This is a genomic window from Burkholderia sp. 8Y, assembly GCF_902506145.1.
GTDB lineage: Bacteria > Pseudomonadota > Gammaproteobacteria > Burkholderiales > Burkholderiaceae > Caballeronia.
On record NZ_LR733520.1, the window covers coordinates 801,256 to 916,598 of the forward strand.

95 protein-coding genes, 2 tRNA genes, 2 pseudogenes and 1 riboswitch (1 of these 100 running past the window's edge) are annotated in these 115,343 nt (G+C 64.8%); of the genes and pseudogenes, 46 read left to right on the top strand and 53 right to left on the bottom strand.

Annotated features, from left to right (window positions below; genetic code table 11):
* Positions 1 to 365 precede the first annotated feature (365 nt).
* Both GV035_RS14295 and GV035_RS14300 read right to left on the bottom strand, forming a co-directional pair.
* Positions 366 to 1,205 carry an IclR family transcriptional regulator gene (locus tag GV035_RS14295; RefSeq protein ID WP_159835717.1) on the bottom strand — a complete coding sequence of 280 codons (840 nt, stop codon included), beginning with the start codon at positions 1,203 to 1,205 and terminating at the stop codon, positions 366 to 368.
* 437 nt (positions 1,206 to 1,642) lie between these two features.
* The gene (locus GV035_RS14300; RefSeq protein ID WP_159835718.1) at positions 1,643 to 1,951 is read right to left on the bottom strand and encodes a hypothetical protein; all 309 of its coding nucleotides are present in this window, start codon (positions 1,949 to 1,951) and stop codon (positions 1,643 to 1,645) included.
* A 264-nt stretch (positions 1,952 to 2,215) separates the two neighbouring features.
* On the opposite strand from GV035_RS14300, the gene GV035_RS14305 reads away from it, so the two are divergent.
* Together GV035_RS14305 and GV035_RS14310 are read left to right on the top strand one after the other, a co-directional pair.
* Positions 2,216 to 2,686 (top strand): hypothetical protein, encoded by a 471-nt coding sequence (locus tag GV035_RS14305; protein ID WP_201303975.1) that lies wholly within the window; start codon positions 2,216 to 2,218, stop codon positions 2,684 to 2,686.
* Between the two features lie 106 nt (positions 2,687 to 2,792).
* Positions 2,793 to 5,471, top strand: a complete 2,679-nt coding sequence (locus tag GV035_RS14310; RefSeq protein WP_159835719.1) for a mechanosensitive ion channel family protein — start codon at positions 2,793 to 2,795, stop codon at positions 5,469 to 5,471.
* Between the two features lie 14 nt (positions 5,472 to 5,485).
* Here GV035_RS14310 and GV035_RS14315 read toward each other — a convergent pair whose 3' ends face one another.
* Positions 5,486 to 6,058, bottom strand: a complete 573-nt coding sequence (locus tag GV035_RS14315) for a cysteine dioxygenase family protein (protein ID WP_236572605.1) — start codon at positions 6,056 to 6,058, stop codon at positions 5,486 to 5,488.
* Between the two features lie 124 nt (positions 6,059 to 6,182).
* Between GV035_RS14315 and GV035_RS14320 the strand changes: the two genes are divergently transcribed.
* Both GV035_RS14320 and GV035_RS14325 read left to right on the top strand, forming a co-directional pair.
* Positions 6,183 to 6,650, top strand: coding sequence for an Lrp/AsnC family transcriptional regulator (locus tag GV035_RS14320; RefSeq protein WP_159835721.1), 468 nt, complete (start codon positions 6,183 to 6,185; stop codon positions 6,648 to 6,650).
* 291 nt (positions 6,651 to 6,941) lie between these two features.
* Positions 6,942 to 7,160 (top strand): hypothetical protein, encoded by a 219-nt coding sequence (locus tag GV035_RS14325; protein ID WP_159835722.1) that lies wholly within the window; start codon positions 6,942 to 6,944, stop codon positions 7,158 to 7,160.
* 11 nt (positions 7,161 to 7,171) lie between these two features.
* Here the strand turns inward: GV035_RS14325 and GV035_RS14330 are convergent, their stop codons facing one another.
* On the bottom strand, positions 7,172 to 9,682 hold the full coding sequence (locus GV035_RS14330; RefSeq protein WP_159835723.1) for an FUSC family membrane protein: 2,511 nt from the start codon (positions 9,680 to 9,682) through the stop codon (positions 7,172 to 7,174).
* 184 nt (positions 9,683 to 9,866) lie between these two features.
* Between GV035_RS14330 and recC the strand changes: the two genes are divergently transcribed.
* From recC to arfB, 4 genes are read left to right on the top strand one after another with little or no spacing between them, the layout of a single operon-like run.
* A complete protein-coding gene (recC, locus tag GV035_RS14335) occupies positions 9,867 to 13,271 on the top strand; it encodes an exodeoxyribonuclease V subunit gamma (protein ID WP_159835724.1) in 3,405 nt (1,134 codons plus the stop codon).
* Positions 13,268 to 17,002 carry an exodeoxyribonuclease V subunit beta gene (gene recB / locus GV035_RS14340; protein WP_159835725.1) on the top strand — a complete coding sequence of 1,245 codons (3,735 nt, stop codon included), beginning with the start codon at positions 13,268 to 13,270 and terminating at the stop codon, positions 17,000 to 17,002. Before recC ends, recB begins: the two co-directional genes overlap by 4 nt.
* Positions 16,999 to 19,614: an AAA family ATPase gene (locus tag GV035_RS29485; protein ID WP_236572606.1), complete on the top strand. Its 2,616-nt coding sequence runs from the start codon at positions 16,999 to 17,001 to the stop codon at positions 19,612 to 19,614. Before recB ends, GV035_RS29485 begins: the two co-directional genes overlap by 4 nt.
* Before the next feature lie 28 nt (positions 19,615 to 19,642).
* Complete coding sequence (gene arfB, locus GV035_RS14355) at positions 19,643 to 20,050, top strand: alternative ribosome rescue aminoacyl-tRNA hydrolase ArfB (protein WP_159835727.1); 408 nt, start codon at positions 19,643 to 19,645, stop codon at positions 20,048 to 20,050.
* Between the two features lie 42 nt (positions 20,051 to 20,092).
* Here arfB and GV035_RS14360 read toward each other — a convergent pair whose 3' ends face one another.
* The 6 genes from GV035_RS14360 to thiC all read right to left on the bottom strand — a co-directional run bounded on the left by GV035_RS14360 (position 20,093) and on the right by thiC (position 26,512).
* The gene (locus tag GV035_RS14360; RefSeq protein WP_159835728.1) at positions 20,093 to 21,031 is read right to left on the bottom strand and encodes a DMT family transporter; all 939 of its coding nucleotides are present in this window, start codon (positions 21,029 to 21,031) and stop codon (positions 20,093 to 20,095) included.
* 134 nt (positions 21,032 to 21,165) lie between these two features.
* A complete protein-coding gene (locus GV035_RS14365; RefSeq protein ID WP_159835729.1) occupies positions 21,166 to 22,767 on the bottom strand; it encodes an L-lactate permease in 1,602 nt (533 codons plus the stop codon).
* A gap of 206 nt (positions 22,768 to 22,973) precedes the next feature.
* Positions 22,974 to 23,156, bottom strand: a complete 183-nt coding sequence (locus GV035_RS14370) for a hypothetical protein (protein WP_159835730.1) — start codon at positions 23,154 to 23,156, stop codon at positions 22,974 to 22,976.
* 233 nt (positions 23,157 to 23,389) lie between these two features.
* Positions 23,390 to 23,899 (bottom strand): hypothetical protein, encoded by a 510-nt coding sequence (locus GV035_RS14375; protein WP_159835731.1) that lies wholly within the window; start codon positions 23,897 to 23,899, stop codon positions 23,390 to 23,392.
* A gap of 207 nt (positions 23,900 to 24,106) precedes the next feature.
* A complete protein-coding gene (locus GV035_RS14380) occupies positions 24,107 to 24,319 on the bottom strand; it encodes a glycine zipper 2TM domain-containing protein (RefSeq protein ID WP_159835732.1) in 213 nt (70 codons plus the stop codon).
* A 261-nt stretch (positions 24,320 to 24,580) separates the two neighbouring features.
* Complete coding sequence (gene thiC, locus GV035_RS14385) at positions 24,581 to 26,512, bottom strand: phosphomethylpyrimidine synthase ThiC (RefSeq protein ID WP_159835733.1); 1,932 nt, start codon at positions 26,510 to 26,512, stop codon at positions 24,581 to 24,583.
* A gap of 126 nt (positions 26,513 to 26,638) precedes the next feature.
* Positions 26,639 to 26,781: riboswitch (TPP riboswitch) on the bottom strand.
* 278 nt (positions 26,782 to 27,059) lie between these two features.
* On the opposite strand from thiC, the gene GV035_RS14390 reads away from it, so the two are divergent.
* Positions 27,060 to 28,007, top strand: coding sequence for an EamA family transporter (locus GV035_RS14390; RefSeq protein WP_159835734.1), 948 nt, complete (start codon positions 27,060 to 27,062; stop codon positions 28,005 to 28,007).
* A 314-nt stretch (positions 28,008 to 28,321) separates the two neighbouring features.
* Here the strand turns inward: GV035_RS14390 and GV035_RS14400 are convergent, their stop codons facing one another.
* Complete coding sequence (locus GV035_RS14400; protein ID WP_159835735.1) at positions 28,322 to 28,456, bottom strand: entericidin A/B family lipoprotein; 135 nt, start codon at positions 28,454 to 28,456, stop codon at positions 28,322 to 28,324.
* A gap of 155 nt (positions 28,457 to 28,611) precedes the next feature.
* Positions 28,612 to 30,072 carry a sensor histidine kinase gene (locus GV035_RS14405; RefSeq protein ID WP_159835736.1) on the bottom strand — a complete coding sequence of 487 codons (1,461 nt, stop codon included), beginning with the start codon at positions 30,070 to 30,072 and terminating at the stop codon, positions 28,612 to 28,614.
* A 162-nt stretch (positions 30,073 to 30,234) separates the two neighbouring features.
* On the opposite strand from GV035_RS14405, the gene GV035_RS14410 reads away from it, so the two are divergent.
* The 5 genes from GV035_RS14410 (at position 30,235) to GV035_RS14430 (ending at position 32,600) form a co-directional block, all read left to right on the top strand.
* The gene (locus GV035_RS14410; RefSeq protein ID WP_159835737.1) at positions 30,235 to 30,411 is read left to right on the top strand and encodes a DUF1328 domain-containing protein; all 177 of its coding nucleotides are present in this window, start codon (positions 30,235 to 30,237) and stop codon (positions 30,409 to 30,411) included.
* A 91-nt stretch (positions 30,412 to 30,502) separates the two neighbouring features.
* Positions 30,503 to 30,664, top strand: a complete 162-nt coding sequence (locus tag GV035_RS14415) for a DUF1328 domain-containing protein (RefSeq protein ID WP_040048814.1) — start codon at positions 30,503 to 30,505, stop codon at positions 30,662 to 30,664.
* A 163-nt stretch (positions 30,665 to 30,827) separates the two neighbouring features.
* Positions 30,828 to 31,403 carry a ferritin-like domain-containing protein gene (locus GV035_RS14420; protein WP_159835738.1) on the top strand — a complete coding sequence of 192 codons (576 nt, stop codon included), beginning with the start codon at positions 30,828 to 30,830 and terminating at the stop codon, positions 31,401 to 31,403.
* A gap of 99 nt (positions 31,404 to 31,502) precedes the next feature.
* Complete coding sequence (locus GV035_RS14425) at positions 31,503 to 32,135, top strand: response regulator (RefSeq protein WP_159835739.1); 633 nt, start codon at positions 31,503 to 31,505, stop codon at positions 32,133 to 32,135.
* 21 nt (positions 32,136 to 32,156) lie between these two features.
* On the top strand, positions 32,157 to 32,600 hold the full coding sequence (locus GV035_RS14430; RefSeq protein ID WP_236572607.1) for a response regulator: 444 nt from the start codon (positions 32,157 to 32,159) through the stop codon (positions 32,598 to 32,600).
* A 304-nt stretch (positions 32,601 to 32,904) separates the two neighbouring features.
* Here GV035_RS14430 and GV035_RS14435 read toward each other — a convergent pair whose 3' ends face one another.
* Complete coding sequence (locus GV035_RS14435) at positions 32,905 to 34,152, bottom strand: MFS transporter (RefSeq protein WP_159835741.1); 1,248 nt, start codon at positions 34,150 to 34,152, stop codon at positions 32,905 to 32,907.
* A 124-nt stretch (positions 34,153 to 34,276) separates the two neighbouring features.
* Complete coding sequence (locus tag GV035_RS14440) at positions 34,277 to 34,630, bottom strand: hypothetical protein (protein ID WP_159835742.1); 354 nt, start codon at positions 34,628 to 34,630, stop codon at positions 34,277 to 34,279.
* Between the two features lie 173 nt (positions 34,631 to 34,803).
* On the opposite strand from GV035_RS14440, the gene GV035_RS14445 reads away from it, so the two are divergent.
* Positions 34,804 to 34,983 (top strand): hypothetical protein, encoded by a 180-nt coding sequence (locus GV035_RS14445; RefSeq protein ID WP_201303976.1) that lies wholly within the window; start codon positions 34,804 to 34,806, stop codon positions 34,981 to 34,983.
* Between the two features lie 152 nt (positions 34,984 to 35,135).
* On the opposite strand, the gene GV035_RS14450 is transcribed toward GV035_RS14445, so the two are convergent.
* The 3 genes from GV035_RS14450 to GV035_RS14460 all read right to left on the bottom strand — a co-directional run bounded on the left by GV035_RS14450 (position 35,136) and on the right by GV035_RS14460 (position 37,817).
* Complete coding sequence (locus GV035_RS14450) at positions 35,136 to 36,557, bottom strand: DUF1254 domain-containing protein (RefSeq protein ID WP_159835743.1); 1,422 nt, start codon at positions 36,555 to 36,557, stop codon at positions 35,136 to 35,138.
* 75 nt (positions 36,558 to 36,632) lie between these two features.
* Entirely contained in the window at positions 36,633 to 37,658 is a 1,026-nt protein-coding gene (locus GV035_RS14455; protein WP_201303977.1) for a DUF1254 domain-containing protein, read from the bottom strand.
* Between the two features lie 74 nt (positions 37,659 to 37,732).
* Positions 37,733 to 37,817: transfer RNA gene (locus tag GV035_RS14460), tRNA-Leu, on the bottom strand.
* Between the two features lie 189 nt (positions 37,818 to 38,006).
* Here GV035_RS14460 and GV035_RS14465 point away from each other — a divergent pair.
* Together GV035_RS14465 and GV035_RS14470 are read left to right on the top strand one after the other, a co-directional pair.
* Complete coding sequence (locus GV035_RS14465; protein WP_159835744.1) at positions 38,007 to 38,591, top strand: TMEM175 family protein; 585 nt, start codon at positions 38,007 to 38,009, stop codon at positions 38,589 to 38,591.
* A gap of 1 nt (position 38,592) precedes the next feature.
* On the top strand, positions 38,593 to 39,057 hold the full coding sequence (locus GV035_RS14470) for a metallophosphoesterase family protein (protein ID WP_159835745.1): 465 nt from the start codon (positions 38,593 to 38,595) through the stop codon (positions 39,055 to 39,057).
* 69 nt (positions 39,058 to 39,126) lie between these two features.
* Here the strand turns inward: GV035_RS14470 and proP are convergent, their stop codons facing one another.
* From proP to GV035_RS14490, 4 genes are all read right to left on the bottom strand, one after another.
* On the bottom strand, positions 39,127 to 40,602 hold the full coding sequence (proP, locus tag GV035_RS14475; RefSeq protein WP_159835746.1) for a glycine betaine/L-proline transporter ProP: 1,476 nt from the start codon (positions 40,600 to 40,602) through the stop codon (positions 39,127 to 39,129).
* A 646-nt stretch (positions 40,603 to 41,248) separates the two neighbouring features.
* Positions 41,249 to 41,521 carry an oxidative damage protection protein gene (locus tag GV035_RS14480; protein WP_159835747.1) on the bottom strand — a complete coding sequence of 91 codons (273 nt, stop codon included), beginning with the start codon at positions 41,519 to 41,521 and terminating at the stop codon, positions 41,249 to 41,251.
* Between the two features lie 128 nt (positions 41,522 to 41,649).
* Complete coding sequence (gene argA, locus GV035_RS14485) at positions 41,650 to 43,020, bottom strand: amino-acid N-acetyltransferase (protein WP_159835748.1); 1,371 nt, start codon at positions 43,018 to 43,020, stop codon at positions 41,650 to 41,652.
* A gap of 7 nt (positions 43,021 to 43,027) precedes the next feature.
* Entirely contained in the window at positions 43,028 to 43,285 is a 258-nt protein-coding gene (locus tag GV035_RS14490; protein ID WP_159835749.1) for a hypothetical protein, read from the bottom strand.
* 885 nt (positions 43,286 to 44,170) lie between these two features.
* On the opposite strand from GV035_RS14490, the gene hrpA reads away from it, so the two are divergent.
* The 6 genes from hrpA to GV035_RS14520 all read left to right on the top strand — a co-directional run bounded on the left by hrpA (position 44,171) and on the right by GV035_RS14520 (position 53,034).
* On the top strand, positions 44,171 to 48,250 hold the full coding sequence (gene hrpA, locus GV035_RS14495; protein WP_442859560.1) for an ATP-dependent RNA helicase HrpA: 4,080 nt from the start codon (positions 44,171 to 44,173) through the stop codon (positions 48,248 to 48,250).
* Positions 48,251 to 48,417: 167 nt separating this feature from the next.
* On the top strand, positions 48,418 to 49,440 hold the full coding sequence (locus GV035_RS14500) for a YVTN family beta-propeller repeat protein (protein WP_159835750.1): 1,023 nt from the start codon (positions 48,418 to 48,420) through the stop codon (positions 49,438 to 49,440).
* 112 nt (positions 49,441 to 49,552) lie between these two features.
* The gene (locus GV035_RS14505) at positions 49,553 to 50,569 is read left to right on the top strand and encodes a sterol desaturase family protein (RefSeq protein WP_159835751.1); all 1,017 of its coding nucleotides are present in this window, start codon (positions 49,553 to 49,555) and stop codon (positions 50,567 to 50,569) included.
* A 97-nt stretch (positions 50,570 to 50,666) separates the two neighbouring features.
* Entirely contained in the window at positions 50,667 to 51,503 is an 837-nt protein-coding gene (locus tag GV035_RS14510; protein ID WP_159835752.1) for an EI24 domain-containing protein, read from the top strand.
* A 32-nt stretch (positions 51,504 to 51,535) separates the two neighbouring features.
* A complete protein-coding gene (locus GV035_RS14515) occupies positions 51,536 to 52,348 on the top strand; it encodes a competence/damage-inducible protein A (RefSeq protein WP_159835753.1) in 813 nt (270 codons plus the stop codon).
* A complete protein-coding gene (locus GV035_RS14520) occupies positions 52,345 to 53,034 on the top strand; it encodes a copper homeostasis protein CutC (RefSeq protein WP_159835754.1) in 690 nt (229 codons plus the stop codon). The genes GV035_RS14515 and GV035_RS14520 overlap by 4 nt, the downstream gene beginning before the upstream one ends.
* Positions 53,035 to 53,050: 16 nt before the next feature.
* Here GV035_RS14520 and GV035_RS14525 read toward each other — a convergent pair whose 3' ends face one another.
* Positions 53,051 to 53,515 carry a rhodanese-like domain-containing protein gene (locus tag GV035_RS14525; RefSeq protein WP_159835755.1) on the bottom strand — a complete coding sequence of 155 codons (465 nt, stop codon included), beginning with the start codon at positions 53,513 to 53,515 and terminating at the stop codon, positions 53,051 to 53,053.
* 368 nt (positions 53,516 to 53,883) lie between these two features.
* Between GV035_RS14525 and glnA the strand changes: the two genes are divergently transcribed.
* From glnA to ntrC, 3 genes are all read left to right on the top strand, one after another.
* Complete coding sequence (glnA, locus tag GV035_RS14530; RefSeq protein WP_159835756.1) at positions 53,884 to 55,299, top strand: type I glutamate--ammonia ligase; 1,416 nt, start codon at positions 53,884 to 53,886, stop codon at positions 55,297 to 55,299.
* Between the two features lie 167 nt (positions 55,300 to 55,466).
* A complete protein-coding gene (gene glnL, locus GV035_RS14535; RefSeq protein ID WP_159835757.1) occupies positions 55,467 to 56,609 on the top strand; it encodes a nitrogen regulation protein NR(II) in 1,143 nt (380 codons plus the stop codon).
* Between the two features lie 123 nt (positions 56,610 to 56,732).
* Entirely contained in the window at positions 56,733 to 58,217 is a 1,485-nt protein-coding gene (gene ntrC, locus GV035_RS14540; RefSeq protein WP_159835758.1) for a nitrogen regulation protein NR(I), read from the top strand.
* A gap of 24 nt (positions 58,218 to 58,241) precedes the next feature.
* On the opposite strand, the gene xth is transcribed toward ntrC, so the two are convergent.
* Positions 58,242 to 59,021, bottom strand: coding sequence for an exodeoxyribonuclease III (gene xth, locus GV035_RS14545; RefSeq protein WP_159835759.1), 780 nt, complete (start codon positions 59,019 to 59,021; stop codon positions 58,242 to 58,244).
* Between the two features lie 335 nt (positions 59,022 to 59,356).
* Here xth and GV035_RS14550 point away from each other — a divergent pair, with 335 nt between their 5' ends.
* A complete protein-coding gene (locus tag GV035_RS14550) occupies positions 59,357 to 60,595 on the top strand; it encodes a hypothetical protein (RefSeq protein ID WP_159835760.1) in 1,239 nt (412 codons plus the stop codon).
* On the opposite strand, the gene GV035_RS14555 is transcribed toward GV035_RS14550, so the two are convergent.
* Together GV035_RS14555 and GV035_RS14560 are read right to left on the bottom strand one after the other, a co-directional pair.
* The gene (locus GV035_RS14555) at positions 60,548 to 61,855 is read right to left on the bottom strand and encodes a hypothetical protein (RefSeq protein WP_159835761.1); all 1,308 of its coding nucleotides are present in this window, start codon (positions 61,853 to 61,855) and stop codon (positions 60,548 to 60,550) included. The two genes, GV035_RS14550 and GV035_RS14555, sit on opposite strands and share 48 nt — an antisense overlap.
* 411 nt (positions 61,856 to 62,266) lie before the next feature.
* Complete coding sequence (locus GV035_RS14560) at positions 62,267 to 62,665, bottom strand: hypothetical protein (protein WP_236572609.1); 399 nt, start codon at positions 62,663 to 62,665, stop codon at positions 62,267 to 62,269.
* A 257-nt stretch (positions 62,666 to 62,922) separates the two neighbouring features.
* Here GV035_RS14560 and GV035_RS14565 point away from each other — a divergent pair, with 257 nt between their 5' ends.
* On the top strand, positions 62,923 to 64,197 hold the full coding sequence (locus tag GV035_RS14565) for an amidohydrolase family protein (RefSeq protein WP_159835763.1): 1,275 nt from the start codon (positions 62,923 to 62,925) through the stop codon (positions 64,195 to 64,197).
* A 36-nt stretch (positions 64,198 to 64,233) separates the two neighbouring features.
* Here GV035_RS14565 and GV035_RS14570 read toward each other — a convergent pair whose 3' ends face one another.
* The 6 genes from GV035_RS14570 to fixL form a co-directional block, all read right to left on the bottom strand.
* Positions 64,234 to 66,360 carry a M3 family metallopeptidase gene (locus GV035_RS14570; RefSeq protein WP_159835764.1) on the bottom strand — a complete coding sequence of 709 codons (2,127 nt, stop codon included), beginning with the start codon at positions 66,358 to 66,360 and terminating at the stop codon, positions 64,234 to 64,236.
* A 171-nt stretch (positions 66,361 to 66,531) separates the two neighbouring features.
* A complete protein-coding gene (gene folD, locus GV035_RS14575; RefSeq protein WP_159835765.1) occupies positions 66,532 to 67,386 on the bottom strand; it encodes a bifunctional methylenetetrahydrofolate dehydrogenase/methenyltetrahydrofolate cyclohydrolase FolD in 855 nt (284 codons plus the stop codon).
* 177 nt (positions 67,387 to 67,563) lie between these two features.
* Positions 67,564 to 68,478 (bottom strand): DUF2950 domain-containing protein, encoded by a 915-nt coding sequence (locus GV035_RS14580; RefSeq protein ID WP_236572610.1) that lies wholly within the window; start codon positions 68,476 to 68,478, stop codon positions 67,564 to 67,566.
* A 42-nt stretch (positions 68,479 to 68,520) separates the two neighbouring features.
* Entirely contained in the window at positions 68,521 to 69,828 is a 1,308-nt protein-coding gene (locus GV035_RS14585) for a DUF3300 domain-containing protein (protein WP_159837922.1), read from the bottom strand.
* A 438-nt stretch (positions 69,829 to 70,266) separates the two neighbouring features.
* A complete protein-coding gene (fixJ, locus tag GV035_RS14590; RefSeq protein ID WP_159835767.1) occupies positions 70,267 to 70,905 on the bottom strand; it encodes an oxygen response regulator transcription factor FixJ in 639 nt (212 codons plus the stop codon).
* On the bottom strand, positions 70,902 to 73,439 hold the full coding sequence (fixL, locus tag GV035_RS14595) for an oxygen sensor histidine kinase FixL (protein ID WP_159835768.1): 2,538 nt from the start codon (positions 73,437 to 73,439) through the stop codon (positions 70,902 to 70,904). The genes fixJ and fixL overlap by 4 nt, the downstream gene beginning before the upstream one ends.
* Before the next feature lie 282 nt (positions 73,440 to 73,721).
* Between fixL and aceE the strand changes: the two genes are divergently transcribed.
* From aceE to lpdA, 4 genes and pseudogenes are all read left to right on the top strand, one after another.
* Positions 73,722 to 76,415, top strand: coding sequence for a pyruvate dehydrogenase (acetyl-transferring), homodimeric type (gene aceE, locus GV035_RS14600; protein ID WP_159835769.1), 2,694 nt, complete (start codon positions 73,722 to 73,724; stop codon positions 76,413 to 76,415).
* Positions 76,416 to 76,494: 79 nt separating this feature from the next.
* On the top strand, positions 76,495 to 78,141 hold the full coding sequence (aceF, locus tag GV035_RS14605; protein ID WP_159835770.1) for a dihydrolipoyllysine-residue acetyltransferase: 1,647 nt from the start codon (positions 76,495 to 76,497) through the stop codon (positions 78,139 to 78,141).
* A 111-nt stretch (positions 78,142 to 78,252) separates the two neighbouring features.
* A pseudogene (locus GV035_RS29845) lies at positions 78,253 to 78,465 on the top strand (biotin/lipoyl-containing protein); the annotation flags it as partial.
* Positions 78,466 to 78,597: 132 nt separating this feature from the next.
* Complete coding sequence (gene lpdA / locus GV035_RS14610) at positions 78,598 to 80,340, top strand: dihydrolipoyl dehydrogenase (RefSeq protein WP_328699809.1); 1,743 nt, start codon at positions 78,598 to 78,600, stop codon at positions 80,338 to 80,340.
* A gap of 330 nt (positions 80,341 to 80,670) precedes the next feature.
* Here lpdA and GV035_RS29745 read toward each other — a convergent pair whose 3' ends face one another.
* Together GV035_RS29745 and GV035_RS14620 are read right to left on the bottom strand one after the other, a co-directional pair.
* Positions 80,671 to 80,793, bottom strand: coding sequence for a hypothetical protein (locus GV035_RS29745; protein WP_268892262.1), 123 nt, complete (start codon positions 80,791 to 80,793; stop codon positions 80,671 to 80,673).
* A gap of 145 nt (positions 80,794 to 80,938) precedes the next feature.
* Positions 80,939 to 81,517: a phasin family protein gene (locus GV035_RS14620; protein WP_159835772.1), complete on the bottom strand. Its 579-nt coding sequence runs from the start codon at positions 81,515 to 81,517 to the stop codon at positions 80,939 to 80,941.
* Between the two features lie 709 nt (positions 81,518 to 82,226).
* Between GV035_RS14620 and pbpG the strand changes: the two genes are divergently transcribed.
* The gene (pbpG, locus tag GV035_RS14630; RefSeq protein WP_159835774.1) at positions 82,227 to 83,405 is read left to right on the top strand and encodes a D-alanyl-D-alanine endopeptidase; all 1,179 of its coding nucleotides are present in this window, start codon (positions 82,227 to 82,229) and stop codon (positions 83,403 to 83,405) included.
* Positions 83,406 to 83,501: 96 nt separating this feature from the next.
* Here pbpG and GV035_RS14635 read toward each other — a convergent pair whose 3' ends face one another.
* Positions 83,502 to 84,305, bottom strand: coding sequence for an IclR family transcriptional regulator (locus tag GV035_RS14635; protein WP_159835775.1), 804 nt, complete (start codon positions 84,303 to 84,305; stop codon positions 83,502 to 83,504).
* A gap of 133 nt (positions 84,306 to 84,438) precedes the next feature.
* Between GV035_RS14635 and GV035_RS14640 the strand changes: the two genes are divergently transcribed.
* From GV035_RS14640 to GV035_RS14650, 3 genes and pseudogenes are all read left to right on the top strand, one after another.
* Positions 84,439 to 85,173 carry a (Fe-S)-binding protein gene (locus GV035_RS14640; protein ID WP_159835776.1) on the top strand — a complete coding sequence of 245 codons (735 nt, stop codon included), beginning with the start codon at positions 84,439 to 84,441 and terminating at the stop codon, positions 85,171 to 85,173.
* Positions 85,174 to 85,204: 31 nt separating this feature from the next.
* Positions 85,205 to 86,617 carry a lactate utilization protein B gene (locus GV035_RS14645; protein ID WP_159835777.1) on the top strand — a complete coding sequence of 471 codons (1,413 nt, stop codon included), beginning with the start codon at positions 85,205 to 85,207 and terminating at the stop codon, positions 86,615 to 86,617.
* A 2-nt stretch (positions 86,618 to 86,619) separates the two neighbouring features.
* Positions 86,620 to 86,886, top strand: a pseudogene (locus tag GV035_RS14650) (lactate utilisation protein LutB domain-containing protein); the annotation flags it as partial.
* A 99-nt stretch (positions 86,887 to 86,985) separates the two neighbouring features.
* On the opposite strand, the gene GV035_RS14655 reads toward GV035_RS14650, so the two are convergent.
* The gene (locus tag GV035_RS14655) at positions 86,986 to 87,504 is read right to left on the bottom strand and encodes a hypothetical protein (RefSeq protein ID WP_159835778.1); all 519 of its coding nucleotides are present in this window, start codon (positions 87,502 to 87,504) and stop codon (positions 86,986 to 86,988) included.
* A 258-nt stretch (positions 87,505 to 87,762) separates the two neighbouring features.
* Here GV035_RS14655 and GV035_RS14660 point away from each other — a divergent pair, with 258 nt between their 5' ends.
* Complete coding sequence (locus tag GV035_RS14660; RefSeq protein WP_159835779.1) at positions 87,763 to 87,978, top strand: hypothetical protein; 216 nt, start codon at positions 87,763 to 87,765, stop codon at positions 87,976 to 87,978.
* A gap of 92 nt (positions 87,979 to 88,070) precedes the next feature.
* Here GV035_RS14660 and GV035_RS14665 read toward each other — a convergent pair whose 3' ends face one another.
* On the bottom strand, positions 88,071 to 89,270 hold the full coding sequence (locus GV035_RS14665) for an amino acid aminotransferase (protein ID WP_159835780.1): 1,200 nt from the start codon (positions 89,268 to 89,270) through the stop codon (positions 88,071 to 88,073).
* Positions 89,271 to 89,671: 401 nt separating this feature from the next.
* Here GV035_RS14665 and uvrB point away from each other — a divergent pair, with 401 nt between their 5' ends.
* The 6 genes from uvrB (at position 89,672) to GV035_RS14695 (ending at position 95,792) form a co-directional block, all read left to right on the top strand.
* Entirely contained in the window at positions 89,672 to 91,768 is a 2,097-nt protein-coding gene (gene uvrB, locus GV035_RS14670; protein ID WP_159835781.1) for an excinuclease ABC subunit UvrB, read from the top strand.
* Between the two features lie 278 nt (positions 91,769 to 92,046).
* Positions 92,047 to 92,592: an iron transporter gene (locus tag GV035_RS14675; protein ID WP_442859561.1), complete on the top strand. Its 546-nt coding sequence runs from the start codon at positions 92,047 to 92,049 to the stop codon at positions 92,590 to 92,592.
* 69 nt (positions 92,593 to 92,661) lie between these two features.
* Positions 92,662 to 93,006, top strand: coding sequence for a cupredoxin domain-containing protein (locus GV035_RS14680; protein ID WP_442859562.1), 345 nt, complete (start codon positions 92,662 to 92,664; stop codon positions 93,004 to 93,006).
* Between the two features lie 72 nt (positions 93,007 to 93,078).
* Entirely contained in the window at positions 93,079 to 93,930 is an 852-nt protein-coding gene (locus GV035_RS14685) for an FTR1 family iron permease (protein ID WP_159835783.1), read from the top strand.
* A gap of 71 nt (positions 93,931 to 94,001) precedes the next feature.
* A complete protein-coding gene (locus GV035_RS14690; RefSeq protein WP_159837926.1) occupies positions 94,002 to 95,354 on the top strand; it encodes a 4Fe-4S binding protein in 1,353 nt (450 codons plus the stop codon).
* A gap of 24 nt (positions 95,355 to 95,378) precedes the next feature.
* Positions 95,379 to 95,792 carry a GlcG/HbpS family heme-binding protein gene (locus GV035_RS14695; protein ID WP_159835784.1) on the top strand — a complete coding sequence of 138 codons (414 nt, stop codon included), beginning with the start codon at positions 95,379 to 95,381 and terminating at the stop codon, positions 95,790 to 95,792.
* A 230-nt stretch (positions 95,793 to 96,022) separates the two neighbouring features.
* On the opposite strand, the gene hemP is transcribed toward GV035_RS14695, so the two are convergent.
* The 4 genes from hemP to GV035_RS14715 all read right to left on the bottom strand — a co-directional run bounded on the left by hemP (position 96,023) and on the right by GV035_RS14715 (position 98,342).
* On the bottom strand, positions 96,023 to 96,268 hold the full coding sequence (gene hemP / locus GV035_RS14700) for a hemin uptake protein HemP (protein WP_159835785.1): 246 nt from the start codon (positions 96,266 to 96,268) through the stop codon (positions 96,023 to 96,025).
* 121 nt (positions 96,269 to 96,389) lie between these two features.
* A complete protein-coding gene (locus GV035_RS14705) occupies positions 96,390 to 96,878 on the bottom strand; it encodes an SRPBCC family protein (RefSeq protein WP_159835786.1) in 489 nt (162 codons plus the stop codon).
* A gap of 33 nt (positions 96,879 to 96,911) precedes the next feature.
* Positions 96,912 to 97,319, bottom strand: coding sequence for an OsmC family protein (locus GV035_RS14710; RefSeq protein WP_159835787.1), 408 nt, complete (start codon positions 97,317 to 97,319; stop codon positions 96,912 to 96,914).
* Positions 97,320 to 97,475: 156 nt separating this feature from the next.
* Complete coding sequence (locus tag GV035_RS14715; RefSeq protein ID WP_159835788.1) at positions 97,476 to 98,342, bottom strand: pirin family protein; 867 nt, start codon at positions 98,340 to 98,342, stop codon at positions 97,476 to 97,478.
* A 167-nt stretch (positions 98,343 to 98,509) separates the two neighbouring features.
* Here GV035_RS14715 and GV035_RS14720 point away from each other — a divergent pair, with 167 nt between their 5' ends.
* Entirely contained in the window at positions 98,510 to 99,472 is a 963-nt protein-coding gene (locus GV035_RS14720) for a LysR family transcriptional regulator (RefSeq protein ID WP_159835789.1), read from the top strand.
* 335 nt (positions 99,473 to 99,807) lie between these two features.
* Here GV035_RS14720 and GV035_RS14725 read toward each other — a convergent pair whose 3' ends face one another.
* The 8 genes from GV035_RS14725 to GV035_RS14760 form a co-directional block, all read right to left on the bottom strand.
* Positions 99,808 to 100,230, bottom strand: a complete 423-nt coding sequence (locus GV035_RS14725; protein ID WP_159835790.1) for an ExbD/TolR family protein — start codon at positions 100,228 to 100,230, stop codon at positions 99,808 to 99,810.
* Positions 100,231 to 100,242: 12 nt separating this feature from the next.
* On the bottom strand, positions 100,243 to 100,989 hold the full coding sequence (locus GV035_RS14730) for a MotA/TolQ/ExbB proton channel family protein (protein ID WP_159835791.1): 747 nt from the start codon (positions 100,987 to 100,989) through the stop codon (positions 100,243 to 100,245).
* A gap of 35 nt (positions 100,990 to 101,024) precedes the next feature.
* Positions 101,025 to 101,383 (bottom strand): energy transducer TonB (locus tag GV035_RS14735; RefSeq protein ID WP_159837928.1); only part of this gene is annotated, 359 nt, incomplete at its 5' end.
* A 378-nt stretch (positions 101,384 to 101,761) separates the two neighbouring features.
* Positions 101,762 to 101,838: transfer RNA gene (locus GV035_RS14740), tRNA-Ile, on the bottom strand.
* A gap of 131 nt (positions 101,839 to 101,969) precedes the next feature.
* The gene (gene rpoD / locus GV035_RS14745) at positions 101,970 to 104,012 is read right to left on the bottom strand and encodes an RNA polymerase sigma factor RpoD (protein WP_159835792.1); all 2,043 of its coding nucleotides are present in this window, start codon (positions 104,010 to 104,012) and stop codon (positions 101,970 to 101,972) included.
* Between the two features lie 420 nt (positions 104,013 to 104,432).
* Entirely contained in the window at positions 104,433 to 106,316 is a 1,884-nt protein-coding gene (gene dnaG, locus GV035_RS14750) for a DNA primase (RefSeq protein WP_159835793.1), read from the bottom strand.
* 21 nt (positions 106,317 to 106,337) lie between these two features.
* The gene (locus tag GV035_RS14755) at positions 106,338 to 106,784 is read right to left on the bottom strand and encodes a GatB/YqeY domain-containing protein (protein ID WP_159835794.1); all 447 of its coding nucleotides are present in this window, start codon (positions 106,782 to 106,784) and stop codon (positions 106,338 to 106,340) included.
* A gap of 256 nt (positions 106,785 to 107,040) precedes the next feature.
* Entirely contained in the window at positions 107,041 to 108,267 is a 1,227-nt protein-coding gene (locus tag GV035_RS14760; RefSeq protein ID WP_236572612.1) for an NAD(P)/FAD-dependent oxidoreductase, read from the bottom strand.
* A 93-nt stretch (positions 108,268 to 108,360) separates the two neighbouring features.
* Between GV035_RS14760 and tsaD the strand changes: the two genes are divergently transcribed.
* Entirely contained in the window at positions 108,361 to 109,398 is a 1,038-nt protein-coding gene (gene tsaD / locus GV035_RS14765; protein WP_159837930.1) for a tRNA (adenosine(37)-N6)-threonylcarbamoyltransferase complex transferase subunit TsaD, read from the top strand.
* 5 nt (positions 109,399 to 109,403) lie between these two features.
* Here the strand turns inward: tsaD and GV035_RS14770 are convergent, their stop codons facing one another.
* From GV035_RS14770 to GV035_RS14790, 5 genes are all read right to left on the bottom strand, one after another.
* Complete coding sequence (locus GV035_RS14770; RefSeq protein WP_159835796.1) at positions 109,404 to 110,030, bottom strand: glutathione S-transferase family protein; 627 nt, start codon at positions 110,028 to 110,030, stop codon at positions 109,404 to 109,406.
* Positions 110,031 to 110,479: 449 nt separating this feature from the next.
* A complete protein-coding gene (gene folE2, locus GV035_RS14775; protein ID WP_159835797.1) occupies positions 110,480 to 111,277 on the bottom strand; it encodes a GTP cyclohydrolase FolE2 in 798 nt (265 codons plus the stop codon).
* Positions 111,278 to 111,427: 150 nt separating this feature from the next.
* A complete protein-coding gene (gene dxs / locus GV035_RS14780; protein ID WP_159835798.1) occupies positions 111,428 to 113,338 on the bottom strand; it encodes a 1-deoxy-D-xylulose-5-phosphate synthase in 1,911 nt (636 codons plus the stop codon).
* A gap of 84 nt (positions 113,339 to 113,422) precedes the next feature.
* The gene (locus GV035_RS14785) at positions 113,423 to 114,310 is read right to left on the bottom strand and encodes a polyprenyl synthetase family protein (RefSeq protein ID WP_159835799.1); all 888 of its coding nucleotides are present in this window, start codon (positions 114,308 to 114,310) and stop codon (positions 113,423 to 113,425) included.
* Entirely contained in the window at positions 114,307 to 114,642 is a 336-nt protein-coding gene (locus tag GV035_RS14790; RefSeq protein ID WP_159835800.1) for an exodeoxyribonuclease VII small subunit, read from the bottom strand. Before GV035_RS14790 ends, GV035_RS14785 begins: the two co-directional genes overlap by 4 nt.
* A 321-nt stretch (positions 114,643 to 114,963) precedes the next feature.
* On the opposite strand from GV035_RS14790, the gene GV035_RS14795 reads away from it, so the two are divergent.
* Positions 114,964 to 115,343, top strand: partial view of an aromatic ring-hydroxylating oxygenase subunit alpha gene (locus GV035_RS14795; RefSeq protein ID WP_159835801.1) — the 5' portion only. The gene runs 727 nt beyond the window's last position; only the first 380 of its 1,107 coding nucleotides appear in the window; it begins with the start codon at positions 114,964 to 114,966; its stop codon lies beyond the right edge, outside the window.

The following is a 115,343-nucleotide window of genomic DNA, read 5'->3' on the forward strand; positions in this document are numbered from 1 at the left end:
CGGCGGGGCGCGCCGGCGTCGGGCGCGGCTCGGCGGGGGGATTCTTTCGGTCGTCCATCGTGTGGTGGCTGGGTCTTTCCAAGTCTGTCGTACGGAGCGCGGATGGGCGGCATCTCGCGATGCGGCGCGGTCAGGGCGGGGCCGGTTAAGTCGAGTCGAGTCGAGTAGCGGCGGGCGTCGCCCGTTCCGTTCAGGAAGCCGAACTGGACAGCGCCTCGGCCAGCAGTCTCGGCGCGGCCCGGTGCGCGCGAAGCATGATGCTACGTCCCGCGCCCATGCTCGTCCACCGGGCATTCTTTCGGATGATTACGCGCGTTACACGCAAGCCTCGCCGGCCCGAGATGGTAGCCGACGAGCGCGCCAGTCTACGTGTTCGCGCCGGAAGGGGCGGCGCCCGATGTGCCGCCGATCTCCCGCGCGATATCCGCGACGCATTCGAGCAGGGCAGGGACGACCGTCGTGATGAGCGTGTCGTGCGGACACTGGTGCGCCGCGCCGCCGCAGTTGACGGAGTAGCGTTCCTCCGACGGCCCGACGAAGCCCGCCGCGACCGCGTTCAAGCCATGATGCCATTCGCCGAGCGATATCGCGAAACCGCGGCGGCGGGCGTCGTCGAGACCGCGCTGCAATCCGCCGGAGATGGCCGGCCAGTCGTCGCCGGATGCGGTCTGCAAACTGCGAATCAGCGCCTGTTGATCTGCGTCTGACAGCACCGAGAGATACGCGCGCCCGACTGCCGTGCGGCTCAGGTCCATCCTGCCGCCGACTTCCAGCCGCGAAACCAGCACGGCGGAGCGCGGCCGAATCGCGTCGATGACCACCATTTCGAGCCGGTCGCGCACGGCCAGGTGGACGCTCAGCCCGGTCATTTCAGCGAGCGCGATCAGGAACGGCCGCGCCCGCGCCCGGATATCGAAGTTGCGCAGAAAGCCGTTGCTCAGTTCCAGCACGGACGCGGTCAGCACGAAACGCTCGCTGTCGGGCAGACGCAGCAGCAGTCCGGCGCCGACGAGCGTCGCGGTGATCCGGGACACGGTCGGCTTCGGAATGCCGGTCCATTCGGTCAGTTCGCGGTTACTGACGGGCGCGTCGGCGGCGGCGATACGGCGCAGAACGTCGAGTCCGCGCGCGAGAGCCATGACTTCGTCGCCATCCTTCTCTTTGATCTTTTCCCGGCTCGACGACCGGCCGCTCATCGTGGGCATTTGTTTTTGTGAAACATCGTTTCGAAGTCTGAGTGGAACATTCCAATCAGGCGACGCCTGAAGCTTGCAAGCGATGCAAGCACCGATGATAAGCCGTACGATCGATGTAGCTCTAATGCGGGTCTGTTTCGCCACAGACCTTCCGGGCATATGCCCGGACGCTGAAATTTTGCTTGACCTGGGCAGTGATCCCGGAAAAAATGGAACCCGATTTCGAAAGGGCTGGGCGACGTGCGCGACCGCTTACCGCTCCAACCTTCGAATACAGGCTCTCAGGTTCTAGCACGGCCCTCGGAATGGCTAGAACTTTTAAGGCGCCACGGAAACGTGGCGCCTTTTTTTTCGTCCGTCGTTTTTGTGAGTATGGCCCGAATATACGCGAAAACCGAATGCAGCGTTTATGGAACTAACGCAAAAGCGCGCCGCCCCAAAGCGAGTCAATGCAGTTCGGTGAACACGCGGCGCTGTTTGAGCAGCAGTTTGCCGCGCACGATCCAGTAGAGGCTCGCCGCGAGCAACGCGGACGCGACGCAAAGCACCAGAAGCGGCGACACGCGCTCCGGCGCGGGCTGGCTGGTCGCGACTAGAAGGGCGGCAAAGAACGCGCCGGCAGCCTGACAATAGGAGCGTTTGGCGAGCATGCGGCGCATGCGGTGTGTGGTGAAACGGGAGACGGGCGGGCGAGTGAACGGCTCAAACAGCATCAGCCCTGCGACGAGGGCGACGGCGAAATTCATGTAAATCATGGTGGGACTTCGGTAGGAGGGCGAGACTGCGGCGAATATAGACCGGCGCGAACGATGTCAGAACCAGAAGTGTCCTAAATGTAGAGGGAACATTCTATTGGCTGTGTTACTCCCTCGCCGCGTCGCAGTAGTTCGCTTGTGATGCAAGCTTTGCGGGTCGCCGCGCGCGGACAGCGTATGATGTCCGCCGTTTCGGAGTGCGCCCGACGCGCACGCAGCGAGCCACGCGTATCACGCATCACGCATGAAGCAGGAGGCTGGACCATGCAGACCCTATCGATGACCCCGATTGCCCGTATCGCGCTCGCCCTCACGGCGCTCGCCGTGCTCGCCGCGTGCGAAAAACACGACGCCACCGCCGGCCAGGCCGCGAGCGCCTTGAACAACCTCGCCAGCCAGACGACGCAGAAGTTCGATCAGGCGGCGAGCTACGTTGGCCAGAAGGTCGATGACGCGAAACAGTCGGCACAGCAGAACATCGATCGCGCCGGCTCCATGCCGGATCTGTCCGCGAGCGACGTCGCCGCGTCGGCGCGCGCCAATCTGCAGAGCGCGGCGCGCTTGACGAACGCCGCCATCGCGGATGCCGCTAGCGCGACCGGCGCGGGCTTGCAGACGGCTGGCCGCAAGCTGCAGAACTGGTCGGCGACAGACGTCGGCGCATCGGGCGCGCAGGCGTCGGGGTCGGATTCGGCGAGCGGATCCGCCGGCACGCGCACGGACATGGACAAGTAACGGCGCGTTTTCAGGAGCCGCGCGCTTAACATTCGGTTACGTCGATGTTGCGCGGCGCGCGCAGGCCAGCCGCTAAACTGGCGGTCTTTCGGAAATCGAGACCGTTATGCAACCACGCAAGCTCGCGGATCGCGGCGCGCTGGCGTTCGTCGCGATATCCCGGATCTCCGCTTTCGCGCTGCGGCGCGGCCTACAGCCGGCGGGCATCCCCGGAATCCGTGCGATATCGTTCCTGACGACGCTCATCTTCGCCGCGCTTTTTTCGCTGACGATTCCCGCCGCACAGGCCGCCCCGGCGCTCAATCTGCCTTCGCTTCAGGAACTGATCGCGCCGCCCGCGCCGGCAGCGGCGTCGCCGGATGCGGCGTCGAGCCCTTCCGCGCCCGGTCCCTCGGATGCCGACATGGTGCGCTCGCTCGACACCGTCATTTCCACGCTCGACAGCGACCGCCAGCGCAGCGCGCTCGTTTCGCAACTGAAGAAGCTGCGCGACGCGAAGCGCGCCGCCGAAGCCGCCGCAGCCGCGCCATCGAACGCAGCCGCCGCGCTGCCCGCATCCGCCGACGCCGTCACCGGCGCTAGCTCGTCGACGACCGCGACGAGCAGCCCAACGACGACCGCCACGACGAACGCGGCATCATCGGTGGTCGCGGCGATTGCGCAGAACGCCGGTTTGCTCGGCGCGATCGCGTCGGCGTTGACGAGCATCGAAGCGGACGTGAAGCGCGGCAAGACGCCGCTCGCCTATTGGGGCGGGCGCTTCAACGCGGCGGGCAACGAGTTGTTCACCATCGTCACGAGCCAGAGCCGCGAGCCGTTCGGCCGCACGCTCTTCAATTACTTCGCGATGCTCGCGGGCTGGGGCGCCTGTGCTTTCCTGCTCGTATCGCTGCAGCGGCGCGTGCACAGGCGCTACGGCATCGAAGCCGCGCTGCATTCGAATCCGACGACACGCGAACTGCTGCTTTTCACCCTGCGGCGCGTGGCGCCCTACGTCTTCGCGTTCGTCGCCGCGCTCACGTTCGCGCACATGATGCCGCAGTCGCTCGGCCGCACGCTCGCGATGGTCACCGCCTACGCGATCGTCGCGGGCGCGGTGTTCTCCGCGATCTGCCTCATCATGTTTTCGCTCTTCGGCTCGGCGCACCGGCGCGTCGCGGTGAACGTGCTGATCCTGCACGCGCGGCGGCTTTTGTTCGCCATCGGCACGTTCGGCGCGCTCGGCGATGCCGCCGCCAACTACGACGTCGCGCAGCAACTGGGCACCAATCTGTCCGCGCTCATTTCGACGTGCGCCAACATGGGCGCGGCCGGACTCACCGCGTACTTCGCGCTGGCGTTTCAGCGGCCCGTCGCCCATCTGATACGAAGCCGCACTTACGAGCAGCGCAACACGCGCAAGGCCGCGACCGAAACGTTCGAAGTCGTCGCGTCGTTGTGGCAATTGCCGCTCTTGCTGCTGGCGTCCGCTTCGGTGGTGGCGACGCTCGCGGGCATCGGCACGTCCGAGAACGTCCTGCAAATGGCGATCGCGACCGCCGGCTTGCTCGTCGTCGCGTTTTTCCTCTCGGCCATCGTCATCCGCATCACGCGGCCGAAGTCGCGCAAGCCGCGCCGGCAATCGGCGTACGTGCGGCGGCTCGTCAAGTTCGTCGGCACGATGATCGTGGTCGCCATATGGCTCGCGTTTCTCGAACTCTCGTCGCGCTTCTGGGGCTTTTCGCTCGCGGACATGGTCGAGCGCAGCGTGACGGCGCGCGGCATCGCGCACGCGGTCAGCATGATCGTGCTGACGTTCTTCGTCGTGTGGCTGGTGTGGATTCTGATCGACACGGGCATTCAGGAGGCGCTCAAGCCCGATTCGGCGCGGCGCAGCGGGCGCGGTCCGAGCATGCGCGCGCGCACGATGCTGCCGCTCTTGCGCAATGTCGTGTTCGTCATGCTCTTTCTGATCGCGGCGATCGTGACGGCGGCCAATCTCGGGCTGAACGTGACGCCATTGCTCGCCGGCGCGGGCGTCATCGGGCTCGCGGTCGGCTTCGGTGCGCAATCGCTGGTCGCGGATCTCATCACGGGGCTTTTCATCATCATCGAGGACACCATTTCGGTCGGCGATTCGATCGAAGTGGAGGGCGGCCACGCGGGCATCGTCGAGAGTCTGACGATACGCACCGTGCGTCTGCGCGACGGGCAGGGCGCGATCCACGCGATTCCGTTCTCGCAGATCAAGACGGTGAAGAATCTGTCGCGCGATTTCGCTTACGCGGTGTTCGAAGTGCGCGTGCCGTTCTCGGCGGATGTGGATAAGGTGACGGAGATGATCCGCGAAGTCGGCGCCGAGCTCATGGACGACGTGCGCTACAGGCGCGAAATGCTGGGCCCGGTCGAAGTCTGGGGACTGGACCGGTTCGATCCGAACTGGATGGTCGTCAAAGGGCAGATCAAGACGCGGCCGCTTTTGCAATGGAGCGTCGCCCGCGCGTTCAATCTGCGCATCAAGCGGAAGATGGACGACGCCGGCATGGAGATTCCCGTGCCGCAAATGCACGTGCAGATGTCGCGAAACGGCGGTGGCGATGGCGCGGGCGATGCGGCCCACGCGGCGAAGGCCAAGCGCATCTGGGTCGACGAAGAGCCGCCGCTTGCCGACGCCGAGCCCGGCCCGGCGGCGGTGGCCAGGGCCGTGGACGTATCGCACGAACCGCGGCCCGCGCCGCCCGCCACGGACCTTTCAGTGCCAATCCCGCCGCAGATCACGACGGCACCTGAGCCCGGCAAGAGTTGAGCGGGACTTGCCGCTCAGGCGGCGAGAAGATCGTTGACGTGCGTGGCGATAAGCTCGCCCGCCACGCCGTAGATATGAATCGACACGGCCCGCGTCGTGGCATCGGCGGGATTCGCGAGTTGGTGGATCGCGCCGCGTCCGGCATCCGCGTACGACACGGCGCCGGCTTCCTGCGGATGACGGCGCGTTTCGGCGGCGCAATGCGTGTTCGTATCCCAGCGATACAGCGTCTCTTCGAGCGCGCCGTCGATGACCGCATAGCCGCACCACGTCCGATGCGCATGCACGGGGCTCGACTGCCCCGGCTCCCAGACGAGCGCGGCGATCGCGTATCGGCCGAGCGGGTCGGCGGCGAGCAAGTGCCGCTGGTAAGTCTGCGGGCTGCCGGTGCGCTGATCGGCACGCAGCAGCGCCGGATCGGCGATCGCGCGGGCAAGCGCGGCATACACGCGCACGCCGAACGAAAGGCCGCCATCGGATTGCGCCGCATCGAGCGCGTCATCGATTTCGCGACAGAGGCGGTTGACGGCAGGGTTCCTGTCAGCGGGGCAATGCAGGCTGGGGCGGCGGCCCAGTTCCAGTTTCATGATGCGTGCGCGCGGTGATTTCGATGATGAATTTATACCGGCTTGCATCCAGAAACGGTTTCCATATAATTCCGCTCGGAGAAGCAAAAATAGAAAATTTTCCTATCGGGGGTGCAGTATGGGAATGGACCTCATCGACCGCAAGCTGTTGGAACTGTTGCAAGGCGACGTGACAATGCCTATCGCCGAACTGGCTTCGCGGGTCAATCTGTCACAGACGCCGTGCTGGAAGCGCGTGCAGCGGCTAAAGGAGACCGGCGTGATTCGCGCGCAGGTCGCACTGTGCGATCCGAAGAAGCTCGGCGTCGGCACGACGGTCTTCGTCGCGGTTCGCACGAATCAGCACACGCAAAGCTGGGCCGACGATTTCACGCGCGCCGTGCGCGATATCCCGGAGGTGGTCGAGGTCTACCGGATGAGCGGCGAGACGGATTACTTGCTGCGCGTGGTGGTGACGGACATCGACGATTACGATCGCGTCTACAAGCAGCTGATTCGCGCGGTGCCGCTCTACGACGTCAGTTCCAGCTTCGCGATGGAGCAGATCAAGTATTCGACGGCGCTGCCGGTGCGGCCCGCCGCCGACGCCTGAGCGCGTAGGGCGCGCAAGAAAAAGCCGCCCGGGGAGGGCGGCGCAACACGTCCGGTCACTAGGTATTCCGGTCTTGCCCCTTGCAGCCCTCGCCGGAATCGAACGCGCATGGAATCGCGTTGAGTATGGTCAATCGGGCGTGCTTCGTTCAAGCGGGCCGATGCAGCAGAGAATTTCGCGGGCGTCGCTCGCAGGGCGAAACGACGGAGCCGCCCCGCAATACAACTGAAAACCAGCGCGGGTACGATGCTGGCTTTATCTCGAAATCCGCAACGAGCCGCCACGCCCGCCATGACCGACGATCCTCGCCACGACCGCTCCCACTCCCCGCGCAAGAAGAATCCGACCTTGGGGATCACCGTGTTCATCGTGGTCGTCGTGCTGCTGGTGATCTTCACGCTGCTCTTCAACGCGATTCGCGACAAGCGCGAGTTCGATGAGCACAACGCGCCGCCGGCTGCCGCGAGCGATGCGCGTCCGGCATTGCCGGCCACCGGCGCGTCGCAGTAGCGCGTCGCGCTTCAAGCGGGCAGATGAATCTGCGCCGCGTCCTTACGAATGAGCGCCGACGCGGTGAGCATCTGCTTGCATTGATGCGCGAGCAGTTTCAGATCTTGAATCGCATCGGCGGGCAGGCTTTGCGCGCGTTCCGCTGCGGCGACCATCGCATCGAGATCGCGGCGCAGTGCCTTGATCGCATCGGGCGACGCCGCGCCGTCTTCCTCGGACACGACCGCCTGCGCTTCCGACAAGTTGTCCCGCACAATCCGAAACGCGCGCTGCACGGGCTCGAACGACTGGCCATCCGCATCGTTGAGCGACTGCAAGAGCGGCGCAGCCGCCGTGATCTGCGACGCGAGCACGTGACTTTGCACGAGCAGATCGTTCAGTTCGGCGACATATTTTTGCTGCGCCTTCGGCTCGAGCATCATGCGCTGGAACGCTTGCGCGAGATTGGCGAACGCCACGTGCACGTTCTTGCGCGCGAGGCGATAGCGGAAATCGCGGTCGAGCGCGGTCGCGACGACGGTCGCGGCGGCGGATGCGCCCTTGCTCGCGGTCGCTGCCGTGCTTTCGCCGATGCCTGCCGACGACAGCCGTTCGGCCGTCGCGCTCGCGGTCTTGATCGCGCTTGCCGCGACGGCTTCGACAGCGATCTGCGGCGCGGCGTCGGATAGCTCGGCGGCGGCATCGCCGGCGGCCGGGGCGGGTTGCATGGACGAGGCGAAAGCGGCGCGCGCCTGGCCGTCGGCGAAGGCGGCGCTCGGCACGCCTGACGTGCTCGACGCGGCAGTCGTGCGCGCCGCGCCCGCTGTTGCCTTCGCCTTCCAGCTCCAGCTTGCTTCCAGATAATTGCGCGTCGCGGCGAGCAGATCCTTGACGAGCTTGCCCATCAGCCGATATTCCCAGTACGGAAACAGATGGCTCGCCGCAATCGCAATCGCGCAGCCGACGACCGTGTCGATGGCCCGCTCGCCGATCAGCCGCAAGCTGCCGGGCGCGAGCAGATGGAACATCAGCAGCACATAGCTGGACGTGAACACGACGCTGCCCGCGTAATTGAAAAGCAAGAGGCTGTAACTCATCACCATCGACGCGAACATGGCGACGAGCAGGACGCGCGGGTCTTTCACGAGCAGGATCAACGCGATGGTGACCGCGCAGCCGATCGCCGTGCCGATGATCCGCTGCGTGTTGCGCTGCTTGGTCAGCGAATAGCCGGGCTTCAGGATGATGACGGTGGTCATCACGATCCAGTACGCGTTGGTGAGCGGCAGGAGCCTGCCGAGCCAGAAGCCGACGCCGACCGCGATGGTCACGCGCAGCGCATGGCGAAAGCTCGGCGACGCCATCGTCAGATTCGAGAAAATCTGCCTGAACGGCACGCGCCGGCTCGAGATGAAACGCGAGAGCGCGTGGTCGATCTGCAATTCCGTTTCGGTCGGGCTTTCGTCGCGCGTGCGGCGGCGCATCTTGTCGATGAGACGCGTCGCGCTCCAGAGCCGCCGGAACACCGCCGCCGCTGCGGCATACGCCTCGGGATTTTTCTCCGGCAGCGCGTGCTTGCGCATCAACTCCAGTTCATATTCGATTGCGCGTAGTTCCGCCTTCGTGCTGATCTGCTTCGGCGCGGGGCGATTTTGCAGCACCGCGAGCCCGATCTCCTGCAGGTCTTCGCCCGCCTTGCGCATGAGGTCGCGATAGAACACGAGCACGTCCGAACCCGCGAAGGTCTTGCGCACGAGCGGATAGTCCGTATGCGCGCCGACAAAGAACTCGTGCAGATCCACGACGTTGATGAAGAGATTGAAAAGCCGCGCGCGACGGGCATCGAGCTTGCCGCTTTTCACCTTCGGCAGATTGCGCAGCACGATTTCCCGCGCGCCTTCCTGCTGCTCGACCGCCGCAATCTGCTTTTCGATCAGCTTTCGGTAGCACTCGTCGAGATCGGCGTCGCTGTCGTAGAACTCGGCGCGCGCCTGAAGATACTCCGCGCAACTGAACATGCTCTGCGCGAGCGCCTGCTGCTCGATGCGATAGACGAGCAGGTGCGAGACGAGCGTTGCCCAGTACGTGTACCAGAGCCCGCCCAGCAGAATCCACGACGCGTTGATGAGCGCCTGCATCGGCGTGAAGTGCTCTTCCAGCGTCACGATCATCATGAAGAGCGTGGCGAAGCTGATCTGCGGCCAGCGGTTGCCGTAGACCACGATCAGCGAGAGCACGAACGTGAGCGGCACCACGGTCAGCCAAAGCGTGAGCGGATGGGCCGTCGCGATGCCGGTGGCGAGCGCCGAGATGAAGCCGATGAACGTGCACGCCAGCATCTCGTTGTGCTTGTGCTTGAGCGGCCCCGGCATATCCACGACGCATGCGCCGAGCGCGCCCGTCGCGATGGTGAAGCCTAGTTCGCGGTTATGAAACACCGTGAGCATGAGCACCGCGGGCAGCGAGATGCCGAGCGCGCAGCGCAAGCCGCCAAAGAAGTACTGGCTGTAAATGAACTTCCTGATTTCGAACGAATAACGCATCGACTTCCTGTCTGGACGCTCGGGGGCGGGCAAGGGCGTTGTCGAGTCTAACCCAACTCACCGAGCCTTCGGACCTTGGCTGAATGGCCGAGTTCTCGGCACGCACGACCCTTTGCTATGCTGGCGCTTGATTTGACAAAGCTTTGCTTTTTGCGGCTTTGAAAGCGCATTCCGACCGCCTTCCATGCTCGAACTCTTCTACTCGAATCGCCACGAAACGCTCGCCGCCGCGCTCTTCGAAGACCTCGACGCCTTCGCCATGCGCGAGAGCGATCCGTTCGCGAGCGAGGCCGTGATCGTGCCGAGCGCAGCCGTGCGCCGCCGGCTGGAACTCGACATGGCTGAGCGTTTCGGCATCTGCGCGAACGTGCAGTTCTGCTATCTCGCGCAGTGGCTCTGGGCGCAAATCGGCCGCGTGCTGCCGGTGCCCGCGCATTCGCCGTTCGCGCCGGACCGGCTTGCGTGGCGTTGCTATCGCCTGTTCGACGAACCCGCGTTCCGGCAAGCGCCGCGCCTGTCGACGTATCTGAACGCCGCCGACGATTCCATGCGCTACGAACTCGCGCGCCGCATCGCGACGGTGTTCGATCACTATCTGACTTATCGGCCGGAATGGCTCACGCACTGGCAGGCGGGCGGCTCGATCCTCGCGGGCGGCGGCGCGCACACCGAGGCGCGCGGGCCGCATCTGGTTGGCGCGAGCGACATCCAGCGCCAGGACGAAAACTGGCAGGCGGCGTTGTGGCGCGCGTTGCTGGAAGACCTCGCATCGCCCGATGAAGAGCATGACGCAAAGCACGACCCCACGCCGCCCGCCTACCGCTTTCTGGCGGAAGCGCCGCGCTTCGATCTCGATACCGCGATGCGCGCCGAGTGGCCGCGCCGCATCAGCGTGTTCGCGCTGCCGACGATGCCGCCGCTGCACATCGCGCTGCTGCGCGAGCTGTCGCGCTGGATCGACGTGCGCATCTACGCGCTCAATCCGTGCCGCGAATTCTGGTTCGACATCGTGAGCGAGGCGCGCGTCGAGCAGTTGCAATTGAAGGGCGAGGCGGATTTTCAGGAAGTAGGCCATCCGCTGCTGGCCGAATGGGGCCGGCAGACGCAGGCGCAGCTTCATATGCTCAACGAACTCACCGAAAGCGCGGCGTCCAGCGAGCGCGAACTGTTCGAGGAGAACCCCGCGCCCACGTGGCTCGCACGCGTGCAGAACGGCATCCTCTCGCTCGACGAAGACAACGCCTCGCCTCGGCCGGAAGAGATCGTCGATACCGGCGTCGAAGTGCACGTCTGCCATAGCCTCTCGCGGCAACTCGAAGTGCTGCACGACCGCCTGCTCGACTGGTTCGACTCGATAGAAGGGCTCGAGCCGTCCGATGTGCTCGTCGCGTTTCCGGATCTCGCGGTGGCCGGCCCGCTCATCGACGGCATCTTCGGCACCGCGCCGGCGGGCGCCAGCAACGAGCGGCGGCGGATTCCGTATCGCATCACGGGCTTGCCGCCGTCGCAGGCGAATCCCGTCGCGCGCGCGATGCTCGACTGGCTCGCGCTCGCCGAGCGCGGCGTCGGCGCGCCGGAGCTGATCGAATGGCTGCGTGTCGATGCCATCGCCACGCGCTACGGCATCGACGCGGCATCGCTCGAAACGGCGCAGGAATGGCTCTCGCAAGCGGGCGCGCGACGCGGGCTGCGGCCCGGCGAGGTGTCGAGCGAACACGTGCCCGCCGCGCGCCACACGTTCGCGGACGCGCTCACGCGGCTCTATCTCGGCTACGCGCTGCCCGGCGGCGGCGCGCCGGTCGCGGACTGGTTGCCGGTGGAAGGCCCGCAAGGCTCCGAAGCGGAGTTGCTCGGGCGCCTCACGCGCTTCATCGACGACATCGACGCCTTCGCGAAAGCGATCGAAACGCCGCGCGACGCGCGTGCATGGGGCGATTTGCTGCTCGACGCGCTTGCGCGCTTCTTCGATGCCGGCGTCGCGTTCAACGACACGATCGGCGACGTGCGTCACGCCATCGACGCGCTGATCGTCGCCATCGGCGAAGGTGCGCGCGACATGGAAGTGCCTGCTGCCGTGATCCGCACCGCGCTCACCGATACGCTCGACGATCCGGCGCGCGGCGGCGTGCCGTGGGGCGGCGTCACGTTCTCGTCGCTCACGAGCCTGCGCGGCTTGCCGTATCGCGTCGTGTGCCTGCTCGGCATGGACGACGGCATGCTGCCGAGCCTCACGCGCGCCGACGAATTCGACCTGATGGCGAGCTTCGGCAAGCTCGGCGACCGCCAGCGGCGCGACGACGAGCGCAATCTCTTTCTCGACTTGATGCTCGCCGCGCGCGACCGGCTGATGATCGCGTACACGGGCCGCAGCATTCGCGACAATGCCGTGCTGCCGCCCGCCGCGCTGATCGACGAACTGCTCGATTATCTGGCGCAGGCGGTTGCCGGCAAGCATGCCGCGCCCGACGCGCTGCGCGCGGCGCGCGCGTTGTTCGTCCACGAGCATCCGCTTCAGCCGTTCGCGCCCGAGTACTTCGAGCCGGGCGGCCGGCTCTTCACGTACGAGCCCGAGCGGGCGGAACTCGCGCGCGCGCTCGCGGCGGGACGCACGCAGGGCAGCCCGCCGTTTTTCGCCGCGCCGCTGCCGGCGGAAGACGACGAAGACATCGTCGCGTTCGACGACTTCGTGCGCTTCTGGCGGCACCCGGCGCGCGCGCTGCTGCGCGATCGCCTGGGCATTGCGCTCGTCGATGCCGACGCCGAACTCGACATCACCGAGCCGTTCGAGCTCGGCTTCGCGGGCCGCGATGCGCTCGCGGCGCGCGTGCTGCCGTCGTTGCTGGACGCGGCGGACGATACCGCCGCGCGGGCCCGCGAACGCGCCCGCCACGTCGCGCGCACGAGCCCCGAGATGCCCGGCGGCGCGACCGGCGCGGTCTGGCAGGCGCGCGAGATGCACGCGCTCGCGCATCTGGCGGACCGCGTTCGCGTGTCGGTCGCGGAAGGCGTGACGCGGCTGCCGTTCGTGCTCGACATCGCGCCGCGCTGGCCCGACACCGCAGGCGTGCCACTCTTCGCAAAGTATGACGATGCGCTCATCGACGAGCGGCCGTTCACGCTCGCCGGCACGCTGAATCGCCTGACGCCGCAAGGGCAGGTGATCTACCGCTACGATCAGCCGCGCGCCCGCGATTACCTGTCGGCGTGGCTCGCGCACCTCGTCTACTGCGCGGCGCTGCCGGAGGGTCCGCGCCGCACGGTGTGGCACGGGCGCGGCGCGCAGTCGGCCGATTTCGAACTCGCGCCCGTCGCCGATCCGCTCGCGCATCTCGGCACGCTCGCGGCGCTGTATCGCGCGGGACGGCGCATGCCGCTGCGCTTCTTTCCGAAGAGCGCATGGCTCAAGCTGACGGAAGGCGATGCCAAGGCGCAGGCCGCGTGGGAGTCGGAACGCACGCGCGCCGAAGCCGACGATCCGGCGTATCGCATCGCGTTTCGCGGTGAGCCGCTCACGCTCGACGAACGCTTTGCGACGCTCGCGCGCATCGTGTTCGAACCGCTTCGGCAGCATCTGCGGGGCGGCGCATGACCACCCTTACTCACGCCGTGAACAACGAAACCGTGCAGGAACTCGACGTCTTCGACTGTCCGCTCGATGGCGTCAACCAGATCGAGGCGTCCGCCGGGACGGGCAAGACCTGGAACATCTGCGCGCTGTACGTGCGCCTGCTGCTGGAAAAGCAGTTGAGCGTCGAGCGCATTCTCGTCGTCACGTTCACGAAGGCCGCGACCGCCGAACTGCACGAGCGCATCCGAACGCGGCTCGCGGGCGTCGCGCATGCCATCGAAAACGGCGATGCGGCGGGCGATCTATTCATCGAGCGGCTCTTCGAAACGACGCTCGACCAGTTGGACCCGGAGGAGGCGCTGCAACGCATCCGCATCGCGCTGCATAGCTTCGATCAGGCCGCGATTCACACGATTCACGCCTTCTGCCAGCGCGCGCTGCAGGAAGCGCCGTTCGCCGCCGCGATGCCGTTCGCGTTCGACATGGAAGCCGACGACAGCACGCTGCGCTTCGAGCTTGCCGCCGATTTCTGGCGCGAGCGCGTGGAGCCGGCGGCGGCGCGTGTGCCTTCGTTCGCGGCGTGGCTCGTCGCGAAGGGCGCGGGGCCGGCATCGCTCGATGCGCAGCTTGCGCGCCGCCTGAAAAAGCCGCTCGCAACGCTGCGCTGGGGCGATTCGGCCGAGGCGCTGGCCGCGGAAGCCGCCGACGCAAAGGCGCTCTTCGACGAAGCCTGCGCGCTATGGCACGCCGAGCGCGACGCGATCGCGAAGCTGCTCTTCGACGCCGAAGCGATGCTCAAGCAAACGTCGCACAAGCGATCGATGATCGAAGCGGCCATCGACGCCTGGGCCGACTATTTCGCCGATGCGGACTGTCACGCGCCGCCGCCGAAAGACGCGCTGAAGATCACCGCGTCGGCGCTCGCGAAGGGCACGAAGGTCAAGCACACGCCGCCCGCGCATCCGTTCTTCGAGCACGCGGAGACGCTCGCCGCGGCGGCGGCGGCGGCCGAAGCCTCGCAGCGCGCGCTGTGGCTCGATATCGTGCGCGAATGGCTGGCGTACGCGCCGGCCGAGCTGTCGGCGAGAAAGCGCGCACGCCGCGTCGTCTCTTTCGACGACCTGCTCTCGAACCTGCATCACGCGCTCGTCAAACATGCGTGGCTCGGGCAGGCGCTGCGCGAGCGTTATCCGGCGGCGCTCATCGACGAGTTTCAGGACACGGACCCGTTGCAGTACGCCATTTTCAATCGGGTGTTCGCGCCGCACGGGCCGCTTTTTCTCGTGGGCGACCCGAAGCAGGCCATCTACAGCTTTCGCGCCGCCGATTTGCACACGTATCTCGCGGCGCGCGCGGGCGCGAGCGCGCGCTACACGCTCGCGGTTAATCAGCGGTCGACGGCGCGCATCATCGAGGCGTGCAACCGCGTGTTCGGCGCGAATCCGTCGGCGTTCATCCTGGAAGGGCTCGACTATCAGCCGGTGCGCGCGGGCACGCGTTCGCGTGGGCCGTTCGTCGATGCCACGCCCGCCGCCGCGTATTCCGACACCGCGGATTTTTGCGTGTGGATGCTGCCGCACGGTGAGTCGGCGCTCTCGAAGGCCAACGCGCAGCGCGATGCAGCGCAGGCGTGCGCCGCCGAAATCGCGCGGCTCTTGCGCGGCGCGCAACGCGGCGACGTGCGCATCGGCGACGCGCCGCTTCGCGCCGGCGATATCGCCGTGCTCGTGCAGACGCATCGGCAGGGCAGCATGGTGAAGCGCGTGCTGGCCGCGTGGGGCGTCGGCAGCGTGGAGCTGGCGCAGGCGTCCGTGTTCGGCTCGCTCGACGCCGAGCAGATCGAGCGCGTGCTCGCCGCCATCGACACGCCGGGCGACTTGCGACGGCTGCGCGCCGCGCTCGCCACCGACTGGTTCGGTCTCGATGCCGGCGCGCTCTGGCGTCTCGAACATGCAGTTTCCGCAGCGGATGCCAATGACGGCCCGAACGACTCGACGAGCTGGGTCGAGCGTTTCTCGCGCTATCGCACGATCTGGCACGAGCGCGGTTTCGCGGTGATGTGGCGCACGCTGACGCGCGAACTGTCGATCGCCGCGCGCCTCGTCACGCGGCCCGACGGCGAGCGCAGGCTCACGAACATCAACCATCTCGCCGAACTGTTGCAGGCGCGCTCGGCCGAGCAGCCCGGCATCGCGCCGACGCTGCGCTGGCTCGCCGCGCAGCGCGCGCAGCAGGGCGGCGGCGAGGACGCGCAACTGCGGCTGGAATCGGACCGCAATCTCGTGCAGATCGTGACGGTCCACAAGTCGAAAGGGCTGGAGTACGCGGTCGTGTTCTGCCCGTTTCTCAACGACGGCGCATCGCGCGACGCGGCGAAATCCGGCTTGCCGGACGCGAAGGAGTATCACGACGAAGCGGGCGAAGCGGTGCTGCACTATGGCATCGACGAGGACGAATCGAAGGAGGTAAGCGCCGCCATCGCCCGCGAGCAGGCGGCGGAACGCGCGCGGCTCGTCTACGTGGCGCTGACGCGGGCGGTGTATCGCTGCTACGTGGTCGCGGGCGTGTATATCTCGAACGTCTCGAACAAGTCGACGAAGGAGTCGCGGCGAAGCGTGCTCAACTGGCTCGTCGCGGGCGCGGGGCAGGACTTCGACGCGTTCTGCGACGAGCCGCCCGACGAAGCGGGCATCGTCGCGGCGTGGCACGCGCTGGAGGCGCAGGCCGATGGCGCAATCGGCGTGTCGCCGCTGCCCGTCATCGGCACGCGCGAGCCGCTCGACGCCGATGCCGCCGGCACGCACGAGATGACGGCGCGCACCAACCAGCGTCTGTTGCGGGACCGCTGGCGCATGGCGAGCTTCAGCTCGCTGATCGCGGCGGGCGCGCGCGACGAGGCGAACCAGCCGCAGCCGGTCGAAGCGCGTCCGGATCACGACGAACTCGCGGATCTGAACGTGCCGATTGCGCCGGTTCTTCAGGATGCACCGCCGCGCGACGAAACCGTGCTCGCCGACGATGACATCCTCGCGTTCCCGCGCGGCGCGGCGGCGGGCGAATGTCTGCATCGCATGTACGAACTCGCCGATTTCACGCAGCCCGCGACGTGGGCCGACGCCATCGACCGCGCGCTGCGCGAACATCCGATGCCCGCGCCCGAACCGCTCGGCAAGCGCCTGCGTCCGATGATGCAGCGCCTTATCGCCGATACGCTTTCGACCGAGATCGCGCCGGGCCTGAGGCTCTCGCAGATTCCGCCGACGCGGCGCATGAACGAACTCGAGTTTCTGTTTCCCGCGCCGACGCTGGATTTCACGGCGCTGCGGCGCTTGCTGGCCGCGCACGGCTATCCCGACGTCGCGCTGGAAGCGGGCGCGTTGCGGGGCTTCATCAAGGGGTTCATCGACATGATCGTGGAGCACGAGGGGCGCTACTGGATCATCGACTGGAAGTCGAATCATCTCGGCGAGCGCGCCGCGGACTACAGTGCCGCGCCGCTTGCCGACGCGATGGCGCATCACGCGTATCACCTTCAGGCGCTCGTGTATGTCGTCGCGCTGCACCGGTATCTGCGCGCACGGCTCGCCGCTTACGACTACGAGAACCACGTCGGCGGCTATCTGTATCTCTTCGTGCGCGGCGTGCGCCCGGACTGGCGCGACGGCGACGCGCCGAGCGGCGTGCATCGGGGACGCCCGCCGCTCGCACTCGTCGAGGCGCTCGACCGGCTGATGTTCGGAGGCGCGGCATGAGCACGATCGACGTGACTGTGACGGCATCGACGGCATCGACGGCATCGCGTGTCGCGGATGAAAGCGCGGCGCTCGCCGAGGGCTTCGCGCGGCGCATGGGCGAACTGTCGCGGCGTTCGGGCGCGAGCGCCGATGCGGTCGAGTGGGCCGAACGCGCGGCGCACGCGATCAGCCGTGCGACGGCGCTCGGGCACGTGTGCATGCCGCTCGCCGCGCTCGCGCGCCGCCACGGCGAGCGTCCGCGCGAAGTACGGGATGCGCTGCTCGCGAGCGGCGTTGCTTGTCTCGCGCGCACGCAGCCGGCCATGCAGGCGGCGGATTTGCTGCCGCTTGTCATCGATGAAGACGGCCGGCTGTATCTCGCCCGTTATTTCGACTACGAACGACGGCTCGCGGCCGCGCTGGTCGAGCGGGCGCGCGCGGCGAGCGTTCCCGTGTCCGGGCAAGAGTTGTCGGCGCACGCCGGGCGCATCGCACGTTATTTCGGATCGGGCGCGGACGACGAGATCGACTGGCAGCGCGTCGCCGCGCTCGTCGCGCTGGCGGGAAGGCTGACCATCGTGAGCGGCGGCCCCGGCACGGGCAAGACGACGACCGTGGTCGGCGTGCTCGCCTGTCTGCTCGATGCCGATCCGCACCTGCGCATCGCGCTCGCCGCGCCTACCGGCAAGGCCGCGCAGCGCATGCAGGAGGCGCTGATCGAGCGCGCGGACACGTTGCCGCCCGAACTCGCGCAACGCTTGCCGCGCACGTCGTTCACGTTGCAGCGCCTGTTGGGCGTGCTGCCGGACGGCGGCTTTCGGCATCACCGGGACAATCCGCTTCCGTATGACGTGATCGTCGTCGATGAGGCGTCGATGATCGATGTCGCGCTCGCGGCGCATCTGCTGGAAGCGGTCGCGCCGTCGAGCCGGCTCGTGATGCTCGGCGACAAGGACCAGCTTTCGGCGGTCGAAGCGGGCGCGGTGTTCGCGGAACTGAGCGCACGGCCGTCGTTCAGCGAGGCGGGCGCGCGGCGGATCGCCGAGGCGCTGGGTGTGGATGAGGCGCGGTTGCGGGCGGTGTTGCCGCTGGGCGCGTCCGTGGCGTCGCTGTCCGACGACGATTTCGACGGCGACACCATCGCGGCGGCGCCTGCCTCGACGCAAAGCGGAGGCGACGGCGATCTATTCACGCCCGAAGACGCCCGACGTAACGAGCGCGCGGACCGCGCTGCGCAGGGTTCGGGCGGCGCGTTGTTGCGCACGGAGGCGGCGTCGCGCACACAAGTCGTTTTCGACGACGAAGGCTACGCAGATCTCTTCGCGACCATCGACTCGGAGCCGCACTCGGAAGACGAGCGCCGCGGTGGCGGTTGGCTTGATGAGGAAAACGAGCGCGACGGGAAGGGCGGGTGGAGCGGACCGAGCGGGCAAAGCGGACAAAGCGGACAAAGCGGACTGAGCGGGCAGAGCGAACAGAGCGAACAGAGCGAACAGAGCGAACAGAGCGAACAGAGCGAACAGAGCGAACAGAGCGGGCAGAGCGGGCAGAGCGGGCAGAGCGGGCAGAGCGGGCAGAGCGGGCAGAGCGGGCCGGGCGGGCGGAACGGGCAAAGCGGGTTGAACCAACCGAAACAACCGAACGAGCCCAGCCAGCAGAACCAGCCGAGCGAGCAGAACGAACAAAACGAACTGAACCGGCACAACGTGCCGAAGCACCACGAGCACAACAAGCCCCACGCCCCCCTCACCGACTGCGTCGTCTGGCTCGCGCGCAACTATCGCTTCGGGCTGGATTCGGCGATCGGCCGCTTGTCGATCGCAATCCGCGACGGCGATGCACAGGCCGCACTCGACGCGCTCGACATCAGGCATTCGCCCGCCACCGACGCCGCCGCGGACTCGCCGGACGCCCGCGCCGCCGTGCTCTTCGACGACGCCCACGCCGCGCTGTCCGAACGCACGCTTGCGCATCTGGCGAAAGGATTCGCGCCGTACGCCGACGCGCTCTCGACCGTGCTCGAAGCGCGGCGCGCGGCGTCAGGCAGCGCGCAAGACGACGAAGCACGGCTCTTCGACGCGCTGAACCGCTTTCGCGTGCTCTGCGCGACGCGCAAGGGTCCGCGCGGCGTCGATGAATTGAACGCGCGGATCGCGGCGAACGTGCGTGAGCATGCGGGCATCGCGCTTGCGCTCGGCGCACAATGGTTCGCCGGACGGCCGGTGATCGTCACGCGCAATGACTACGCGCTCGGGCTTTTCAACGGCGACATCGGCATTGCGCTGCCGGGCGCGGACGGCGCGCTGCGCGTCGCGTTCCGCATGGCCGACGGGTCCCTGCGCTACGTTTCGCCCGCTGCGCTGCCGCCGCACGATACCGCGTTTGCGCTCACGGTCCACAAGTCGCAGGGTTCGGAGTTCGAGCAGGCGGCGCTCGTGTTGCCGGGCAGCTTCGTGCGCGTGCTGTCGCGCGAACTGGTGTACACGGCGATCACGCGGGCGAAGCGCCGGATCGAAGTGATCGGATCGGCCGAGATCTTCGCGCAGGCGGTCAGCGCGCCCACGCGCCGCGACTCCGGCCTCGCGGCGAGAATGTCGCGGTTGATGAGCGTGAGCGGCGGGTTTAGATGACGCTCGAGTATTCGAAGGAGTTCTTCTCATGAGCGATAGTCTCGCGGTTGCGCCGGGCGAGGTCGAGCTGACCGCCGTGCGCGCGCAGGGCGCGGGCGGCCAGAACGTCAACAAGGTGTCGAGCGCCATTCACCTGCGCTTCGACATTCGCGCGTCGTCGCTGCCCGAGCACATCAAGACGCGTCTGCTCGCGCTCACCGACAGCCGCGTGACGCGCGATGGTGTCATCGTCATCAAGGCGCAGGAGCATCGCACGCAGGACATGAATCGCGCGGCGGCGCTGGCGCGTCTCGACGAACTCATTCGCAGCGTGAGCGTCACCCGGCGCAAACGCGTCGCGACGAAGCCGACGCGCGCATCGCAGGTTCGGCGAGTGGAAGGCAAAGTGAAACGCGGCGCGGTGAAGGCGGGGCGCGGACGCGTGCGCGACGAATAGAGCGAGCGAAGCGAGCGCAACGACCCGATCGAGCAGAACAGCCTACCGCGCCAGCGACTTCCGCCCGACAAACGGCACGCGCTTGAGGACACCCGTCGCCAGCGCCGTTCCCGCGAGCACGACCGCGCAGCCTTCCATCATCGCGAGCGACACGTGTTCGCCCAGAAACAGCGCGCCCCACAGAATGCCGAAGAGCGGAATGACGAAAGTGACCGTCATCGCGCGAGCCGGGCCCGCCGATGCCACGAGCCCAAAGTACAGAAAATACGCGATGCCCGTGCAGCACACGCCGAGCGCGATCACCGCTTCCCAGGCATGCAACGAAATCGGCGTCGCGGGCCACGTCATCGCGGCGATCGGCGCGAGCGCGATGGTCGCGCCGATCATGCTGCCGGCCGCGTTCGTGGTCGCGTCGACATCCATCAGATATTGCTTCGCGAAGTTGCCCGCCACGCCGTAGAGCGCCGATGCCGCCAGCGCCGCCGCCGCAGCCAGCAGCCCGCGCAGCGGCAGCGCCGACGCGCCTCCGTCCTGCGCGCCCTGCGTCGCGATCTGGTTCCACACGAGCAGCAGCACGCCCGCGAAGCCGATCGCCATGCCGATCGTGCGCATCGTCGTCAGCCGGTCCTTGAGCCACACGTAGGCGACGAGCGCGCCCCAGAGCGGCGTCGTCGCGTTGATGACGGACGTCGCGCCCGCCGACAGCGTCAGTTCGGCGAACGCGAAGAGGCAGAAGGGCGCCGCTGAATTAAGAATGCCGACGACGAAGAGCGGCACCGCGCGCCTGCGCATCGTCGAGAGCGTGTCGGTCCACGGGCGGCGCGCGAGCAGCATCGCGACGAGAAACAGCGCGCCGATGCCCACGCGCACGGCCATGAGCGGCGCGACGCCGAATTCGGCGACACCCACGCGGATGAACAGGAACGACGCGCCCCACATGGCGGCCAGGACGACTAATTGAAACAAATTGACGATGGACATGACGATTGCGGACTTCAGCCTGCTTGTGAAAGTCCGCGCATGTTACACCGCGCCGCGCGCCATGCAGCCTTCGCCGAATGAGACGGCAAGAAGCAGAAAGCACGCCCCGCGTCCGGCGCGGGGCGCGAGGTCCGTCAATGCGGCGGAATCATCCAGGTGAGCACGTTCTGCTGCAGCCAGACGAGCACGCCGAGAATGACGGTGAGCAGGATCGAATGCTTGAAGGTGCGCGCGAAGACGAGCCCTTCCTTGCCCTTGAGATCGGTTGTCGCGACGCCCGTCGAGATGTTCTGCGGCGAGATCATCTTGCCCATCACGCCGCCGGACGAGTTGGTCCCCGCCATCAGCACGGGATTGAGATTGAGCTGGTGCGCCGCGACCACTTGCAGGTTGCCGAATAGCGCATTGCCCGACGTATCGCTGCCCGAGAGAAACACCGCGACCCAGCCGAGAAACGCGGACACGAGCGGGAACAGCGGTCCCACCGACGCCACGCCGAGCCCCAGCGTGTAGTTCATGCCCGAGTAATTCATCAGATAGGCGAGGCCGACGATAGTCGCCACCGTCAGAATCGCGATGCGCGTCTGCACCCACGTATCGACGATGGCCGCGCCGAATTCACGCGCCGGCAGCTTGACGAGCGCGGCCGTGATGATCGCCGCGACGAGAATGGCCGTGCCCGTCGCGAGCGGCTGGAAGTCCCAGATCGCGCCGTACGGCTGGTTGTACAGCGTGATGTAGACGGCCTTGTCGAGCCCCGGCCACGCGACCTTGACATCGCCGATCAGGAAGATTTTCGCGATCGTCCACACGATCACGACGACCGAGACGACGATCCACGGCAGCCAGCCTTGCCCGCCCGAAACCGCGGCGCGCGTTCCGCTCACGCGGTCGACGTTCACCGCGAAGCGTTCGTCGGGCGCGGGTTTCCAGACACGCAGAAACGCGATGGTCAGAATCAGCGAGATCAGCGACGAGAGCACGTCCGTCAGCGCATAGCTGATGAAGTTCGACGTGACGAACTGCGTCAGCGCAAACGCGCCGCCGGAGACGAGCAGCACCGGCCACACGCGCAGCATGTTGCGAAAGCCCGCGTACACCGCGATCACGTAGAACGGCAGACAGAACGCGAAAAGCGGCAACTGGCGGCCGACCATCTTCGCGAGCGCGTCGGTCGGCAGGTGCGTGACCGCGCCGAGCACGGTGATCGGCACGCCCAGCGCGCCGAAGGCCACCGGCGCCGTGTTGAAGATCAGCGTGAAGGTGAGGGCTTCGAGCGTCGGGAAGCCGAGCAGGATCAGGAGCGAACTCGTGATGGCGATCGGCGTGCCGAACCCGGAGATGCCTTCCAGCAGCGCGCCGAACGAAAAGCCGATGACGACGAGCACGATGCGCCGGTCGTTCGGCAGGTTATCAACCATCCACAGGCGAAAGGCTTCGAATCGCCCGGATCGTTGCGCGACGTTATAGAGCAGGATCGCCGCGAACACGATCCACATCACCGGCCAGAGCGCGAAGACCGCGCCCGCCGCGACCGAATTCAGCGCGAGCCCGACGGGGAAGTGCCAGCCCGCGATCGCGATGACGAGCCCGGCGATCAGTCCGGCGAGCGACGCCTGCCACGCGGGGCGACGCGCCCAGCCGAGCAGCACCAGCACGATGATGATCGGCAGCGCCGCGACGATGAACGACAGCGCCAGCGAATTGGCGATCGGGGTGAGTAGCTGATGGAACATCGAGTCTCCTTTTTCTCTTGTTGGCGAAGCGGCGGCCGCCGCCGCCATGCGTGCAGAGTTCGATGTTCAGTCGCCGGCGCAGACGACGCGCGCCGTCTTAAGCGCCGGCGTAACACGCCCACTAAGAATATGTGACAGGCAAACCGCGTCAAGCGGTGAAAGCCCGCGTACGCGGGCGTTTTTCGCGAGCCGTCAGCCGTGGATCATCATCCTTCGACGGCTGCGGCGGTTGCCGCCGTTGCGCCGCTGTCGCGGTTCGTGGGCGGACTCTGACGGAACACCCAAACGGTGAGCAGCGCGATAGAGGCGAGCATCCACAGCAAGAAAAACACAAAGGCCATCATGTCCTGTTCCCCGAGAACTGAAGTGAGCGACGGCTTGCGCGCCATCGCATCGCGGCAAATAGGGACAGTGGATAGCTAGAACCGTGCCAATCGTCTGGCGAAATCCGCCAAAGCCTTGTCGGAAAACGAAAGTGGCATAGCGCACCGGAGCGCCAATATCGTCCGCTGAGCGCGCGGCATCGAAAAATGTTTCAGGAACGTTACGGCATGCCGAATGAGGCGCGGTATCGCGCCGATTCTTGTAACGGAAACGAACACGCGCGGGGCATTCTGCGGACTTAGTGGCGTCCGCCCCCGTGACCGCCGCCGTATCCGTGGCCGCCATATCCGCCTTGCCACGTACCGCCGCCGTGCCAGCCTCCGCCGCCGTGCCAGCCACCGCCGTGGTGCCAGCCGTATCCGTGACCCCAGCAGCATCCGCCGCCGCCCCAGTAGCCGAAGCCGACGGCGATGCTCGGATAGCCGTACCCGTAGTACGCCGGGTACGGATACGCATAGGGATACGGATACCCGTACGCCGGATACGCGCCGTAATAGTCGGCGTAAGGCCACACGGCCGAGTACGGCACCTGTTCAGTCGAGTAGATCGTGCCGGTCCCCGGCACCGCCGACGCGCCCGATGCGCCCTGCGCCGGCAACGCGAACTCGCGCTGCGCGTACACGGCGCTGACGGTCGGGTAGGAGCCAGCCGGATAGTCGGGATAGGGGTAATAACACCCGCTGACGAGCAATCCCGCAGCGAGCGCGCCGAGGGCGCTCCGTACAGGGCTGAGGCGTGCGCAGATCATGATGCTGCTCCTTGGCGTGGCCTTCTGAACGCTTCGGGTTCAGTGGTCTCGCAGAACCGGGACGGGTCCGTTAAAAGGAGCTTAGTCGATCGATGCATGGCGCGTTGCGCGCGCCCTGTGAGGGACGATGGCCGGAATCGCTTCCTGTAACAGACATGAAACACCGCGCGGCGCGGCGCCACGCGCCGCACGCCCACGCGCTACCGCTTACTTGCCGACCTGATTGCCGATCACCCCGCCGACGGCCGCGCCGCCCAAGGTCGAAAGCGCGCTGCCGCCGATCACGGCCCCGCCCGCTGCGCCGACGCCCGCGCCGATCGCGGTGTCGCGCTGACGCGTCGACATGCTGTCGCAGCCGGTCAGGCCGGCGAAAAAAGCTACGAGCATTGCTGCGGCGCCGATTTGTTTAATGTTTTTCATGTCGACTCTCCAGTGTTGATGGAATGAATCGGCTGCGGCGCGACTTTCCGGACGAAATGCATGGTCCGGCGCGCGTGCCGCGTTTTTTCGCCGGTTCGTTCGATACGCAGCAGGAAAGATGCCCGAATCGTCTGAATCGACGTGAGCGCCGTGCCAGACAAGGCTCACAGCACGAAGCGCACAAGCGAAACGGCCTGCCGCACTTGCCGCGCGACAGGCCGTTCCGGGTCAGGCTTTCAGTCCGTCAGAGACAGCGCATCATCACGTCGGCTGATAGATTTCCGCGCCTTTCTTCACGAACTCGATGGCCTTCGTCTGCATGCCGTGTGTGAGCGCGTCGGTTTCGCTCACGCCTTGCTTCGCGGCGAAGTCGCGCACGTCCTGCGTGATTTTCATCGAGCAGAAGTGCGGGCCGCACATCGAACAGAAGTGCGCGACCTTGGCCGAATCCTTCGGCAGCGTCTCGTCGTGGAATTCGCGCGCCTTGTCCGGGTCGAGACCGAGGTTGAACTGGTCTTCCCAGCGGAACTCGAAGCGCGCCTTCGAAAGCGCGTTGTCCCGCACCTGCGCGCCGGGATGGCCCTTCGCCAGATCCGCCGCGTGTGCCGCGAGTTTGTACGTGATGATGCCTTCCTTCACGTCGTCCTTGTTCGGCAAGCCCAGGTGCTCCTTCGGCGTGACGTAGCAGAGCATCGCGGTGCCGAACCAGCCGATCATCGCGGCGCCGATGCCCGACGTGATGTGGTCGTAACCCGGCGCGATGTCGGTGGTGAGCGGCCCGAGCGTGTAGAAGGGCGCCTCGTCGCACCATTGCAGCTGCAGGTCCATGTTCTCCTTGATGAGCTGCATCGGCACGTGGCCGGGGCCTTCGATCATCACCTGAACGTCGTGCTTCCACGCGACTTGCGTCAGTTCGCCGAGCGTCTTCAGTTCGCCGAGTTGCGCTTCGTCGTTGGCGTCGTAGATGGAGCCGGGGCGCAGGCCGTCGCCGAGCGAGAACGAGACATCGTATTGCTTCATGATTTCGCAGATGTCTTCGAAGTGCTCGTAGATAAAGCTCTCCTTGTGATGCGCGAGGCACCACTTCGCCATGATGGAGCCGCCGCGCGACACGATGCCCGTCATGCGGTTCGCCGTCAGCGGCACGTATTGCAGGCGCACGCCGGCGTGGATCGTGAAGTAGTCGACGCCTTGCTCCGCCTGCTCGATCAGCGTGTCGCGGAAAATTTCCCACGTCAGGTCCTCGGCTTTGCCGTTGACCTTTTCGAGCGCCTGATAGATCGGCACCGTGCCGATCGGCACCGGCGAGTTGCGGATGATCCACTCGCGCGTCTCGTGGATGTGCTTGCCGGTCGACAGGTCCATCACCGTGTCGCCGCCCCAGCGGATCGCCCACGTCATCTTGTCGACTTCCTCGCCGATGGACGAGCTCACCGCCGAATTGCCGATGTTCGCGTTGATCTTCACGAGGAAGTTGCGTCCGATGATCATCGGCTCGCTTTCCGGGTGGTTGATGTTCGCGGGGATGATCGCCCGGCCGCGCGCCACTTCATCGCGCACGAACTCGGGCGTGATTTCCTTGAGCGCGTCCTTGCCGAAGGCCGCCGCGCCGAACGCCTGGCCGGGATGCTGACGGCCCATCATCTGCGCGAGTTTTTCGCCGTTCGGGCCGCTCTTTCGCAGGCTTTCGAGATATTCGGCGCGGCGCTGGTTCTCGCGGATCGCGATGTATTCCATCTCCGGCGTGATGATGCCCGCGCGCGCGTAGTGCATCTGCGTGACGTTCTTGCCCGCGACGGCGCGGCGCGGCTTGCGATGCAGGCCGGGAAAGCGCAATTCGGCCGTCTTCGGGTCGGCGGCGCGCTCGCGGCCGAATTCGCTCGACAGGCCCGCGAGTTCTTCCGTGTCGCCGCGCTGTTCGATCCAGCCGGCGCGCAGCGCGGGCAGTCCCGAGCGAATGTCGATTGTCGCATCCGGATCGGTGTACGGACCCGACGTGTCGTACACATACACCGGCGGATTCTTCTCGCCGCCGAAGCCGTCGGGCGTGTCCGACTGCGTGATTTCGCGCATCGGCACGCGAATGTCCGGCGTCGAGCCGGTCACGTAGACCTTGCGCGAGTTCGGCAGCGGCGCGATAGCGGCGGCGTCGACGACGGCGTTTTCCGACAGAAACTTGGGATTGGCATTCATGTGCTGTCTCTCCTGTGGGACGTTTTGACATGCGAGCGTTGCCGCGCTCGGCTGACTCAGGAGCTAAACAGGGAGGAACGAGACGGAAAGGTACGGGTTCGAAGAAGTGGTCTGATGCGGCGCAACCGGTCGAACCCGAACGCTTCCCTGCGCTGGCATTATCCAGATCAGGTTCAAAGGGTATTTCTCACCCACGCCGCACGAGGCGCTTGCGCTCGATGACACCGGCCGCAATCGCGATGCGCAACGCAGGACCCCCGCGTTAGCAGCCGCCACATTACACCGCACCGTGGCGTGTTGGCAACCATCCGAAAATTGGTTTGGCGATTCGTCGTTCGCGCGGGGCGCTTACTGCATAATGTCGCTCGCCGCGGCCTGCGTGTTTTCCCTGATCAGGCGCCGCGGCCGCAATCGATGCCCCGCGTTGCCCGCTGTTCTGCGTTGGCACGCGCGTTCGCACTCCAACCGTTTTGCCATGCCGTCCTGTTTCGTTTGTCCCGACGCGTCCTTCGCCCGTTCAGTTGCCGTCCGCAGGATCGGGTAACGCATGTCTAATCTGTCGCCCAGGCTGCCGCGCCTGCCGTTCGCCCTCCCCGACCGTTTTCCGTTTCGCGCGCCGCGTTCGCACAAGGGGCAAGTCGCGCTCGCGCTGGCCGTCGTCTATGTCGTGTGGGGATCGACGTATCTCGCCGTGCATCTGTCGCTCGCGTCGTTTCCGCCGCTCTTGCTCTCCGGCTTGCGCAATCTGTTCGCGGGCATCGGCCTCTTCGTGCTCGCGGCGCGCCGCAAACCCGTCTGGCCGACGATGGCGGAAGTGCGCAACGCCGCGCTCGTCGGCACGCTGCTCGTCGGCTTGTCGAGCGGGATGCTCGCCTACGGCATGCGGACCGTCGAGACGGGAACCGCCGCCGTCATGGTCGCCACCGTCCCGCTTTTCGCGACGATCATTGCCGCGCTCACGGGCCGGCGCATCGCGAAGGGCGAGTGGGTCGCGGTCGGGCTGGGGCTCGTCGGCATCGTGTTGCTCAACCACGGCGACTCGTCGTCCGGCTCGACGGCCGGCAGCATCGCCATTCTCTGCGGCGCAATCTTCTGGGCGGGCGGCGCGCATCTCGCGAGCCGCGTGAAGCTGCCGTCGGACCTCTTCATGTCGACGGCGCTGCAGATCGGCCTCGGCGGTTCCATTTCGACGACGGTCGCCTTGCTGTCCGGCGAGCGGCTGTCGAGCATCGGCTTCGTGCCGGGGCTGTCGTTTCTCTATTTGATGCTGGTCGGAACGATGGCCGCGTACGTCGCGTACGGCTTTCTGATACGGCATACGAGCCCGATTATCGCGAGCAGTTGCATGTACGTGAATCCGGTCGTGGCCGTGCTGCTCGGCGCGCTCTTGCTCGGCGAAGTCATCACGCGCTGGACCGTCATCGCGACGGTTGTCATTTTGTTGAGCGTGGGGCTTTCGTTTTGGTTTGATTATCGAAGGCGGGGGTTGGTTTGATCGCCTTCGGTTCCTGCGTTTTCCGTTCTTGCCGTTCGTAAGCAAGACGCCTCGCGACGCGGCGTGACGCTGCCTTCCGGCAATGCGCTGTCGCAGGTCGCGCCTGACAAGATTCGCGTGCTGATCGCGCCGGGCGGCAACACGCAGACGGCGGCGCTGGAGTTGCCGGGTACGCAGTAAGCGACATTCGCCAACTACAAAACGACAAACCTGCCCGAGTAACCGGGCGGGTTCGTTCGCGAGCACAAAAAAATCCCGCCGCGCAAGGCGGCGGGACGACACGAACGACGCTTGCTTCCTGACTGCTCTTCGGCTTACTTATGCTCTTCCGCCGAGTTCGAAATAGCCTGACCGCCCTTCGAGATGTCCTGGCCCGCGCCCGAGACGGTGTTGCAGCCTGCCAGCGCAGCGGTGCCCGCGATCAGCAGCAAAGCGATGATTCGAGTCATGTTCAATCCCCTTGAAGTGAAGTGTCTGGATTGGCCGCTGCTCGTTCGTTGGGCCTCACCGGTGTAAATAATCTTAAAAAAGCGCCCGAGCGCGCGCTGTAGGTACGCATGTGTTTTTTTTGTCGGCGGACTCCGCAATTCGCGTCGGCATCGTCCTACGCGGCGGCGCGCGCCGGCGCGACTGTCGTATCGCCGTGCACGCGCTCGCGCGGCATCGACACGCGAATGCTCGTCCCGTGCGGCATCACGCGTTCGATCTCGAAGCGCCCGCCGCGCGCCGACACGCGCTGCCGCATGCCGACGAGTCCGTGCGTCTGCGTGCGCTTCAAATCCTGCGGCCTGATGCCGATGCCGTCGTCGGCGATATTGAGCGCGACGTTCGCCGCATCGAGCGTGAGCGCGATGCGGATGCGGCTCGCGTGCGCGTATTTCGCGGCGTTCGTCAGCGTCTCCTGAGCCACGCGAAAGAGCGCGATCTCGATGGCTTCGCCGAGCTTCACGTCGTCGTCCGGCAGGTCGGCCTCGACGGTCCAGCCGTTGCGCTGGGCGGCTTCATCGGCGAGCGAGCGCAGCGCGGTCACGAGACCGAAGTTCGCAAGCACGGTCGGCCGCATGTCTTCGATGATGCGCCGCTTCAGCGCGATGCCCTGATCCAGATTGCCGATCGCGCGCGACAGTTTCTCGGCCATCGCGGGCTCGGATTCCCGCAGCTTGCCGCGCACCCACGCGACGTCCATCTTGCTCGCGGTCAGGATCGAGCCGAGTTCGTCGTGCAGTTCGCGGGCGAGCGTCGTTTTCTCGTCCTCGCTGACCGATTGCAAATGCCACGCGAGCGCCTCGAGTTGTCGCGTGCGATCGAAAACGAGCCGATCCAGTTCTTCCTGCTGCGTGATGAGCGCCTTCTGCACGCGATCCTGTTTGTCGAGCTGAATGCCTAGATTGCGGAACAGCAGCAGAAACAACACGATGTTGAGCGCGCACAGGGCGGCGACGCACAGCGTCGAGATGCGCTGGTCGGCGCGGCTCGCGTCGAGCGCGTGCTGCGCGCGCTGTTCTTCGTTCAGGCGCAGCAGCGAGAGGGCGGCATCGAGTGTCGTGTCGTTGGCGGCGGATGCATCGGAAGACGCCGTCCGCTCGATCGCGTCGTTCGCCGCCACGCGGATCTGCGCGAAGCTCGCGAGTGCGGTGTCGTCGCCGATGCGGCGATAGTAGGCGTCGAGCGTGGCGAGGGCGCGGCGCACGTGCGCGGCCGTCCCTTCGAACTGCGCCTTGTAGGCGGCGTCCGGCTTCAGCGCGAAGGTTTGGCCCTGAGCCGACAGCGTCGCGATGTCCGCCGCGAGCGCGGAAAGCTGGGCGGTCGCACTCTTGGCGTCGAGCGCGGTTTCGTATTCGGCGGCGATCCGCATCCGCCCCGACTCCAGAATCACGAGCCCGCCGACGGTGATGACGATGGCGACCGTCATCGCGACGGCCCAGCTATAGCGATGCATCCATTCGTTGAGGCGGTTGATGCGCGCGAAGCCGGCGCGGGTCGCGGGAGTCGTCGCGGTGTCGGACGCGGGCGGGGCGTCGTGTTGCGCGATGCCGGGCAGCGCGGCGTGAGGCAGGTGGCTCATGGCGTGGTTCTCGGGCGGCGACGAGGCAGATGGCCGCTTCGCGCAGCCGATTTGAAAGCGAATGTCGGTGGATTCTCACAGCAAAAAAGGAGCCAGCCCGAATGCGCGCGGGACAGCGCGCGGCTAGCATGAGTGCGTCATCCATTCCTACGGGGAGCGATCATGCTGAGATGGGCTTTGTTTTTCGCGATCGTCGCTGTGATCGCCGGTCTTCTGGGCTTCACGGGCATTGCCGCGGGCGCCGCGACCATCGCCAAGTTCCTGTTCGTACTGTTCCTGATCTTGTGCGTCGTGTTTCTCGTGCTCGGGTTCGTCATCACCAAGAAAGCGGTCGATTAGCGGGGCTGGCCTGCCACGCGCGATCGCCACGCCGGGCGAGCGCCTGCCGCCACGCCCGGCCCGACCTTAGAACAATCACGAGGAGGGTCCCGTGCTTCATTACGCAGCCGTTTTCTTCGTCATCGCGATCATCGCGGCGGTGTTCGGCTTTACCGGCATCGCAGCCGGCGCCGCTGAAATCGCGAAGATCCTGTTCTATATTTTCCTCGTCGTGTTCGTCGTGACGCTGCTGCTCGGTGTCTTCAGGACGTGACGTCGCTTTCACGTCGTGCCCTTGCTCGCTGATCGCGCACGAGCGTGGCGAGCGGGCACGGCCCGTGCATCGGAGACGATGATCGAATAGCGGAACGCTATGAAGCCATAGGGCGGATTCGCTCGAGACATCCGTCAAATCCCCATTTCACAGGAGCAATTACATGTCCAATTCGTCTGCTGTAACGACCGCGCCGGGCCAGTCCACGGACGCTTTCGTCCTCGATGTGGAAAAAATCCGGAACGACGCGCGGCAGCACATGGACGAAGGCCCGGTCACGGCGACCTACGCCGCCGACCGCGAGACCGTGCTCAAGCTGCTCAACGACGCGCTCGCGACCGAATGGGTCTGCACGCTGCGTTACAAGCGCCACTATTTCATGGCGAAGGGCATTCACTCGGAAGCCGTCGCGAAGGAATTCGCCGAGCACGCGACCGAAGAGCAGGAACACGCCGACATGCTCGCCGAGCGCATCGTGCAGCTGGGCGGCTCGCCGGACTTCGCGCCGGACAGCCTGAAGTCGCGCTCGCATTCGGAGTACAAGGAAGGCGCCGATCTGATCGACATGATTCGCGAGAACCTGATCGCCGAGCGCATCGCGATCGACACGTACCGCGAGATCATTCGCTATCTCGGCGACAAGGACGTCACGACGCGCCGCATCTTCGAGGAGATTCTCGCCGTCGAGGAAGAGCACGCGGACGACATGGCCGACCTGCTGGAAGGCCGCAACGGTTGAGCGTGACAAGCCTGCGCGGTGCGAGCGCCGCCGCGCATGGCTTTCACGCCGGCCTCGGTAGAATCACCGTTTTCATTTAAAGCAGCGCGGACGGCGTGAATGATTCGAGTCTTGATAGCCGACGATCATGCGATCGTGCGCAGCGGGTTCAGGCAGTTCGTCGCCGACGAGCCGGACATGGAAGTGGCGGCGGAAGCATCGACGGGCGATGAAACCATCGCGCTCGTGCGCGAGACGGCGTTCGACGTGGTGCTGCTCGACATCGCCATGCCGGACAAGAACGGCGTGGACACCCTGCGCGTCATCAAGCAAATTCGGCCGCAGCAGGGCGTGCTGATGCTGTCGGGCTTTCCCGAGAGCCAGTACGCCATCAATCTGCTGAGAGCGGGCGCGAACGGCTATTTGAACAAGGACGCCGCGCCGGACGAGATCGTGCGCGCCATCCGCACGGTCGCGCGCGGGCATCGCTATCTGTCCGAATTCATCGCGGATGCGCTCGCCGACAAGCTCGACAAACCCGCCGCCGAGCGGCCGCACGAGATGCTCTCGGAGCGCGAATTCCAGATTTTCTGCAAGCTCGCGGGCGGCCGGATTCCGACGGAAATCGCGCAGGAACTGCATCTTTCGGTGAAGACGGTGAGCACGTACCGGGCGCGCGTGCTGGAGAAGATGCGGCTGTCGAACAACGCCGATCTGACCTATTACGCGATCAAGAACGGCTTGATCGAATAGTGCTTGCGGAGGATGCCCGCTGTGGGCGACCACATCATCACCGACGATTCGACACAGCAGCCTGAGCCGCGCGGTGGGCCGCTCGCGGTGCTGCTGATCGAGGATTCGCCGCTGATCCGGCGCAGTCTCACCGAAGCGATCGAGGCGCTCGGCCCGTGGCGCGTGACCGCTTTCGCCGATGCCCCCGAAGAGGCCATCGCGCTTTTGTCGTCGCAGCGGTTCGACGCGGTCATCGTCGATCTGCAACTCAAGCGCGGTTCCGGTATCGACGTGCTCGCGTGGCTCAAGAACGCCGATCGGTCGGGCGTGGCGGATGCGGCTTTTGTCGTGGTGCTGACCAATCATGCGCTGCCGGCGTATCGCGAGCGGTGCCTGCAATACGGCGCGCGGCACTTCTTCGACAAGTCGCTGGAGTTCGATCGCGTGCTCGATGCGTTGTACGACTATGCGCGGGAGCGGGTGTGAGGGTGCTCGTGGCGGCTTGGCTTGAGAAGCAATGAGCCGGCGCTCGACCCGCGCCAAGTGGTCGTGCGACGTTCGCGGCTTGCTTCACGCCTCGCAACCTGAGAGGCAACCAGGATTGCTCGACACGTCTATACGTACGCGCACAACTGCAGCTCGTCCCTTGCGGACGTGAAAGCGAATCAGCCGCTGCTCGACCCGCCTAAGCGAACCCACACCCGTCGCGGCTCGCCTCACTCCTCGCAGACGTGACAGGCAACCAACCGGCGCTCGACCCGCATGAGCGGAGGGCCCGTTGCCGCCCGCCTCACTCCTCACGCACTTGAGACGAAACCAGCCGCCGCTCGCGGCCCCGCCAGTGACTGAAGCCGGCGAGCCCGGTCGCGGCCAGCCCGATCAGACAGACGCCAGTCCATCCCATCGCGTGCCACGCGAGCGACGCGAGCGCCGAGCCCGCCGCGCCGCCGATGAAGTACGCGACCATGTAGACCGTGTTCACGCGGCTGCGCGCCTCGGGCTTCAGCGCGTAGATGCGCGACTGATTCGAAATCTGCGCGGCCTGCACGCCGATATCCAACACGATCACCCCGACGACCAGCCCCGCGATGCTGTGGGCCGACAGGGCGAATATCACGAACGACAACGCGACGAGTCCAATGGACAGCGAAATCACCGCACGCGGTCCGCGCTTGTCCGCCGATTTCCCCGCGAGCGGCGCGGCGAGCGCGCCCGCCGCGCCGACGATGCCGAAAAGTCCGGCAGCCTGCGGCCCCATGTGGAACGGCTCGCCCGCGAGCAGCAGCGTGAGCAGCGACCAGAACGCGCTGAAGCCAGCGAAGAGCGCGCCGCCCGTCAACGCGGCTTCGCGCAGGCCGGGATTCTCAACGGTGAGATGCCACATCGACACGAGCAGCTTGCCGTAAGGCAGCGTCGATGTCGGACGGCTCTTCGGCAGCCGCATCATCACGACAATGGCGAGCGCGATCGTCGCCGCCACCGATGCGCCGAACACCGCGCGCCAGCCGAAGTATTGCGCGACGAATCCGGACACCGTGCGCGCGAGCAGGATGCCGAGCAAGAGACCGCTCATCACCGTGCCGACTGCGTGACCGCGCTCGGCCGTCGGCGCGAGTTCGGCGGAGAAGGGCACGGCCTGCTGCGCGATGGTCGATACGACGCCGATCGCGAGACTTGCCGCGATCAGCACCGCGAGCGTCGGCGCGGCGGTCGCGACGACGAGCGAGACGCCCAGCGCCGCGAGCTGCAGCAGGATCAGCATGCGCCGGTCGAAGCGGTCGCCGAGCGGCGCGAGCACGAGCATGCCGAGCGCATAGCCCAACTGCGTCGCGGTAGGCACGGCGCCGATCAGATAGGCGTTCTGCGGAAACGACGCGCGGAAGTCGCCGAGCAGCGGCTGGTTGAAGTAGATATTGGCGACCGATACGCCCGCGATGGTCGCGAGCAGCCAGAGCGTGGCACGCGAATAGTGAGGATGCGGCTCGGGCGTATGCGCGTGGGACGATGAATGAGGCGGCTGATGCGATTGCGCGGACATGAGTTCGTTCCGTCGGACGGCGGGAAGGCGGCGTTCGGCCAGCCGCCGATCATACTGGAGACGCGCGACGTTTGCTGGAGCCGCCGGCAGGCTCGCGAGCGTTCCCTGCGAGTCATGCCGCGTGTCACTCGTCCTCGTTATCGTCCGCTGCGGCCTTCGGGATGAGTTTCGAGGGCGCGAGCCATTGGAACCCCGTGAGCGTCGTTTCGCTGAACGTACATTCGGCTGCGGCGGGCACGTCCGTCTTCTTCGTCGCGGGCGGCTTCGGCGGCGTCGCGATGACGCCGCGCACGACCACGCGCGAACCCTGGAACGCGGCGCCCGAACCGGTGATCTTCAGCGGCGCGCTCGCCGCATCCGGATACTCCGCGCGCACCCGCTCCTTGCACGTTTCGACGTTGCGGTAGTAGGACGTGCAGCCCGCCATCAATACGAGCGGAAGCGAGAAGACGAGAAGCAGGCGAGAGCGAATGTTCATCGATGATGTCGGTCGATGCCCGGCGCGGCGCGCGCATCGGAGCGTGAGGTGATTGTGCGGCGAAGCTTTATAACATGCGCGGGCGGTGCGCCTGGCGCGATCGTCGCGCGGGAACGCGGGGCGGCTCGTTGGGCGAGCCGGCACGGTAGCACAATAGGCGAATGGCGGCCGTCATGCGAAAGGACATCGAAGTCGGGGGCCACGTGCCCGCCCTCGACGCGTGGCCGAATCCGCCGTCCGGCGAAACTTACGCGGTTTGCGTGCGCGTGACGCGCCCGGACGAACGGCTGCTCCACGATTCGACGCTCGCCAGGACTCCGGCGAAACGACGGGCGATCACGGCGCGTTCGTGACAGTTGCAGAAGCGATCGCGCAAGGCGAGGCGTGGGGCGGGCATAACGGACCACGGGCTCGAACGGCGCATCTGAGACGGTCGGAGATCCGCCTCAGGCTAGGCGGGCGTTCCCAAACGCGGCGTCGCGGGCGCCCGCACCATGCAACGACGTCAGGACGCTAATTCCAGATCGGGCAATTGCCAGGTCTTGTCGTAGAGCGGCTTGCTCGGTCCATAGAAGCGAAACAGAATCTCGAATGGGACGTCGGCGCGCGTCGGGATCCAGTTGGCTTCCTTACCCGCTGGCGCCTGCGGGCCGAAGTAGACGTCCACGGAGCCGTCGGCGTTCTTTTGCAGGCTCGCGTCGTTCGATGCCCGGCTCGACCATGCGGTGTCGCGCACGAGCGCGTGCGTCGCGCGATCGTAGACCGTCGCGGACCAGTACTGATCCACGGGCGCGTTCGCCGGCACGTGCAGGCGGTAGCTGCGCGCGCCGTTCAGCACTTGCCCGTCGCGGTCACGGGCCGTCGCCAGATAGAACTGACCGGCGCCGAGCACCTTGGCGCTAAAGAAGCCGATGGTGTAGGTCATGCCTCGCGCGTCCACCGGATACTGGTCCGGATCGGCGAAGTTGTCGCCGAGCCCCTTCACGAGTGCCGGCGAAACAGGGAGCGCCCAGTGCGTGCCCTGAAAGTAGGGATGCGCGAACTGCGCGTCGTACTGCATGTCGAGCCAGTCGTGCGCCTCCTTGGCGGCGGCGCGCAGGGCCGCCAGCGTGTCCTCGTCCGGCTTGAACGGCCGGCCTTTTTCGATGCCGATGGTCTTCAGCGTGTCGATCATGGCCTTGTCGCGCGTCAGCCACGGCTCGGTTTGCACGATGCGGTTGAGCGACTCGAAGAAGCGTTCGTCGTAAGGAATCGTGGAATCAAAAACCGCCTCGTTCGCGTCGATGAACACCGTCGCCGCAGGCGCGGCGGCTTCTTTCAACGGATAGAGCCGCACGCGCTTGCCGTATTCGACGGCCTTCGCGATGTCGGCGGCGCTGCGGCCCGCGAAATTCGAGCGAAGCAGCGCAAAGCCGCTGTAGGTGCTCGAGCGCAACACGATGTATCCGCTGGGCACTTTGCCGGTGTAGCCCGGCGGCAGGATGAGATAGCGGCCGCCTTTGCCCTTGTCGGCGCCTGCCGGACCGACGTCCTCGAGCGCGGTCTGCCATGCGTCGTCGATGGAGCCGACGATCGTGCCGCCGCCTTGCGCCGGAATTTCCAGCACGACGGGGCCGGCCTTGCTCGTGTCGAAGAACGGCATGACATAGATCGTGTCGGGGTTCGGCGTGAGCGTCTGGTTCTTCCAGCTCGCCGGCTTCGACCAGTAGACGATCTTGTTGCTGCCCGTCCCGACGCCAGGCAGACGGGACATCGCCTGCACCATCAGGTCGTAGTTGACGGCGGACATGCCCCAGATGACCGCTTCGACGCCGCGCCGCTCGATGGCCCGCACCTGCAGGTTCATGACCGCGGCGGCGGCGTTCAGGCTCAGCGCGCCCGTCAGCAAGGCCGCGACGAGTTTTCGCCGGATATTCTTGGTTTCCATTGTCTGCTCCATGTCGTTGTGTAACGCGTTCCACTTTAGCGGCGAGGCCGCGAACGCAATGCAAAAATTCGTCGCCTACTGAACCGGTCGAGGGGTTGGGAACGTCCAGGCGCCGCTCAGTATTTCAGCGCGCGGACGATACAGCCGCACCCAATACGTCCAATTCGGCGGCGTCGGCAGGCAGTTCGGGATCACGCCGTCGCAGCCGCCGAACTGGACGGTCACGGAGCCGTCCGCGTTCTTCTTCGCGGTGACGTCGTTGACCGAGTACGCGTCGTACGCGTTCTTCTCCAGACGGCCTTGCGCGTTGTACATGGTGATGGACCAGAACGCATCGACGGGTACGTCCTTGACCGTCAGCCGGAAGACTTTCGTGCCGTCGTTTCCGGGCGGCGTGACGGTGAGATACGTCGCGTCCTTGTCCGGATTCCCGCCCCAGCCGGAAGCCGATCCGATCAGGTGACGTACCGGATCGACCTCGCCACGCGAGCCGAACATTCCGTGCGTATCGGGCAGCGTGGTCGCGAGCGCGAGCAGGGCGTCGCGCACCTTCGTCCGGCTGGCGGCGTCCCACGCGGGAACTTCGAATTGGCCTGCGCTCGCCTGCTCGGTGCGGATCGCGTCCTGCAACGCATGCGCTTTCGCGAGATCGGCCGGGCTGTTGGGATCGGCGAATACGCGCACGCCGAGCATCACGTAACGCGTGCCCACGTGCTGACGGTCGAAGGTGTAGCGGCCCGCGCCATAATGAACGCCCGCGACGTAGTGATCCTGGTCGATGGCCATGAGCGACATGAACCTCGTGCCCGGATCGGGCAGGCTGATCGTCACCGGACCTGCATCGAGATCGAAGACCGCAGCCGAGTAGAGGGTATCGCGGTTGGTGCGCACGACCACTTGCGAATCGGCGGACGCGGGGGCGCGACGGTGGTCGAACCGGCCGAGACCTTGGGCCCGCTCGACCGCCTGACGGAAATAAAGATCGGTCTCCGCACGGTTGAAGTTGTCCGCCGTCACGGGTTTCGGCGCCTCTTGCGCATGCGCGACAGTGAGGAATGCCAAGTAAAAAAGTGTCGCGAAAAGTGTAGATTTGACGCTCACTGAAGTCTCCTTGTGGCGTGGGAACGCAGTTGTACTTGTTTTCGAGTTCGTGTGATGAACACACGGCGCAGGGCTGGTGCCGGGGACCGGACTCGAACCGGCAAGCCGTTAGGCGGCGGATTTTAAGTCCGCTATGTTTACCAATTTCATCACCCCGGCAGGGCGGACGCGATTCTACCATTGCGCCGGGCCCCGCCAAAACGGGCCGGCGCGCCATTCCCGGTCAAACCGACGCCCGTGAAAGCGATTCGACAACCCCGCGCACCTCCCGCATAATCGCCGACGGACCGGCGTGCGGGAAACCAGCGCGCGCCACGGCAGGCCGTCGATCACGCGCAAGGACACAGGATGGGCAAGAACCGGCTCGAAGCGTTCAGCGATGGCGTCATCGCCATCATCATCACGATCATGGTGCTGGAACTCAAGGTGCCGCACGGCCACGAACTCGCCGCGCTCGCGCCGCTCGTGCCCGTGCTGGCGGCGTACGTGCTGAGCTTCATCTACGTCGGCATCTACTGGAGCAATCACCATCACCTGCTGCACGCCGTCGGGCGCGTGAACGGCTCGGCGCTGTGGGCGAATCTGCATCTGCTCTTCTGGCTGTCGCTCTTTCCGTTCACGACCAACTGGATGGGCGAAAGCCACCTGAGCGCCGTGCCGACCGCCTGCTACGGCTTCGTGCTCTTCATGACGGCGGTGGCGTGGTACATCCTGACGCGCGTGCTCATCGCCATGCACGGCGAGAACTCGCCGCTCGAACGCGCCGTGGGCGCCGACCGCAAGGGCAAGCTGTCCGTGCTCCTGTATCTGGTGGCGATCGCCGTGTCGTTCCGGGAGCCGTGGGTCGCCGCGTTCATTTACGCGCTCGTCGCCGCCGTGTGGCTCGTGCCGGACCGGCGTATCGAACGCGTGGTCGCCAACCAGGAGCATTGAATTGGCGACGACGCGCATCGGGCTCATCTCCGACACGCACAATCTCGTGCGCCCCGAGGCGCTCGATGCGTTGCGCGACTGCGCGCACATCATCCACGCAGGCGATATCTGCAAGCGCGAGGTGCTCGACGCGCTCGCGCAACTCGCGCCACTCACGGCCGTGCGCGGCAACAACGATGTCGCCGGTAGCGTCGCGTATATGCCCGGGCACGCACGCATCGAACTCGCCGGCGCGACGATTCACGTCGTACACGATATCGCCGATGTCCCCGCCCAGCTCGATGGCGTCGATGTCGTCGTGACCGGGCATTCGCACAAGCCGGTCATCGCGCGGCGCGGCGGCGTGCTGTTCGTCAATCCGGGCAGCGCGGGGCCGCGCCGCTTCAAGCTGCCGATCAGCGTCGGCCTGCTGGAAATCGGCGGCGATGCGGGCATCGAGGCGCGCATCGTCACGCTCGTCGCATAAAGAAAAAGGCCGGCGTCCTTCCGGACGCCGGCCTTTCGTGCTTCGCTTCGTTCGCTTTGCAGCGGTCGCTTACGCGCGAACCGTGCCTTCGGGGAAGCCGTCATCCATCTCGGCCGCCTCGCGATGGCCCCGCAGAAGCGCGTGCGCTTCGGAGTGCGTGGCGACCGCCGGCGGCGAGCCCTTCAGCGGCTTCTTCGCCGTTTCGTGCAGCGCGAGCACCGAGACGATGCCGATCACCGACGCGCCCATCAGATAGTACGCGGGCATCATCAGATTGCTGGTCTTGTCGACGAGCCAGGCCGTGACGAGCGGCGTCGTGCCGCCGAAGAGCGAAACCGACACGTTGAAGCCGATCGCGAGCGCGCCGTAGCGGATCTTCGTCGGGAAGAGCGCGGGCAGCGACGACGGCATCACGCCCGTGAACGTCGACAAAAGCGCGCCGAGGATCATCATGCCGGCGAAGATCGACGGCACCGTGCCGACGCGGATCAGCGTGAGCGCCGGAATCGACAGCACCAGCAGCCCGACGCAGCCCGCGAGCATCACCGGCTTCCGGCCGATCTTGTCGGAGAGACGCCCGGCGAAAAGCGTGAGCGGCATCATCAGGACCATCACGACGAGCACGATGAAAAGACCGTGCGTCTCGTTGAACTTGAGCGTCGCGGACAGATAGCTCGGCAGATACGAGAGCGCCATGTAGTCGGTCACGTTGAAGATCAGCACGAGGCCGACGCATTGCAAAAGCGGCTTCCACTGCGCGAGCAGCGTTTCGCGAAACTGCGTCTTGGTCGTTTCGTGCGCGGCTGCTTCCATCTTGTCGGCTTCGCGCTGGAACGCGGGCGTTTCCTCGAGCTTCATGCGGATATACAGACCGATCAGGCCGAGCGGCCCGGCCACCAGGAACGGAATGCGCCAGCCCCAGCTCAACAGCGCATCCTGCGAGAGCGCGCCGGTCAGCACCGCGACGACGCCCGCGCCCAGCACGTAGCCGACGAGCGTGCCGAATTCCAGAAAGCTCGCCATGAAGCCGCGCTTCTTGTCCGGCGAGAACTCGGCGATGAACGTCGCCGCGCCGCCATACTCGCCGCCCGTGGAGAAGCCCTGCACGAGACGCGCGACGAGCAGCAGCACCGGCGCCATCACGCCGATGCTTCCATAGCTCGGAATGAGGCCGATGCAGAACGTGCCGATAGCCATCATGATCATCGTCATCGCGAGCACGCGCTTGCGGCCGATGCGGTCGCCGAGCGGGCCGAACACCATGCCGCCGAGCGGGCGCACGAGAAACGCCGCCGCGAAGGTGCCGAAGGTCGCGAGCAGCTGCGCGGTCGGGCTCGACGAGGGGAAGAACACCTTGCCGAGCGTGACGGCGATGTAGCTGTACACGCCGAAGTCGAACCATTCCATCGCGTTGCCGATGGCCATGGCGCCGACTGCGCGCTTCAGGAGCGATTGATCGACGATGGTGATGTCGTCGAGAGAAAGGCCGGTACTTTGATTCGATGTGTGGCGCTTGCGCCAGAGGCCGTCGTTTAGGGCGGTCATACGTTGAAGACTCCGTGTCGAGTGCCGAATGCTCGCGAAAAGCATCGGCCGCGCCGCCGAAGCAGCGCATAGGGCCGGATAGTGCAGTTCGTGACGGCGCCGCGAGCCGTTCGAATCGTCAGGTCGAGAGCGAAATGGCTCCGCCGAGCGTCGGACTGGGGCGCCCGAAGCTGCGATCGAAGAAAAAGCGCGGTGCCGGTGCCTCGCGGCGGAAGTCGCGAAATTGCACTCGGATGAAACAAACGAATTTGACGCGCGGACGGCGAACCAGGTGGCTGCCGCGGGTGGAACCGCAACGTCGGCGAAAAACCAAGGCTTGGAACGAAAAAGGCCGGCGTACTGCTAAACCGACAAGCCTCTTTGTATAAAAACTGTCACTACCACGCGTTACCCGATGAACGATACGCCAGGCGATCCGCGCGTGAATGATGGTGAATTGCTGTTGATAACGAGCAAGATGATAACACGATGGCAGATGATCTGCAAACCCGCCTGTATTTTAGGCAGTCAGCGAACGGCGCTATCCCATATGGGGCTTAGGATTGCGCCCAATCGCGTCTTAGTTCTCCGGTGTTCTAAGCGGTACGTCGGGGCAACAAAAAACCGACCTCGAAGGGTCGGTTTTTCGATGATCGCGAGCGCAAAATCAGCTTTGCGGCGGCACGTAGCCCGAGGCCGTATCGGCGCCTTCGCCGAAGAAGTACTTCTCCGTCTGCTTGAGCAGATACTGGCGCGCGCGCGGATCGGCCATGTTCAGGCGATTCTCGTTGATGAGCATCGTCTGCTGCTTGAGCCAACCCTGCCACGCTTCCTTCGAGATCGTCTCGTAGATGCGCTTGCCGAGTTCGCCCGGCAGCGGCGGGAAGTCCAGTCCCTCGGCTTCCTTGCCGAGCTTTGCGCATTGAACCATTCGGGCCATCGTGTCTTTCTCCTGTATCGACCGGTGTCGGGCATTGCCTTCCGGTTCCATGATTCCAAATCGGGAAGTTCAAATCGGGAGGCGGGGCGCGCCGCTCGCGAGATCGCGATAAGCGCGCCCGTCGTCATTCATAGCTGTTTCATCAAAACGAGCGATTTGCGTTGCCAGTTGTAGAGGCGCCGGCGGTCTTCCGGCAGGTCGTCCACCGTCACCTTGACGAAGCCGCGCTTCAGGAACCAGTGTTCCGTGCGCGTCGTCAGCACGAAAATGCGCGTGAGGCCGCGCGCGCGGGCGCGCTGCTCGATGCGTTTCAGAAGCCGTTCGCCGTCGCCGGACCCTTGCGCTTCGGGCGCGACCGTCAGGCAGGCCATTTCGCCGATGCGCTCCTGCGTGTACGGATACAGCGCCGCGCAGCCGAAGAGCACGCCGTCGTGCTCGATGACCGAGAAGTGATCGATATCCCGTTCGATCTGATGCCGCCCGCGCCGCACCAGCGTGCCGTCGGCTTCGAGCGGCTCGATCAGCGTGAGAATGCCGCCGACGTCATCGGGCGTGGCTTCGCGCAGGCTTTCGAGGTTCTCGTACGAGATCATCGTGCCGACGCCGTCATGCAGGAACAGTTCGAGCAGCACGCTGCCGTCGAGCGCGTACGGAATGATGTGCGCGCGCGCCACGCCGCCGCGGCAGGCGCGGATCGCGTGCTTGAGATAGAACGCGGTGTCGCCCTGCAACTCGCCGGATTCGTGGAGGCGGTAAGCGTCGTCGAGCGACATTTCGCGCACCAGTTCGACTTCCTGATCGACGAGACCCGGAATTTCCGTCACGAAGATAATCTTGTCGGCGCGCAGCGCGATGGCGGCGGCGGAGGCGACATCTTCCATCGACAGATTGAAGGCTTCGCCCGTCGGCGAGAAGCCGAGCGACGACAGCAGCACGATCTTGTTGCTGGCGAGCGACTGGCGCACCGAGTCGCCGTCGATCTTGCGCACGACGCCCGTATGCTGGAAATCGACGCCATCCAGAATGCCGACCGGCCTCGCGGTCACGAAGTTGCCCGACACGACGCTGATGTGCGCGTGCGCCATCGGCGTGTTCGGCAAGCCCTGACTGATCGCGGCCTCGATGTCGAGACGCACTTCGCCGGCGGCTTCCTTCGCGGATTCGAGCGCGCGGGCATCCGTTATGCGCAGTCCATGCGAAAACGACGACTCGACGCCGTGCAGGCTCAACTGTTCGTCGAGCTGCGGGCGCGAGCCGTGCACGAGCACGATCTGGATGCCCATGGCGTGCAGCAGACCGACGTCCTGCACCAGCGCGTTCAGCCGTCCTTCCTGCACGAGTTCCCCGCCGAACGCGACGACGAACGTCTTGTTCCGGAACGCATGGATATAGGGCGCCACGGAGCGCATCCAGTCGACGAACTGGCCGAGGGAAGTCGGCGCGTCGGCTTCGCTTGCGGGCGGCTGCGACGCCAGGGTGAGGTCGGTTTGGGAATTCATGCCGGGATTATAATGCGACGCTATGCCGAATGTTTCCAGACGCCCCGTTCAGCCGGGCCAGCCGCAGTCCGCCGATAAGACCCTCGATACTCAGGAGCAGTTGAAGAAACTGCGCGAGAACCTGTTGCGCCATGCGCGGCAAGGTGAGGCGCCGGGCGAAACGGGCGGGCTCAGCAAAAAGGAGCTGGCGGCGCGGCGGTTCGCGGGGGCGGAAGCGTCGGCTGGCGAAGCGAAGCAGACGCAGCCATCGCGTGATGCCGGGCAAGGGCGCGCGCCGACGTCGTCCGGTGTGCCGCGCACCGCTCAGCGAGACGACGCGAGTCCGCGAAAGCAAGACGCGGGCGGCGAGCGTGGATCGGGTGCGACGGCGCCGCATCGCGCGGGGCGAGCGGCTGCTGGTTCAAGACTGGAAGATGCCGTTAAGCCGGGGCAGTCGAATCTACGCGGAACGGGGGCGGCCGAGTCGCATCGCGCGGAGCACACGGCTTCTGTTCCGGGAGCCGGTAATCCCGCAACGTCCTCACAATTGGAGTCACGCGGATTGGGTGCGGCGAAGCCGCATCGCGCAGACCAATCGCCCGCTGTGCGCGGCGCAGAAGGTGCCGCGAAGCCCGGACAGGCGAATCAGCGGCAGCCGGGACGCGAAAATGACGATGCCGCTTCCGGTCGGTCACGAGAAAGCGCATCCGAATCGTCGCGCGGCCAAGCGAGCGCAGCGGCGCGTGTCGACGGCGGCGCGTCCGAGCGCGACGCCCGTCGTGAGCGAGCGGACGGGCGCACGCACACGACCGCCGCCCCGCACGACAATCGGACGAGAACGCCAAACTCAGCCGAAAGGTCGCTAACGTCGGGCGGCCAAGCGACCGCAGCGCCGCGTGTCGACGGCGGCGCATCCGAGCGCGACGCGCGTCGCAGGCAAGAGCATGAGCGCACGCACACGGCCGCCGCCACACGCGATGACCGGACGAGAACGCCAAACTCAGCCGAAAAGTCGCTAACGTCGGGCGGCCAAGCGACTGCAACGCCGCGTGTCGACGGCGGCGCGTCCGAGCGCGACGCGCGTCGCAGGCAAGCGCATGAGCGCACGCACACGGCCACCGCCACGCGCGACGATCGGAAGACAACGCCAAACCCAACTCACAAGCCGATATTGTCGGGCGGCGAAGCAACGGCAGCGCCGCATCCGGACGGCGGTGCCTCCCGACGCGACGCCCGCCGCGCGAAAGCGCACGCGCCCGCGCACACGGCCGCCGCCACACGCGATGGCCGCACGGACACGCAGAGCCCGGCGCAACCCGCAACGCAAACCCCCACACCCGCCCAGCACGACGCACACCGCGCCGATGCCCGCAACGACCGCAACCGCCACAACCCGCGCCGCGTCACCCCGAACCCCATCCCGCCGATCACGTTCCCCGAGGCGCTGCCCGTCTCCGGCCGCCGCGACGAGATCGCGCGTGCGATCCAGTCGAATCAGGTCGTCATCGTCAGCGGCGAAACCGGCTCCGGCAAAACCACGCAGCTTCCGAAGATCTGCCTCGCACTCGGACGCGGCCTCGGCGCGGGCGGCGCCGGGCTGATCGGCCACACGCAGCCGCGCCGCATCGCGGCATCGGCGACAGGACGGCGCATCGCCGAAGAACTGGGCACGCCGTTCGGCGAAGTCGTCGGCTACAAGGTGCGCTTCACGGACAATCTCGCGCCCGGCGCCTCCGTCAAGCTGATGACCGACGGCATTCTGCTCGCGGAAACGCAGACCGATCCGCTGCTCGAAGCCTACGACACGATCATCATCGACGAGGCGCACGAGCGCAGCCTCAACATCGACTTCCTGCTCGGCTATCTGAAGGAAATCCTGCCGAAGCGTCCGGATCTGAAGCTGATCGTCACGTCGGCAACCATCGACGCCGCGCGTTTCGCGCGCCACTTCGGCAGCGAGGAAAAGCCCGCGCCGGTGATCGAAGTGAGCGGGCGGCTGTATCCGGTCGAAGTCCGCTATCGCCCGATCGAAGAAGAAAGCGAGGCGATCAAGAACGCGCAAGGCACGCTGCCCAAGCGCAACGACCGCAAGACCGACCGCGATCTGATGGAAGGCATTGTCGATGCCGTCGATGAACTCTGCCGCGAAGGTCCGGGCGACGTGCTCGTGTTCCTGCCCGGCGAGCGCGAAATCCGCGACGCCGCCGAGGCGCTGCGCAAGCACCATCCGCCGCACACGGAAATTTTGCCGCTCTTCGCGCGCCTGTCGGCGGCGGAGCAGGAGCGCGTGTTCCGGCCGTCGAACGCGCGGCGCATCGTGCTGGCCACGAACGTCGCGGAGACGTCGCTGACGGTGCCGGGCATCCGCTATGTCGTCGATACGGGCATGGCGCGCGTGAAGCGGTATTCGTATCGCAACAAAGTCGAGCAGTTGCAGATCGAGCCGGTGTCGCAGGCGGCGGCGAACCAGCGCGCGGGCCGTTGCGGGCGCGTGGCGGATGGCGTGTGCATCCGGCTCTACGACCAGGCGGATTTCGAGTCGCGCCCGCGCTTCACCGATCCGGAGATTCTGCGTTCGTCGCTCGCGGCCGTGATCTTGCGCATGAAGTCGCTGCATCTGACGGAGATCGAAACGTTTCCGTTCATCGAGCCGCCGCCGGGCCGCGCGATCGCGGACGGCTATCAGCTGCTAAACGAACTCGGCGCCGTCGATGACGACAACGCGTTGACGAGTCTCGGCCGCGAACTCGCGCGCCTGCCGCTCGATCCGCGCGTCGGCCGCATGATTCTCGCCGCGCGGGATCACCACGCGCTGACCGAAGTGCTCGTGATCGCGTCCGCGCTCTCTGTGCAGGACCCGCGCGACCGGCCGATCGAAGCGCAGGAGCAGGCGGACGAGAAGCATCGCCAATTCGTCGACGAGCGTTCCGAATTCCTGCAATGGACGCGCATCTGGAAGTGGTTCGAGGACGCGGTCGCGCACAAGAAGTCGAACAAGCAGCTTGCCGACGCGTGCCGCGCGAATTTCCTCTCGCACGTGCGGTTGCGCGAATGGCGCGACGTGCATTCGCAACTGCTGACCGTCGTGCGCGAGCACGGCTGGCGCCTGAACGAGTCGGATGCGACCTTCGAGCAGGTGCATCTGTCGCTGCTGACGGGCTTGCTCGGCAATATCGGCGTGAAAGCCGACGACGAACCGCACTATCTCGGCGCGCGCGGCATCAAGTTCCATTTGTGGCCGGGTTCGGCGCTGCTGAAGAAAGCAGGGCGTTGGATCATGGCCGGCGAACTCGTCGAAACGAGCCGGCTGTATGCGCGGACCATCGCCAGGATCGAACCGGAATGGCTCGAAACGGTCGGCGCGCATTTGCTGAAGACATCGCTCTCGGACGCGCATTGGGAAAAGAAAGCGGCGCAGGTCGTCGCATTCGAGCGCGCGACGCTCTACGGCCTCACGGTCTACGCGCGGCGGCGCGTGAGCTTCGGCCAGCAGGACCGGAAATATGCGCGCGAGCTTTTTATTCGCGGCGCGCTCGTCGAAGGGGAACTCGACACCCGCCTGCCGTTTTTCGCGCATAACCGCAAGCTCGTCGCGGATATCGAGCAACTGGAGCACAAGTCGCGCCGCCAGGACGTGCTGGTGGACGACGAACTGATCTACGCGTTCTACGACTCGCTCGTGCCCGAAGGCATCTGGACGGGCGCGGCGTTCGAGCGGTGGTATCGCGACGAACAGAAGAAGGAGGGCAGGCAGCAACTGCTTTTCCTGTCGCGCGACGACCTCATGCGCCATGAAGCCGCCGGCGTCACGACCGACCTGTTCCCTAAGCGCATGACGATGTCGGGCATCGAAATGACGCTGTCGTATCACTTCGAGCCGGGCGCGCCGCGCGACGGCGTGACGCTCACGGTGCCGCTCTACGGGCTGAATCAGATCGACGCGCGCCGCGTGGATTGGCTCGTGCCGGGCATGATCAAGGAAAAGACGCAACTGCTTCTGAAATCGCTGCCGCAGAAGCTGCGACGCCATGTCGTGCCGCTGCCGGAGTACGCCGCCGCGTTCGCCGAGCGTCACGCGGGGCCGAAGTTCGGCGCGCTCGCGCTCGTCGACGCGCTCATCGCGGATATTCGCGAGCAAACGCAGGTCGCCGTGAAAAACGCGGATTTCAAGCTCGAAACGCTGCCCGCGCACCTGTTCATGAACTTCAAGGTGATCGACGAGCACGGCCGGCAGCTCGCGATGGGCCGCAATCTCGCGCAACTGCGCGCGGAACTGGGCGGACAGGCGCAGCAGCACTTTCAGAAGCTCACGGCGGAAGCGGCGAGCGTCGCGCTCGACGCGCTCTCGGGAGATTCGAACGTACCGGCCGCTCAAGCCGCTCCCGCCGAAAGCACGGCGCTCTACGAAAACCTGACGACGTGGAACTTCGGCAAGCTGCCCGAGCTGCTCGAAATCCGCCGGCGCGGGCAGACGCTTTTCGGCTATCCGGCGCTCGTGGATCGCATCACGCACTGCGACGTCGAGGTCTTCGATTCGCCGGAGGAAGCGGCGCGCATCCATCGCGCGGGCTTGCGGCGGCTATTCGCGCTGCAGTTGCGCGAGCCGATCCGCTATCTGGAAAAGAACCTGCCGGGGCTGCGCGAAATGTCGATGCAGTACATGGCGCTCGGCACCGCCGATGAATTGCGGGATCAGATCGTCGAGACGGCGCTCGACCGCGCGTGCCTGCAAGACCCGCTGCCCGACGACGACGCCAGCTTTCACGCGCGCCGCGACGCCGCGAAAGGGCGCCTCACGCTGCTGGCGAACGAAATCGCGCGCCTCGCCGGGACGATTCTCGCGGAATACGGCGCGCTGACGAAAAAGCTCGCGCAGGCCAAGCCGTTTCCCGCCGCGTACGCCGACATGCAGGCGCAGTTGAGCGGACTGATCGGCAAACGCTTCGTGATCGATACGCCGTACGGGCAGCTTGCGCATTTCCCGCGCTATCTGAAGGGCATCGCGCTGCGCATCGACAAGCTGAAGGCCGATGCCGCCCGCGATGCGCGACTGTCAGCGGAATTGCAGCCGCTCGCGCAGCAGTATCAGCGGACGTTGTCGCAGCGCGGCGGCGTCGCGGATGCGCGGCTCGCGGAATATCGCTGGCTGCTGGAAGAGCTGCGCGTGTCGCTGTTCGCGCAGGAATTGCGCACGCCGATGCCGATATCGGTGAAGCGCCTTCACAAGGTCTGGGAATCGATGCAGCGATGACGCGCGGCGCGTTCCGGCGTGAACGCGACCTAACGCCGCGCAACGCAGTCCGAACAGGCGGCATTTCTTGCGCATACGCACCTTATTGCGCAAAAAGAGCCGCGCCGTCAACGCGTCGGAGCATGCAAACGTTCTACAATGACGCCTGCTTTCCGACGTGTACATTCATGCTCCCCACATTCTTCTCCGGCCGCTTCCGCGCGGCCGCCGCCAGCGCCGCGCGCTTCGTGGTCCCCGCGGTCGCAGCATTCGCCGCCACCGCGGCATTCGCCAACAACGTCATCGTGCTCAATTCGGCTGAAGCCACGCTGAGCCTCATCGACGAAAACACGCACCAGGTCGTCGGCACCGTGCCGACCGGCAAGGAGCCGCATCACCTGATGCCGACGCCCGACAATTCGTCGCTGATCGTCGCGAATTCGGTGTCGAACAACCTCCTGTTCGTCGATCCGAAAACGGGCGCGGTGCAACGCTGGGTGCAGGACATCGAAGATCCGTATCAGATCGGTTTCTCGCCGGATCGCAAGTGGTTCGTCTCGACGGGCCTGCGCCTCGACCGCCTCGATATCTATCATTTCGACGGCAAGAATCTGACCCTCGCGAAGCGTCTGCCGCTTGCGACCATGCCGAGCCACATCGCGTTTTCGAACGACAGCAAGACGGCGTTCATCTCGCTTCAGGTGTCGGGTGAGATCGCGGCCATCGACCTGGCGACGCAGACGGTCATGTGGAAGATGAAGGTCGGCAAGGTGCCGGCGGGCGTGTGGCTGACGCCGGGCGACAAGTTCCTGCTCGTCGGCATGACGGGCGCCGACTACGTGGCCGTGGTGGACTGGCGCAACCAGAAGGTCGTGAAGACCATCCCGACGGGCAAGGGCGCGCACAACTTCCGCTCGCTGGCGGACGGCAAGCACGTGCTCGTGTCGAACCGGGTGGCGAACACCATCAGCATCATCGACGAAGACACGCTCACGAACGTCGGCGATATCACCGGCCTCTTGCCCGGACCGGACGACATGGAACTTTCCGCCGATAAAAAGTATCTCTGGGTGACGTTCCGCTTTGCGAAGCATGTCGGCGTGATCGACCTTGCAAGCCGCAAGCTCATCCAGACCATCGCGGTGGGACGTTCGCCGCACGGCATCTTTTTCCTCGACCGCGCGCCGGTCACCGCGCCCAACGGCGCCTGAACGCGGCGGCGAACGGTGAGAGAAGGGCGCTCGCGGGCGCCCTGTACTACGATTGAGTCACGGGCCGCTTTTGCCCGTTCCTCACCACCGGTTTCGAGTTCCACGGAGCACCATGTTTCACGTCATTCTCTCGTCCCTCGACAGCTTCGTTTCTTCGGCGCAGACCGCGCTGTATGTGGACGTCGTGCAGCCGCTGCTGTTCAAGCTCGGCATGATGGATTACGACGAAGACACCTACGACGCGCTGTACTGGGTCATCGTCGGCGTGCTGGAAGTGATCGCGATGTACGCCATCCTGCGCCCGCTCGAAGCCTTGCACCCGGCCGAGAAATGGCAGGACCGCAAGGGCGTGCGCGTGGACGTGCTTTATACGTGGATCGCGAAACTGGGCATTCTCAACCTCTTCTTCTTTTTCACGTTCCAGCCGATCTTCGATTCCGTGCAAAGCTGGCTGCGCATTCATGGCGTGCCGACGCTGGAAATCGACAATCTGTGGCCCGGCGTGACCACGCAGCCGCTCGTCACGTTCGTCATTTATCTGGTTCTGCTCGACCTCGCCGGCTACTGGTATCACCGGCTGGAACACCGGTTCGGCATCTGGTGGGAATTGCACGCGGTTCACCACAGCCAGCAAAAAATGTCGCTCTGGTCCGACGACCGCAATCACCTGCTCGACGACATCCTGCAAGCGAGCTTCTTCGCCGTCGTGGCGCTCGTGATCGGCGTCGAGCCGTCGCAGTTCGTCGTGCTCGTCGCCATCACGAATCTGATGCAAAGCGTGCAGCACGCGAACATTCGCCTGCATTTCGGCTGGCTTGGCGATCGCGTGATTGTTAGTCCGGCGTTCCATCGGCGTCATCACGCCATCGGCTATGGCCACGAAGGCACGTCGTACGGCTGCAACTTCGGCGTGCTCTTTTCGTTCTGGGACATCCTGTTTCACTCGGCATCGTTCGACCGCACCGTCGAACCGACCGGCATCCGCGATCAGCTCGGCACGGCGGGCGCGGCGCCCGTCAATTACGGCGACGGCTTTATCGAGCAGCACTGGCTCGCGTTCAGGCGGATCGGCGCGCGTCTCGCCGCGCGCCGCGCGGGGGCGTCTGGCAAGCGGTCAGCCGCGCTCTGAGCGTTCCGCGCGCTGATCTCACGCTTTCTGTGGCTGCCAGCGCGCGACACGCGCGCTGGTTTATCCTGTCGCTTACCCTTCCAAAAACTATCTACGCATGAATGACCTGCTGCGTTCGTTCGTGCGCGCGCTGGCGAACGTCTTCCATCCGCGCATGCTCTGGCTCACGCTGATGCCGTTCGCGGTCGCCACCGCCGTCTGGGGCGCGATCCTCTGGTTCTTCTGGCAGACGCTGACTGGCGCGGCCAACGGCTGGCTCGACGGCTGGGCGCTCACGTCCGCGATGTACCGCCTGTTCGACGCCGTCGGCTTCTCGTCGCTGCATGCGGTCATCGCGCCGTTTCTCGTCGTCATCGTGACGATTCCGCTGATCGTCGTGACGGTGCTGCTCCTGATCGCGACGCTTTCGATGCCGGGCGTCATCGCGCTCCTCACGCGCCGCCCGAAGGGCCACTACGCGACGCTCGAAGCGCGGCGCGGCGGCTCGTGGTACGGCAGTCTCGGCCATTCGGTCCTGACGACCATCGTGTGTCTCATTGCGCTCGTCGTGACCTTGCCGCTCTGGCTGATTCCGCCGTTCTTCGCATTGATTCCGCCGCTCCTGTGGGGCTGGCTCACTTATCGCGTGATGACCTACGACGCGCTCGCCGTTCACGCGAGCCCGGAGGAACGGCGCGCGATCGTGCGCGAATCGCGCTGGCCGTTGCTCGCCATCGGCATCGTCAGCGGGCTTTTAAGTTCCGTTCCGACGCTGCTCTGGGCGTGGTCGGTCTGGCTGTTGCCGCTTTTTCCGGTGGTGGCCGCGGCGACCATCTGGGCGTACGCGTTCATCCTCGTGTTTTCGGCGCTGTGGTTCGCGCATTACTGCCTGCACGCGCTGGAGCGGCTGCGCGCGAACGAGCCGCGCTATCCGGCCATCACGGCGCAGTCCTGAACGAGCGGTCAATCAGAAAGGAAGAGGCACTCATGGGCATTGGCGTCATCATCATCGGCGACGAAATCCTGTCCGGGCGGCGCACGGACAAGCATCTGCCGAAAGTCATCGAACTGCTGGGCGCGCGCGGGCTGGCGCTGGACTGGGCCGAATACGTCGGCGACGATCCCGCGCGCATCACCGCGACGCTCGCGCGCACGTTCGCATCGGGCGATATCGTGTTTTCGACGGGCGGCATCGGCGCGACGCCCGACGATCACACGCGCCAGTGCGCGGCCAAGGCGCTCGGCGTGCCGCTGGAATTGCAGCCGGAAGCGGCGGAGCTGATCCGCGCGCGCATCCGCGACATGGCGGGCGACACGCCTGCCGATCTCGACTCGCCGGAAAACCTGCATCGGCTGAACATGGGTATGTTTCCGAAGGGCGCCGAGATCATTCCGAATAGCTACAACAAGATTCCGGGCTTCTCGGTCGGCGATCATCACTTCGTGCCGGGCTTTCCGGTCATGGCGTGGCCGATGATCGAATGGGTGCTCGACACGAAGTACGCGCATCTGCACCACGCGACGCCCTACGTCGAGCGTTCGTTGCTGGTCTTCGGCTTGCCGGAATCGCGCATCACACCGCTGATGGTCGCCATCGAGCGCGATTTCGCGGGCGTGCGCGCGTTCAGCCTGCCGAGCGTCGGCGATGCGGCGCGTGGCGCGCTCTACGCGCGCTCGCACATCGATCTGGGCGTGAAGGGCGACCCCGAGCGCGCGAACGCTGCGTTCGAGGCGCTGCGCGAGGGCGTGATCGCGCTGGGCGGCGAAGTGGTCGAAGTGCCGTCGGAGGAAGCGCCGTGATCCTGCTCGAAGTCATCGCGACGACAGTTGCCGATGCGCGCGCCGCCGAGCGCGGCGGGGCGAACCGAATCGAGCTCGTCACGGCGATGGGCGAAGGCGGGCTGACGCCGAGCATCGGGCTGATCGAGGCGGTCGTGGGCGCCGTCGGCATACCGGTCAACGTGATCGTGCGGCCGCATAGCCGCTCGTTCGTCTACGATGCCGACGACTACGCCGTCATGCTGCGCGATGTGCGCGCGATCGCGAAGACGCGTGCGAACGCGATCGTCGTGGGGATGCTGCGTGATAACGGCGACATCGATACGGGAGGGCTGTCACGCGTGGTCGATGCCGCCGACGGTATGCCGCTCACGTTTCACCGCGCGTTCGACGGGGCGCGCGATTTGCCCGCCGCATTCGACACGCTGCTCGGCTTCGATGCCATCACGAATGTGCTGACGTCGGGCGGCGAGCAGTCGGTCTTGCAGGCCGAGAAGACGATCGCCTCGCTTGTCGCGCGTTCGACAGGCACGCGCTGCACGATACTCGCGGGCGCGGGCCTGACCGTGGAGGCTGTCGCGCCGTTTGTCCGTTCGACGGGCGTGCGCGCCGTGCATTTCGGCTCCGGCGTGCGAATCGGCGGCAAAGGGCTCGCGCCCGTGGACGAGGCCGCGGTCGCCCGTGTGCGGGCGTTGCTCGACGCTTAGCGCGCAACTAGCGCACTCAAGCTCCGATCCACGGCAATCCGCGAAAGCACCATCCCGACACCGTCTTGCGATGCCCTTGTCCGTCCTTGTCGCCTTCGAAGCCTTCCAGCAGGTCATAGGCTTTCGTGAATCCCTGGCCCTGCGCGGCGACGGCGGCGAGCTTCGAGCGCGCCGCGCTTCGGCAGAGAAACAGGACCGGCGTATCGGGAGTGGCGACTTGTCTTAATTGTTCGATAAACTCAGCGTTCGGCACCGAACCCGGATAGCGGATCCATTCGATATGCGCGTACTGCTCGCCATTGATGGCGGGCCGGCCGACCCAATCGAGTTCGGCGCGGGTACGCACGTCGACGAGCCGGGCGCGCGGTTCGAGCTGCAGGAATTCGAACGCTTCGGCGGGCAGCAGCGCGCCCGCGTACGTGAGGCTGTTCTCGGCGGCGCGGCTCGCGGCCTTGCCGTACAGTTGGTCGAGCGTGCTCATGGCGGCGTGTCTCCGTGTTCTTGAAGAATTGATTTTAGCGTGGCGCCATGTGCGCGGCTTCGAAACGCGCCTTGTTGGTTTCCGCACTAACGGAGTGCAGATTCGCATGACTGCACAAGCGCGGTGCGAATCAGCGACCGTGCTACGATGAATGCACATTTTTGGTGCCGACACATATGCGGGCTTAGCGAGGCACAGCGGAGTGCGCCTCACGATGAAGCGAAAAAGCGCGCAAGATCAATCATTTACCGCGCAGATTATGCGCTTGGCACAGAAGCTGCTTTTTCCACCCTCGATTGAAACGGAACTGCAGAATTGGTCGAGGCGGCGGAGCGATTCGCCGACTTTTGTTAATCAGGAGATAGGTAATGAGTAAATCCGTGGCCGACGTCATGCAACTCGTCAAGGACGAGGACGTCAAGTTTGTCGATTTTCGCTTCACCGACACGCGCGGCAAAGAACAACACGTTTCCGTGCCGGTCTCGGCATTCGACGAAGACAAATTTGAAAGCGGCCACGCTTTCGACGGTTCGTCCATTGCCGGCTGGAAGGGTATCGAAGCGTCGGACATGCTGCTCGTGCCGGACGCAGACACCGCGTTCATCGACCCGTTCTACGAAGAATCCACGCTGGTGCTGAGCTGCGACGTGGTCGAGCCGGCCGACGGTAAGGGCTACGAGCGCGACCCGCGTTCCCTCGCGAAGCGCGCGGAAGCGTATCTGAAGAGCTCGGGTCTCGGCGACACCGCGTTCTTCGGTCCGGAGCCGGAATTCTTCATTTTCGACTCGGTGCAGTGGAACACGGACCAGTCGGGCACGTTCGTGAAGATCGGCTCGGAAGAAGCGCCGTGGTCGTCGGCGAAGGAATTCGAAGGCGGCAACACCGGCCACCGTCCGGGCACGAAGGGCGGCTATTTCCCGGTAGCTCCCGTCGACACGTTCCAGGACATCCGCTCGGAAATGTGTCTGCTGCTCGAACAGATCGGCATTCCGGTCGAAGTGCACCACCACGAAGTGGCGGGCCAGGGCCAGAACGAAATCGGCACCAAGTTCTCGACGCTGGTTCAGCGCGCGGACTGGCTGCAGCAGATGAAGTACATCATCCACAACGTCGCGCACACGTACGGCAAGACGGCGACGTTCATGCCGAAGCCGATCGTCGGCGATAACGGCTCGGGCATGCACGTTCACCAGTCCATCTGGAAGGACGGCCAGAACCTGTTCGCGGGCAACGGCTACGCCGGTCTGTCTGAATTCGCGCTGTTCTACATCGGCGGCATCATCAAGCATGCGCGCGCGCTGAACGCGATCACGAACCCGGGTACGAACTCGTACAAGCGTCTCGTGCCGCACTTCGAAGCGCCCGTGAAGCTGGCGTACTCGGCTCGCAACCGCTCGGCGTCGATCCGCATTCCGCACGTGAGCAACCCGAAGGGCCGCCGTATCGAAACGCGCTTCCCGGATCCGCTCGCGAATCCGTACCTGTGCTTCTCCGCGCTGATGATGGCCGGTCTCGACGGCGTGCAGAACAAGATTCATCCGGGCGAAGCCGCGGACAAGAATCTGTACGACCTGCCGCCGGAAGAAGATGCGAAGATCCCGACCGTTTGCGCGGGACTCGATCAGGCGCTCGACGCACTCGATGCGGATCGCGAGTTCCTGACGCGCGGCGGCGTGTTCACGGATTCGATGCTCGACGCCTACATCGAACTGAAGACGAACGAGCTCCAGCGTTATCGTCAGGCGGTGCATCCGATCGAGTTCGAGATGTACTACTCGCTGTAAAGCATGACGGCAGCGCGTTTCATTGAATTCCGTTCGATGACGCGCGCTCAATGTCATGCGATGAAGAACGACGGAAAGGGACGGCGCGCCGTCCCTTTTTTAATCGCTCGCGGTTGTCACGCAACGAGAAGAAGATCGGTAGGACGAACGACCTCAATCATTGCACGATGGTGCTCAAGAATCTGATCAAGGCGCGCAAGGGTCACGCCGACGCGCTCTCCGACGACACGCAACTCGCCGCGACCGGCCTCTTGCCCGGCCTCGAAGCGTTGCCGACCGTCGTGCTCGTGCTCGACAAGCGCAATCTGAGGATCGCGTATGCGAACCCGTCGGCGGAGTCGATGCTGGAGATGTCGCGCAAGCAACTGATGCAGACGCATTGGTCCGAACTCTTCGCGAATGCGGACGAACTCGCCACGACGATCGCGTCCATCGCGGAGAACCGCTTCAACGCGACGAGGCTCGATGCCGCGCTCGAACGCGCGGGACGCGAGCCGCTGCATGTTCATGCGATCGTCGCGTATCTGGAAGCCGCGTCCGATTACGTGCTGCTCGAACTGTTCGAGAACGAGCGCCACTTGCGCACGGATCGCGAGGAGCGCATTCACGATCTGACGGCGGTGAACAAGCAGCTTATCCGCAATCTCGCGCACGAGATCAAGAACCCGCTTGGCGGCATTCGCGGCGCGGCGCAACTGCTGGAATTCGAGCTCGGCGCGCGCGAACGCGACGAGTTGCGCGAATACACGCAGGTCATCATCAAGGAGTCGGACCGCTTGCAGACGCTCGTCGATCGCTTGCTGGAGCCGCACCGGCATCCGCATATCGTCGGCGACGTGAACATCCACGAAGTCTGCGAGCGCGTGCGCGCGGTGATTCTCGCGGAGTTCCCGCGCGGCCTCACCATCGAGCGCGACTATGACGTGAGCGTGCCCGACCTGCGCGGCGACAAAGAGCAACTGATTCAGGCGCTGCTCAACATCGTGCGCAACGGGGCCGAGGCGCTGAGAGAGCGCATCTCGCAAGGCGACGCGAAGATCGAACTGCGCACGCGCATCGCGCGCAAGGTCACTATCGGCAAGCGCCTGCACAAACTGGCACTGGACTTGCATATCACCGACAACGGTCCGGGGATTCCAGGCGATATCCGCGACCGCATCTTCTTTCCGCTCGTGTCGGGCAGGGAAGACGGGAGCGGCCTCGGCCTCACGCTCGCGCAGTCGTTCGTGCAGCAGCACGACGGACTGATCGAAGTGGAGAGCAAGCCGGGCTGCACGGAGTTCGCCATCTTGCTGCCATTCGGGAACTGACACGCGTATCGAACACTATCGACATCCAGCAGACTGCGGGCCGCGAATTTCGCGCGAAGCCACGAAGCCTGACCGTTTCGACGGGCACACACCGAACCACACGAAGACTTCTCGCCGAACGATATGAAGCCGATCTGGATAGTAGACGACGACCAATCCATCCGTTGGGTGCTCGAAAAAGCCCTCGCACGAGAGAACTTCACGACGCGCAGTTTCTCGGGCGTGCGCGACGCGCTCGCCGCGCTCGAAACCGACAGCCCGCAAGTACTCGTCTCCGACATCCGCATGCCCGGCGGCTCGGGGCTCGAACTGCTGCAAACGGTGCGCGACACGCTGCCGGGTCTGCCTGTCATCATCATGACGGCGTTTTCCGATCTGGATAGCGCGGTCGCCGCGTTTCAGGGCGGCGCGTTCGAGTATCTCGCCAAGCCGTTCGATATCGACAAGGCGGTGGAGCTGATTCGCCGCGCCGTCGACGAAAGCATGCGCGGCGAGGCTGCGTACGACGAGCGCGTGACCGAAACCCCCGAGATGCTCGGACAGGCGCCCGCGATGCAGGACATGTTCCGCGCCATCGGCCGCCTGTCGCATTCGGCGGCGACCGTGCTCATCACGGGCGAATCGGGCACCGGAAAGGAGCTTGTCGCGCGCGCGTTGCACCGGCATAGCCCGCGTGCCAACGGGCCGTTCATCGCGCTCAATACCGCCGCGATCCCGAAAGATCTGCTGGAGTCCGAACTATTCGGTCACGAGCGCGGCGCGTTCACGGGCGCGCAGGCGATGCGCCAGGGCCGCTTCGAACAAGCCGAGAACGGAACGCTTTTTCTCGATGAAATCGGCGACATGCCGTTCGACTTGCAGACGCGGCTCTTGCGCGTGCTGTCGGACGGGCAGTTCTATCGCGTGGGCGGGCACAATCCGCTGCGCGCGAACGTGCGCGTGATCGCGGCGACGCATCAGAATCTGGATGCGCGCGTGCGGCAGGGGCTGTTTCGCGAGGACTTGTACCATCGCCTGAACGTGATTCGCCTGCGTCTGCCCGCCTTGCGTGAACGCAGCGAGGACATCCCGCTGCTCACGCGGCACTTTCTGCAAAAGAGCGCGCGCGATCTGGGTGTCGAGCCGAAGCGCGTCTCCGACAGTGCGCTCGCGTATCTCGCGTCGCTGCCGTTTCCCGGCAACGTGCGCCAGCTCGAAAACCTGTGCAACTGGCTTACCGTGATGGCCCCCGCGCAGGTCATCGAACAGAAGGACTTGCCGCCGGATCTCACGCCACGTCAGGACGCCACGCCGGAGAGCATCGCGGTGTCGACCGATGGCGCCGTCGCGCCAAACGGCTCGGCTGCATACGCGACGTCGCCGGCTTCACCGCCGCCTGCCGGCGTGCCGGTGAGCGTGTGGGAGAGCGGCTTGCGCACGGAAGTCGCGCGTCTGTTGCGCGAGAATTCCGCCGATGTCATGGATGAACTCGCGCGCCGCTTCGAAGCCGCGGTGATTCGCGAGGCGCTCGACTTCACGCGCGGGCGCAAGGTGGAAGCGGCCGAGCGCCTCGGCATCGGGCGCAATACGATCACGCGCAAGATTCAGGAACTGCATCTCGACGCGTGACGCCTTCATTGGCGTTGGGAGGGATCAGCAGCCGACCGTCGCGACGACTGGCGCGTGGTCGGACGGCTGATCCCACTTGCGCGGCACCTTGTCGATTTCGCATGACGTGCAGAGCGCCGACAACTCGGACGACAGCAGAATGTGGTCGATCCGCAGCCCCGCATTGCGGCGAAACGCCATCATCCGGTAATCCCACCACGAAAAGAGCTTCTCGGGCTGCTCGAACTTGCGGAAGGCGTCGGTCAGGCCCAGCCCGACGAGCTGCATGAAATGCGCGCGCTCTTCCGGCGAGACGAGATTCTGGCCTTCCCACGCCTTCGGATCGTGCACGTCGCGGTCTTCCGGCGCGATGTTGTAATCGCCCAGCAGCGCGAGCTTCGGATACTGCGTCATCTCTTCGCGAAGCCATTCGCGCAGCGCATCCAGCCAACGCATCTTGTAGGCGAACTTCTCGGAACCGGGCGCCTGTCCGTTCGGAAAATACGCCGACACCATCCGCACGCCGTTGACCGTCGCGGCGATCACGCGCTGCTGCAAGTCTTCGAAGCCGGGAATATTGCGGACCACGGTGGCGTCGTGGACTTCGATGCCGTCGCGCACCAGAATGCCGACGCCGTTATACGTCTTCTGTCCCGCGAACCAGCTTTTGTATCCGGCGGCTTCGAGTTCGGCGCGGGGAAATTTCTCGTCGGGCAGCTTCAGTTCCTGAAGACAGAGCACATCGACTTGCGAGAGTTGCAGCCAGTCGGTGACGTGCTGAAGACGGACCTTGAGGGAGTTGACGTTCCACGTTGCGATTTTCATGTGACGGCGAATGCCTGTGGTTTCTTGACGGTCGATCGAAGCCGGAATGATAACGCCATGGCGCGTGCGTACCTTAACGCGCGTGTTTACGGGCTTTTTATCTCCCCGCGCGAATTCTTTCCGCGCCCTTTACACCGGTTCTCGTACTCTCGCATGTGTCAAATGGACCTGCTTTACGTCGCTGGCATCGCCCTGTTCTGGAGGCTCTTGCGCGGCGCTGACTGCGGGTTGCGCGCGTTTGCGCCGCCGCTCGCCACCGAACATGACGAGCGCATGCAGGACATCCATGCGCGATCGCACGGTCGGCAACGCGCGGCGGCGCTAGATTCTCGTGCATGAAATCATCCTTCAATCGCCGACGCTTTCTTCTCGATGCCGGACTCGCCCTCGGCGCGTTCAATGTCTATGCGTTTCCGCGCGCAGCGTTCGCGGCGGTCCGTTCGAATGCCGATGCCGTCACCCCGTTCGCGTTCGGCGCGAAAGGCGACGGCCGCGCCGACGACTCCGCCGCCCTGAACGCCGCCTACGAACACGCGCGGCAGCAGCGCATTTCGGCGGTATCGCTGCGCGGCGCGACGTATCGCGTGACGCGCGGCATCTATGCGCGCGGCGTCTCGACGCACGGCGAAGGCGCCACGCTCATCGCAACGCTGGACGGCGCGCGCGGCGGCGCGGCGTTCGAATGGGGCGGCAGCGGCACCTTCGTGCGCGACGTGACCTTCGATCTGTCGAACACGAGCAAGACCGACATGCACGGCGTGCTCAATGCCGTCGATGACGCGCGCAATCAGCGTTTCGAGAACAACTGCATCGTCGGACGCACGATCGGCGCGACGCCCCGCCAGTCGAACATCTTCGGCGCGTGGTTCATGGGCACGGGCCTCACCGGGCTTATCGTATCGAACAATCAGTTCGAGTCGTGTTCGTACGGAGTCCAGATCAATAATCAGCGCGGCATGACAGGCGACGTGCGCCGCGCGCCGCTTGGACGCGCGTCGTCGCATATTCATATCGCGGGCAACGTGTGCATCGACGCGAGCATCGGCGTCAACACGCCGCATATCGCGTGCTCCAACGTGATCGTGCAGGGCAACACGATCACCGCGCGCAGCCTCGACATGGACTTGCCGCTGAATATCGCGCATGTGACGGATATCGCGGTCGTCGGCAACACGGTGGCCTCGAACGCATCAAGCGCGAACGGCACCTTGCACGTCGAAGACGCGACCGGCGCGATCACCATCGACGGCAACATCGTGACCGTGCTTGCGCGCAACAACGGCATTCAGGTCGGCACGCGCGCGAGCGTCAGCGGCGACGCGCCGCAAAAGCGCAAGGTGGTCATCAGCGCGAATCACATCGAGGGAAGCGGCGCGTCGTCAGGCAGCGCCGGCATTCTGATTCCCGATGCCGAAACCCTCGACACCGTCATCGCGAACAACGCGATCCACCGCTTCGCCGAGGGCATCACGGTCGTCTCGCGCTGTCTCGTGCAAGGCAACGTCATCGCGGCATGCGGCGTGCCGCTACGCGTTTCGCGCGACAGTCTGCAGGCAGGGAACCTGATCGGCTGACATCGCGGCTGAAGCGAGCGATTCGGCGGATGCGGACGCGTGCGGCGCCGCGAGCGCACGCGGGACGCGGGAGCCATGCCGCAGACGCGGCAGATACGCCAGCAAAATGACGTAGATGGTCGGCGCGCCCGCTATCGGCTGGGCGAAAAGCGCGGTAATCAGCAAGGGCGCGCAGGCGCCGATCTTCGACCAGTTCGCCTTCGTCCCCGGCCGCCACGCGGACAGCATGACCACCTGACACGCGAAGCCGAACAGCCCGATCATGCCGATCTGCGCGAGCAGCGAGATACCGTCGTTCTGCTCCTTGCCGCTGAAAAGACCGACGCCAAGCGGGCGCATCGCGAAGTTCGCGAGGCCGCGGTCGATGGAACGCGAGCGGTCGCTGATCGACTCGCCGTGCGTGCGCGCCTTGTCCTTGAGACCAATGTACGGCGTATAGAGCGCGATGGGCCACGCCATCAGCACGATCGCGCAGGTCACGAGCAGGCGCGGCATGAATAGCCGCCGCGAGCGGCCGGACAGCAGGAACACGAGGCCGAGCGACATGGCGAGCAACGCGACGCCGAGCGTCGAAAACGCGCAGAGAATGCCGCCGACCATGCACGCGAGCAGGAACTTCGAGCGGCGGGTGAGCGCCTCGTAGATCAGGCAGAAGCACGCGACCGCCTGATAGATGCCCGCTTCCCGAAAGAACGCGCAGTAGCGGTCGAATTTCACGGTGCCGGATGCGAAATCGCTGTAGAGCATCGAGAACGGAAAGTAGATCGCGCCCGTCGCGGCGCGCGGGTCTTGGGTGTAATCGGCATAGCCTTTCACGGGCAGACTGAAGAGATAGAGGCTGTCCTTGCTGCCGAGCCAGAAGGTCAGCAGTTCCGTGACGAGGCTCGACAAACCGAGCAGTGCGACAGCCGTGCAAAGCTGGCGAAAGAAGAGACGATTCGCGTTGACGTCGAGCAGAAACGCGCTGTACGACAAGCCGACCACGCCGGTCGTCACGAGTTCATACAGCGTCCATTCGAGCTGCGAGCGTCCGTTCACGATGGAAATGGGCGCGACGTAGATCCAGTACACCGCCATCAGTCCCAGCAGGCAGGCGGTTTCGGCGCGCAGGCGCGGCGTCGTGTAGCGGATCTGGCGATGCGTATGGAACAGATACAGGCAGGTCAATAGCGGCGCGATCAGCACGCCGATGGCTGTATAGCGTTCGCCGAGCGCGGACGGCCGCATCACGAACAGGTTCAGCACGAGTCCGAGGCTCATCAAGCGCCGGACCGAGAGAAGGTTGCGGAAGGAAAGCATCGTTAGGTCTCTGCATGGTTTGACAGTCGTTTTTCTTCTATGCGACGCGGGAAATGCAGCGGACGGATGCCATCTTCGATGCGCGGCGCGCGTCCGTGTCCGATGCGGCCGCCTCAAGGGTCGTGCAGGCCCGCGCGCACGCACACTCGGGCTGCGTGTCGCGAGACGCAAACGATTGATGTGTCGGAGTCCTTCGAGTGCCGGCTCATGCGGGTCATGAGCACGTGAGCGAGGCGCAACGAAGCGACGCCAGTCACGTTCATCTTTGCAGGCAGGTTGAATGAAAGGGTACGGCAGCGACCGGGTGACACGCGCGATGCAGCAGCGCGAGGCGGACTGAATGCGAGACGGCCTGAACCGTCCGCGAGATGACTACAGGTAAAGCCCCGATGCGCCGAGCAGGTAATGCACGGGAATCGTTCGGCCGTTCCAGTGGAACTCATAGCAGCGCGCGTCGCCGCGCAGTTGCGCGCGCAGCACGCTCAGCGCACCCGCTTCCGACGTCGCGGCGATGACCACCTTGCCTTGCACGCCGCTCGAAGCCGTCAGGCCGCGAGACGTCGTGTCGATGCCCACTTCGAAGATAGCGAGGTCGTAGTAGTTGCCGGCCGCGCGATCGCCGGCACGCGATGATGCATGGCGCCGCAAACCGCCTTCGGCCGCGAGCGCGAGCGCCAGCACTTGCGCGCTCGGCAGCGTCGCCGGCGGGTGAGTCTGCCCGATTCGGCCGGACCTGCGGCGAAGGACGAATCCGGTGACGCCAAAGAGCATTCGAGACAAGCTGCGCGTTTTTCGCCAGGCAAGATTTGCGGTTAGCACCATCGGTCTCCGTATCTTTTGCTCGAGTTGAAACCGATTGTAAGCGCACGCTCGTACGCCCGCCGCCAAAGGTGCCGACGCATCCGCCACCGTCACAAAGCAAACGTTTCTCTGCAATTCCTGATCATTTCGATAAGCATATCGGCGCCGCGTCCGCGCTTTTATGTCCCGCTACAATCGTCCGAACCGCTTACGTAAGAGGGCTGCACATGGATCTCATCATTCGCCGCGCGGCGCTCGTGCGTTCGACCTCGCTCGTCGATATCGGCATGGAAGGCGGCCGCATCGCCGCCATCGAGCCGCATCTGGATGCCCGCGCGCGCGAAGAAATCGACGCGAACGGTTCGCTCGTGACCGCGCCTTTCGTCGATGCCCACTTTCACATGGACGCAACGCTCTCGTACGGTCTGCCGCGCGTGAACGCGTCGGGCACGCTGCTCGAAGGCATCGCGCTATGGGGTGAACTGAAGCCCGAGCTGACGCAGGAAGCCATCGTCGAGCGCGCGCTGCAGTACTGCGACTGGGCCGTCGCGCGCGGGCTGCTGGCGATCCGCTCGCACGTCGATGTCTGCGATCCGCGGCTTCTCGCCGTCGAGGCGCTCGTCGAAGTGAAGCGCCGCGTGAAGCCGTATCTCGACCTGCAACTCGTCGCGTTTCCGCAGGACGGCGTGCTGCGCAGCCCGGGCGCGTTCGAGAATCTGAAGCGTGCGATTGCGCTCGGCGTCGATGTCGTCGGCGGCATTCCGCACTTCGAGCGCACGATGGCCGACGGCGCGGCGTCCATTACGCTGCTGTGCGAATACGCGGCGCAGCACGGTTTGCGCGTCGACATGCACTGCGACGAATCCGACGATCCCCTGTCGCGCCACATCGAAACGCTGGCGGCTGAAACGCATCGGCTAGGACTGCACGGACGCGTGACCGGCTCGCATCTCACGTCCATGCATTCGATGGACAACTACTACGTCAGCAAGCTGATTCCGCTGATGCGCGAGGCGGGGGTCGCGGCGATCGCGAATCCGCTCATCAATATCACGTTGCAGGGACGCTCGGACACGTACCCGAAGCGGCGCGGCATGACGCGCGTGCCCGAACTGATGGCGGCGGGCATCGACGTCGCTTTCGGCCATGACTGCGTGATGGACCCGTGGTACAGCTTAGGCTCGGGCGACATGCTCGAAGTCGCGCACATGGGCCTGCACGTCGCGCAGATGACCGGCGTCGACGCGATGCGGGCGTGCTTCGATGCGGTCACGCGCACGCCCGCGCGCATTCTCGGACTCGAAGACTACGGCGTTGAAGTGGGCTGCCATGCGGACTGCGTCGTGCTGGACGCACGCGACCCGATCGAAGCGATCCGTCTGCGCGCGGCGCGCACGGCGGTGATCCGAAGAGGGAAGGTGGTGAGCCGCAGCCCGGCCATGCGCGCGACGCTCGCGCTCGAAGGACGGCCTGCGGAAGTGGACTTCAGAATCCAACGCTGATGAAGAAAACCCCGGCCGGGCGGCCGGGGTTGTCGATCAGTGAACGGTCTGCGTGTGCTCGCTCATGCCGTTGTGACGCAGAAGCGCGTCGATGCTCGGCTCGCGTCCGCGGAACGCCTTGAACGAATCCATCGCGGGGCGGCTGCCGCCCACTTCGAGAATCTCGCGGCGATAGCGCGTGCCGGTCTCCGCATTCAGCACCGAGCCGTTCGCGGCCTTCGCGGCTTCCTCGAACGCGGCGTAGGCATCGGCGGACAGCACTTCGGCCCACTTGTAGCTGTAATAGCCCGCCGCGTAACCGCCCGCGAAGATGTGGCTGAACGTATTCGGCCAGCGCGAGAACGGCGCCTGCGGAATCACGTGGAACTTCTCGTTGATCTCGCGGGCAACGTCGTTCACGTTCTGCGTGCCGTTGGCCGGATCGTAGGACGTGTGCAGCACCATGTCGAACATCGAGAAGACGATCTGACGCAGCGTGCCCAACCCGCTTTGGAAGTTCTTGGCGGCTAGCATCTTGTCGAAGAGTTCGCGCGGCAGCGGCTGGCCGGTTTCGACGTGCGCGGACATGTCGGTGAGCACGTCCCACTCCCAGCAGAAGTTCTCCATGAATTGCGACGGCAGTTCGACCGCATCCCATTCGACGCCGTTGATGCCCGAGACGCCGAGTTCGTCGACGCGCGTCAGCATGTGATGCAGGCCGTGCCCGAATTCGTGGAACAGCGTGATGACTTCGTCATGCGTGAAGCAGGCGGGCTTGCCGCCGACGGGCGCGGAGAAATTGCACGTGAGGTACGCGACCGGCGTCTGCACGTCGCCCTGCGTGCGCTTGTGGCGGGCGCGGGCGTCGTCCATCCATGCGCCGCCGCGCTTGCCTTCGCGCGCGTAGAGATCCAGATAGAACTGCGCGACGAGCGAGCCGTCCTGGTTCTCGACGCGGAAGAAGCGCACGTCCGGATTCCACACGGCGGCTTCGTCGCGGCGAATCGAGACGTTGAACAACGTTTCGGTCACCTTGAAAAGACCCTTGAGCACCGCTTCCTGCGGGAAGTACTGCTTGACCTCGTTTTCGGAGAACGAATAGCGTTTCTGGCGCAGCTTCTCGGCTGCGTAAGCGACATCCCACGGCTGGAGCTCGGGCATGCCGAGCTCAGTGGCCGCGAACGCGCGCATTTCCATCCAGTCGTTTTCGGCGTAGGGACGCGCGCGCTTCGCCAAGTCTTCGAGAAACGCGATGACCTGCACGGGCGACTCCGCCATCTTCGGCGCGAGCGAGACTTCCGCGAAATTCTGATAGCCGAGCGTGCGCGCTTCTTCCTGACGCAGCTTCAGGTGCTCGACGATATTCTGCGTGTTGTCCCATTCGGCCTTGCCGTTGCCGTACGTTTCGCCGAGTTCCGACGCCCGCGTGACATACGCGCGATACATCGCCTCGCGCATCGGCCGATGCTGCGCGTATTGCAGCACCGGGAAATACGAAGGAAAGTGCAGCGTGAACTTCCAGCCGTCCTTGCCTTCCTTCTGAGCGGCTTCGCGAGCGGCTTCGATCACGTCGTCGGGCAGGCCGGCGAGATCGCTTGGCTGCGTGACGACGTATGAATAGGCGTTCGTGGAATCGAGCACGTGATCGGAAAACGCCTTCGAGAGGGCGGCCTGTTCTTCCTGCAATTGCGCGAAGCGCGGCTTGCGGTCTTCGGGCAATTCAGCGCCGGAAAGGCGGAAATCGCGCAGCGCGTTTTCCAGAATCTTCTTGCGCTCCGGGGAAAGTCCGGCGAACTCGTTGCCTGCGGCAATGGCCTTGTACTTTTCGTACAACGCGAGATTCTGGCCGACGCTCGCGGAGAATTCGGTGACGCGCGGCAGGTTTTCGGCATGGGCGGCGCGCAGTTCGGGCGTATCGGCGACGGCGTTCAGATGCCCGACGACGCCCCACGCGCGCGAGAGCTTTTCCGATTCACGCTCCACCGTTTCGACGACGTCCTGCCAGGTGGCAGGCGTGTTTGGCGCGCTCGCGCGATCGACGGCGCTCTTGGCCGCCGCCAGCAGCACGTCGAGCGCCGGGGTGACATGCTCGGGCTTGATATCGCCGAAGCGCGGCAAGTCGGAAAAATCGAGCAGCGGATTGGATGCTGCCGTCGTCGGCGTGGCTGCGGTGGTATCGCTCATGGCTCTCCCGGTTCGGTGTTCATTGAAACGCGGAACGGGACCGTCATGGCGGAGCCCGCGCCGCTCGTATCGAATGCTATTGGAGCATTATTGGGGCGGCGGGGCCAAAATCCAATGGATTGTTTCTAAGGGGACGATCGGGCGCGCCCCCGTCGGTTCACGCCCGTCGGCTCACGCCTGCGCCGCGCGCTCGGCGGCTTCCAGCGTGTTCACGAGCAGCATGGTGATGGTCATCGGGCCGACGCCGCCCGGCACCGGCGTGATGTAGCCCGCGACTTCCCTGACGCCCGCGAAGTCGACGTCGCCGCAGAGCTTGCCCGCTTCGTCGCGATTCATGCCCACGTCGATCACCGTCGCGCCCGGCTTCACCATGTCCGCCGTCAGAATGTTGCGGCGGCCGGTCGCCGCGACGACCACATCCGCGTCGCGCGTGTAGTGCGCGATATCGCGCGTCTTGCTGTGGCAGATCGTGACGGTTGCGCCGGCTTCGAGCAGCAAGAGCGCCATCGGCTTGCCGACGATATTCGAGCGCCCGATCACCACCGCATTCGCGCCCTTGAGGTCGATGTCGTGCGCCTCGAACATCTTCACCACGCCATACGGCGTACACGGGCGAAAGAGCGGCTTGCCCGTCATCAGCGCGCCCGCGTTCGCGACGTGAAAGCCGTCCACATCCTTCTCTGGCGAAATGGCTTCGATGACCTTGTGGCTGTCGACATGCGCGGGCAGCGGCAGTTGCACGAGAATGCCGTGGATGGACGGATCGGCGTTGAGCTTCTCGATATGCGCGAGCAATTCGTTCTCGGCGAGCGTCGCGGGGAAGCGGTCGAAGACCGAATGCAGCCCGTTGTCCTGACACGCCTTCACCTTGTTGCGCACATAGACTTCGCTCGCCGGATTGTCGCCGATGAGCACCACGGCCAGGCCCGGCTTGTGTCCGCGAGCGGTGAGCACGGCCGCGCGGGCGGCGACATCGGCGCGAAGGGTCTTGGAGAGGGCGTTACCGTCGATGAGTTGGGCAGTCATGGCGAATCGGGATGGACAATGGGCGGTGTGGCGAGGCGCGCGCGGGCGATGCGACTTGCTGCCGGGCGCGCCAGGGCGCTCGCGGCGCCGCTGAAGAAGGGCGAAATTATACCGCCGGGCGCTTTCGGGCGTCCGGCGGCGAACGGCGTCGCGGCGCTTGCCGCGCTCGCTGTTTCCCTACGGCGAGACGGGCTGCCAGGACGAATCGGGATCGAACGTCTTGATGGACGCCGCCACGCGCGCCGACGCCGCACCGAGGTTCTTCTGATAGAGCCGCCCGTCCTGATCGATCATGAACGACATCACGCCGGTTTCGCCGTACTTCGCGGGCCACGCGATCAGGCCGAAGCCATTCTGAAGCGCGCCGCGTTCCATGTAGTTCTTCGCGCCGCCTTGCGCGTGCGGCCCTTGCGCGGTGAGGATGCGGTAGTGATAGCCGTAGTAGCCGCCCGACGCAGTCGCCTTGTTCGGCATCGCCGCCGCGAGCAGGCCGAGCGGGCTGTCCGGCTCGCCGGGCGCGGAGTCCCAGTAGAGGCCGTCGTGCTTGCCGGGCGTGCTCACGAAGCGGTCCGCGTAGTGGTTCGACAGCTTCCGATAGTCGTTCTGCGCATCGACGTAAGCGAGCGCGACGCGCATCACCGAACGCTCGTTGCGGCCGATATGCCGCGTCAGCACTTCGTCGCGTGCGGCGGGCATGTCGAAGCGCCAGCCCTTGCCCGTCTCCACGAGGGGAATCGGCAGGATCCAGCCGCTGTCGCCGGTCTCGATGTGAGCGCGCTTCGGGCCGGTGGCCGTGTTCGTCTCCTCGACGATGCGGTGTCCCTTCGCCCACGAGCCGAGGTACTCGTAGACGTCTTCTACGCCGATGTTGTCGGTCGGAACGTAGCGCGCGTGGTCTCGGCCGAGCACTTTGGAGAGCGCGGCTTCGTCGCTCGATGCGATGGCGTCGGTGAGGGCTTGCGCGGCGGCTTCGGGCGTCGGATACACGGCCTGCGCGTGCGCGAGCGAGGCGGCGAGAACCAGCGATGCGCCGGCGAGCGCGGCGCGCAGGTCAGGGCGGGGCAATGCGGCGAATGTTTTGATAAAGGTCATCTGGGGCTCCTGAGTCATGGCATGGAAGTGGCGCGAAAGGGCTCAGCGGCGATGAAAACCGCCTCCGCCGCCATGAAAGCCGCCGCCCCCGCCGCCGCCCGCGCCGCCCTGGAATCCGCCGCTGCGCTGGACGCCGCCGCCTCCGCTGCCAAGGCCGCCGCCTTGGCGCTGCACGCCGCCGCCGGCATTCGGGTGCGCGCTCGCGAACGATTCGCGGCTCGCTTGCCCGCGCTGGATGTCCTGCCGCGCGGCGTTGCCGTCGCCCGCGCCGCGCAGCGCGTTGTCGCGGTTGACGCTCTGCGCGCGCTGATGCAGATCGTTGTTGCCGGCGCCGCGCGATTCGCCGCCTTGCCGGATGTTCTGCACGCGCTGATTCGCCGATTGATTCAGGTTCTGCCCCGTGCGCTGCTGCAACGTCTGCGCCGCCTGCGCGCGTGCCTGATCGCGTCCGCGGAACTGATCGCGATTCGCCGCGCCGAGATTCTGGTTCCCGAAGTTCTGCCGGTTGCCGATGTTGTTCCGGTTGAACTGCGGGTCGCTGCGGTTCCAGCGCACGTTGTTGCTGTTAGCGTTGATGCGGTTGTTGACGTTGATGTTGTTGTAGCGGTTCACGTTGACGTTGACGTCGTGGCGGCCCCAGTCGCAGTTGCCCCACAGCGCATTCGCGACCGCGACGCCGGTGCCGAACGCGAGCCCGGCCGCGAGACCCGACGCAATCGCATAGCCGGGCGGCGGCGGCACGTAGACCGGCGGATACGCCGGATAGGGCCACGCGCCGTACACCACGGTCGGGTTATAGGTCGGCACGTACACCACTTGCGGATTGGCCGGCACGATCTGAATGGTGCTTTGCTCGACCACCACCTTCTGCTGCTCGCTGCTCTTGAGATTGCCGGCGCTCTGGGCCGCGCGGCGCAACCGCTGCACGGAATCCATCACGTCGCCGGATTGCGCGATGAACGCGTTGCCGAGCTGCGTCACCCAGTCGGGCTTCGACGCCATCGTCGCCAATGCCTGCGGAAACGCGACGAGCGATTGCACGCTCGGGTCCCACGGCTCCGACTGCACGGCCTTCACTGCGTCGTCGCCCTTGATGTTCGGATTCGCCTTCGACCATTGCGCGGCGGCCTGAATGTCCTGCGGATACGTCGAGGCCATCAGCACTTGGGCGAGCAGCGCATCGGGATACAGCGCGATGGGCGCGACGAGCGCGTCGACCTGCTCGTTCGAGAGCTTCTGGCCGGCGGCTGCGGCGGACTGTGTCTGAGCGAAGGCGCTCGGCGCGTGGAACACGGCGAGCGGCGCGGCGGCGAGCGTCGCGGCGAGGGCGAGCGCGCGCACGGGACGCATGGGCTTCGCCAGCAAAGGACATGGCGTTTCGTTCAAGGCGGAGTCTCCTGGTTGAGGCACCCGGCGTCCGATCTCGCTGCCAAGACGCAGAAACTTCGGCGCGCTCACTGGCCAGCGCCAGGTCAACGGATCGGATGCGGGGAATCGAGGGGGCGTAGTGGAACCGCGGGAGAAGGCGGCGAGGGACGGAGACGTTCGCGTGCGGCCAGTGGCGAAACGTTTGCCTGAATGTGCAGCGGTGGCCTTGACGCGCATGATCGACTCCGGTGTTGGGGCACGATCAAACTACGGGCGGGCACTCTTTTGTGTCAACGCGAAACACGAAATTTGACGTTTCGGTTTCGCGGCGGTCAGCGGCCGAGTTGGCCAGCGGAGACGTCCAAAAGAGACGTGGCCGGCATTGGAGCCGGCCACGCGATAGAACACAGCAACGACGCGTTACTGCTGAGGCTTGTTGGACAGCGCGAGACGCAGCAGGTCGGCGACGGTATTCACCGAGAGCTTCTCCATGATGTTCGCGCGATGCGCTTCCACCGTCTTGATGCTGATGCCGAGGTCATCCGCGATCTGCTTGTTGAGCCGCCCCGCGATGATGCGCTCGAGCACCTGATGCTCGCGCGCCGTCAGCTTGCCGAGCCGCTCGGCGGCCGCGCGCTGCTGCTGGACGCTCGTGCTCTCGCTGCGCGCCTTTTCCAGCATGCGCTCGACCAGCTTACGCAGTTCCGCTTCGTCGAAGGGCTTCTCGATGAAGTCCATCGCGCCTTTCTTCATGGTCGAGACGGCCATCGGCACGTCGCCGTGACCCGTGACGAAGATGATCGGCAGCACGGAGTTGTCCGCGATCAGCTTTTCCTGCAATTCCAGGCCGGTCATGCCGGCCATGCGCACGTCGAGAATCAGGCATGCGATGGCGCCCGAATGCGCGATCGGCAGATAGACGTCGAGGAACGATTCCGCGCTGGAAAAGCACTGCACGCGATAGCCGTTCGCTTCGAGCAGCCAGCGCAAAGAATCACGCACGGCCTCGTCATCGTCGACGACAAAGACGGTTTCCTGAGTGGTGACTGGACTGCTCATAGTTCTCCCGTAACGGTATGTTGTCTCGTATTCGTATGTTCGTCGTGCGCGTCGGCGCCCGGTCCCGTCGAACCGTCCGCTTCGCCGATCGGCAAGCTGCAATGGAAGGTCGCTCCGGTCACGTGGCCATCCGCCTCGACGTTGTTCACCACCCACAGCCGCCCGCGATGCGATTCGATGATCGAGCGGCAAATGTTCAGCCCCATGCCCATGCCGTCGGATTTCGTGCTGTAGAAGGGCTCGAACAGACGCTCGGCGGTGGCTTCGTCGACGCCCGGACCCTGATCCACCACGCTGATGCACACGAACCCGCCATCGGTTCGCTGCACGACCACGCGAATCACGGGATCGACGGCGTTCGGCTTCGCATCATGCATGGCTTCCGCCGCGTTTTTCAACAGGTTGACCAACACTTGTTCGATCAAAACCGGATCGACGTAGATCACCGGCATGCGCGAGCGGATTTCGGTGACGATGCGGATCTTGCGTTTGCGCGCCTCGATTTCGGCGAGGCCGACCGCGTCCGCGACGATATCCGCCACGCGCGTCGCCTGGCGCTTGGGCTCGCTGCGCTTCACGAACTCGCGGATGCGCTTGATGATCATGCCCGCGCGCACGGCCTGCTGCGCGGTCTTTTCCAGGACGGGAAGCAGGGTTTCCTGCGTCATGCGGCCCGACTTCACGAGCGCGACGCAGCCCGAGCAATAGTTGTTGATCGCGGCGAGCGGCTGGTTCAGCTCGTGCGCGAGCGACGACGCCATCTCGCCCATGGTCATCAGGCGGCTCGTGAATTGCAGCTTTTCTTCCTGCTGATGGGCGAGTTCCTGCGCCTGCTTGCGCTGGGTGATGTCGGTGGCGATCTGCATTTGCGCGAGGTGGCCGTCCACCCACTGAATGTACTGGCGGCGCACTTCGAACCACTTCTGGATGCCTTCGACGTAGACTTCTTGCGCGTCCGCCGAGCTTTCGGTGAGCGCGGCGGCGGGCAGTCCCGCATAGGTGTCGATCATGTCGAGCGTGTCCGACGAGCTTTGCGCGTTGCCGTCGAAGGCCGCGCCCGCCAGTTGCAAATGCCCGTCCGGGCGAATGCCGAACAGATGCCGGTAATAGCGGTTCGCGAAGAGCAGTTCGGCTTCGTCGGCGGCGAGCACAGAGACGGCCGCGTCGAGGCTTTCGAGCACGGTCGTGAAGCGTTCGTGCGCGGCGGCGAGTTCCTCGCGGGCGCGCTTGGGCTCCGTGATATCCGTCATCGACGACATCCAGCCGGTCTGCCGGCCCGAGCTGTCGATCAGCGGCGACACGTACAGCCGCGCGTGAAAGAACGAGCCGTCCTTGCGGCGCACGCGCAATTCAAAGCCGGACGAGGGCGCCTTGCCGCGCAGCGTCATGTCGAGTTGGCGCTGCATTTCCGGATACGCGTCGCGCGGCCAGTACGGAAACGGCGCGTTCTTGCCGACGAGATCGCTTTCGTCCCAGCCCGTCATGCGGCAGAACGCCGGATTCACGTGCGTGATGCGGCCGTGCATGTCGAGCACGCGCATGCCGATCAGCACCGAGTTTTCCATCGCGCGACGAAAAAAGGCTTCCGCGTAGAGCGCCTGCTGCGCCTCGAACCGCTGGCGCGTGTGCTTCCAGAGACTCCAGAGGCTCCACAGCACGAAGCACGACAAACCCGCCACCAGCCACACGAGCGTGTTGTTCGTGAAATTCGTGAGCTGCGGATACGAATAGACGCGCACCGACAGCCCTTGGCCGGGCGGGTCGAGCGGAAGGTCGTAGAACATGTCGCGCGGCAGGCGCGGGCGGCTGGACGTGGTGGCGAGTTCCCGATTGTTCAGATCGGTGATCGAGATCTTGTACTTCGCGGACAGTTCGCTCGGAATGTCGCGCTTCAGGATGCCTTCGATCGAAAACACCGCCGCGATCGATCCGAGATATTCGCGGTCGCGGAACACCGGCGTTTGCAGCGTGATGTAACCGTTGCCGAGGTCATCGTAAAGAAGGGGGGAGTAGACCTGGCGGCGCGTGCTGCGCGCTTCGTCGAATGCGGCCTGCACGGCCTCGTCCATTTGCGTGTCGTTCGGCTTGGCGAGCCGCGAGCCGAGCACCGGCAACGGCGTGTTGGGCCAGCGCGGCTTGTGCTCGCTCGTATACCAGTTCATGTAGAGGATCTCGGGATGCCCCTGCATGATGTCGGCGGACGCGGTCTGGAAGTTCTGCGAGTCGCCGTGGCCGGCCGCGATGTCGCGCGCGAGGGCCTGGATTTGTTCTTGCGCACCCGTCATGGCGAGACGGATTTGCTGCTGCGCCCACGCGACATTGCGATACAGCGTGTCTTCCTGCTGCTGCTGCTCGCGCCGGTTCAGGCTCCAGAGAATCAGACTCATGACGACCAGAAATACGATGATCGAAATGAGCGGCGTGAGTAAATAGGAGTTCGACCACCACGGGCCGTGGTGCCAGCGGGAGGGCGACGAGTCAGTGGGTTTCTTCCCGACTCGCGCCGAGCGTTTGATCAGCCGGTCAGTCAACATGGAAGCGATTGTAACGCAGCGCCCGATTGTTAATTAGCGTAAAAAGACGGGAAAGACGGCTCATTTGCGGAAAAGGAGGAGAAACGTCTGAGCAAAAAAATCATATGGGACGGTGCATTGCAGCATTTTTTCACATCATGAGATCAACTCCCATGATTCGAAAAATACCTTGCTACTAGGTCTGGACCCTCTTTAGAATGCCGGCACGCGGCCAGTGCCCGAATCCGTGCGGGCGTGTGTTTTCGGCTGTTCTTAGAGCGTTCCTCACATCAGGAGACGAGCATGTCCGCTGTACCCGACGAAGTTCTCAAATATGTCGCCAATGCCAAGGACGACGATCCGCAGGAAACCGCCGAATGGCTCGAAGCAATGCATGGCGTGATTTCCGCGGTCGGTCCTGACCGCGCGCATTACCTGATCGAGAAACAGATCGAGTTCGCTCGCGTGCACGGCGAACATCTGCCGTTTTCGGCAAACACCCCGTACATCAATACGATTCCGGTCGCGTCGCAGTCGAAGATTCCGGGCGACCAGGACGTCGAACACCGCATCCGGTCGTACACGCGCTGGAACGCCATCGCCATGGTGCTGCGCGCGGGCAAGGACACGAACGTCGGCGGTCACATCGCATCGTTCGCGTCGGCCGCGACGCTCTATGACGTCGGCTTCAATCATTTCTGGCACGCGCCGTCGAAGGACCACGGCGGCGATCTCGTGTTCGTGCAGGGTCACTCGTCGCCGGGCGTCTACTCGCGCGCGTTCCTGCTCGGCCGCCTGACCGAAAAGCAACTGGATCACTTCCGTCAGGAAGTGGGCGGCGAGGGCATCTCGTCATATCCGCATCCGTGGCTGATGCCGGACTTCTGGCAGTTCCCGACCGTGTCGATGGGTCTCGGCCCGATCATGGCGATCTATCAGGCGCGCTTCATGAAGTACATGCAGGCGCGCGGCATCGCGAAGACCGAAGGCCGCAAGGTCTGGGCGTTCCTCGGCGACGGCGAAACGGACGAGCCGGAATCGCTCGGCGCGATCGGCATGGCCGGCCGCGAGCGTCTCGACAACCTCGTGTTCGTCATCAACTGCAACCTGCAGCGTCTGGACGGCCCGGTGCGCGGCAACGGCAAGATCATCCAGGAACTGGAAAGCGAATTCCGCGGCGCGGGCTGGAACGTCATCAAGGTCATCTGGGGCAGCCGCTGGGACGCGCTCTTCGCGCGCGACAAGACCGGCGCGCTGATGCGCCGCATGATGGAAGTCGTCGACGGCGAATACCAGACGTACAAGTCGGAGTCGGGCGCGTTCGTGCGCGAGCACTTCTTCAACACGCCGGAACTGAAGGCGCTCGTCGCCGACTGGTCCGATGAGGACATCTGGAACCTGAACCGCGGCGGTCACGATCCGCACAAGATCTACGCCGCGTTCGACGCCGCCACCCGGACGAAGGGCGCGCCGACCGTCATCCTCGCCAAGACCATCAAGGGCTATGGCATGGGCGAGCATGGTCAGGCGATGAACATCACGCACCAGCAGAAGAAGCTGCCGATCGAGACGCTGAAGAAATTCCGCGACCAGTTCCGCCTGCCGATCAGCGACGAGCAGATCGTCGACGTGCCTTATCTCACGTTCGAAGAAGGCTCGAAGGAACTCGAATACATGCGCCAGAAGCGCATGGACCTGGGCGGCTATTTGCCGGCGCGCCGCGAAAAGGCGGAATCGCTGCCGGTGCCGGCGCTGTCCGCATTCGAGCCGCTGCTCAAGGGCACGGGCGAAGGCCGCGAAATCTCCACGACGATGGCCTTCGTGCGCGTGCTCAACATCCTGCTGAAGGACAAGGCTATCGGCAAGCGCGTCGTGCCGATCGTGCCGGACGAATCGCGCACCTTCGGCATGGAAGGCCTCTTCCGCCAGATCGGCATCTGGAATCAGGACGGCCAGAAGTACATTCCGGAAGACTCCGACCAGCTCATGTTCTACAAGGAAACCGAGACGGGTCAGATCCTTCAGGAAGGCATCAACGAAGCCGGCGGCATGTGTGACTGGATCGCGGCCGCGACGTCGTATTCGACGCACGGCGAGATCATGATCCCGTTCTACATCTTCTATTCGATGTTCGGCTTCCAGCGCATCGGCGATCTGGCGTGGGCCGCGGGCGACATGCGTTCGCGCGGCTTCCTGCTGGGCGGCACGGCTGGCCGCACGACGCTCAACGGCGAAGGCCTTCAGCACGAAGACGGCCACTCGCTCATGTGGGCGGCGTCGATTCCGAACTGCGTGAGCTACGACCCGACGTTCGGTTACGAACTCGCGGTCATCATGCAGGACGGCCTGCGCCGCATGGTGCAGGAGCAGGAGGACGTGTACTACTACATCACCGTGATGAACGAGAACTACGAGCATCCGGCGATTCCGCAAGGCGATGCCGTTGCTGGCGACATCATCAAGGGCATGTACTCGTTCAAGAAGGCCGAGAGCGCGGGCCGTGCACACGTCCAACTGATGGGCGCGGGCACGATCTTCAATGAAGTCATCGCCGCCGCCGATCTGCTGAAGAACGACTGGGGCGTGTCCGCCGATCTCTGGAGCGTGCCGAGCTTCACGGAACTGGCTCGCGAAGGCCAGGACTGCGAGCGTTACAACCTGCTGCATCCGACCGAAGAGAGGCGCGTGCCGCACGTGACGAAGCTGCTCAAGGGCGCGCAGGGTCCGGTGATCGCATCGACGGATTACATCCGCGCGCTCGTCGACCAGATTCGCGGCTATGTGCCGAACAAGTTCGTGGTGCTCGGCACCGACGGCTACGGCCGCTCGGATACGCGCGAGGCGCTGCGCCACTTCTTCGAAGTCGACCGCTACTGGGTCACGCTGGCGGCGCTCAACGCGCTCGCCGACGAAGGCACGATCGAGCGTAACGTCGTCGCTGAGGCGATCAAGAAGTACAACCTCGACCCGGCCAAACCCAACCCGATGACCGTCTAAAGGCATCGCCCCCGAGCGTTGTGACGCAGCCTCTTTCCGAAGCGGAAAGAGGCCGCGTGCAACCCAGGAGACACTAATAATGAGTCAAGCGATCGAAGTCAAAGTGCCGGACATCGGCGATTTCAAGGACATTCCCGTGATCGAAGTGCTGGTCAAGCCGGGCGATGTCGTTGAGCAGGAACAATCCCTCGTCACGCTGGAATCCGACAAGGCCACGATGGACGTGCCAAGTTCGTCAGCGGGCACGGTGAAGGAAGTCAAGGTCAAGGTGGGCGACAACGTCTCGGAAGGCACGCTCATCGTCGTGCTGGAAGGCGGCGGCGCGGCAGGGCCTTCTGCGCCCGCCAAGCAAGAAGCGCCCGCGCAAACGCAGACGCAGTCGCAGCCTGCGCAGGCATCGGGCGGCGGCTCGGTCGACGTGAAGGTGCCGGATATCGGCGACTTCACGGACATTCCGATCATCGAGATCGCCGTGAAGGTCGGGGATAAAGTCGAGAAGGAGCAGTCGCTCGTCACGCTCGAATCCGACAAGGCGACGATGGACGTGCCGAGCCCCGCCGCGGGCACGGTCAAGGAACTGAAGGTGAAGATCGGCGATACGGTGTCCGAAGGATCGCTGATTCTCGTGCTGGAAGGCGGCGAAGGTGGCGCAGGCGCGGCGCCGGCGTCAGCGGCGCCGAAGCAGGGAGCCGCGAAGCCGGTCGAAGCGCCGTCCGACGTGCCGGCGACGCCCGCGCCCGCGAAAGAAGCGCCGTCCGCGCTCGCGCAAGCGCCGGTGATGCCGGCCCGCGACGGCAACCGCACGTCGAGCCACGCATCGCCTTCGGTACGCAAGTTCGCACGCGAGCTGGGCGTGGATGTGACGCGCGTGAGCGGCACGGGTCCGAAGGGACGCATCACGCAGCAGGACGTCACCGCGTTCGTGAAGGGCGTGATGACGGGGCAGGGCAAGGCGGCCGCCGCAGCAGCGCCGGCAGGCGGTGGCGGCGGCGAGCTGGGCCTTCTGCCGTGGCCGAAGATCGATTTCACGAAGTTCGGTCCGGTCGATCCAAAGCCGCTGTCGCGCATCAAGAAAATTTCGGGCGCGAACCTGCATCGCAACTGGGTCATGATTCCGCACGTCACGAACAACGACGAAGCGGACATCACCGAGCTGGAGGAGCTGCGCGTCAAGCTCAACAAGGAGCACGAGAAAGCGGGCGTGAAGTTCACGATGCTCGCGTTCGTCATCAAGGCCGTGGTCGCGGCGCTGAAGAAGTTCCCGACCTTCAACGCGAGCCTCGACGGCGACACGCTCGTCTTCAAGAAGTACTACAACGTTGGCTTCGCAGCCGATACGCCGAACGGCCTCGTCGTTCCCGTGATCCGCGATGCGGACAAGAAGGGCCTCGTCGATATCGCGAAGGAGATGGCCGAGCTGTCGAAGCTCGCCCGCGAAGGCAAGCTGAAGCCGGACCAGATGCAAGGCGGCTGCTTCTCGATCTCGTCGCTGGGCGGCATCGGCGGCACGCACTTCACGCCGATCATCAACGCGCCGGAAGTCGCGATCCTCGGGTTGTCGCGCGGCCAGCAGAAGCCGGTGTGGGACGGCAAGCAGTTCGTGCCGCGCCTCACGCTGCCGCTCTCGCTGTCGTACGACCATCGCGTGATCGACGGTGCGGAAGCTGCGCGCTTCAACGCTTATCTGTCGGCGATTCTGGCGGATTTCCGTCGCGTCATTCTTTGATCGTGGCGCGCGTTCGGGCTTGCCGGTCCGAACGCGCTGTCCAGCCGACGGCGGAACTGCGCGCGCCGTGATGCGCGTGCGGTTCCATCCGCTCTTCTCTTAGGGGACACCATGAGTCTCGTCGAACTAAAAGTACCCGACATCGGCGACTTCTCCGATGTCGATGTCATCGAAGTCAATATCCAGCCCGGCGACGTCATTGAAAAGGAACAGGGCGTCATCACGCTCGAAACCGACAAGGCCACGATGGAAGTGCCCGCCGACGTGGCCGGCACCATCAAGGAAGTGAAGGTCAAGCAGGGCGACAAGGTTTCGCAGGGCTCGGTCATCGCGATGGTCGAGACGCAAGGCGCGGCGGCCGGGTCCGGCGCGCCCGCTGGCAGCGCGCCGAAGGAAGCGTCGACCGCGCAACCCGCTGCATCGGCGCCCGCTGCGTCGGGCGGCGGCACGCAGGACGTGAAGGTGCCGGATATCGGCGACTTCAAGGACATTCCGATTATCGAAATCCACGTGAAGGCGGGCGATACGGTCGAGAAGGAACAGTCGCTCGTCACGCTGGAATCCGACAAGGCCACGATGGACGTGCCTTCGCCCGCGGCCGGCACCGTGAAGGAACTGAAGGTGAAGGTCGGCGACAACGTCTCCGAAGGCACGCTGATCCTCACGCTCGAAGGACAGGGCGGCGGCACTACCTATGTCCCGACGAAGCCGACCGCCGCCGCGCCGCAACCGGCCGAGAAAGCGACCGCCGCACCCGCGCCGCAAGCGGGCAGCTTTTCCGGCTCGGCCGATGTCGAATGCGAGATGCTCGTGCTCGGCGCGGGTCCCGGGGGTTATTCTGCGGCGTTCCGTTCCGCCGACCTCGGCATGAAGACCGTGCTCGTCGAACGTTACTCGACGCTCGGCGGCGTGTGTCTGAATGTGGGCTGCATTCCGTCCAAGGCGCTTCTGCACACGGCGCTCGTCATGGATGAAACGCACGAACTCGCCGAACACGGCATCAGCTTCGGCAAGCCGACCATCGACCTCGACAAGCTGCGCGGTTTCAAGGAAGGCGTCGTCAAGAAGCTGACCGGCGGCCTCGCGGGCATGGCGAAGGCGCGCAAGGTGCAGGTGGTGACGGGCGTCGGCACGTTCGTCGATCCGCATCACATGGAAGTGCAGGGCGCGGACGGCAAGAAGGTCGTCAAGTTCAAGAAGGCGATTATCGCGGCGGGCTCGCAGTCGGTGATGCTGCCGTTCTTCCCGAATGACCCGCGCGTCGTCGATTCGACCGGCGCGCTCGAACTGCGTCAGCTGCCCAAGCGCATGCTGGTGGTGGGCGGCGGCATCATCGGTCTGGAAATGGCGACGGTTTATTCGACGCTCGGCGCAGAGATCGATGTCGTCGAAATGCTCGACGGCCTCATGATGGGCGCGGACCGCGATCTCGTGAAGGTCTGGGAGAAGTTCAACGCCAAGCGTTTCGCCAACGTCATGCTGAAGACGAAGACCACGAAGGCCGAGGCGAAAGACGACGGCATCTACGTGACTTTCGAAGGCGAGAAGGCACCGGCGGAGCCGCAACGCTACGACCTCGTGCTGTTGTCGGTCGGCCGCACGCCGAACGGCGGCAAGATCGGCGCGGACAAGGCGGGCGTGGCGGTAACGGAGCGCGGCTTCATCAACGTCGACAAGCAGATGCGCACGAATGTGCCGCACATCTTCGCGATCGGCGATCTCGTCGGCCAGCCGATGCTCGCGCACAAGGCCGTGCATGAAGGCCACGTCGCGGCGGAAGCGGCGCACGGCGAGAAGGCGTACTTCGACGCGATGCAGATTCCGTCGGTGGCCTATACCGATCCGGAAGTGGCGTGGGCCGGCAAGACCGAGGATCAGTGCAAGGCCGAAGGCATCAAGTATGGCCGTGCAGTGTTCCCGTGGGCCGCGTCGGGCCGCGCGATCGCCAATGGCCGCGACGAGGGCTTCACCAAGCTGATCTTCGACGAAGAGACGCATCGTGTGATCGGCGGCGGCATTGTCGGATTGAACGCGGGCGATCTCATCAGCGAAGTGTGTCTCGCGATCGAGATGGGCGCGGACGCGACCGACATCGGCCGCACGATTCACCCGCACCCGACGCTTGGCGAGTCGATCGGCATGGCAGCCGAGCTGTACGAAGGCGTCTGTACGGATCTGCCGCCGCAGCGCAAGAAGTAAGGCAGTCCGCCGTCAGAAGTGAGAAAGGCGCGTTTCCCTTGGCGGGGAACGCGCCTTTTTACATGGCGTGGCCTTTTGGCGCGGCCAAAGAAAAACCCGGCCGGAGCCGTAATGCCGTTCAGTTAAGGTCTCTTTTGAGGACTCGAACGGTGTAGCGAAACGGTCGCGATTTGACGGCTCGAGCGCAACTGCGCCCGGGCCGTTTTTTATTGGGAAGCTGTTTGAGCCGCTCACGCAGGCGCTTGAGCAGCGCGGGGAGTTTGCCGTACGAGCGCGTCACGGCTGCCCATGTCATTTCGTACTGAATGGTGTGGAATGCGCGGATGAAGCTCAGGCGCTGCCACCAGCCTGCACGGCAGCCTCGATCCATTCGTACGGCAGATGCTGGCCCAGCCGTCCCCATTCGAGCGGCGGCTGTGATTCGACCAGAAGGCGCAGATCATCAACCAGCATGGCGATGCTAGTTAACACCGCCGCGCCCGGTTTACAACTACTTTGCGCCGAAAAGAAAAATGCCGTTCAGTCGCTTAACTGAACGGCATTACGGCCGGAGCCGGGTTTTCGCACAACGGTACAGCTTAAGACAGTCGATTCAGACTTAGGCAACCGTCGGACGCTTCGCGACGCGGGCAGCTTGTTCCGTCGCTTGCGTGGCAGCCTTCGTCGCGGCCGTGGCGGCTGCGTTGAAGTTGCTTTCGGCGATTTCGACAGCTTGCTTCGTTGCCTTGTGAACCGTCTCGTACGTCGTGTTGGCGGCGGTGATGGCCGACTTCATCACGGCGACGGCCGTTTCCGAACCAGCGGGCGCGTTCTTCGCGACGTTGTCGACGAGTGCCTGCACCTTGCGGTTCTGCTCTTCGTATTGCGCTTCAGCGACACGGGCGAACTCGGCTTGCGTGGCCGATGCGATTTCATACAGGTGACGGCCGTACGACAGCACCTTTTCCGCGACCGGCTGCGTCAGGCTGGCCTGCAGCGCGAGCAGTTCTTGCGCGTCCTTCACGGACAGCGCGCGCTGGGCGTTTTCCTGGCCTTCGGCGAGCGTCGACTTGACGACTTGCAGATTCAGTTCAACGAGCTTTTCCACGCCTTCGAACGCCTTGTTCGTCAGGCCGAAGAGGGCGTCGAAATTGGCTTTCTGTGCAGCGGCGATTTGTTCGGGGGTCAACAGGGTCATCTCAGGCTCCTGATAGCCGACCCATCATGGCGGGTCGTGGCTTGGTTATGCAGCGAAATGCTGCTAGCTGGTGCTACTTCTATTGGTGCGTCGCAACATGAAGCCCATTTTAGAGATATTCCTAGTGATGTCAAGCACTTTTTGTGCATTGCACCATCGGCGGGAAGATGTGAGTAATCATGGGCTTAAGTAAATGAATGCCGTCGTGCGCGCCGGCGCTGCGGGAAAGCCCTTGCACCGCTTTGAAGCCGCGAAAGACATGCGCGATCGACATCGGTGCGAGTCGCTACGCGCCGTCTGATAGGACGATTCTTGCGAGCGTCCTATTTTTAAGACGTCGCCGTACACCAAATTGTCGTAGAACCGTTAACATTTCGACTGTTGATCCGACGCACATCAATCAGCGCCGTGACGCTCCGCCTGTATCGGGCGATTTCGGGCGGCCGCTGCGCTCATTCATCAAGTCAGCACTCAAGTTTCAGAATTTTTTGCCGACAACGCGTGAGTCGTCTCGTACAAAAGCGCGTTCATGGCGGCATCGGTCTGCGGAAAGCGATCGTTTTTTCCGATCGCGATTCGCGATGACGCAGAAACAAGCAATCAACGCTTACAACTCGGTTTAACGAGTGCCGATAAGTGCTTAATATTGCTTAAATTTCGCAGCTTCACTACACTTGGCGGTACTCTCCAGCCGCCCAACAAAACACTAATGAAAACCGAAATGTTTTCGTCGCTAAAGGTGGTGCACGGCGTGGCATTGCGCTCGGCTTTGTCCCTCGCCGTATCACTGGCTGTAGCGACTTCGTTTGCAGCGGCTCCGGCTGAAGCCCTTGCCAAATCCGTCACCGTCAACAAGCACGTCAAGAAGTCTTCCACCGAAGAAAAGAGCGCGAGGCCCGCTCGCGTCGCGAAGTCCGGCAAAGCCGCGCGCCCGGCGAAAGTTGCCGCAGGCGCCGACGACGAGGACGCGCCGAAGGTTTCCCACAAGCGTCGCGTGAACTATCGGATGGACCCGCACGCGCGCCGCGCCGCGGTGCATGCGGTGGCGTATCAGCCGCGCGCCACGTCGGTCGGTCAGGCGTTCGGGCTGCATGAAACGGCGGACAGTCTCGCGCTCCGTTCGAGCGTGGCCTATGTGATCGATCAGGACACGTCCGAGACGCTCTTCGACAAGAACTCGCGCGCCGTCGTGCCGATCGCGTCCATCACGAAGCTGATGACGGCCATGGTTGTGCTCGATTCGCACATGCCGCTCACCGACGAAATCGCGGTGACGGACGAAGACCGCGATTACGAGAAGTACACGGGCTCGCGGCTTTCCGTGGGTTCGGTGCTGAACCGCGAAGACATGCTGCATATCGCGCTGATGGCTTCCGAAAACCGCGCGGCCGCCGCGCTCTCGCGCTATTACCCGGGCGGGCGTCCGGCGTTCATCGCCGCGATGAATGCGAAGGCGAAGGCGCTCGGCATGACCGACACGCACTTCGAGAATTCGACGGGACTGACGAGCCTCAACGTGTCGAGCGCGCGTGACCTCGTCAAGATGGTGAACGCGGCGTACCAGTATCCGCTGATCCGCAAGTTCTCCACGGACCGCAGCTACGACGTGTTCACTGGCAAGCGCACGCTCGCCTACAACAGCACGAATGCGCTGGTGCGCAACGCGTCGTGGGACATCGGCTTGCAGAAGACGGGCTTCATCAACGAAGCGGGCGAATGCCTCGTCATGCAGGCGAACGTGCATGGCCGGCCGGTCATCATCGTGTTGCTGGACTCGTACGGCAAGTATTCGCGTTTCGCCGACGCGACCCGCCTGCGTTCCTACCTCGATACGCTCGGCGAGCCGCGCATCATGAGCGCGGACATGGGTGGCGGCGCGAACCCCTGATCGCCTGGGCTCAATGAGCGCAGTCACCGGCAAAACAAAAGCCGGATTCGTCGAACGACGAATCCGGCTTTTTCCTTTGCTAAGCCGTTAGCGCCCTTATCGCTGCGGCTGATGCGCTTCGCCCGGCTGCGCTTCGTGATACCCGAGCGACCGCGAAATTTCCAGCGCGGTATGGCTCAGTTGCTTCAGCCAGGCGTCCTGAAGCCGGTCGGCCGGCGCTGAAAGCGACAAACCGGCGACGAGGCGCCCGGTGTCGTCGTAGATGCCTGCCGCGATGCAGCGCACGCCCAACTCCAGTTCTTCGTTGTCGCGAGCGCACGACTGCTGCCGCACGAATGACAGCTCGCGTTCGAGCTTGGCGAGATCGGTGATGCTGTTCTGCGTGTGGCCCGAAAGACCCGTACGCATGGCGTAAGCGCGCACGCGGGCGGCCTCGTCGGCGGCGAGAAAGAGCTTGCCGACCGATGTCAGATGCAGCGGCGCGCGCCCGCCGATCGCCCGAACGACCTGCATGCCGGAGCGTTCCGAATACGCGCGCTCGATATAGACGATCTCATCGCCCTGACGCACGGAAAGATTGACGGTCTGCCCGGTCTGACGGTGCAACTCGCGCATCGGCGACATTGCCGCTTCGCGCACGGACAGCCGCGCCTTCACGAGATTGCCGAGTTCGAGCAGGCGCATGCCGAGCCGGTAGGTGCCCGGGTCCGAGCGGTCAACCAGCCGGCACACCACCATGTCGTTGAGGATCCGGTGCGCGGTGGAAGGGTGCAGACCGGTGTTATGCGAGAGTTCCTTCAGGCTCACCGGATCGGTGTGATCGGCGAGGGCGTCGAGCAGGCTCATCATGCGCTCGATAACCTGAATGGATGTCTTTGATTCCGGGTTCGTATCGCTCATCGTTCGAATCGGTTGATGCGTCAAACAGCGGAACCGCGATTGTATCTCATAATGTGAAAAGCCGGCATATTCGAAACCGTCGGGGTTTGGCGGATAATCGACGCGCTTCGCACTAACACAACAAGGAAACGCCATGCGAGTCGGTTTATTCGTGACGTGTCTCATCGACATGATGCGGCCGGAGATCGGTTTCTCCGTCATCAAGCTGATCGAGCGCGCCGGCTTCGAGGTCACGGTGCCGCCTGCGCAGACGTGCTGCGGTCAGCCGGCGTACAACTCCGGCGACCGGCGCCTCGCGCGCGATCTCGCTGAAAAGACCCTGCGCGAATTCGAGCAGTTCGACTATGTCGTCGTGCCGTCGGGATCGTGCGGCGGCATGATTCGCGCGCACTACGGCGACCTGTTCCGGGACGATCCCGACCTCATGAACCGCTTCTCGCGCATGCAGCCGCGCGTGTTCGAACTGACCGATTTCCTGGTCACGGTCGCACAGGCGCGCATGGAACCTGGCGTGTTCGACGGCATCGTGACCTATCACGACGCTTGCTCGGGCTTGCGCGAACTCGGCGTGAAGTCGCAGCCGCGCGAGCTGCTCGCGCAGGCCGGCGCGCCGGTGACGGAGATGGCTGGCTGCGAGCACTGCTGCGGCTTCGGCGGCACGTTCGCGGTGAAGTACGGCGATATCTCGACCGCGATCGTCGACGAGAAATGCGCGAACATCAAGGCGAGCGGGGCGGACGCGGTCGTGCTCGGCGATCTGGGCTGCATGCTGAACATCGAAGGGCGCCTGCGCCGCACCGGCGACACGACGACGCGCGTGCTGCATATCGCGCAAGTGCTCGCCGGCGATGCGCAGCGTTCCGCCTGATCCGCATCCGACACTCAAACGAGATCAAGCCATGCAAGTCCAGACGATGCACTTCAAGGCGCGCGCCGGCAGCAAGCTCGCCGACGAGCGGCTCCAGCAAAACCTCACGAAGTTATCGACCAAGTTCGTCAGCGCGCGGGCGAGCGCGGTGCGCGACATCGACTTCGAAGCCACGCGGGCGGCGCTCAAGGAACGGCGCAATCGCGCGCTCGACAACCTCGACGTGTGGCTCGAAACCTTCGAGCGCGAGGCGACGCGGCGCGGCGCGACGGTGCTCTACGCGGAGTCGACGCAGGACGCGGCGCGTCTTGTCGCCGACATCGCACGCGAGCATGGCGTGAAGAAGGTCATCAAGACGAAGTCGATGGTGTCCGAGGAAATGCAGCTGAACCGCGTGCTCGGCGCGATGGGCGTGCAGTCCATCGAGACGGACCTCGGCGAGTACATCCTGCAAATCAACGACAACGAGCCGCCGAGCCACATCATCGCGCCCGTTGTGCATAAGGATAAGGACGAGATCGCCGACCTTTTCGCGAAGACGCACGGCAAGCCGCGCCTGACGGAGATTCCCGCAATGACGCGCGAGGCCCGCGAAGTCTTGCGTCCGCACTTCATGACTGCGGACATGGGCGTGACGGGCGGCAACTTCCTGGTGGCGGAGACGGGTTCGGTCGCCGTCGTGACGAACGAGGGCAACGAAGGCATGTGCACTGTCATGCCGCGCGTTCACGTGGCCGTGACGGGCATCGAAAAAATTCTGCCGACGCTCGAAGACCTCGCCACCGCCATGCGCTTGCTGCCGCGTTCGGCAACGGGCCAGACCATCTCGAACTATTTCTCGCTGCTCACCGGCCCGCGCGCGCCCGGCGAAACGGACGGTCCAGAGCACATGTACTTCGTGCTCGTCGATGGCGGGCGCACCGGGCTCATCGGCGGAGACTTCCAGGAGATGCTGCGTTGTATCCGCTGCGGCGCGTGCATGAACCATTGTCCGGTGTATCAGAAGATCGGCGGACATGCGTACGGCTGGGTGTATCCCGGCCCGATGGGCTCGGTGCTCACGCCGGCGTATGTGGGAATCGACAAGGCGCTCGATCTGCCGCAAGCCGCGACGCTCTGCGGTGAATGCAATAGCGTCTGCCCGGTGGGCATTCCGATCTCGGACCTGCTTCGCAAACTGCGCGAGAAGCAGATGGAGCGCCGTCTGCGTCCGTGGACGGAGCGCGCGGCGCTCGCGGCGTGGGGCTATCTGGCGATGCGTCCCGCCGCCTACGCGCTCTTGACGAAACTCATGGTGCGCGTGCTGGAACGCGCGGGCGGAAATCGGAAGGCGATCTCGCGGCTGCCTTTCGGCGCGGGCTGGACGGCCACGCGCGATATGCCGGCGCCGGTCGGCCGCACGTTCCGGGAGTTGTACAAGGCACAGCGGTCGCATATCGGCTGATACTGCGCGAGAAGCAGATGGAGCGCCGTCTGCGTCCGTGGACGGAGCGCGCGGCGCTCGCGGCGTGGGGCTATCTGGCGATGCGTCCCGCCGCCTACGCGCTCTTGACGAAACTCATGGTGCGCGTGCTGGAACGCGCGGGCGGAAATCGGAAGGCGATCTCGCGGCTGCCTTTCGGCGCGGGCTGGACGGCCACGCGCGATATGCCGGCGCCGGTCGGCCGCACGTTCCGGGAGTTGTACAAGGCACAGCGGTCGCATATCGGCTGATCGACTGATCGCGCGATGCTCGCGAGAAAGCGAAGGCCGCGCCGGATCGCGTGATCCGGCGCGGCCTTTTCGATTCAACATGAAGCCAGGGCGTACGCGCTAACCGCCGATGCGCCCGAGAAAGCCCCGTTGATCGGCCCCTCCATGACCGCTGCCTTCGCCGTGGCCGCCCGCAGGCGCTGCCTGCGGCGGCCGCGGGCGGGCGCCGCCGACCGCTTGCGGCAACGGCGCACCGCCGCCGCCGTGCGGCGGGCCGCCGGCCTGCGGATTGCCGCCGCCGCCGTGTTGCGGCGGACCGCCGGGCTGACCGTCATGACCCGGAGGCGGCCCGCCGTGATGGCCGCCACCGCCGTTCCATCCGTGCGGAGGTCCGTGACGCCAGCCGGGGCCATCGTCCCAATAGCGTCCGGGGCCGGGGTAGTATCCGCCGCCGCCGCCGTAATAGCCCCCCTGGATCACGACGCCCGGCTGCACGACCGGACCGCCATACCCATAAGCGTCGTAGCCGGGATCGCCGTATGGCGCGGGGTAGCCGCCATAGGCGGGACCGTCAGGATAGGCCGCGCAGCCACCGAGGAGCAGCGCAGATGAGAAGACGAGCAATCCAGCGACTTTCATGACCGTTGAGCGTTTCGTTGCAAGCATGTTTCATGAGACATCAGCTCGACGTCATTGTCCCCAAGAACTTTGTAAGGTTTTATGACGGGCTGTCGCAGTTTTACTTTTATCGCGATGTCAGGCCAACGCCTTGCTTATTGTCTTTCGCGCAACGGACTTTCGCTCATCGCCGGCTTTTTCTGAGATGAACGATTCCGTACCATTCGCAGCGTCGGCAAGTGGGTGAGCTGCTTGCCCGGCATCCAATGAGGTAGTCCCATGAGAAAGAAAATATCGACCTACTGGCCTTTCGCCGTCCTGTTGCTGGCGGCGCTGACCGTTTGCATGCACGCGCAGGAGCGGGAATCCGCCGCGCGTCACAAGCAGACGGGCGTCGCGAGCGTGAGTGCCGAACTGGCGCGTGCCATTTCCTACGGTCTCGTCGACTCGGACGAAGCCGTGCCCGCCGTGGGCCCCGCGTCTCGCGCGCTATAGCTTCAGATCGTCCGCAGAAGCACACAAAAAATGGCGTCTTCCGTTAGAAAGACGCCATTTTTGTTTTCAGCGTTCTCGCGCGATGCGGTCGCTTACTTCAGCACGCTGGCGACGGCATTCGCGACGACATCAAGATTTCGCGTGTTCAGCGCGGCCACGCAGATGCGGCCGGTGCTCACCGCATAGATGCCGAACTCTTCGCGCAGGCGGTCGACCTGAGCGGCCGTCAGGCCCGAATACGAGAACATGCCGCGCTGCTTGTCGACGAACGAGAAGTCACGGTCGACGCCCGCTGCCGCCAGCCGCTGCACGAGGCCGTTGCGCATCGCGCGGATGCGGTCGCGCATTTCGCCGAGTTCCTGCTCCCACGTCGCGCGCAGTTCGGGCGAGGCCAGCACGGCCGCGACGATCGAGCCGCCGTGCGTCGGCGGGTTCGAATAGTTCGTGCGGATCACGCGCTTCAGTTGCGACAGCACGCGCGCCGATTCTTCCTTGCTCGCCGTGATGATGCTCAGCGCGCCGACGCGCTCGCCGTACAACGAGAACGACTTCGAGAACGACGACGACACGAACACGTTCAATCCCGCCGCGGCGAAGAGGCGCACGGCGGCAGCGTCGGCGTCGATGTTCTCGCCGAAACCCTGATACGCGATGTCGAGGAACGGCACGAGATTGCGCGCCTTCACCACTTCCACGATCTGCGACCACTGTGCATCGGTCAGATCGACGCCGGTCGGGTTGTGGCAGCACGCGTGCAGCACGACGATCGTGCCCGCCGCGTAGCCGTTCAGCGCGGCCAGCATGCCTTCGAAGTTCACGCCGTGCGTCGCGGCGTCGTAATACGGATAGTTGACCACCTCGAAGCCCGCGCCTTCGAACAGCGCGCGATGGTTTTCCCAGCTCGGATCGCTGATCGCGACGACCGCGCTCGGGTTCACGCGCTTCAGGAAATCCGCGCCGATCTTGAGCGCGCCCGTGCCGCCTAGCGCCTGCGCCGTGACGACGCGGCCGTCTGCGACCAGCGGCGAGTCCTTCCCGAGCAAGAGCGACTGCACGGCGGCGTCATACGCGGCGATACCGTCGATCGGCAGATAACCACGCGGCAGCGCAGCCTCGACGCGAGCTTTCTCCGCCTCGCGCACGGCGCGCAGCAGCGGAATTTTGCCTTCTTCGTTCGTGTACACGCCGACGCCGAGATTGACTTTCGTCGGGCGCGGGTCGGCGTTGAAGGCTTCGTTGAGGCCCAGAATCGGGTCGCGAGGGGCGAGTTCGACGGCAGAGAAAAGGGACATGATCTATCGGCAGTGTGGAAAGGACAGGCTGCGGCACATGCGCAACGGCGGAGTTGCGGCCCGCGGTCGCGCCCCGGTGAGGAAAAACGGCGCGGCGCGTGGACTTTTGCGGCGCGGTGGGGTTGGACAACCATTGCGCGCCGTTGTGCCCGGTCGCACATTGTATCGAATCCGTCGCATGTTTTCGGCGCCTAGTGGCGCAAACGCGCGTGCTTTTTACCGGTTCCGGTGCAAACGGAGGCGAACGCAACGCAAGACGCGCTTGAGATCGTCCGGGGGAACCCAATGTGTTTCCTCATGCGCGTCATCCCGACGCCCGATTTCGCACCCGTCCGGGCGCAGCGCCGGTTTCGCGGCAGCCGCTAGAATAAGTGTTTGACCCGGCGAAGACTCCGTTTCCCATGTCCGATACTCTCATCGAAGCGCCCGACGCACTGGACGAGTCGAAGTTCGTCACCTTCGACGGCTCGCCGTTTCAGCTCTATCAACCGTATCCGCCCGCCGGCGACCAGCCGAGCGCGATCGCGACGCTCGTGGAAGGCGTCGAGGACGGCCTGTCCTTTCAGACGCTGCTCGGCGTGACCGGCTCCGGCAAGACCTTCACGATGGCCAACGTCATCGCGCGGATGGGCCGCCCGGCCATTGTGTTCGCGCCGAACAAGACGCTCGCCGCGCAGCTTTACGCCGAGTTCCGCGAGTTCTTTCCGCGTAACGCGGTCGAGTACTTCGTGTCGTACTACGACTACTACCAGCCGGAAGCGTACGTGCCGCAGCGCGATCTTTTCATCGAGAAAGATTCGTCGATCAACGAGCACATCGAGCAGATGCGGCTCTCGGCCACCAAGAGTCTCCTAGAGCGGCGCGACGTGGTGATCGTCGCGACCGTGTCGGCGATCTACGGTATCGGCAATCCGTCCGAGTATCACAAGATGATTCTCACGCTGCGCACGGGCGACAAGCTCGGTCAGCGCGACGTCATCGCGCGGCTGATCGCGATGCAGTACACGCGCAACGAGGCCGACTTCCAGCGCGGGACGTTTCGCGTGCGCGGCGACACCATCGACATCTTCCCGGCGGAACACGCCGAAATGGCGGTGCGCGTCGAGCTTTTCGACGACGAAATCGAGTCGATGCAGCTCTTCGATCCGCTCACGGGCCGCGTGCGCAACAAGATTCCGCGCTTCACCGTCTATCCGTCGTCGCATTACGTGACGCCGCGCGACACCGTCATGCGCGCCATCGAGACGATCAAGGAAGAACTGCGCGACCGGCTCGAGTTCTTCCACCGGGAGGGCAAGCTCGTCGAGGCCCAGCGGCTGGAGCAGCGCACGCGTTTCGATCTGGAAATGCTGCAGGAACTCGGCTTCTGCAAGGGCATCGAGAACTACTCGCGGCACTTCTCGGGCGCGGCGCCCGGCGAGCCGCCGCCGACGCTCGTCGATTATCTGCCGCCCGACGCGCTGATGTTGCTCGACGAATCGCACGTGCTGATCGGTCAGCTGAACGGCATGTACAACGGCGACCGGGCGCGCAAGGAGAATCTCGTCGATTACGGCTTTCGCATGCCGTCCGCGCTCGACAACCGGCCGCTCAAGTTCAACGAGTTCGAGCGCAAGATGCGCCAGGCGATCTTTGTTTCCGCGACGCCCGCCGACTACGAGCAGAAGAAAGCGGGGCAGGTCGCCGAGCAGCTCGTGCGCCCGACGGGCCTCGTCGACCCGGAAATCGAAGTGCGCCCCGCGCGCTCGCAGGTCGACGACGTGCTCTCGGAAATCAACGCGCGCGTCGCGGTGCACGAGCGCGTGCTCGTCACCGTGCTGACCAAGCGCATGGCGGAGCAACTCACCGAATTTCTCGCGGATCACGGCGTGAAGGTGCGCTATCTGCACAGCGATATCGATACGGTCGAGCGCGTCGAAATCATCCGCGATTTGCGGCTCGGCACGTTCGACGTGCTGGTCGGCATCAACCTGCTGCGCGAAGGGCTGGATATTCCGGAAGTGTCGCTCGTCGCGATTCTCGACGCCGACAAGGAAGGCTTCCTGCGCGCCGAGCGTTCGCTGATCCAGACCATCGGCCGGGCGGCGCGCAACGTGAACGGCAAGGCGATTCTCTACGCCGACAACATGACCGACTCGATGAAGCGCGCCATCGACGAAACCGAGCGGCGGCGCGCGAAGCAGATCGCGCATAACCAGGCGATGGGCATCACGCCGCGCGGCGTCGAGAAGCGCATCAAGGACATCATCGACGGCGTCTACAGCGCCGACGACGCGCGCGCCGAACTGAAGGAAGCGCAGGCGCGCGCCAAGTTCGAGGACATGAGCGAAAAGCAGATCGCGAAGGAAATCAAGCGCCTCGAAAAGCAGATGATGGATCACGCCAAGAATCTCGAATTCGAAAAGGCGGCGCAGACCCGCGACCAATTGGCGCTCCTGCGTCAGCGCGTCTTCGGCGCGAACGTCGGCGATCACGTGAGCGGAATCGGCGGGAAATGAGCATCCGGAAGGCGGCGGACGCGGATTCGCCGCTTTTTCCGAGCCTCCCGAAAGCCGGCCGACGGCCGAAAAGCCTTACCCGCGTTAGTCTCATTCCCTCCTTCAAATTGTTGGCCGCTCCGAACGATGCTAAACTGACAAACATTGAGAATGGTTCGTATTAACGTTACGCCGATGCATCAATGCGACGAAGCGCAACGCCGATGCGGCCGTCTCGTGGCATGGCAGCGCGAGGCAACGCCGCACGCGCCGACCGATAACAAGAAGGAGTGTGTTTGATGGTTTCAACGTTGACGCGCGGCCTCGTCGCCGCCGCTGGACTCACGGCGATGATGGCGGCCTCGGCTGCCGAATATCCGATCGGCAAGCAGCACATCGAAGGCGGCATGGAAACGGGGGCCGTCTATCTTCAGCCGATCACGATGGCGCCGGAAGGCATGATGCGCAAGGCGTCGGATTCGGACATCCATCTGGAAGCCGACATCCATGCGGTCAAGAACAACCCGACCGGTTTCGCGGAAGGCGACTGGATGCCGTACCTCAACGTCACCTACGAACTGAGCAAGGCCGGCACGACGCAGACCATCAAGGGCGACCTGATGCCGATGGTCGCGAGCGACGGCCCGCACTACGGCGACAACGTCAAGCTCTTCGGACCGGGCAAGTATCACCTGAAACTGCATGTCTCGCCGCCGTCGGAGACGGGTCACATGGCGTTCGGCCGTCATACGGACAAAGAAACGGGCGTCGGTCCGTGGTTCAAGCCGTTCACCGTCGAATACGACTTCCCGTTCGCGGGCATCGGCAAGAAGGGCGGCTATTAAGCAGCGCGCCCGGTTTGCGCGCCCGGCGTTTCAGCAGCAGGCGGGCGCGTGCATCTTCGGAAAGCACGAATGAAATCGAAAATCCAGATGGTCGCGCTCACGGTGTTGGCGATGCTTGCCGCTGCGGGCGTCGGCACGGCGAGCGCCGCCGATCTGCCGACGTTCAAGCTCGAAATGAACGACGGCAAGCTGAACCCGGCGCGCATCGAAGTGCCGGCGGGACAGCGCATCAAGATCGAAGTGCATAACGTGGGCAAGGGCGCCGCCGAGTTCGAAAGCGTGCAGTTGCGCAAGGAAAAAGTGCTGGCGCCGGGCGCGGATTCGTTCGTGGTGATCGCGCCGCTCGATCCGGGCGAGTACAAGTTCTTCGACGATTTCCATCAGACGGCGCAGGGCGTGATCGTCGCGAAGTGATGATTGAGCCGCGCGGCGCTTCAGCACGTGCATCGCGCGGCCCATACGGCAGAACGGGCAGGGGGTTTCGATATGGGGCAGGTACTTTTCATCGTTTGGCGGGAAAGCGTCGAGGCGCTTCTGGTCGTCGGCATTCTGTACGCATGGCTCAAGAACGGCGATCATCAGGCGCGTCGCGGCCTGCCTTATCTGTGGTTCGGCGTGGCGGCGGGGCTGCTCGCGGCTGTCGGTCTCGGCGCGGCGCTGATCGGCTTCACCGAAGTCCTGTCCGGTAACGCACAAGATTACTTTCAGACGGCGATGGTGCTCGTCGCGTGCGTGCTGATCGTGCAGATGGTGCTGTGGATGAAGCGCCACGGCCGCACGCTCAAGCGCGACATGGAGACCTCGCTGCAAAAGACCACGCAGGACGGCCACTGGTGGGGCATCGCGCTGCTGGTCGCGCTGGCAATCGCGCGGGAGGGCAGCGAAACGGCCGTGTTCCTGTACGGCGTCGGCTTCGGACAATCCGGGCACGTCGCGGCTTCGCAGTATGCGGCGATCATCATCGGCTTCGGGCTCGCGCTTTTGACGTTCTACGTGCTCCAACTCGGCGGCAAGGTGTTCTCGTGGCGCGCGTTTTTCCGCGTGACCGAGATCATGTTGCTGTTCCTCGCGGCGGGGCTCTTCCAGACGGGCGTCGACAAGCTGATCGACATGGAAGTGCTGCCCGTCATCGTCAATCAGGTGTGGAATACCTCCGCGATTCTCGACGACTCCAGCACCTTCGGCTCGCTCGTCGCGACGCTCACGGGTTATCGGGCGCATCCGGCGGGCATGAATCTCGTCGCGTATGCGGTGTACTGGATCGTCATCTATCTCCTGTTGCGACGCTCGAACAGCCGGATGGCGCAGAAACAGAAGGCGGCCGGGCGCCCAGCATGAACTCCTCGATGCAGCAAGGCGTGCAACCACGCAGGGAAGGCCAGAGCCGGCTTCAGCAGGCCGGCCACTGGATGCAACGACACGGCAGCACGATCCGCGCGATTCAGTGGGTCGTGGTTGCCGTGTACGCGTTTCTGATCATCGTTCCGGCGGTGCTGCCGCTGCCCGATGGCTCCGCGCATCTGTGGAACAACCTGACGCTCGCGGCGCAGTTCGTGTTCTGGGGCATCTGGTGGCCGTTCGTGCTTCTGTCGATGGTCATGCTCGGCCGCGTCTGGTGCGGCGTGCTGTGTCCGGAAGGCGCGCTGACCGAATTCGCGAGCCGCTTCGGGCGCGGGCGCGCGATTCCGCACTGGATGCGCTGGGGGGGCTGGCCGTTCGTCGCATTCGGCCTGACGACCATCTACGGTCAGATGGTCAGCGTGTATCAATATCCGAAGGCGGTGCTGCTCGTGCTCGGCGGCTCGACGGTCGCGGCGATCATCATCGGCCTGTTGTATGGCCGCGAAAAGCGCGTGTGGTGCAAGTATCTGTGCCCGGTCAACGGCGTCTTCTCGCTGCTGGCGCGCCTCGCGCCGTTTCACTACAAGGTCAGCGAAGACGCGTGGCGCCGCTCGTACAAGCAGGGCGAGCACGGGCATCGCGTCATTCCGATCAATTGCGCGCCGCTCGTGCCGCTGCGCAACATGAAGGGCGCCGCGGATTGCCACATGTGCGGCCGTTGCAGCGGCCATCGCGATGCCATCGCGCTGACGTGGCGCTCGCCCGCCGAGGAAGTCGTGAAGCTCGGCGACAAGGCGGCGAATCCGTGGGACACGGCGCTGATTCTCTACGGCCTGCTCGGGATTGCCATCGGCGCGTTCCATTGGACCGTGAGCACGTGGTTCGTCGATCTGAAGCAGTTCTTCGCAGGCTGGCTGATCGATCACAACATCCTCTGGCCGCTCGACACGAACGCGCCGTGGTTCCTGTTCACGCATTATCCCGAGCAGAACGACGTCTTCTCGTGGCTCGACGGCACGATGGTCATCGGCTATATCCTCGCGACAGCGTTGGTCTATGGCACGACGCTGCTCGCGCTCATCGCGATGGGCGCGCGCATGCTCGGGAAAATGAACGCGACGCGGGTGCATCATCTGACGCTCGCGCTGATTCCGATTGCGGGCGTCGGCGTGTTCCTCGGTCTTTCGGCGACGACGGTTTCGCTGCTGCGCGCCGAGCACGTGCCGCTGTGGTGGGTCGCGGATCTGCGGCTCGCGCTTCTGGCTATAGCGAATGTGTGGAGCGCGTGGCTCGCGTGGCGCGTGACCGGGCGCTATGCGTCCACGACTGTTCCGCGGCTTCTTTCGATGTTATGGTTGATCGCTGCGCTGGCCGTGGTGGACAGCGCCTGGTACCTGATGTTCTGGGGCTTTTCCCGATAACGCCAGCACACGAGGGCGCGCCAAGTGAGAACGAAACCCGCACTGACCGACGAGGACGTGTTAGCCATGAGCGCCGCCGCCGAGGCGCACGCGAAGTCGCACAACTGGAACGTGACCATCGCCATCGTCGATGACGGCGGGCATCTGCTGTATCTGCATCGGCTGGAAGGGGCGGGCGCGAGCACCGCCGACATGGCAACGGGCAAGGCGCGCACGGCCGTGCTGGGCCGCCGCGAAACCAAGGTCTACGAAGACACCATCAAGCAAGGGCGCACCGCGTTCCTGTCCGCGCCGATGACCGCCATGCTCGAAGGCGGCGTGCCGATTTTCGTCGGCACGGATATCGTCGGAGCGGTGGGTGTCTCGGGCGTGAAATCGGATCAGGATGCGCAGATCGCGCGCGCGGGCATCGCGGCGCTGGGACTCGAGAACGTCTGAGTTCGCGGTTCGATCACGGATGAAGAAACGGCGCGTTCTCGCAAGAGATTGCGCCGTTCGATTCATAGGCAGGAACCAAAAAAACGGCTTCGCTGGCTACCGACGACTGGCTGGTGTTTGCACGAAGGGGTCTAAATTCTCGCGTGCAAGTCGTCCTTGCTGGCTAAGGCCAAACACCTCTTGGCGAGGTGGTCCCCACAATACTCGGTACGTACTGCTGTTCTTTCGCGCTACTTCGTCAGGATCAGCTTGCCCAGACGCGTCGCGCGCAATTGATACGTCTCCCCGTTATGCACGATCGCGATGTGGCTGCGGCCTTGCAGCAGCACGTCGCTGCGCACCGAGCGGTCGCCGTTCGCATCGGTCGCCGATACGCGGTCTGTCGTTTCAGCCGAAGCCTTCGGGCGGGTGATAGCCGCGTCGCGAACAACCGGGCGGCGCAGCCTGAGCGTGGTGGATCGCAGCGTGTCGGTCATGTCGGTGTTGAGTGCCGTCGTTGATTCGATGGATCCATACTAAATGATAATCATTCCTATTTGCAACTAAGGCTTTCCGATGAAAACGCGGTTTCCGATAGCCGCGCTTCATCCGCGAGCCTCAGTGCAACGGACTCTCGCCCGTGCGTCCGTGCGCGTACTGACGAATCAGCCGCACCGTGTCGATATCCGACTCGCGATACGCCGACTTCACGATTTCCTGCGTCTGCCGCTCGTCCGGCGTGGAGTTCTCGTTTTCCGGCAGCGTCGTGCTGTAGGTAAAGCGCAGGAAAAGCTGCATGGCGTCCGGCTGCTCGATGGCCATGGTCAGCGACCCGCCGACGTGCTCCGCCGTCGGCAGGATGTCGTAGCGCACGCTGTTGTTCGGATCGAGCGTCACGCGATCGCGCACCACGGCCTGGCCGTAATGCAGCTCGCGCTCCATCACGTCGCCATCACGGGACAGAATCGCGCAACTATCGAGGCCCAGCACGAAAAGCTGCGGCTGTTCCGCGCGCAGCACGAGACCTTCCCACAACTGCTCGCGCGTCAGCGAGTCGACGAGCGGGTTGTGCGGATCGTTGATCTGGATCAGGTGTTCGAAATTCAAAACGACGTTTCCTTGGACGTTCGTGACGCCCGATCACACCGGTTCGGCGGGAACGAGTCCCGAGTCGATGCGGATGGCACCGGCCAGAACCTTGTGCATCGGGCAGGCATTGGCAATTTGCAAGAGACGTTCCCGTTGCGTTTCGTCGAGCGGGCCGTCGAGTGAGATACGGCGATCGATCACGGTGCCGTCCGCCGTGCTTGTCATCGACAGCTCGACGCGCAGCGATTCCAGCGGCCAGCCCTTGCGCTTCGCGTACATGCGCAGCGTGATGGACGTGCAGGCGCCGAGGCTCGACAGCAGGAGCGAAGAAGGCTGCGGCGCCGTGTCCGCGCCGCCGAGGCTGGCGGGCTCGTCGGCGAACCACGTGTGCGTGCCGTCTTCCAGGCGGGTTTCGTAATCGGCGCGGCCGATAGTGGCGATCACGACAGGAGCGGACATGCGCGTTTCCTCAATTTCAGTCGATGACAGGTCGAACTCGACGACGGACAAGCGCGAAAAACGGCGCCGGCCGAACGGTCATTGTGACGCAATGTCCCCGTTCTTGCCGCGCCGTTTCGCTTTATTTCAACCCGACGATATGCGGGCAGGCCGCGCTCAGTGCGCGATCGCGCCCATCTTTCCCGTCTGATAGTCGATGACAGCCTGCCGGATCTCGTCTTCCGTGTTCATCACGAACGGGCCGTAGCGCACGACCGGCTCCTTCAGCGGCACGCCGCCGAACAGCAAAACTTCGACGGGTTCATCTCCGGCGGCGAGCGTGATGGTGTCGGCATCGTCGCGGAAGATGACCATCTGCTGCGCGCGGACCGGCTGGCTCTGCGGGCCGTACAGCGCGGTGCCGGACAGCCCGTACGCGAAGACGCGGAAATCGCGCGGCACGCGATGCTCGACCTTCGCGCCCGGCTTCAGCGAGAAATGCTGATAGAGAATGGGCGTGCGCGTTTCGATCGCGGCCTTCACGCCGAGGGCTTCACCCGCGATCACCTTCACGCGCACCTTGCCGTCTTCGCTCGTCGCGACCGGGATGCGCTCCGACGGAATCTCCTGATAGTGCGGCGCGATCATCTTGTCGCGCTGCGGCAGGTTCACCCACAGTTGCAGGCCATGCACTCGGCCGCCGCGCTGCGTGAACGCCTCGCCCGGCATTTCGCTATGCACGACGCCCGCGCCGGCGGTCATCCATTGCACGTCGCCCGGACGCAGCGTGCCGGAATGCCCGGCCGAATCCTTATGGCCGAATTCGCCTTCCAGCATGTACGTCACCGTTTCGAAGCCGCGATGCGGATGATCCGGCGCGCCTTTCGCCTCGCCGGGCGCGTAGTCGACCGGGCCCATTTCGTCGAGCAGCAGGAACGGATCGAAGTCCATCAGAAGACGGGTCGGAAACGGGCGATGCACGACGAAGCCGCCGCCTTCGACGGTGCGCATTGCGGGAATGATGCTGGAAATGGTCCGGCTCATGAAGTTTTGCCTCGCGTCGCCATTAGGGGAATAGCGATAAATGTGAAACACGAAGCTATTATATGGGCCGTATTTCGCGGGAAAAGACGCCCCCGCGCAATGGATTGTCCTGCTGCGATAAACAAACCGGCCTCGCGCCGGCGACAACGGCCAATGCCGAACACGACATGACTCCCGACTCGCACGATCTCAACGATCTGATGTACTTCTCGCACGTCGTCGAACACGGCGGGTTTTCCGCAGCCGAGCGCGTGCTGGGCATTTCGAAGTCGCGCCTGTCGCGGCGCGTGTCCGAACTGGAGGCATCGCTCGGCGTGCGGCTCTTGCAGCGTTCCACGCGCAAGCTCGCGCTGACCGAGGCGGGGCAGTTGTTCTACCAGCATTGCCAGGCGATGCTCGCCGAGGCGCAGGCCGCCGTCAACGTCGTGCAAAGCCTGCGCGATTCGCCGCGCGGCACCGTGCGCGTGAGCGTGCCGGTGACCATCGCGCAGACGTTTCTCGCCGCCGTGATACCGGATTTTATGCATCGCTACCCGGAAGTGCGCGTCGTGCTGCGCGTGACGAACCGCGTCGTGGACCTCTTCGAAGATGCGATCGACGTCGCGCTGCGCGTGCGCTCCGAACCGCCCGCGAGTTCCAACGTCGTCGCGCGGCCGCTCTGGCGCACGCAGCAGATGCTCGTCGCCGCGCCTTCGCTGCTCAAGCCCAACGCGCCGCCGATGACCGTCGCCGATCTCGCGCAATACGACACGCTGGACATGCCGTCGGCGGACGGCCGGCACGTGTATCGCCTGATCGCGCCGGACGGCACGCGCCACGAATTCGAGCACGAGCCGCGGCTCGTCACCGCCGATCTTTCGATGATCCGCGAAGCCGTGATGCGCGGCGTCGGCATCGCCGCGTTGCCGGAGATGATGTACGGCGCGCCGCTCAGAACGGGCCAATTGTCGCCGGTCATGCCCGGCTGGACGTTCCCGACGCCGCAGCTGTACGCGGTGTTCCTCTCGCGACAGGGCATGGTGCCGGCCATTCGCGCGTTCGTCGATTTTCTGGTCGAATGCATCGACGACGGCAAACGCTTTCCGGGCGAATGTCCTGTCATCGAGCATCCGGAGCAAGAAACGGTTTGATGGCGTGGAAGCGGTGCATCGCCTAAGACATTGAAGCGTGCGCTTGTGATGGAGAGATTCAATCGGCGCCAATCTTGTACGGCGAAATCGGCGGGGTTATATTGGGGTTCCTTTCGCTAAGGAGCTTCTTATGCGAAAACTGACGGCTACTCTGATAGTTAGCCTGATAGGGCTGATCGCGCTGTCCGTGTCGACCACGGCTGCCGCATGTGACGGTTCTGGCGGCTCCGGCTATTCGAGCCCCAAGTAATCGCCTCGCCCGAATGCGCTGAGCGCGCACGAAACAGGCCTTCATCCGACGATGAAGGCCTTTTACTTTGATGCTCCTTCGAAGGCTATTTGCCCCTCTTCGGCTGCGTCACGAAACCGATCTTCGACAAGCCGCCCGCCTGCGCCGCCGACATCACGTCGGCCACGCGCTCATACGGCACCTTGCGATCCGCACGCAAGTGCAATTCCGGCTGCGGCGTCTCGCGCGCGGCCTGCGCGATGCGCGCGTCGAGCGCCGCGTCGTCGATCTTCTGGTCGTTCCAGAGAATCGTGCCGTCGGCCTGAATCGCGACGTCCACGTGCGCGGGCTTTTCGTCCTGCGGCTGGCTGCTCGCGTGCGGCAAGTCGATCTTGACCGCGTGATGCATCGCGGGAATCGTCACGAGAAAAATGATGAGGAGAACGAGCATGACGTCGACGAGCGGCGTCATGTTGATCTCGCTCATCATGCCGTCGTCTTCGTCGCCGGCGAATGGGCTCATGGCCATGCGAACCTCCGCTTAGCTCGCGCGCGTCGCGAGACGCAGGCTGTCGGATTGCGCATTCGTCGCGCGCTTGCTCGACGACAGCTTCGAGCCCGTCACGAAGAACGCGTGCAGGCCGTGCGCGAAGCGGTTCAGCTTCGTCACGATGCTCTTGTTCGCGCGGGTCAGCGCGTTGTAGCCGAGCACCGCGGGGATCGCGACGAAAAGGCCGAACGCGGTCATGATGAGCGATTCGCCGACCGGCCCCGCGACCTGATCGATCGACGTCTGCCCGGTCGCGCCGATGGTCAGGAGCGCGTGATAAATGCCCCACACCGTGCCGAACAGTCCGACGAACGGCGACGTGCTGCCGATCGACGCGAGCACGGCCAGCCCCGCCTGCATGCGGCCGACGCTTTCGTCCATGACGTCTTTCAGGCAGCGCGTGATCCAGTCGGAGACATCCATGCGGTCGTGCAGATGCGGCTGCGTCTGGTGATGATGGTCCGCCGCTTCCTGGCCGGCGAGCGCGAGCGCGAGGAACGGGTTGTCGGCCGCGCTCGACGACTGAGCGCCCAGCTTCTCGATGCCGTCGTTGAAGTCGTCGGAGTGCCAGAACGCCTGCTCGGCGTTCTTCGTGAGACGCTTGAGCCGCACGACGTTCCACCCCTTGACGACGATCACCGTCCACGAAAGCACCGACATGATGACGAGCGCGAGCGCGATGCCGCGCGTCACGAAGTCGCCTTGCGCCCAGACGTGCGCAATTCCGTAGTTTTGCATGGCTGTTTCCTTGTTCCCTTGTTTCCCAAAAGCGGTCAGTCGTTCAGGCTGAATACGAACGGTACGGTGGCCGTGGCGCGGATCGCCTCGCCGTTTTCCTTGTACGGCGTGCACGCGCTCGAACGAACGGCGTCGAGGGCGGCGTCGTCGAGGCGCGACGAGCCGCTGCTTTTTTGCAGCGCCACGCTTTCGATCTTGCCCGAGACGCCGACTGTCAGCTTGACGAGCGTCGTGCCGGTTTCGCCACGGCGGCGCGACATGGCGGGATAGTCCGGCTGCGCGATATTGCACGACAGACGCGCGACGTTCTTCGGCGCGGCGAGGTCCATCGTCGGCTTAGCCGTGGCTGGCGCGGCGGCTGCGGCCGGCGCGCCAGCCACGGCTAAGCCGACGANGCTTAGTCAGGGCGCTCTGCAGTGAAACCCATGAAACGTGGCTGGAGGACAGCCGCTATCTGAACATGGCCCTGCTGGCCGAGCAGAAGAAGGAGTTCTTGCGCGCTGCTGCATAGCGGCGTGCGGCGTTCGGCGCTGCGGGCTACGCCCTTCGCACCGAACGTCGCACAGAAGGATCAACTGAAACCACTGGCATCCGGTTTCTGCACAGCTTGACGCACACAACTGGCGGAAGCCCCCGCTGCGCAACGTATAAGTTCTGTAGCCCAGTGGGTCACGTAACCCACCAGCGTCCCCGAATTGTCCCCAGAGTGTCCCTGAAGGCAACCGTCAGGGACGCAAACGCCGCTAACCCTTTGATATTTTGAAGTAAGTGCTGGTGGGCCGGGTGGGACTCGAACCCACTGTCGGTCGATTATGAGTCGACAGCTTATACCAGTTAAGCTTCCGGCCCCTGCGCAAACGGAGGGCAAAAAGAAAGCGCCGTGCGGCGCTTTCTGATGCTTCAGAAGGATGCCAAAGGCGACACTCGAAGGTCTGCGAGTTTGCCTTACAACGTCTCTCAATACAAGCCCGAGACGCGCTTCAATTGCCTTCGAGGAACGATTTCAACTTGTCCGAACGGCTCGGATGGCGGAGCTTGCGCAGCGCCTTCGCCTCGATCTGGCGAATCCGCTCGCGCGTCACGTCGAACTGCTTGCCAACCTCTTCCAGCGTGTGATCCGTGCTCATCTCGATGCCGAAACGCATGCGCAGCACCTTCGCCTCACGCGGCGTCAGCGAATCGAGCACGTCCTTCACGACATCGCGCATACTCGCGTGCAACGCGGCATCCGAAGGCGCCACCGTGTTCGTATCTTCGATGAAATCGCCGAGATGCGAATCGTCGTCATCGCCGATCGGCGTTTCCATCGAAATCGGCTCCTTCGCGATCTTCATGATCTTGCGAATCTTGTCCTCGGGCATTTCCATCTTTTCGGCAAGCGTCGCCGGGTCCGGTTCCAGGCCGGTCTCCTGCAAAATCTGCCGCGAGATACGGTTCATCTTGTTGATCGTCTCGATCATGTGAACCGGAATGCGAATGGTGCGCGCCTGGTCCGCAATCGACCGCGTAATAGCCTGGCGAATCCACCACGTCGCGTAAGTCGAGAACTTGTAGCCGCGACGATATTCGAACTTGTCCACCGCCTTCATCAGGCCGATATTGCCTTCCTGAATCAGATCGAGGAACTGCAGTCCGCGATTCGTGTATTTCTTCGCAATCGAAATCACGAGACGCAGATTCGCCTCTGTCATTTCGCGCTTGGCCTGACGCGCCTTCAGTTCGCCCGCCGCCATCTGGCGGTTCGTTTCCTTCAAATCCTTCAGCGGCAACACGACGCGCGCCTGCAAATCCAGAAGACGCTGCTGCTGTTCGCGGATCGCCGGAATATTGCGCTCGAGCACCGCGCTGTAATCGTGTCCTTCCGCGACGACTTTGTCGGCCCAGTCGAGGTCCGTCTCGTTGCCCGGGAAGCGGGTGATGAATTCGGCGCGCGGCATGCCGCACTTGTCCACGACCGTATGCAGAATCTGACGCTCGACCTGACGCACTTCGTCCACCTGCGCGCGCAGCGTGTCGCACAGGCGCTCGACGGTGCGGGCCGTGAAGCGGATCGACATCAGCTCGGTCTGAATGGCTTCCTGCGCCTTCAGATACGCCTTCGACTTGTAGCCTTCTTTCTCGTAGGCGCGGCGCATTTTGTCGAACCACTCGCTGATGAGCGAGAACTTCTCGAGCGACTGGCGCTTGAGCGCCTCAAGCTGGGCGGCGTTCGCGCTGGCTTGCGCGGCGCCGTCATCGTCGTCCTCTTCTTCGTCGCTTTCCTCGTCGGCTTCCTCGTCCTCGGATTCGATCGCCTCGGCTTCCTGTTCGGAGAAGCCGTCGGTGTCTTCCGCGTTCGGGTCGATCAGGCCGTCGACGAGTTCATCGACGCGCGTTTCCTCGTTCTGCACGCGCTCGGCCATTGCGAGAATGTCGGCGATGGTCGTCGGGCAGGCGGAAATCGCCATGACCATGTGCTTAAGGCCGTCCTCGATGCGCTTCGCGATCTCGATTTCGCCTTCGCGGGTGAGCAGCTCGACCGTGCCCATTTCGCGCATGTACATGCGCACGGGGTCGGTCGTGCGGCCGAACTCGGAATCGACCGTGGAAAGCGCGACTTCGGCTTCTTCCTCGACTTCGTCGTCGGCCGAAGCGTTCGGTGCGTTATCGTTCAGAAGCAGCGTTTCAGCGTCGGGCGCCTGCTCGTACACCGCCACGCCCATGTCGTTGAACGTGCTGATGATGCCTTCGATCGCCTCGGTTTCCGTGAAGTTGTCCGGAAGGTGATCGTTGATTTCGGCGTACGTGAGAAAACCGCGCTCCTTGCCGAGCTTGATGAGCGCGCGCAGCTTCGAGCGGCGCTCCTCCAGTTCTTCGACCGTGCCAGGCGCGCTCGAAGCGAACGCGTCTTTCAGCAGCGCCTTCTCCTTGGCGCGGCGGTCGCGTGCCTTGGCCTTTTCGACCTTCGCCACGGGTGCCGCGGCAGGCTCTGCGGTTTGCGTTGCGTCGTCTTCGACGGGTACATCGTTCAGCTTTTTCGTCATGGAGTTCGCCATACAGGCTCTAGTCTCGACTCGCGGCTGCCGGACGGCAACCGATGGAACCGTGAATACCCAATGCGCACGTGCCTCAACCTGCGTGGCTGCGTGCCCTGCCCGGGGCTCTATCGCGGTTCGAGCGATGCGCTCGAACGTGAATCGCTCCTACCCGCAATAGCAGCCGCTTCCCTTGCGCCCGTCTGTTCGTCGGCGTGCTTACCCGCCTGTTCTTCGTGCCGCCCCTCGCTTAACCGGGGAAATCGCCGGTTCTGCGGATCGCGACAGCCGATTCAGCCAGCGCCCTGCCACTCTCGCAAATTCCTCGAAACCTTCCGTACGTCCCGCCGCTCCCAATCCTGCTAACCGGCAAAACGGTACAACTCGTTGAAAAAAAGCAACGAATTTTCAACTTTTTATTATAGCAGTTCACCTTCCGCGATCCGGGCTTGCGCCCCGCCCCGCCTTGATCTGCGCGACTTTCGCCGACAGATCCGAGAATTCCGCCACCTCCTCCGCCGAGAGGCTCGCCTGCCGCGCGAGTTGGTCGAGCCGTGCCCGGTAACTGTCGTGCCGCAGCTTGACGACAGTAGCCAGCAACTCTTCCGTCAGCAGACGCTTTTGCTCGTCGACGCGCTGCGCGGCGTCTTCGTCGGATGGGTCGCGCAACAGCAAATCACGCACGTTTTCATCATAGGCGAGAATTTCCTGGAAGATATCCTCGTAGGTCGGTGCATTTGCTGCATTTCTTAAAACGTCCGACAACATCTGAAATTCCGCCGCGCCACCGAGTTCGCGTACATGACCGAGCACTTCGCTGAACAGTTCGCCGTGTTCGGTCATGGTCACGAGCGTGCGTTCGCTCTCTTCATCGAGCGATGCCGCGATGCCCGGATACATCACCAGATTGCGCAGCGCCCGCTGCTCCTGGCCCGTCACGCGGCGGCGCTCGCTTTTCGGCACCGATGCGCGGGCGACGGCAGCCGCGCGGGAATCGATATCGCACAGCGCCGCAATTTCCGTGAACGGCGTGTCGAGCCGGTCCGCAAGCATATGCAGGATCTGCACCCGCAACGCGTTCGCCGGCAGCGCCTGCAGAAGCGGCTTCGCGTCGAAAAGCGCCTTCGCGCGGCCCTCCGGCTGCTCCAGTTCCTTGTCGTTCAGAACTTCGTTCAGCAGGAATTGCGACAGCGGCATCGCGCGATCGACCTGTTCGCCGAAACCGTCCGTGCCGAACTCGCGCACGTAGCTGTCCGGATCGTGCTCTTTCGGCAGAAAGAGGAACTTGATGGTCCGGTTGTCGGCGGCGTGCGGCAGCGCCGCTTCGAGCGCCCGGCGGGCAGCGCGCCGGCCGGCCGAATCGCCGTCGAAGCTGAACACCACGGTGTCGGTCTGCCGGAACAGCTTCTGCACGTGGATGGGCGTGCAGGCCGTGCCGAGCGTGGCGACCGCGTTCGCAAAACCGAGCTGCGCGAGTGCGACGACATCCATATACCCTTCGACGACGAGCGCGTAGCCCAATTCCCGGATCGCGAGACGCGCTTCGAAGAGGCCGTAAAGCTCGCTGCCTTTGCTAAATAAAGGCGTTTCGGGGGAATTCAAATACTTCGGCTCGCCGCCGTCGAGCACGCGCCCGCCGAAGCCGATGACATTGCCCTTCACGTTGCGGATGGGGAACATCACGCGTTCGCGGAAGCGGTCGTAGCGGCGCGGCTGGCCTTGCGCGTCGGTCTTTTCGCTGACGATGACGAGGCCCGCTTCGACCAGATTGTCGTTGCGATAATCGGGGAACGCGGCCTCCAGATTCTGCCAGCCGTCCGGCGAGTAGCCTAAGCCGAAGCGCGCCGCGATCTCGCCGGTCAGCCCGCGCTTTTTTAGATACGCAATGGCATCGGGCGCCGCGCGCAATTGCTTCCTGTAGAAATCGCAAGCCGTCTGCATGACTTCCGTCAACGCGACGCTCACCGCCTTGCTGGGCGCGTTCTCGTTGTTATAGCCGCCGCCCCGGAAAGAATTCGAGGGTTCCTGCGGCACCGTCAACCCCGCGCCTTGCGCCAGGTCCTTGACGGCCTCGGGGAACGTGAGCCCCGTGTGCTCCATGAGAAAGCCGATGGCCGTGCCGTGCGCGCCGCAGCCGAAGCAATGGTAGAACTGCTTCGTCGGACTGACCGTGAACGACGGGCTTTTCTCGTTATGAAACGGGCACAGGCCCATGAAGTTCGCGCCGCCCTTCTTGAGCTGGACGTAGCGGCCCACCACGTCGACGATATCGACGCGGTTGAGTAAATCCTGCAGAAATGCGTGAGGGATCACCTGATGCGAGCGCGGCGTGCGTTATTTCGCGAGTGCCGCTTTCACCTGCGCGGAAACGGCAGTCATGTCCGCCTTGCCCGCAAGCTTTGGCTTGAGCACGCCCATGACCTTGCCCATGTCCTGCGGGCCGGCCGCGCCCGTCGCGGCGACGGCGGCCTGCACTTCGGCGGCGATGGCGTCGGCCGAAAGCTGCTCCGGCATATACGCGGCGAGCACGGCGAGTTCGGCGTTTTCCTTAGCGACGAGATCATCGCGGCCCGCGGCCTGGAACTGGCTCACCGAATCCTTGCGCTGCTTGATCATTTTGTCGATGACGGCGGTCACGCCCGCGTCGTCGAGCGTCACGCGATCGTCGACTTCGCGCTGCTTGATGGCCGCGAGCAGCAGGCGGATCGTGCCGAGGCGCTCGGTTTCGCGTGCGCGCATGGCAGTCTTCATGTCGTCGTTGATCTGGTCCTTGAGGCTCATCTTTCACCCGGTGCAATTGCGAAGAAAAAATTCCGGCTGACTGCCTGCGCCGCGAAAGCAAAAACCCGCTTGGGGACGTTCCTCAAGCGGGACTGTAAGCGGGCCGTCTGGAGCGTGCAGCGATATGCGCCGCTGGTCGCGTCAGCCAGAGCGAAGAAGCGCGGCAAAGGGCGCGCGGGACTCCTCCGATGACCGTCCGAGTATAGCAAACGGGTCTGCCATCCGAGACCCGTGAAACACCTGCCGCGAGGACGTTTCAGGCGACTTTCGCGGCGCCGTGCGCGTACTCCGCCGCTGCCTTTCCCGCCGCCACGCCGGACGCCCAGGCCCACTGGAAGTTGTAGCCGCCGAGCCAGCCGGTGACGTCCACCGCCTCGCCGATGAAGAACAGGCCGGGCGCGCGCTCGCTCATCATCGTGGCTGACGAAAGTTCGCGTGTATCGACGCCGCCGCGCGTGACTTCGGCCTTGCGATAGCCCTCGGTGCCGCTCGGCGTGAGCGTCCAGCCTGACAGCGACGCGCCGATCGCCTTCAGCGTGCGGTCGGGGAGATCGGCGAGGCGCGCATCGACCGGCACACGCTGCGCGTCGAGCCACGCGTGCGCGAGGCGCGCGGGGACGTATTCAGCCAGAAAGTTGCCGATCTGCTTGCGCGATCCGGCTTTCGCTTCCAGCATCAGTTCGGTGGCATCGAGTTCGGGAAGCAGATCGACGCGAATCGGCTCCGACGTGTTCCAGTAGCTCGAAATCTGCAGCACGCCCGGCCCCGACAGCCCGCGATGCGTGAGCAGCAGGTCTTCGTCGAATTCGCCGCGCGTCTTGCCGTTTCCGGTGCTGATGCGGACCGGCAGCGAAAGCCCCGACAGCGCGGCGAACGGCGCCCAGTCGGCGGAGGTGAACGTCAGCGGCACGAGCGCGGGCCGCGTATCGACGAGCTTGTGCCCGAACTGCCTGGCAATGCGATAGCCGAAGTCGGTCGCGCCGATCTTCGGGATCGACAGGCCGCCCGTCGCGATGACCAAGGCCGCCGCGCCGATGGCGCCAGCGGTTGTATCGAGTGCGAAGCGCGCGCCGTCCTGACGGATCGCGTGCACGCTCACCGGCCGGCGCCACGCGACGCCGCCCGCGTCGCATTCGCGACGCAAGACGTCGATGATCGTTTCGCTGGAATCGTCGCAAAAGAGCTGGCCCTTATGCTTCTCGTGCCACTTCACGCGATGCTGCTTCAGCAGCGCGAGAAAATCGCGCGGCGTGTAGCGGGCGAGCGCCGAACGGCAGAAATGCGGATTCGCCGACAGGAAATTGACCGGCTGCGTGTTGACGTTCGTGAAGTTGCAGCGCCCGCCGCCCGAAATGCGGATTTTTTCGGCGAGACGCTCGGCGTGGTCGATCAGCACGACGCGCCGGCCCGCCTGAGCGGCAACGGCCGCGCACATCATGCCGGCCGCGCCCGCGCCGATAACGGCGATATCGAAGGATTCCATGCCGCGCATTGTAACTGCCGCCGTGAAACGCGCCTTGCGACCCGCTGCTATACTTTTTGGTTCACTTTGATGCACCCAATGGATGTCACCGCCATGCTCGTTCTCGGCATCGAAAGTTCCTGCGACGAAACCGGCCTCGCGCTCTACGACACCGAGCGCGGCCTGCTTGCGCACGCCCTTCACTCGCAGATCGCCATGCATCGGGAGTACGGCGGCGTCGTGCCGGAACTCGCTTCGCGCGATCACATTCGCCGCGCGTTGCCGCTGCTCGAACAGGTGATGAGCGAGGCGCAAGTGGAGCGTCAAAGCATCAACGCCATCGCGTTCACGCAGGGACCGGGGCTCGCGGGCGCGCTGCTCGTCGGCGCGAGCATCGCCAATGCGCTCGCGATGGCCTGGGACAAGCCGACTGTTGGCATCCACCATCTCGAGGGGCATCTGCTCTCGCCGCTGCTGGTCGATTCGCCGCCGCCCTTTCCGTTCGTCGCGCTGCTGGTGTCGGGCGGCCATACGCAACTGATGCGCGTCACGGACGTGGGCGTCTACGAGACGCTCGGCGAAACGCTCGACGACGCCGCCGGCGAAGCCTTCGACAAGACCGCGAAGCTGCTGGGCCTCGGCTATCCGGGCGGCCCGGAAGTGTCGCGGCTCGCCGAATTCGGCACGCCGGGCGCAGTCACGCTGCCGCGCCCCATGCTGCATTCCGGCGATCTCGACTTCAGCTTCAGCGGCCTGAAGACCGCCGTGCTGACGCAGAGCCGCAAGCTCGGCGCGTCGGGCGGCAACGTCTGCGAACAGGCGAAAGCGGATCTGGCGCGCGGTTTCGTCGATGCCGCCGTCGACGTGCTGGTCGCGAAATCGCTCGCGGCGCTGAAGAAGACCGGCCTCAAGCGGCTCGTGGTGGCAGGCGGCGTCGGCGCGAACCGGCAGTTGCGCGAAGCACTGTCGGCGGCGGCGAAAAAGCGGCGCTTCGATGTGCACTATCCCGACTTGTCACTCTGCACCGACAACGGCGCGATGATCGCGCTGGCGGGCGCGCTGCGGCTCGCCCGCTGGCCGGAGCAGGCCGTGCGCGACTACGCGTTCACCGTGAAGCCGCGCTGGGATCTCACTTCGCTCGCGCGGACCTGATCGCGTCATTTCGGCGGATCGAACGGCTGCACGATGGCGTTGAACACCGGCAGCGTCTCGCAGCGGTCCGCATGAGCGATGAGCGACGGCCAGCGCGTGTCCGCGAAAAGCTTCGGATGCGCTTCGCGCGCGAAGCGCAGCGCGCACGCTACCGCGATGTCTGAATGCCCGATCGCATCGCCGAACCAGAACGGCGTCGGGCGCGCGGCGCGGTCGGCTTCGAGCACGCCTAGAACGCGCTCGACCTGCCCCGTGCAGCGATCCACCCACGCCTGAGACTTCTCCTTGTGCAGCACGCGTTCGTACACGAGCGCGACGGCTTTGTCGGCGAGACCCGTGGCGAGCGCGCAGACCCTTAGCGCGTGACGCCGTGCAGCGCCGGCCGGCGCGATCAGCGCGCGCTCGCGGCCCGCCTGCTCGTCGAGATAGTCGAGAATCATCGCGCTTTCGATCAGCACGTCGCCGGAATCGAGCACGAGCGTCGGCACGCGAATCAGCGGATTGAACGGCGCGATCTTGTCGGCATCGCCGAACACGGACCACGGGCGATGCTCATACGCCATGTCGTACAGCTTCAACGCGATGGCGACGCGCCGCACGAACGGAGAGTCGTATTGGCCGATCAGGATCACGATGCGCTCCGTGAGAGGGACGGAAGAGCATTCTACGGCTGGGCGCGTTAGGCAAACAACGGCAGCGCGAAGCACACGGATATCGGTCGGGGCCTACGAAGGAGCGGCGTCAGAAGAAGGCGAGGCAGCGCCGCGTTCGCCATGGCGAGTGCGGTGGCGGTCGCGTCCAGGGTCCGGTGTGCGCGACACTGGGCGATGCCTGACCGAATACGTCCGCAGAAACGAGCATCGCCGTCAGCAGCGCCGACGTGCGTGCTCGCGACGCCGAATGCGGGCGCCGCCGCCAGAGAGGCAAAGCAAGCGCGTCGAGGCCGCCCGCCATCCGCTGCATCGACAGCACGCGCGCCCCGCGCCAACGCCAACCGAATCCGCATGAAGAAAAGCCGGCCACAAGGACCGGCTTCCGCTCGACTCGCCTCCCGCACGCACGCACGCACGCACGCACGCAATCAGCGTTTGTCCCGCTCGATCACCGCATACGCGCTGTGGTTGTGAATCGACTCGAAGTTCTCCGCTTCCAGCACATACCGGAGGATGCGCTCGTCCGCGTTCAGCCGCGTCGCGATATCGCGCACGAGGTCTTCCACGAACTTGGGATTCTCATACGCGCGCTCGGTCACGAACTTTTCGTCGGGGCGCTTGAGCAACCCCCACAGCTCGGACGACGCTTCTTCTTCAGCGATGCGCACCAGTTCTTCCACCGCCACGTAGCCCGTCAACTCCGCCGTGATGGTCACGTGCGACCGCTGATTGTGCGCGCCGTACTGCGAAATCTTCTTCGAGCAGGGGCACAGGCTCGTCACCGGCACGAGCACTTTGAGCGACAGACGCGTCTCGCCGTCGCGCTTCTCGGCGATGAACGTCGCCTCATAGTCCAGCAGGCTCTGCACGCCGGACACGGGCGCGGTCTTCATCACGAAATACGGCAGGGTCACTTCGATGCGGCCGGAATGCGCTTCGAGTTTCGCCAGCATCGAGGCGAGCATGGCGCGCAGCGCGGCCTGATCGAGCGGCTCCCGATGCTCTTCCAGCAGCGCGACAAAGCGCGACATGTGCGTGCCCTTCTGATCCGCCGGCAAATGCACGTCGAGATTCCACACGCCCACGCTCGGCTGCACGCCGCTTTCGGTACGCACCGTCAATGGATGCCGCACGCCTTTCACGCCGACGCGCTGAATCGCGATCTGGCGCGTGTCGGGCGTGCTCTGAACATCGGGCATCACGAAGGCGGGATTCATCTGATTCATTTGTTATGTCCTTTTGGCACCGACGCGCACGCCGCGCGGCGCTGTTCGGTGAAACGCAAACGGCGCGGGACTTTGCCCGCGCCGTCAGCCAACACACTGCGGCCATTGCCGATGAACGGCGCGCCCCGAGCGCCCGTGGCCGCTCTCGCGTCAGGCGACGCGCTTGGTCAGCTTGCCCGCGGCTTCGACGGCGGACAGGAAACGCTCGCGGATGGAGCGCGCGATGCCGGCCGCATCGAGTCCGACGCTCGCGAGCAGCTTGGCGGGATCGCCGTGGTCGATGAAAACATCGGGCAGGCCGAGTTGCAGCACCGGCTTCACGACGCCGCTCGCAAGCAGCGCCTCGACGCACGCGGAACCCGCGCCGCCCATAATGGTGCCTTCCTCGACGGTCACGAGCGCGTCGTGCGTCGCGGCGAGTTCGCGCAGCAAGTCCGCGTCGACGGGCTTCACGAAGCGCATGTTCGCGACGGTGGCGTCGAGTTCCTCGGCGGCCGCGAGCGACGGCGCGACCATCGTGCCGAACGCGAGAATCGCGATGCGCTTGCCGGAACCCATCTTCTGCGCAGACTGACGGCGGATTTCGCCCTTGCCGAGCGGAATCGCGGTCATCTGCTTGACGGTCGCGACGCCCGCCCCCGCGCCGCGCGGATAGCGCACGGCCGTCGGATTCGGCTGCTGAAGCGCCGTGTACAGCATCTGGCGGCACTCGTTTTCGTCGGAGGCGGCCATCACCGTCATGTTCGGGATGCAGCGCAGGAACGCGAGGTCGTAATTGCCCGCGTGCGTCGCGCCGTCCGCACCGACCAGGCCCGCGCGGTCGATTGCGAAGACCACCGGCAGATTCTGCAACGCGACGTCGTGGATCAACTGGTCGTAGGCGCGCTGCAGGAATGTCGAGTAAATGGCGACGACCGGCTTCATGCCGTCCGCAGCCAGCCCGCCCGCGAACGTGACCGCGTGCTGCTCGGCGATGCCGACATCGAAATAACGGTCCGGGAAACGCTTCTCGAATTCGACCATGCCCGAGCCTTCGCGCATGGCCGGCGTGATGCCGACGACGCGCGAATCCTGCGCGGCGGCGTCGCAGAGCCATTCGCCGAACACCTGCGTATAGGTCTTTTTCGACGGCGCCGTCGACGGCTTGATGCCTTCGGCCGGATTGAACTTGCCGGGGCCATGATAGAGCACCGGATCGGCTTCGGCGAGCTTGTAGCCCTGGCCTTTCTTCGTGACAACGTGCAGGAACTGCGGACCGCGCAATTCCTTGATGTTCTGCAGCGTCGGGATGAGCGAGTCGAGATCGTGCCCGTCGATCGGGCCGATGTAGTTGAAGCCGAACTCTTCGAAGAGCGTGGCCGGCACGATCATGCCTTTCGCGTGTTCTTCGAGCTTGCGCGCGAGGTCGAGCACCGGCGGCGCGGCGCGCAGCACGCGCTCGACGCCCGCGCGGGCGGCGGCATAGAAACGGCCCGACATCAGGCGCGCGAGATGGCGGTTCAGCGCGCCGACCGGCGGCGAAATCGACATGTCGTTGTCGTTCAGGATGACGAGCAGCGGCAGGTCGTCGGCGACGCCCGCGTTATTCATCGCCTCGAACGCCATGCCCGCGGTCATCGCGCCGTCGCCGATCACGGCGATCGAATATTGGTTGTCGCCTTGCAGCTTGTTCGCGACCGCCATGCCGAGCGCCGCCGAAATCGACGTGCTCGAATGCGCAGTGCCGAACGTGTCGTATTCGGATTCGCTGCGGCGCGGAAAGCCGGAAATGCCGTTGAGCTGGCGCAGCGTCGGCATCTTGTCGCGGCGTCCGGTCAGAATCTTGTGCGGATACGTCTGATGACCGACGTCCCAGACGATGCGGTCGCCCGGCGTATCGAACACATAATGCAGCGCGATCGTCAGCTCGACCGTGCCGAGGTTGGACGACAGATGGCCACCCGTCTGCGACACGCTGTCGAGCACGTAGGCCCGCAGTTCGTCGGCAAGCGGCTGCAGTTGACGTCGATCGAGGGCACGCAAATCGGCCGGATCGTCGATGGTTTTCAGCAAGTCGTACATCGTCGTCCCATTTAGGAAAACTGGCGTGATTCGTTCAGCGCGACGATGACGTTCGCGCCGTGGGCCTCGTCACGCGTTCAACAATTAATGCGCCCGGTTCACGACCAGGTCGGCAAGTTCGGCAAGACGCTGCGCGCGCCCGCCGAACGGCTGGATGGCGGCGTGCGCGTCGCGGCCGAGCTGCGCCGCGAGTTCGCGCGACGCGTCGAGTCCGATGATCGACACGTAAGTCGGCTTGTCGTGCTGCGCGTCCTTGCCGGCGGTTTTGCCGAGCGTCGCGGAGTCCGCGGTGACATCGAGAATATCGTCGACGACCTGGAACGCGAGCCCGACCGCGGCAGCATACTGATCGAGCGCGGCGAGCGCGTCCGCGCCCGGCTCGTCGCCGGCAAGCGCGCCCATGCGCACCGACGCACGCAACAACGCGCCCGTCTTCTTGCGATGCATCGTTTCGAGTTCCGGCCGCGACAGCTTGCGCCCGACGCTTTCGAGGTCGATGGCCTGCCCGCCCGCCATGCCGACCGAGCCGCTCGCGACCGCCAGTTCGCGCACGAGCGCGGCCTGCTGACGGTCCGACAGACCATTGCCCTCGGCCGTCAGCGCGATGAACGCCTGAGACTGAAGCGCGTCGCCGACGAGCAGCGCCGTCGCTTCGTCATATTGAATGTGTACCGTAGGCTTGCCGCGACGAAGCGCGTCGTCGTCCATCGCGGGCATGTCGTCATGCACGAGCGAATAAACGTGGATCATTTCCAGCGCGGCGCTCGCGGCCTCGACCGCGTGTGCGCTCGCGCCGGTGAGTTCGCCGGCTGCGTGAACGAGCAGCGGACGCACGCGCTTGCCGCCGCCGAGCACCGCGTAGCGCATGGCTTCATGCAGACGCGCCGGCGCGACGTCCGTGCCGGGAAGACAGTGCTCGAGCGCCGTTTCGACGCGGTCGAGCGTGGCGCGCATCCATTGTTCGAAGGTCATAGGTCGTCGTCCCCGTTGTCGTTCGTAGCTCCCGTACCCTGGGCGGCGCGCTGGACTTCGGCGGGCAGCGGTTTGAGCGTCTCGCCGTCGAGCACGCGAACCTGCTGCTCGACCTTTTCGAGCTGCTGCTGGCAAAAGCCTACGAGCGCCGCTCCCCGGCGGTACGCCGCAAGCGATTCCTCGAGGCTCAGCGCGCCTTCTTCCATGCGCGCCACGAGCGATTCGAGTTCGGCCAGCGCCGCTTCGTAATTCTGCGGAAGCGGCGAGGCGTCCGCGCCCGGCGCATCGGCGCGGGCTTCTTCGCTTGTTGCGTCTTCTGCGGTCTTCGCCATGAATCGTGGATGTGCGGTGAAAAAATTGGAACCAAGTCGCACATTCTACGGCAAAAGCCAGTTTTTCGACCCGCATCCCGTGCGCGCGCTACGGCAGCGAGGCGCACGACGTGCGACGGGGCATCCCCCGGCAGGCGCGCGGAACAACGCTTGCGCAATGTCAGCGAAATGCGTTTTCGTCGGAACTCTCGCGACAATTTATACCCAAATCAAGACCTTATGCGCCCCAGCGAGGCGGATTTCGGTATAATCGCGGGCTCCCTAAATCGAATCTTCGATGGTTGGGTTGTTCACTGCTTTCACGTCTTAACGGGAGTGGGAATGTCCAATCTGAGCAATGCATTGCAGTTGAAGGCTGTCCATAGTCAACTGCCAGTCACGGCTTACTTTGACGATGCGCTTCTAACGCGCGAACTCGACGTACTTTTCAAGCAAGGTCCACGCTATATCGGGCACGAACTCATGGTCCCCGAGGCGGGGAACTATTTCGCGCTTCCCGGCGAGGGCGAAGGGCGCGTGCTCGTCCGCAATCAGCAAAACAGCATCGAACTGCTTTCCAACGTGTGCCGCCACCGTCAGGCCATCATGCTGAACGGGCGCGGCAGCGCGGACAACATCGTCTGCCCGCTGCATCGCTGGACGTATGATCTGAGCGGCCAGTTACTCGGCGCACCGCATTTCGCGGACAAACCGTGCCTGAA

Excerpts from the sequence above, each read along its gene's own strand:
- GV035_RS14500 (WP_159835750.1), top strand. The coding sequence starts at position 48,418 with ATGCTCCCCACATTCTTCTCCGGCCGCTTCCGCGCGGCCGCCGCCAGC.
- GV035_RS14365 (WP_159835729.1), bottom strand. The coding sequence starts at position 22,767 with ATGTTCCATCAGCTACTCACCCCGATCGCCAATTCGCTGGCGCTGTCG.
- GV035_RS14790 (WP_159835800.1), bottom strand. The coding sequence starts at position 114,642 with ATGGCGAAGACCGCAGAAGACGCAACAAGCGAAGAAGCCCGCGCCGAT.
- hemP (WP_159835785.1), bottom strand. The coding sequence starts at position 96,268 with ATGACCGACACGCTGCGATCCACCACGCTCAGGCTGCGCCGCCCGGTT.
- GV035_RS14690 (WP_159837926.1), top strand. The coding sequence starts at position 94,002 with ATGCAACGACACGGCAGCACGATCCGCGCGATTCAGTGGGTCGTGGTT.
- fixJ (WP_159835767.1), bottom strand. The coding sequence starts at position 70,905 with ATGAGCAGTCCAGTCACCACTCAGGAAACCGTCTTTGTCGTCGACGAT.
- uvrB (WP_159835781.1), top strand. The coding sequence starts at position 89,672 with ATGTCCGATACTCTCATCGAAGCGCCCGACGCACTGGACGAGTCGAAG.
- GV035_RS14565 (WP_159835763.1), top strand. The coding sequence starts at position 62,923 with ATGGATCTCATCATTCGCCGCGCGGCGCTCGTGCGTTCGACCTCGCTC.
- GV035_RS14665 (WP_159835780.1), bottom strand. The coding sequence starts at position 89,270 with ATGTCCCTTTTCTCTGCCGTCGAACTCGCCCCTCGCGACCCGATTCTG.
- GV035_RS14620 (WP_159835772.1), bottom strand. The coding sequence starts at position 81,517 with ATGACCCTGTTGACCCCCGAACAAATCGCCGCTGCACAGAAAGCCAAT.
- rpoD (WP_159835792.1), bottom strand. The coding sequence starts at position 104,012 with ATGACGAAAAAGCTGAACGATGTACCCGTCGAAGACGACGCAACGCAA.
- GV035_RS14515 (WP_159835753.1), top strand. The coding sequence starts at position 51,536 with ATGGGCATTGGCGTCATCATCATCGGCGACGAAATCCTGTCCGGGCGG.
- thiC (WP_159835733.1), bottom strand. The coding sequence starts at position 26,512 with ATGAATGCCAATCCCAAGTTTCTGTCGGAAAACGCCGTCGTCGACGCC.
- GV035_RS14405 (WP_159835736.1), bottom strand. The coding sequence starts at position 30,072 with ATGAGCCACCTGCCTCACGCCGCGCTGCCCGGCATCGCGCAACACGAC.
- GV035_RS14305 (WP_201303975.1), top strand. The coding sequence starts at position 2,216 with ATGCAGACCCTATCGATGACCCCGATTGCCCGTATCGCGCTCGCCCTC.
- GV035_RS14685 (WP_159835783.1), top strand. The coding sequence starts at position 93,079 with ATGGGGCAGGTACTTTTCATCGTTTGGCGGGAAAGCGTCGAGGCGCTT.
- glnL (WP_159835757.1), top strand. The coding sequence starts at position 55,467 with ATGGTGCTCAAGAATCTGATCAAGGCGCGCAAGGGTCACGCCGACGCG.
- GV035_RS29745 (WP_268892262.1), bottom strand. The coding sequence starts at position 80,793 with ATGCTGGTTGATGATCTGCGCCTTCTGGTCGAATCACAGCCGCCGCTC.
- GV035_RS14555 (WP_159835761.1), bottom strand. The coding sequence starts at position 61,855 with ATGAGCCTCGGACTCGTGCTGAACCTGTTCGTGATGCGGCCGTCCGCG.
- recB (WP_159835725.1), top strand. The coding sequence starts at position 13,268 with ATGACCACCCTTACTCACGCCGTGAACAACGAAACCGTGCAGGAACTC.
- GV035_RS14655 (WP_159835778.1), bottom strand. The coding sequence starts at position 87,504 with ATGAAAGTCGCTGGATTGCTCGTCTTCTCATCTGCGCTGCTCCTCGGT.
- folD (WP_159835765.1), bottom strand. The coding sequence starts at position 67,386 with ATGACTGCCCAACTCATCGACGGTAACGCCCTCTCCAAGACCCTTCGC.
- GV035_RS14730 (WP_159835791.1), bottom strand. The coding sequence starts at position 100,989 with ATGCAAAACTACGGAATTGCGCACGTCTGGGCGCAAGGCGACTTCGTG.
- GV035_RS14550 (WP_159835760.1), top strand. The coding sequence starts at position 59,357 with ATGAAATCATCCTTCAATCGCCGACGCTTTCTTCTCGATGCCGGACTC.
- GV035_RS14720 (WP_159835789.1), top strand. The coding sequence starts at position 98,510 with ATGACTCCCGACTCGCACGATCTCAACGATCTGATGTACTTCTCGCAC.
- glnA (WP_159835756.1), top strand. The coding sequence starts at position 53,884 with ATGAGTAAATCCGTGGCCGACGTCATGCAACTCGTCAAGGACGAGGAC.
- GV035_RS14310 (WP_159835719.1), top strand. The coding sequence starts at position 2,793 with ATGCAACCACGCAAGCTCGCGGATCGCGGCGCGCTGGCGTTCGTCGCG.
- GV035_RS14660 (WP_159835779.1), top strand. The coding sequence starts at position 87,763 with ATGAGAAAGAAAATATCGACCTACTGGCCTTTCGCCGTCCTGTTGCTG.
- GV035_RS14760 (WP_236572612.1), bottom strand. The coding sequence starts at position 108,267 with ATGGAATCCTTCGATATCGCCGTTATCGGCGCGGGCGCGGCCGGCATG.
- GV035_RS14715 (WP_159835788.1), bottom strand. The coding sequence starts at position 98,342 with ATGAGCCGGACCATTTCCAGCATCATTCCCGCAATGCGCACCGTCGAA.
- GV035_RS14725 (WP_159835790.1), bottom strand. The coding sequence starts at position 100,230 with ATGGCCATGAGCCCATTCGCCGGCGACGAAGACGACGGCATGATGAGC.
- GV035_RS14295 (WP_159835717.1), bottom strand. The coding sequence starts at position 1,205 with ATGCCCACGATGAGCGGCCGGTCGTCGAGCCGGGAAAAGATCAAAGAG.
- tsaD (WP_159837930.1), top strand. The coding sequence starts at position 108,361 with ATGCTCGTTCTCGGCATCGAAAGTTCCTGCGACGAAACCGGCCTCGCG.
- GV035_RS14640 (WP_159835776.1), top strand. The coding sequence starts at position 84,439 with ATGCGAGTCGGTTTATTCGTGACGTGTCTCATCGACATGATGCGGCCG.
- GV035_RS14445 (WP_201303976.1), top strand. The coding sequence starts at position 34,804 with ATGCGAAAGGACATCGAAGTCGGGGGCCACGTGCCCGCCCTCGACGCG.
- GV035_RS14710 (WP_159835787.1), bottom strand. The coding sequence starts at position 97,319 with ATGTCCGCTCCTGTCGTGATCGCCACTATCGGCCGCGCCGATTACGAA.
- GV035_RS14570 (WP_159835764.1), bottom strand. The coding sequence starts at position 66,360 with ATGAGCGATACCACCGCAGCCACGCCGACGACGGCAGCATCCAATCCG.
- fixL (WP_159835768.1), bottom strand. The coding sequence starts at position 73,439 with ATGTTGACTGACCGGCTGATCAAACGCTCGGCGCGAGTCGGGAAGAAA.
- argA (WP_159835748.1), bottom strand. The coding sequence starts at position 43,020 with ATGAATTCCCAAACCGACCTCACCCTGGCGTCGCAGCCGCCCGCAAGC.
- GV035_RS14645 (WP_159835777.1), top strand. The coding sequence starts at position 85,205 with ATGCAAGTCCAGACGATGCACTTCAAGGCGCGCGCCGGCAGCAAGCTC.
- GV035_RS14675 (WP_442859561.1), top strand. The coding sequence starts at position 92,047 with ATGGTTTCAACGTTGACGCGCGGCCTCGTCGCCGCCGCTGGACTCACG.
- GV035_RS14360 (WP_159835728.1), bottom strand. The coding sequence starts at position 21,031 with ATGTCCATCGTCAATTTGTTTCAATTAGTCGTCCTGGCCGCCATGTGG.
- aceE (WP_159835769.1), top strand. The coding sequence starts at position 73,722 with ATGTCCGCTGTACCCGACGAAGTTCTCAAATATGTCGCCAATGCCAAG.
- aceF (WP_159835770.1), top strand. The coding sequence starts at position 76,495 with ATGAGTCAAGCGATCGAAGTCAAAGTGCCGGACATCGGCGATTTCAAG.
- GV035_RS14390 (WP_159835734.1), top strand. The coding sequence starts at position 27,060 with ATGTCTAATCTGTCGCCCAGGCTGCCGCGCCTGCCGTTCGCCCTCCCC.
- GV035_RS14635 (WP_159835775.1), bottom strand. The coding sequence starts at position 84,305 with ATGAGCGATACGAACCCGGAATCAAAGACATCCATTCAGGTTATCGAG.
- GV035_RS14370 (WP_159835730.1), bottom strand. The coding sequence starts at position 23,156 with ATGGCGCGCAAGCCGTCGCTCACTTCAGTTCTCGGGGAACAGGACATG.
- xth (WP_159835759.1), bottom strand. The coding sequence starts at position 59,021 with ATGAAAATCGCAACGTGGAACGTCAACTCCCTCAAGGTCCGTCTTCAG.
- GV035_RS14375 (WP_159835731.1), bottom strand. The coding sequence starts at position 23,899 with ATGATCTGCGCACGCCTCAGCCCTGTACGGAGCGCCCTCGGCGCGCTC.
- GV035_RS14425 (WP_159835739.1), top strand. The coding sequence starts at position 31,503 with ATGATTCGAGTCTTGATAGCCGACGATCATGCGATCGTGCGCAGCGGG.
- GV035_RS14440 (WP_159835742.1), bottom strand. The coding sequence starts at position 34,630 with ATGAACATTCGCTCTCGCCTGCTTCTCGTCTTCTCGCTTCCGCTCGTA.
- GV035_RS29485 (WP_236572606.1), top strand. The coding sequence starts at position 16,999 with ATGAGCACGATCGACGTGACTGTGACGGCATCGACGGCATCGACGGCA.
- GV035_RS14330 (WP_159835723.1), bottom strand. The coding sequence starts at position 9,682 with ATGCGTTATTCGTTCGAAATCAGGAAGTTCATTTACAGCCAGTACTTC.
- GV035_RS14380 (WP_159835732.1), bottom strand. The coding sequence starts at position 24,319 with ATGAAAAACATTAAACAAATCGGCGCCGCAGCAATGCTCGTAGCTTTT.
- GV035_RS14315 (WP_236572605.1), bottom strand. The coding sequence starts at position 6,058 with ATGAAACTGGAACTGGGCCGCCGCCCCAGCCTGCATTGCCCCGCTGAC.
- GV035_RS14400 (WP_159835735.1), bottom strand. The coding sequence starts at position 28,456 with ATGACTCGAATCATCGCTTTGCTGCTGATCGCGGGCACCGCTGCGCTG.
- pbpG (WP_159835774.1), top strand. The coding sequence starts at position 82,227 with ATGAAAACCGAAATGTTTTCGTCGCTAAAGGTGGTGCACGGCGTGGCA.
- GV035_RS14435 (WP_159835741.1), bottom strand. The coding sequence starts at position 34,152 with ATGTCCGCGCAATCGCATCAGCCGCCTCATTCATCGTCCCACGCGCAT.
- GV035_RS14505 (WP_159835751.1), top strand. The coding sequence starts at position 49,553 with ATGTTTCACGTCATTCTCTCGTCCCTCGACAGCTTCGTTTCTTCGGCG.
- GV035_RS14325 (WP_159835722.1), top strand. The coding sequence starts at position 6,942 with ATGACCGACGATCCTCGCCACGACCGCTCCCACTCCCCGCGCAAGAAG.
- GV035_RS14320 (WP_159835721.1), top strand. The coding sequence starts at position 6,183 with ATGGACCTCATCGACCGCAAGCTGTTGGAACTGTTGCAAGGCGACGTG.
- proP (WP_159835746.1), bottom strand. The coding sequence starts at position 40,602 with ATGACCGCCCTAAACGACGGCCTCTGGCGCAAGCGCCACACATCGAAT.
- GV035_RS14680 (WP_442859562.1), top strand. The coding sequence starts at position 92,662 with ATGAAATCGAAAATCCAGATGGTCGCGCTCACGGTGTTGGCGATGCTT.
- arfB (WP_159835727.1), top strand. The coding sequence starts at position 19,643 with ATGAGCGATAGTCTCGCGGTTGCGCCGGGCGAGGTCGAGCTGACCGCC.
- GV035_RS14580 (WP_236572610.1), bottom strand. The coding sequence starts at position 68,478 with ATGACCTTTATCAAAACATTCGCCGCATTGCCCCGCCCTGACCTGCGC.
- GV035_RS14420 (WP_159835738.1), top strand. The coding sequence starts at position 30,828 with ATGTCCAATTCGTCTGCTGTAACGACCGCGCCGGGCCAGTCCACGGAC.
- recC (WP_159835724.1), top strand. The coding sequence starts at position 9,867 with ATGCTCGAACTCTTCTACTCGAATCGCCACGAAACGCTCGCCGCCGCG.
- GV035_RS14480 (WP_159835747.1), bottom strand. The coding sequence starts at position 41,521 with ATGGCCCGAATGGTTCAATGCGCAAAGCTCGGCAAGGAAGCCGAGGGA.
- GV035_RS14300 (WP_159835718.1), bottom strand. The coding sequence starts at position 1,951 with ATGATTTACATGAATTTCGCCGTCGCCCTCGTCGCAGGGCTGATGCTG.
- GV035_RS14585 (WP_159837922.1), bottom strand. The coding sequence starts at position 69,828 with ATGCGTCCCGTGCGCGCGCTCGCCCTCGCCGCGACGCTCGCCGCCGCG.
- GV035_RS14450 (WP_159835743.1), bottom strand. The coding sequence starts at position 36,557 with ATGGAAACCAAGAATATCCGGCGAAAACTCGTCGCGGCCTTGCTGACG.
- GV035_RS14410 (WP_159835737.1), top strand. The coding sequence starts at position 30,235 with ATGCTGAGATGGGCTTTGTTTTTCGCGATCGTCGCTGTGATCGCCGGT.
- GV035_RS14560 (WP_236572609.1), bottom strand. The coding sequence starts at position 62,665 with ATGCTCTTTGGCGTCACCGGATTCGTCCTTCGCCGCAGGTCCGGCCGA.
- GV035_RS14525 (WP_159835755.1), bottom strand. The coding sequence starts at position 53,515 with ATGAGCACGCTCGACCAACTGTACGGCAAGGCCGCGAGCCGCGCCGCC.
- GV035_RS14755 (WP_159835794.1), bottom strand. The coding sequence starts at position 106,784 with ATGAGCCTCAAGGACCAGATCAACGACGACATGAAGACTGCCATGCGC.
- GV035_RS14510 (WP_159835752.1), top strand. The coding sequence starts at position 50,667 with ATGAATGACCTGCTGCGTTCGTTCGTGCGCGCGCTGGCGAACGTCTTC.
- dxs (WP_159835798.1), bottom strand. The coding sequence starts at position 113,338 with ATGTACGACTTGCTGAAAACCATCGACGATCCGGCCGATTTGCGTGCC.
- GV035_RS14785 (WP_159835799.1), bottom strand. The coding sequence starts at position 114,310 with ATGACCTTCGAACAATGGATGCGCGCCACGCTCGACCGCGTCGAAACG.
- folE2 (WP_159835797.1), bottom strand. The coding sequence starts at position 111,277 with ATGAATCAGATGAATCCCGCCTTCGTGATGCCCGATGTTCAGAGCACG.
- ntrC (WP_159835758.1), top strand. The coding sequence starts at position 56,733 with ATGAAGCCGATCTGGATAGTAGACGACGACCAATCCATCCGTTGGGTG.
- GV035_RS14465 (WP_159835744.1), top strand. The coding sequence starts at position 38,007 with ATGGGCAAGAACCGGCTCGAAGCGTTCAGCGATGGCGTCATCGCCATC.